General features: G+C 42.3%; 86 protein-coding genes, 1 tRNA gene and 1 pseudogene (1 of these 88 running past the window's edge). 32 read left to right on the top strand and 56 right to left on the bottom strand.

Translation table 11 applies throughout. From position 1 onward, the window contains the following. Positions 1-303: 303 nt before the first annotated feature. The 3 genes from ACFOHL_RS02185 to ACFOHL_RS02195 form a co-directional block, all read right to left on the bottom strand. Positions 304-780 (bottom strand): hypothetical protein, encoded by a 477-nt coding sequence (locus ACFOHL_RS02185; protein WP_376918564.1) that lies wholly within the window; start codon positions 778-780, stop codon positions 304-306. A 171-nt stretch (positions 781-951) separates the two neighbouring features. After that, on the bottom strand, positions 952-1,284 hold the full coding sequence (locus ACFOHL_RS02190) for an energy transducer TonB (protein WP_376918565.1): 333 nt from the start codon (positions 1,282-1,284) through the stop codon (positions 952-954). 589 nt (positions 1,285-1,873) lie between these two features. Next, a complete protein-coding gene (locus ACFOHL_RS02195) occupies positions 1,874-3,358 on the bottom strand; it encodes a helix-turn-helix transcriptional regulator (RefSeq protein ID WP_376918566.1) in 1,485 nt (494 codons plus the stop codon). A gap of 201 nt (positions 3,359-3,559) precedes the next feature. Here ACFOHL_RS02195 and ACFOHL_RS02200 point away from each other — a divergent pair, with 201 nt between their 5' ends. Then, a complete protein-coding gene (locus ACFOHL_RS02200) occupies positions 3,560-5,020 on the top strand; it encodes a sulfatase-like hydrolase/transferase (protein ID WP_376918567.1) in 1,461 nt (486 codons plus the stop codon). Between the two features lie 11 nt (positions 5,021-5,031). Then, positions 5,032-6,495: a sulfatase family protein gene (locus tag ACFOHL_RS02205; RefSeq protein ID WP_376918568.1), complete on the top strand. Its 1,464-nt coding sequence runs from the start codon at positions 5,032-5,034 to the stop codon at positions 6,493-6,495. Positions 6,496-6,532: 37 nt separating this feature from the next. On the opposite strand, the gene ACFOHL_RS02210 is transcribed toward ACFOHL_RS02205, so the two are convergent. The 5 genes from ACFOHL_RS02210 to pgm form a co-directional block, all read right to left on the bottom strand. Continuing rightward, positions 6,533-6,859: a heavy metal-binding domain-containing protein gene (locus tag ACFOHL_RS02210; protein ID WP_376918569.1), complete on the bottom strand. Its 327-nt coding sequence runs from the start codon at positions 6,857-6,859 to the stop codon at positions 6,533-6,535. 34 nt (positions 6,860-6,893) lie between these two features. After that, the gene (gene astE, locus ACFOHL_RS02215; protein ID WP_376918570.1) at positions 6,894-7,937 is read right to left on the bottom strand and encodes a succinylglutamate desuccinylase; all 1,044 of its coding nucleotides are present in this window, start codon (positions 7,935-7,937) and stop codon (positions 6,894-6,896) included. Between the two features lie 105 nt (positions 7,938-8,042). Further along, positions 8,043-9,362 carry a putative bifunctional diguanylate cyclase/phosphodiesterase gene (locus ACFOHL_RS02220; RefSeq protein WP_376918571.1) on the bottom strand — a complete coding sequence of 440 codons (1,320 nt, stop codon included), beginning with the start codon at positions 9,360-9,362 and terminating at the stop codon, positions 8,043-8,045. Between the two features lie 229 nt (positions 9,363-9,591). After that, positions 9,592-12,135: a glycogen/starch/alpha-glucan phosphorylase gene (locus ACFOHL_RS02225; protein WP_376918572.1), complete on the bottom strand. Its 2,544-nt coding sequence runs from the start codon at positions 12,133-12,135 to the stop codon at positions 9,592-9,594. 200 nt (positions 12,136-12,335) lie between these two features. Continuing rightward, entirely contained in the window at positions 12,336-13,976 is a 1,641-nt protein-coding gene (gene pgm, locus ACFOHL_RS02230) for a phosphoglucomutase (alpha-D-glucose-1,6-bisphosphate-dependent) (protein WP_376918573.1), read from the bottom strand. A gap of 328 nt (positions 13,977-14,304) precedes the next feature. Between pgm and ACFOHL_RS02235 the strand changes: the two genes are divergently transcribed. The 3 genes from ACFOHL_RS02235 to ACFOHL_RS02245 are packed head-to-tail and all read left to right on the top strand — an operon-like array spanning position 14,305 to position 18,223. Then, the gene (locus ACFOHL_RS02235; protein ID WP_376918574.1) at positions 14,305-15,213 is read left to right on the top strand and encodes an AAA family ATPase; all 909 of its coding nucleotides are present in this window, start codon (positions 14,305-14,307) and stop codon (positions 15,211-15,213) included. Then, positions 15,210-16,244, top strand: a complete 1,035-nt coding sequence (locus tag ACFOHL_RS02240) for a DUF58 domain-containing protein (protein ID WP_376918575.1) — start codon at positions 15,210-15,212, stop codon at positions 16,242-16,244. The genes ACFOHL_RS02235 and ACFOHL_RS02240 overlap by 4 nt, the downstream gene beginning before the upstream one ends. Then, the gene (locus tag ACFOHL_RS02245) at positions 16,241-18,223 is read left to right on the top strand and encodes a transglutaminase family protein (RefSeq protein ID WP_376918576.1); all 1,983 of its coding nucleotides are present in this window, start codon (positions 16,241-16,243) and stop codon (positions 18,221-18,223) included. Before ACFOHL_RS02240 ends, ACFOHL_RS02245 begins: the two co-directional genes overlap by 4 nt. A 74-nt stretch (positions 18,224-18,297) precedes the next feature. Here ACFOHL_RS02245 and fusA read toward each other — a convergent pair whose 3' ends face one another. From fusA to ACFOHL_RS02265, 4 genes are all read right to left on the bottom strand, one after another. Continuing rightward, positions 18,298-20,385: an elongation factor G gene (fusA, locus tag ACFOHL_RS02250; RefSeq protein WP_376918577.1), complete on the bottom strand. Its 2,088-nt coding sequence runs from the start codon at positions 20,383-20,385 to the stop codon at positions 18,298-18,300. A 271-nt stretch (positions 20,386-20,656) separates the two neighbouring features. Beyond that, positions 20,657-21,724 (bottom strand): 23S rRNA (cytidine(2498)-2'-O)-methyltransferase RlmM, encoded by a 1,068-nt coding sequence (gene rlmM / locus ACFOHL_RS02255; protein WP_376918578.1) that lies wholly within the window; start codon positions 21,722-21,724, stop codon positions 20,657-20,659. Then, a complete protein-coding gene (locus ACFOHL_RS02260) occupies positions 21,717-22,097 on the bottom strand; it encodes a DUF423 domain-containing protein (protein ID WP_376918579.1) in 381 nt (126 codons plus the stop codon). Before ACFOHL_RS02260 ends, rlmM begins: the two co-directional genes overlap by 8 nt. Continuing rightward, positions 22,094-22,987, bottom strand: a complete 894-nt coding sequence (locus ACFOHL_RS02265; protein ID WP_376918580.1) for a transcriptional regulator GcvA — start codon at positions 22,985-22,987, stop codon at positions 22,094-22,096. Before ACFOHL_RS02265 ends, ACFOHL_RS02260 begins: the two co-directional genes overlap by 4 nt. A 219-nt stretch (positions 22,988-23,206) precedes the next feature. Between ACFOHL_RS02265 and ACFOHL_RS02270 the strand changes: the two genes are divergently transcribed. Beyond that, positions 23,207-23,464, top strand: coding sequence for a hypothetical protein (locus ACFOHL_RS02270; RefSeq protein ID WP_376918581.1), 258 nt, complete (start codon positions 23,207-23,209; stop codon positions 23,462-23,464). Between the two features lie 106 nt (positions 23,465-23,570). On the opposite strand, the gene ydiJ is transcribed toward ACFOHL_RS02270, so the two are convergent. The 9 genes and pseudogenes from ydiJ to ACFOHL_RS02315 all read right to left on the bottom strand — a co-directional run bounded on the left by ydiJ (position 23,571) and on the right by ACFOHL_RS02315 (position 35,586). Further along, positions 23,571-26,585, bottom strand: a complete 3,015-nt coding sequence (gene ydiJ, locus ACFOHL_RS02275) for a D-2-hydroxyglutarate dehydrogenase YdiJ (protein WP_376918582.1) — start codon at positions 26,583-26,585, stop codon at positions 23,571-23,573. A gap of 289 nt (positions 26,586-26,874) precedes the next feature. Continuing rightward, the gene (gene rpsO / locus ACFOHL_RS02280) at positions 26,875-27,144 is read right to left on the bottom strand and encodes a 30S ribosomal protein S15 (protein WP_376918583.1); all 270 of its coding nucleotides are present in this window, start codon (positions 27,142-27,144) and stop codon (positions 26,875-26,877) included. A gap of 139 nt (positions 27,145-27,283) precedes the next feature. Then, positions 27,284-28,249: a tRNA pseudouridine(55) synthase TruB gene (truB, locus tag ACFOHL_RS02285; RefSeq protein ID WP_376918584.1), complete on the bottom strand. Its 966-nt coding sequence runs from the start codon at positions 28,247-28,249 to the stop codon at positions 27,284-27,286. 5 nt (positions 28,250-28,254) lie between these two features. Then, positions 28,255-28,635, bottom strand: a complete 381-nt coding sequence (gene rbfA / locus ACFOHL_RS02290; protein ID WP_376918585.1) for a 30S ribosome-binding factor RbfA — start codon at positions 28,633-28,635, stop codon at positions 28,255-28,257. A 119-nt stretch (positions 28,636-28,754) separates the two neighbouring features. Then, positions 28,755-31,364 (bottom strand): translation initiation factor IF-2, encoded by a 2,610-nt coding sequence (gene infB / locus ACFOHL_RS02295; protein ID WP_376918586.1) that lies wholly within the window; start codon positions 31,362-31,364, stop codon positions 28,755-28,757. Between the two features lie 22 nt (positions 31,365-31,386). After that, a complete protein-coding gene (gene nusA / locus ACFOHL_RS02300; protein WP_376918587.1) occupies positions 31,387-32,883 on the bottom strand; it encodes a transcription termination factor NusA in 1,497 nt (498 codons plus the stop codon). A gap of 36 nt (positions 32,884-32,919) precedes the next feature. Beyond that, a complete protein-coding gene (rimP, locus tag ACFOHL_RS02305; RefSeq protein ID WP_376918588.1) occupies positions 32,920-33,378 on the bottom strand; it encodes a ribosome maturation factor RimP in 459 nt (152 codons plus the stop codon). An 868-nt stretch (positions 33,379-34,246) separates the two neighbouring features. Continuing rightward, a pseudogene (locus ACFOHL_RS02310) lies at positions 34,247-34,489 on the bottom strand (transposase); the annotation flags it as partial. A gap of 152 nt (positions 34,490-34,641) precedes the next feature. After that, complete coding sequence (locus tag ACFOHL_RS02315; RefSeq protein WP_376918589.1) at positions 34,642-35,586, bottom strand: TolB family protein; 945 nt, start codon at positions 35,584-35,586, stop codon at positions 34,642-34,644. Between the two features lie 585 nt (positions 35,587-36,171). Here ACFOHL_RS02315 and ACFOHL_RS02320 point away from each other — a divergent pair. Then, positions 36,172-36,429: a hypothetical protein gene (locus ACFOHL_RS02320; protein WP_376918590.1), complete on the top strand. Its 258-nt coding sequence runs from the start codon at positions 36,172-36,174 to the stop codon at positions 36,427-36,429. Positions 36,430-36,716: 287 nt separating this feature from the next. Here ACFOHL_RS02320 and ACFOHL_RS02325 read toward each other — a convergent pair. Together ACFOHL_RS02325 and ACFOHL_RS02330 are read right to left on the bottom strand one after the other, a co-directional pair. Further along, positions 36,717-36,793: transfer RNA gene (locus ACFOHL_RS02325), tRNA-Met, on the bottom strand. Between the two features lie 165 nt (positions 36,794-36,958). Further along, positions 36,959-37,264, bottom strand: coding sequence for a 4a-hydroxytetrahydrobiopterin dehydratase (locus ACFOHL_RS02330; protein WP_376918591.1), 306 nt, complete (start codon positions 37,262-37,264; stop codon positions 36,959-36,961). Positions 37,265-37,667: 403 nt separating this feature from the next. Between ACFOHL_RS02330 and ACFOHL_RS02335 the strand changes: the two genes are divergently transcribed. The 4 genes from ACFOHL_RS02335 to hemN all read left to right on the top strand — a co-directional run bounded on the left by ACFOHL_RS02335 (position 37,668) and on the right by hemN (position 41,731). Next, the gene (locus ACFOHL_RS02335) at positions 37,668-38,573 is read left to right on the top strand and encodes a LysR family transcriptional regulator (protein ID WP_376918592.1); all 906 of its coding nucleotides are present in this window, start codon (positions 37,668-37,670) and stop codon (positions 38,571-38,573) included. Between the two features lie 253 nt (positions 38,574-38,826). After that, the gene (locus ACFOHL_RS02340) at positions 38,827-39,222 is read left to right on the top strand and encodes a DUF3718 domain-containing protein (RefSeq protein WP_376918593.1); all 396 of its coding nucleotides are present in this window, start codon (positions 38,827-38,829) and stop codon (positions 39,220-39,222) included. A 402-nt stretch (positions 39,223-39,624) separates the two neighbouring features. Then, positions 39,625-40,014: a DUF3718 domain-containing protein gene (locus ACFOHL_RS02345; protein WP_376918949.1), complete on the top strand. Its 390-nt coding sequence runs from the start codon at positions 39,625-39,627 to the stop codon at positions 40,012-40,014. Positions 40,015-40,276: 262 nt separating this feature from the next. Beyond that, positions 40,277-41,731, top strand: coding sequence for an oxygen-independent coproporphyrinogen III oxidase (gene hemN / locus ACFOHL_RS02350; protein ID WP_376918594.1), 1,455 nt, complete (start codon positions 40,277-40,279; stop codon positions 41,729-41,731). Positions 41,732-41,768: 37 nt separating this feature from the next. On the opposite strand, the gene ACFOHL_RS02355 is transcribed toward hemN, so the two are convergent. After that, positions 41,769-44,102 carry a zinc-dependent metalloprotease gene (locus ACFOHL_RS02355; protein WP_449188736.1) on the bottom strand — a complete coding sequence of 778 codons (2,334 nt, stop codon included), beginning with the start codon at positions 44,100-44,102 and terminating at the stop codon, positions 41,769-41,771. A gap of 291 nt (positions 44,103-44,393) precedes the next feature. On the opposite strand from ACFOHL_RS02355, the gene ACFOHL_RS02360 reads away from it, so the two are divergent. After that, positions 44,394-44,774, top strand: coding sequence for a hypothetical protein (locus tag ACFOHL_RS02360; RefSeq protein WP_376918596.1), 381 nt, complete (start codon positions 44,394-44,396; stop codon positions 44,772-44,774). Here the strand turns inward: ACFOHL_RS02360 and recD are convergent. Continuing rightward, entirely contained in the window at positions 44,754-46,880 is a 2,127-nt protein-coding gene (gene recD, locus ACFOHL_RS02365; RefSeq protein ID WP_376918597.1) for an exodeoxyribonuclease V subunit alpha, read from the bottom strand. The two genes, ACFOHL_RS02360 and recD, sit on opposite strands and share 21 nt — an antisense overlap. A gap of 25 nt (positions 46,881-46,905) precedes the next feature. Beyond that, complete coding sequence (locus ACFOHL_RS02370; RefSeq protein ID WP_376918598.1) at positions 46,906-48,141, bottom strand: cystathionine gamma-synthase family protein; 1,236 nt, start codon at positions 48,139-48,141, stop codon at positions 46,906-46,908. A 120-nt stretch (positions 48,142-48,261) separates the two neighbouring features. Here ACFOHL_RS02370 and ACFOHL_RS02375 point away from each other — a divergent pair, with 120 nt between their 5' ends. The 4 genes from ACFOHL_RS02375 to ACFOHL_RS02390 all read left to right on the top strand — a co-directional run bounded on the left by ACFOHL_RS02375 (position 48,262) and on the right by ACFOHL_RS02390 (position 53,299). Then, positions 48,262-49,026 carry an NRDE family protein gene (locus ACFOHL_RS02375; protein WP_376918599.1) on the top strand — a complete coding sequence of 255 codons (765 nt, stop codon included), beginning with the start codon at positions 48,262-48,264 and terminating at the stop codon, positions 49,024-49,026. Positions 49,027-49,166: 140 nt separating this feature from the next. Then, complete coding sequence (locus tag ACFOHL_RS02380) at positions 49,167-50,357, top strand: amino acid aminotransferase (RefSeq protein WP_376918600.1); 1,191 nt, start codon at positions 49,167-49,169, stop codon at positions 50,355-50,357. A gap of 204 nt (positions 50,358-50,561) precedes the next feature. After that, positions 50,562-52,259: a GNAT family N-acyltransferase gene (locus tag ACFOHL_RS02385; RefSeq protein WP_376918601.1), complete on the top strand. Its 1,698-nt coding sequence runs from the start codon at positions 50,562-50,564 to the stop codon at positions 52,257-52,259. Between the two features lie 95 nt (positions 52,260-52,354). Further along, the gene (locus ACFOHL_RS02390; RefSeq protein ID WP_376918602.1) at positions 52,355-53,299 is read left to right on the top strand and encodes a DMT family transporter; all 945 of its coding nucleotides are present in this window, start codon (positions 52,355-52,357) and stop codon (positions 53,297-53,299) included. Positions 53,300-53,332: 33 nt separating this feature from the next. Here ACFOHL_RS02390 and ACFOHL_RS02395 read toward each other — a convergent pair whose 3' ends face one another. Beyond that, a complete protein-coding gene (locus ACFOHL_RS02395; RefSeq protein ID WP_376918603.1) occupies positions 53,333-56,479 on the bottom strand; it encodes an efflux RND transporter permease subunit in 3,147 nt (1,048 codons plus the stop codon). Continuing rightward, a complete protein-coding gene (locus tag ACFOHL_RS02400; RefSeq protein WP_376918604.1) occupies positions 56,476-57,654 on the bottom strand; it encodes an efflux RND transporter periplasmic adaptor subunit in 1,179 nt (392 codons plus the stop codon). The genes ACFOHL_RS02395 and ACFOHL_RS02400 overlap by 4 nt, the downstream gene beginning before the upstream one ends. A gap of 146 nt (positions 57,655-57,800) precedes the next feature. On the opposite strand from ACFOHL_RS02400, the gene ACFOHL_RS02405 reads away from it, so the two are divergent. The 5 genes from ACFOHL_RS02405 to ACFOHL_RS02425 all read left to right on the top strand — a co-directional run bounded on the left by ACFOHL_RS02405 (position 57,801) and on the right by ACFOHL_RS02425 (position 64,906). Continuing rightward, complete coding sequence (locus ACFOHL_RS02405; RefSeq protein WP_376918605.1) at positions 57,801-58,613, top strand: alpha/beta fold hydrolase; 813 nt, start codon at positions 57,801-57,803, stop codon at positions 58,611-58,613. An 87-nt stretch (positions 58,614-58,700) separates the two neighbouring features. Continuing rightward, the gene (locus ACFOHL_RS02410) at positions 58,701-58,919 is read left to right on the top strand and encodes a DUF2788 domain-containing protein (RefSeq protein ID WP_376918606.1); all 219 of its coding nucleotides are present in this window, start codon (positions 58,701-58,703) and stop codon (positions 58,917-58,919) included. 23 nt (positions 58,920-58,942) lie between these two features. After that, positions 58,943-59,467 carry a flavodoxin FldA gene (fldA, locus tag ACFOHL_RS02415; RefSeq protein ID WP_376918607.1) on the top strand — a complete coding sequence of 175 codons (525 nt, stop codon included), beginning with the start codon at positions 58,943-58,945 and terminating at the stop codon, positions 59,465-59,467. A 200-nt stretch (positions 59,468-59,667) separates the two neighbouring features. After that, on the top strand, positions 59,668-60,720 hold the full coding sequence (locus ACFOHL_RS02420) for an HD domain-containing phosphohydrolase (protein WP_376918608.1): 1,053 nt from the start codon (positions 59,668-59,670) through the stop codon (positions 60,718-60,720). Position 60,721: 1 nt separating this feature from the next. Beyond that, positions 60,722-64,906 carry a transporter substrate-binding domain-containing protein gene (locus ACFOHL_RS02425; RefSeq protein ID WP_376918609.1) on the top strand — a complete coding sequence of 1,395 codons (4,185 nt, stop codon included), beginning with the start codon at positions 60,722-60,724 and terminating at the stop codon, positions 64,904-64,906. Positions 64,907-64,927: 21 nt separating this feature from the next. On the opposite strand, the gene ACFOHL_RS02430 is transcribed toward ACFOHL_RS02425, so the two are convergent. Then, positions 64,928-65,470, bottom strand: a complete 543-nt coding sequence (locus tag ACFOHL_RS02430; protein ID WP_376918950.1) for a hypothetical protein — start codon at positions 65,468-65,470, stop codon at positions 64,928-64,930. A gap of 99 nt (positions 65,471-65,569) precedes the next feature. Here ACFOHL_RS02430 and ACFOHL_RS02435 point away from each other — a divergent pair, with 99 nt between their 5' ends. After that, positions 65,570-66,061 (top strand): response regulator, encoded by a 492-nt coding sequence (locus ACFOHL_RS02435; RefSeq protein ID WP_376918610.1) that lies wholly within the window; start codon positions 65,570-65,572, stop codon positions 66,059-66,061. Here the strand turns inward: ACFOHL_RS02435 and ACFOHL_RS02440 are convergent. From ACFOHL_RS02440 to ACFOHL_RS02460, 5 genes are all read right to left on the bottom strand, one after another. Further along, on the bottom strand, positions 65,947-67,605 hold the full coding sequence (locus ACFOHL_RS02440) for a hybrid sensor histidine kinase/response regulator (RefSeq protein WP_376918611.1): 1,659 nt from the start codon (positions 67,603-67,605) through the stop codon (positions 65,947-65,949). The genes ACFOHL_RS02435 and ACFOHL_RS02440 overlap by 115 nt on opposite strands. A 131-nt stretch (positions 67,606-67,736) precedes the next feature. Then, positions 67,737-70,370, bottom strand: a complete 2,634-nt coding sequence (locus tag ACFOHL_RS02445; RefSeq protein ID WP_376918612.1) for a CRTAC1 family protein — start codon at positions 70,368-70,370, stop codon at positions 67,737-67,739. A gap of 108 nt (positions 70,371-70,478) precedes the next feature. Continuing rightward, complete coding sequence (locus ACFOHL_RS02450; RefSeq protein WP_376918613.1) at positions 70,479-70,850, bottom strand: hypothetical protein; 372 nt, start codon at positions 70,848-70,850, stop codon at positions 70,479-70,481. 55 nt (positions 70,851-70,905) lie between these two features. Beyond that, positions 70,906-71,355 carry a hypothetical protein gene (locus tag ACFOHL_RS02455; RefSeq protein WP_376918614.1) on the bottom strand — a complete coding sequence of 150 codons (450 nt, stop codon included), beginning with the start codon at positions 71,353-71,355 and terminating at the stop codon, positions 70,906-70,908. Between the two features lie 83 nt (positions 71,356-71,438). Then, positions 71,439-74,162 carry a glycoside hydrolase family 2 TIM barrel-domain containing protein gene (locus tag ACFOHL_RS02460; RefSeq protein ID WP_376918615.1) on the bottom strand — a complete coding sequence of 908 codons (2,724 nt, stop codon included), beginning with the start codon at positions 74,160-74,162 and terminating at the stop codon, positions 71,439-71,441. 573 nt (positions 74,163-74,735) lie between these two features. On the opposite strand from ACFOHL_RS02460, the gene ACFOHL_RS02465 reads away from it, so the two are divergent. Next, complete coding sequence (locus ACFOHL_RS02465; protein ID WP_376918616.1) at positions 74,736-74,939, top strand: hypothetical protein; 204 nt, start codon at positions 74,736-74,738, stop codon at positions 74,937-74,939. Positions 74,940-74,983: 44 nt separating this feature from the next. After that, on the top strand, positions 74,984-75,355 hold the full coding sequence (locus tag ACFOHL_RS02470) for a hypothetical protein (RefSeq protein WP_376918617.1): 372 nt from the start codon (positions 74,984-74,986) through the stop codon (positions 75,353-75,355). Positions 75,356-75,375: 20 nt separating this feature from the next. Here the strand turns inward: ACFOHL_RS02470 and ACFOHL_RS02475 are convergent, their stop codons facing one another. Further along, positions 75,376-75,735 (bottom strand): RidA family protein, encoded by a 360-nt coding sequence (locus tag ACFOHL_RS02475; protein WP_376918618.1) that lies wholly within the window; start codon positions 75,733-75,735, stop codon positions 75,376-75,378. A gap of 109 nt (positions 75,736-75,844) precedes the next feature. Between ACFOHL_RS02475 and ACFOHL_RS02480 the strand changes: the two genes are divergently transcribed. Further along, positions 75,845-76,258: an aldehyde-activating protein gene (locus ACFOHL_RS02480; RefSeq protein WP_376918619.1), complete on the top strand. Its 414-nt coding sequence runs from the start codon at positions 75,845-75,847 to the stop codon at positions 76,256-76,258. A gap of 78 nt (positions 76,259-76,336) precedes the next feature. Here the strand turns inward: ACFOHL_RS02480 and ACFOHL_RS02485 are convergent, their stop codons facing one another. The 5 genes from ACFOHL_RS02485 to ACFOHL_RS02505 form a co-directional block, all read right to left on the bottom strand. After that, complete coding sequence (locus ACFOHL_RS02485; RefSeq protein ID WP_376918620.1) at positions 76,337-80,677, bottom strand: LamG-like jellyroll fold domain-containing protein; 4,341 nt, start codon at positions 80,675-80,677, stop codon at positions 76,337-76,339. Between the two features lie 194 nt (positions 80,678-80,871). Beyond that, a complete protein-coding gene (locus ACFOHL_RS02490) occupies positions 80,872-81,519 on the bottom strand; it encodes a GntR family transcriptional regulator (protein WP_376918621.1) in 648 nt (215 codons plus the stop codon). An 8-nt stretch (positions 81,520-81,527) separates the two neighbouring features. Further along, on the bottom strand, positions 81,528-82,721 hold the full coding sequence (locus ACFOHL_RS02495; RefSeq protein ID WP_376918622.1) for a benzoate/H(+) symporter BenE family transporter: 1,194 nt from the start codon (positions 82,719-82,721) through the stop codon (positions 81,528-81,530). A 58-nt stretch (positions 82,722-82,779) separates the two neighbouring features. Next, positions 82,780-86,349, bottom strand: a complete 3,570-nt coding sequence (locus ACFOHL_RS02500) for an ABC transporter permease/M1 family aminopeptidase (RefSeq protein WP_376918623.1) — start codon at positions 86,347-86,349, stop codon at positions 82,780-82,782. A 1-nt stretch (position 86,350) separates the two neighbouring features. Continuing rightward, a complete protein-coding gene (locus ACFOHL_RS02505) occupies positions 86,351-87,271 on the bottom strand; it encodes an ABC transporter ATP-binding protein (protein WP_376918624.1) in 921 nt (306 codons plus the stop codon). 185 nt (positions 87,272-87,456) lie between these two features. Between ACFOHL_RS02505 and ACFOHL_RS02510 the strand changes: the two genes are divergently transcribed. After that, complete coding sequence (locus ACFOHL_RS02510) at positions 87,457-87,984, top strand: thioredoxin-like domain-containing protein (RefSeq protein ID WP_376918625.1); 528 nt, start codon at positions 87,457-87,459, stop codon at positions 87,982-87,984. A 70-nt stretch (positions 87,985-88,054) separates the two neighbouring features. After that, positions 88,055-88,642, top strand: a complete 588-nt coding sequence (locus ACFOHL_RS02515) for a paraquat-inducible protein A (protein ID WP_376918626.1) — start codon at positions 88,055-88,057, stop codon at positions 88,640-88,642. Between the two features lie 16 nt (positions 88,643-88,658). Here ACFOHL_RS02515 and ansA read toward each other — a convergent pair whose 3' ends face one another. The 10 genes from ansA to malQ form a co-directional block, all read right to left on the bottom strand. Beyond that, positions 88,659-89,627: an asparaginase gene (gene ansA, locus ACFOHL_RS02520; protein ID WP_376918951.1), complete on the bottom strand. Its 969-nt coding sequence runs from the start codon at positions 89,625-89,627 to the stop codon at positions 88,659-88,661. Between the two features lie 50 nt (positions 89,628-89,677). Then, positions 89,678-92,479: a DUF349 domain-containing protein gene (locus ACFOHL_RS02525; RefSeq protein ID WP_376918627.1), complete on the bottom strand. Its 2,802-nt coding sequence runs from the start codon at positions 92,477-92,479 to the stop codon at positions 89,678-89,680. Then, complete coding sequence (locus ACFOHL_RS02530) at positions 92,469-92,762, bottom strand: YeaC family protein (protein WP_376918628.1); 294 nt, start codon at positions 92,760-92,762, stop codon at positions 92,469-92,471. The genes ACFOHL_RS02525 and ACFOHL_RS02530 overlap by 11 nt, the downstream gene beginning before the upstream one ends. A gap of 9 nt (positions 92,763-92,771) precedes the next feature. Next, a complete protein-coding gene (locus ACFOHL_RS02535; protein ID WP_376918629.1) occupies positions 92,772-93,104 on the bottom strand; it encodes a hypothetical protein in 333 nt (110 codons plus the stop codon). 64 nt (positions 93,105-93,168) lie between these two features. After that, complete coding sequence (locus ACFOHL_RS02540) at positions 93,169-94,836, bottom strand: alanine/glycine:cation symporter family protein (RefSeq protein WP_376918630.1); 1,668 nt, start codon at positions 94,834-94,836, stop codon at positions 93,169-93,171. A gap of 124 nt (positions 94,837-94,960) precedes the next feature. Further along, positions 94,961-96,118 carry a M14 family metallopeptidase gene (locus tag ACFOHL_RS02545; RefSeq protein WP_376918631.1) on the bottom strand — a complete coding sequence of 386 codons (1,158 nt, stop codon included), beginning with the start codon at positions 96,116-96,118 and terminating at the stop codon, positions 94,961-94,963. 285 nt (positions 96,119-96,403) lie between these two features. Continuing rightward, the gene (msrB, locus tag ACFOHL_RS02550; protein ID WP_376918632.1) at positions 96,404-96,784 is read right to left on the bottom strand and encodes a peptide-methionine (R)-S-oxide reductase MsrB; all 381 of its coding nucleotides are present in this window, start codon (positions 96,782-96,784) and stop codon (positions 96,404-96,406) included. Between the two features lie 6 nt (positions 96,785-96,790). Next, positions 96,791-98,884: a glycogen debranching protein GlgX gene (glgX, locus tag ACFOHL_RS02555; RefSeq protein WP_376918633.1), complete on the bottom strand. Its 2,094-nt coding sequence runs from the start codon at positions 98,882-98,884 to the stop codon at positions 96,791-96,793. Between the two features lie 19 nt (positions 98,885-98,903). Then, positions 98,904-101,072, bottom strand: a complete 2,169-nt coding sequence (gene glgB, locus ACFOHL_RS02560) for a 1,4-alpha-glucan branching protein GlgB (protein ID WP_376918634.1) — start codon at positions 101,070-101,072, stop codon at positions 98,904-98,906. A gap of 11 nt (positions 101,073-101,083) precedes the next feature. Beyond that, positions 101,084-103,282, bottom strand: coding sequence for a 4-alpha-glucanotransferase (gene malQ, locus ACFOHL_RS02565; protein WP_376918952.1), 2,199 nt, complete (start codon positions 103,280-103,282; stop codon positions 101,084-101,086). Between the two features lie 520 nt (positions 103,283-103,802). Between malQ and gap the strand changes: the two genes are divergently transcribed. Beyond that, entirely contained in the window at positions 103,803-104,798 is a 996-nt protein-coding gene (gene gap / locus ACFOHL_RS02570; protein ID WP_376918635.1) for a type I glyceraldehyde-3-phosphate dehydrogenase, read from the top strand. A 73-nt stretch (positions 104,799-104,871) separates the two neighbouring features. Further along, the gene (locus ACFOHL_RS02575) at positions 104,872-105,777 is read left to right on the top strand and encodes a D-hexose-6-phosphate mutarotase (protein ID WP_376918636.1); all 906 of its coding nucleotides are present in this window, start codon (positions 104,872-104,874) and stop codon (positions 105,775-105,777) included. A gap of 37 nt (positions 105,778-105,814) precedes the next feature. Here ACFOHL_RS02575 and ACFOHL_RS02580 read toward each other — a convergent pair whose 3' ends face one another. The 5 genes from ACFOHL_RS02580 to zwf are packed head-to-tail and all read right to left on the bottom strand — an operon-like array spanning position 105,815 to position 111,437. Continuing rightward, on the bottom strand, positions 105,815-106,447 hold the full coding sequence (locus ACFOHL_RS02580) for a bifunctional 4-hydroxy-2-oxoglutarate aldolase/2-dehydro-3-deoxy-phosphogluconate aldolase (protein WP_376918637.1): 633 nt from the start codon (positions 106,445-106,447) through the stop codon (positions 105,815-105,817). Then, positions 106,440-107,417 carry a glucokinase gene (gene glk, locus ACFOHL_RS02585; protein WP_376918638.1) on the bottom strand — a complete coding sequence of 326 codons (978 nt, stop codon included), beginning with the start codon at positions 107,415-107,417 and terminating at the stop codon, positions 106,440-106,442. The genes ACFOHL_RS02580 and glk overlap by 8 nt, the downstream gene beginning before the upstream one ends. A gap of 12 nt (positions 107,418-107,429) precedes the next feature. After that, positions 107,430-109,247 (bottom strand): phosphogluconate dehydratase, encoded by a 1,818-nt coding sequence (gene edd, locus ACFOHL_RS02590; protein ID WP_376918639.1) that lies wholly within the window; start codon positions 109,245-109,247, stop codon positions 107,430-107,432. Position 109,248: 1 nt separating this feature from the next. Further along, positions 109,249-109,941, bottom strand: a complete 693-nt coding sequence (gene pgl / locus ACFOHL_RS02595) for a 6-phosphogluconolactonase (protein WP_376918640.1) — start codon at positions 109,939-109,941, stop codon at positions 109,249-109,251. After that, positions 109,941-111,437, bottom strand: coding sequence for a glucose-6-phosphate dehydrogenase (gene zwf, locus ACFOHL_RS02600; RefSeq protein ID WP_376918641.1), 1,497 nt, complete (start codon positions 111,435-111,437; stop codon positions 109,941-109,943). Before zwf ends, pgl begins: the two co-directional genes overlap by 1 nt. Positions 111,438-111,796: 359 nt before the next feature. On the opposite strand from zwf, the gene ACFOHL_RS02605 reads away from it, so the two are divergent. Both ACFOHL_RS02605 and pyk read left to right on the top strand, forming a co-directional pair. Then, positions 111,797-112,651: a MurR/RpiR family transcriptional regulator gene (locus tag ACFOHL_RS02605; RefSeq protein WP_376918642.1), complete on the top strand. Its 855-nt coding sequence runs from the start codon at positions 111,797-111,799 to the stop codon at positions 112,649-112,651. Between the two features lie 24 nt (positions 112,652-112,675). Further along, on the top strand, positions 112,676-114,112 hold the full coding sequence (pyk, locus tag ACFOHL_RS02610; protein ID WP_376918643.1) for a pyruvate kinase: 1,437 nt from the start codon (positions 112,676-112,678) through the stop codon (positions 114,110-114,112). A 171-nt stretch (positions 114,113-114,283) separates the two neighbouring features. On the opposite strand, the gene ACFOHL_RS02615 is transcribed toward pyk, so the two are convergent. After that, complete coding sequence (locus ACFOHL_RS02615; RefSeq protein ID WP_376918644.1) at positions 114,284-114,835, bottom strand: NAD(P)H nitroreductase; 552 nt, start codon at positions 114,833-114,835, stop codon at positions 114,284-114,286. A gap of 189 nt (positions 114,836-115,024) precedes the next feature. Here ACFOHL_RS02615 and sppA point away from each other — a divergent pair, with 189 nt between their 5' ends. After that, positions 115,025-115,343, top strand: the 5' end (the start) of a protein-coding gene (sppA, locus tag ACFOHL_RS02620; RefSeq protein ID WP_376918645.1) for a signal peptide peptidase SppA. 1,547 nt of this gene lie beyond the right edge of the window; the window shows 319 of its 1,866 coding nt (coding positions 1-319); the start codon lies at positions 115,025-115,027; its stop codon lies off the right edge, out of view.

The following is a 115,343-nucleotide window of genomic DNA, read 5'->3' on the forward strand; positions in this document are numbered from 1 at the left end:
GAATATGCTTACACCTTTACTGAGCCCGATACTAACTGGATAAAATAGCCACTTCGTTTTGAATAAGACAGATGAAGGTTAATCGATGAATGTCTAGTGACCCAGTTGTATCTATGGAAGGATTAAAACTGGCTGCGGCAATAGCTGCACAAGAGATCCTCTATATGTGTTTGACGTAAGCTATACGCTTAACATCGACCATGACAGACGAAGTAAACAGATCCGAAAAAGGTAGTAGATTGATCTTGAAAAAATGATCAAGGGATTAGTTTTATCTATTGACAGCCCCGAGGCTCATATGTGTTATACGCAAAATGACTCTAATACAACCTCTTTACAAGAGCTACCAACATACCTAGCGTTTTTAAGCTTGTCATCACCCCTATACCTTTTTAATTTGCAGGTTCGATCTACACGGACAATTACCACCTGATTATCTGAGTTGAAATAAGCACTAAAGTAAGAGTTGTGAATGTGGTCTTTAGGCTTAACTTTTAATTTACTGGCTTTTGACAGAGCAAGCATGATGGCTTTATGTATGGGCTTAGTTGATAAATTTTCACTGAGGGAAAATATCGCTAGTTCCTCTTCTGGAACCAAGTCAAATAATGGAAATCCGTTCTTAAATTCGCCTTCAATATTCTCCATCCTAACCGCTAGACGGCTATCATCATACTGCTTCAAATTAAGGTCTTTCACTGCTCGAACAGCATCACCAAATCGTAAAGGGAAAAAACGATTTTTCTTAGGCTTGGATTTTAAATCTTTATTAAAACTCACGATGCAAATTCCATCAGCGTATAACACTCGCCTATGCGGCGCACGATTTGTTGGGGAATTTGTTGTTGGGGAATTTGCAAAAATGTAGCGCAGCTAAATGCAAATTGCACAACAAATTGGGTGTCCGAAGTCGCGCCAGCGACTGCCATGAGGCGCTTGTTAGTTCCCATGCTATTCATATTTGAAGTCTAATTGAACGGTTTGGTTGGTTTGCCTAACAGGTGTACCATTTTGAATCTTAGGCCTATATTTCCATTGCAATAGGGAACAAATCGCCGCATCGTCGAATATGTTTGCATGAGAAGAATCTATAACTTCTATGTTATCAGTATTGCCTATTTCGGTGATATCGAAAGATAGCCGAACCCAGCCTTGAACACCATGACTCATAGCTCTGTCCATAAGGAGCGAGCAAGGAGAATCGGTGTGTTGTGAAGAGTTGCTTATCGAATTACAAGCAGCGACAAAAATAGCCACGATTAAAATTAAAAATTCCTTTCTCATAAACTTTCCTAGCGGGAACTAATAACCAAGATACGGGGCGAAATGCCGTTTAGGTATTTTGTCCCCGTCATCAGCTTGTTCTTGGGAGACAACCTCTTCTCTACTCATGTTTCTCCGATGCTCAGCTTATGCAGTGACGATCTTTGCATGTTACCTCGTCGCCCCACGGGCTTCTATCATAGTTTGATGCCTCACTTTTAGCGGCTGAGTTGTCCGACAGCAAAACGACTGTTTTTCTGCGTGCATCAAGATATTGTGACGACAATTCGAGAAAAATGTCAACACAGCCGCCTATTTTAGTGCGCATAACGACTAAAAAATAATTATACCTAAAAGCCATAGCGCGAATTCTCGGTTTCCACATACTCATAAAAATCAATTTGTTATCATGCAAATTGCAGATAATTAAATTACAAACCGAGAATCGAAGCTAATAACACTTCAGGGATGAGAGATATTGCAGTGTATTGAATCCGTAAGCTATGGATTCCGCGCATTGCGCTATAGCGATAACGCGAATTTAGCGAGCGGGTGCCAATATCACGTAAGCTTGCAGAATATGGTATGTGAAAGGCGCTGCCTTTCATTTTTACGTTTGTTTTTGTTCACTGCTGCGTGAGTCTTGTACCCTTATTTTTTGTTGATATTCGGTCGGTGACACACCGGTCTGCTTTTTAAATACCGTCGTAAAATATGAAGGATTGCTAAACCCGACGTCCAAGGCAGTTTCAGTTACACCATGATCTTTCAATAGTACTTTAGCTTTATCAATTCTGACTTTGGTGAGGTATTGATTGATCGTTAGCTGCGTGAGCTTTTTAAATACCTTTGTCGCTTTCGCCCTGCTCGCTCCCACCTCTTCCGCGATTTGGTCAAGGTTGATATTTTTATGGTAGTTAGACAATAGATATTGAATGATGTGATCAACCAGTAATTGATCAGGTGACTCTTTTGATTTTGCGGGTGAATTGTATGACAGATTGTTCGCACAGCTGAGTATAGTTTCATCTACTTGCTCTATTGATCCTAAGTTATTGATATCTGCACTCACTGAATTCAATAAACTAAGTAATTCGCTAGGTATTTTCCCTCGTTTAATTGCTTCTTCTACCATGAGATAAATGGTTTCTTTCATACACACTTTATATGCACTCAGCTCATGTTGTGTGAAAGTAGTCAATGCCTCACGATAAGCAGAAAAGCTATCAATCGTATCTTCTTCTTGACCCTCATAAACAGTATCGATAAATTGCTTCCGCAAACGAAAAGGAAATGATTGACTAAGTTGACCTTGGGGATAGCCTTCATAGTCATCCGCATTGTTCGAGCTAAAGTGTCGTTTAGCGAGTTCAATTTGGTGCATATGTCGCTGATTGAGCGCCAATTGTTGGTGGTAAACACCTTGATAAATTGCCCATGCCCATATTAAGGCAGAAATACTCGCACCACCGTAGTACATGCCCCATTGTTGCAGTAACAAGCCTAAACACATGCATAGGCTCAGCCATAACGTTCCCATACATATCCATCTTAAACGCCGTTTATGCGCTGGCTGATACACTTTGTGTTTAGAGTTAAATAAAACCACAAGGGTCGGCAAGGCTAAAGCAAAAACAATTATGAATGCTTGAGCCTGATATATATTTGACGGCGCTATATCAAGAAATGCCCAGCTAAACTGATCATTGACAATATATCGTAAAGGAGGTGACAAAATAAAATAGGCACTCCATACCCACCCCAACGCGAATACGAGCAGCTTGTACCGCCGCTTTATTTGCACTTCAGCAAACGTACCCAAACCTATAGTAAGTGCAGGAATACCAACAGAAAACAGTAACAAGTTGCGAAATATATCAAAGTAACGATGCGCACTTTCAAAAGGCAATAAGTTGATCACAGGACCAATTAAAAAAAATGAAAAGCTCAATATAAAAGTAAAAAAGTACGCGTATCCCTGCACCTTGTGTCTGACCAAAGTAAAATATACAAGTGTGAGTAAATAAATAACTGCTGCTATTAGAGGTAAAATTGCCCGAACAAATTCACTCCACGGTAAAGTTACGTCGCTCATAAATAACCTGTTTTGTTTCGAGCGCGTATGTTAACGAGTATTGATGATAAGCTCACCCTAAAATTGCCTAGTAAAAACAAATCATGTAAAAATAGCCGATTTTTATAAACTCACATCCTATTTTTTAAGTAGGTTTATAAAATATTCGGTAGTCTTGTAATTAATTTCGGCGGTATACCAAATTTGAAAAAAGAGGTAAGTTTGAACACAGAATTACTAAGGCAAGGTGTATTACTACGGCAGGGTGCAAAGCTAAGCTCAATGTTTTGCGCCATGACATTGATGTTGATGAGTATATTTTATACTCATGCGCAAGAAGAGAATAACCAGCCACAAAAACCGAACATCATTCTTATTCTCGCAGATGACGCTGGTTATCATGATTTTGGTTTTCAAGGCAGCAAAACGATGATTACACCTAATTTGGATGCACTAGCCAATGAAGGTATTGTCTTTTCGCAGGCTTATGTGACAGCAGCCGTATGCGGTCCATCAAGGGCGGGGATTTTAAGTGGGCAATATCAACAAAAATTTGGGTACGAAGAAAACAACGTGCCAGGCTATATGAGTCAGTCGGGTATTACTGGAGATGATATGGGTTTGCCGCTTGACGTGCCGATAATGCCGCAATTCTTAAAAGAAAAAGGCTATACCACCGCACTAATCGGTAAGTGGCACCAAGGCAATAAAGATGCCTTTCACCCATTAAAAAGAGGGTTCGACTACTTTTATGGGTTTAGAGGAGGAGCAAGAAGCTACTTCCCCTTCAACGAGCAAAACCCTAACCCCCGTCAAGAAGATTATTTAGAGGAGGGTTTCCGCCACTTTGCCGAGTCACCTGAATATCTTACTGATGCTTTGGTAAACAAAACCATCGAATTCATCGAAGAAAACCGAGCCGCGCCATTTTTTACCTTTTTATCACTCACTGCCGTGCATGCGCCAATGCAGGCAGAGCGACAAGATTTAGAGGCATTTCCAAATATCAATGGTACGCGCAAAACACTGGCTGCAATGACCTTATCTATGGACAGAGCAATAGGTCGTTTGAACGAACGTTTAGAAGCCTTAAATTTACGCGAAAACACGATTTTAGTATTTACCAATGACAATGGTGGGCCAAGTGATCAGAATGCGTCAAACAATGCACCGCTAAGTGGCACAAAAGCCAATCATTTAGAAGGGGGTATCCGCGTACCTTTTATTATGTCTTGGCCAGCCAAATTACCGCAAAAAATTAAATATGACTACCCAATTAGTACACTTGATTTACTTCCCACATTTTATGCTGCGGCAGGCGGTGCGCCCAAAGACCTAGCAGCGGCAGACGGAAAAAACTTGCTTCCCTATATATCGAAGAGAAACAGCCAACGACCTCACCAAACGCTATATTGGAAAAAGGAAAACCGAGGTGCTATCAGAGACGGTGATTGGAAAATGCTGCGTTTTCCGGACAGGCCTGCAGAACTGTACAATTTAGCCCTTGACCAAGCTGAGCAAAACAATTTGGCAAATAAACACCCCGAAAAACTGAAATCCTTGTATAAAAAATTATTTGCATGGGAACTAACACTTGAGCGTCCATTATGGCAGTTAAAACGGGAATACGAGGGGCAAGCGATGGAACGCATGGATAAATATAGAAATCACGTAAAAGATTAAGGTTTAGTAGTATGAAATATTGTTCGTCCAAAAAGCTAACAAATAGACTCATGTGGCTGTTCAGCTTGTTGTCTCTTTCAGTTGTCAATGTATATGCCGATGAAAGACCCAATATTATGGTCATTCTTGCCGATGATCTCGGATACCGAGATTTAGGTTACACCGGCGCTGAGGACATAAAAACGCCCAATATCGATGCCTTGGCGCATAACGGCGTAGTATTTAAAAATGGCTATGTCACCCACCCTTATTGTGGCCCATCCAGAGCCGGTTTATTAACTGGTCGCTATCAAGCAAGGTTTGGTATGGAAAACAATGTTTCTTACTCGCCTGACGACAAACATATGGGCTTACCATTGTCAGAAAAAACCTTTGCTAAACGTTTGCAAGAAGTTGGTTACAACACTGCCATTTTTGGTAAGTGGCACTTAGGGGGCGCACCACGTTTTCAACCGACTAAACGCGGCTTTGATTATTTCTATGGCTTTCTAGACGGTGGTCATAACTATATGCCTGGTGAGGTGCATGTCGGTGCGGGGGGGTATCTGCTTCCTATAATGAGAAATACGACAGTCGCCGAATTTGACGAATATCTGACCACAGCACTAAGTAAAGACGCAGTAAAATACATTCAAAAGCAAACTGACAAGCCGTTCATGATTTACATGTCATACAACGCCCCACATACACCTTTGCAAGCGCCGGCCGAAACAATTGAAAAATACAGCCATATTGAGGACATGGAGCGCAGAGTCTACGCCGCCATGATCGATGAAATGGATCAGGGTATCGGGCTTATCATTGATGCTTTAAAGCGGACAAAGAAACTAGATAATACGCTTATTTTTTTCCTGTCTGACAATGGCGGCGTTTATCCCGAAGAATGGCTGCCCACTCTAGATTGGTCGGACAATTCACCTTACAGAAGAGGAAAAGTAGCGCTTTTAGAAGGCGGAATTAAAGTCCCCTTCCTTGCACATTGGCCAAACAAAATTAAACAAGGCTTTGCTTTTGACGGATTGGTTTCGGCACTCGATATCGCTGCCACATCCGTCGCAATATCGGGCGCCAGTGACCCAGAAGGTTTGCTAGAGGGAGTCAATTTACTGCCGTACTTCACCAAAGAAAAAACAGATTCGCCCCACCCTGCTCTATTTTGGCGACTGGAAGAAGCCGATCACATTTATGCGGTAAGAACACCAGAAGCAAAATACATGCGCCAACCGCTCCCCAATGTTGGTCGCGCATTTTTTGATATGATCAACGACCCAAGTGAACAAAATAACATTGTTGACCAAATGCCACAAAAACAGGCCGAACTGGCCGAATTATGGAATACATGGAACAGTAAAAATATGAATAATATCTTGTACCAGTCTTGGGAATACAAAAAAGCGAAAGACGATTTTTATAATGGTTTGTTTGAAAAGAATAAACAAGAAGCCAAAGAGCGCGAACCCTATACGATAGAATAATTTAGATACTTCGACTTCTTTCTAAACTTATCTCTTTTTACACTGGTACCGTTTTAACGGCGGTACCACTAATACTCACCATTAGCATACTGCCATTTTGGCCTACCACTTCATAATCTAGGTCGACACCAACGATCGCATTGGCACCCAACATGTACGCTTCTCGTTCGATTTCCGCAAATGCTATTTTTCTCGCTTTTGTGAGTTCTTCTTCATAGGCACCTGAGCGTCCGCCAACTATGTCTCTAATTGATGCAAAAAGATCTTTAAAGACATTTGCCCCCATAATGGCTTCGCCAATAACTACGCCGTGGTACTGCTCGATTTTTTGTCTTTCAATTGCATTAGTGGTAGTAATTATCATCGTATTCTCCTACTTTAAATAATAATTTGCTTTCTTAAAGCTCGCACGGAATAACCGTTAACAGCGCACGTTGCCCGAGCGCAACCTGCGCATTTGGGAACACAATGGCTTCGCCATCATACTCAGCGCAGTATTCAGCACCTGATTCACTCGCCAACACCTCCCCTTTCTTGAAGGCAGTAAAATTTGCCGCATCGTCAGAAAAATGTAATGAAAAATCATCTTTCGTCTTATTGATGACTTGATTTACAGTAAAAATTTCCAAGGGGCAGTCTTCATATTTACTGATACGCACTGCTTCTTTCTTGATTAGCTGGGCTAGCATATGTGTCACAGCTGTAAACGATGCCATGTCATTTTCTCCGAAGGGTTTCACTTTACCCAACTCTACCGTGAAAGCATGTGCACCAAATTTACGCGACGAATAATAGCTAAATGTTGTCGCGGGTGTTTGAGATAGTAATATAGTATTCACACCGCAATCAGATAAAAATTGTAACTGTTCTTTGCAATAAGGCCTGCCATGCAAATACGGATACACCGCAAATTTTTCATTTTTAGAAGGGCGAATAGCCGTATGTAAATCGTAGTGTATGAGCTGTTGTTCAGAGCTTGCGTTCGAAAAAAAGTTATCGACGGCGTGCTTTAAAACTAACGCACGATGCTCTTCGAGATTCAGCATATCTTGATTGGCTTCTTCTTCGAGTAAACCAGATAAAGTTGACGCTTCTGGATCAAACAAACGATTGAGGTTTTCATCAACAAAGCGCTTGGCTATTTGCATAGCGGGTAAATTACCAAAAACAAACATTAGTTCGTGTTGGCAAGAAAGCTTTTCTTCATAAATGTCGCGTATTAAGGCATTGCAAATTTCGATAGGTGCTGTCTCGTTTCCATGAATACCGCAAGAGAGTATGATGCGCTTGCAAGGTGTTTGCTCAGCAATCGGTGTTATCAAAAGTACGCCAGGTACTTCACTTTTAAATGCTATGGCAGAGCCAATAGTGCCAGAAAACGCTTTCCATTGCGTATAGTGTTGTAGTGAGTACGAGAGATAGTCACTGAGTGGAGAATTCATATTAATGTGCTTACTAACTTAAATAGCAGAGCATGCTAGCACATAAATCAAAGATAGAGCACCGAGTTCGGTTTAATCGCTCCTCGAAAGTACAATTAACTCCCCTTACGCTACCCCAGAGGATGTATCGTCATACAAGACTTGAGAAAAGTCGCCTTTTTTAATTTGCTCTAGGAACTTTGCAATAGGAACGGCAGGAGAAAACAAAAAGCCTTGGCCCTTAGAAATTCCCATAGACTGCAAAATAGCCAACTGCTGTAAAGTCTCTATTCCTTCTGCGAACGTTTCACAACCTTTTGCATCACAAATCACTTTTGTCGCTTGAATAATAGCTGAATTTACGGGGGATTCTGATAATTCAAAAACAAAGGCTTTATCAATTTTGATGGCATCCAAATCAAGATCCCTGACAAAAGACAAGTTTGAATATCCTTTCCCAAAGTCGTCCATGGATAGGGCAATTCCCAACGATTTAATTTCGCTTAATTGTCGCTTAACTAGTAACGAGTTTGTAAGCATCACATCTTCAGTTAACTCAATCTCAATGAGGTTTGCTTCTATTTGATAGTCCCGAATAAATTTCCTCAATATTGGTAATAAGCGAGGATCGTACAACTGCGTTGGAGATAGATTAACTGAAATAGGTATTTCACAACCTTCCTGCCTTAACAAAGCCAAGCTTCTAAATGCATTTTCTAAAGTCCAATAGCCTAATTCATTCATCATATTGTAAGATTCGGCTGCTTGTAATAAAGTACCTGGGAAGACCACACCATCTAAGGGATGATTCCATCTTAGCAAGCACTCTCCGCCAATAATTTTATACGATTGCAAGTCAACTTTTGGTTGAAAGTACAATTCTAATTCGTCGTTATTTAGAGCGCGAGTAAGATCCGCTTTCAGTGCTAAACCTTTACCGTGATTTTCATTGGTCTCATCAGTTAACAGCGTAAAATTGACATGACGATTAGATTTAGATTTTCTGAGTGCACTTTCCGCGAGAGAAATAATGGTATTAACATCTGAGCCTTCCGTCTTTTTGATAGCCGCCCCCACATTAAAGTCAGCGATAAAAGCGGTATTATTGACGCTAAGTGGTGTTTTAAAATGAGAGATTAAGCGTGCGTGCTCATTTCTGATGTCTTTGTCTGTAACGGCATCATCAAACACCACGCCAAATATATCACCACTTAAGCGCCCTACCGCACAAGCATTGGTGAATATAGCGCAGATATGATTGACGATTTGCAGTAGAACTTCATCACCTGATTTATGGTCAAAGGCCGCTGACACATCTGAAAAACGCATGACATCCATAAACATAACGCTGAACCGACTTTTTTTTGCAGCGGTTTCTTCGATTAACTCGATGAAATGATATCGGTTGGGAATTTCATTTAAATGCTTATGTATGCTTCTAATCATAAAGTCCACTGTGTAACAAATTAGCGGGTTGCCTTTATCCAAAAAAACAAACGGACTCCCGCGTACTCATTTTGTTATCGTAAACCTGCGGATTTTCTTTATAAAAAAACCGGTTTAAAACCGGCTTTTTATTCTTTTGTCTAGAGGCTGTTGTTACTGGCTTACAATTTGTGCAAATCCAATTTATGTATTAGACCATCAGAAACTGCCTATTCCGGGCTGATTACCTTTATTTCACTTGGCAACTATCAAGCTTCCAAATGCGTTCTACATAATCTTTGATTGAACGATCAGAGGTAAACTTACCCATTTTAGCTGTATTTAAAATAGCCATTTTAGCCCACTTAGACTTATCTCTATAGGCTAAATCAAGTGCCAGATTCGCCTTACAATAATCCTCAAAATCAGCGAGAACTAAATACGGATCACCGCCTTCAAGCAAACTATGTTTAAGTGAAGATAGCGCATGAGGGTTACCTGGAGTGAAATAATCGCTATCTAACCAGTCTATGGTCGCCTTTAATTCTTCGTTGCTATAGTAATAATCATAGGGGTTGTAGCCCGCACTTAGCGTTTCGTTGACTTCATCAACAGTTAAGCCAAATATAAATATATTGTCTTCACCTACTTCTTCAGCGATTTCAATATTGGCGCCATCAAGTGTACCTATTGTAATGGCACCATTTAGAGCCAGTTTCATATTCCCTGTGCCTGATGCTTCTTTACCTGCAGTAGAAATTTGCTGTGACACGTCTGCAGCAGGGATCATTTTTTCCGCTAACGATACTCGGTAGTTTGGCAAAAACACTACTTTTAGCTTCTCATTGACACGACTATCATTATTGATCTTATCCGCTACCACATTGATGGCGTAAATAATGGTCTTCGCTAATGCATAACCTGGTGCGGCTTTTGCGCCAAAAATGAATACGCGAGGGTGCATATCATAATCGGGGTCTTGCAGTAGCCGGCGATACAGAGCCAGAATATGCAGTAAATTCAGATGCTGACGTTTGTATTCGTGCAAACGTTTGATTTGTATATCGAATATCGCTTTCGGATCAACAATAATACCTGTTAATTTCTTAATCTCTTCCGCAAGAGCTAGCTTATTTTGCTGTTTAACCTTCATGAATTGGTTTTGGAAGGTTTTGTTGCTGGCAAAAGCAGACAAATCATCCAGCTTATCAAGATTGAGTATCCAATCACCCCCAATCTTTTTAGTAATCAATGCAGATAAACTAGGATTACACGCCTTTAACCAACGTCTTGGCGTAATACCATTTGTCACATTGGTGAGCTTACCAGGATATAACTCGTTAAATTCGGGGAATAATTGACTTTTAACCAAAGCAGAGTGTATTTCGGCCACACCATTTACAGCAAACGAGCCAACAACAGACAAATTGCCCATTCGCACCATTTTTTCGTTGCTTTCTTCAATAATTGATAGTTTTGCTTTTATCTCATTGTTGCCTGGCCATTTTGCGTCGACTTCAGCCATAAAACGATGATTTATTTCGTAAATTATTTCTAAATGACGCGGTAGTATTTTTCCGATCATACGAACTGGCCATTTTTCCAACGCTTCCGGTAGTAAAGTATGATTAGTGTAAGCGAATGTTTGCGTACATATCTCCCACGCGACGTTCCAAGAGAGTTCGGCTCTATCCACAAGTATACGCATCAATTCGGGTATTGCGATTGCTGGGTGAGTGTCATTAAGTTGAATCACCACTTGCTCAGCAAAGCGGCTCCAATCATCCCCATGTACGCGCTTATAACGGCGAATGATGTCCTTAAGTGAGCATGCACTAAAAAAGTATTGCTGAATCAAGCGAAGCTCTTTTCCTGCTTCCGTTTCATCGTTCGGGTACAACACTTTAGAGATTGTCTCTGACTCTACATTCTCGCGTTGAGCGTCAACATAGCCGCCTGCATTAAACACATCCCAGTTAAAATATTCTGAAGATTGGCTTTGCCATAAGCGCAGCACATTTACGGTCTTTCCGCCATAGCCGACAATAGGAATATCCCAAGGCACGCCAGTCACAATTGAGCCCGGATGCCACTCTTTGTGAATCTTGCCGTCTTCGTCATATTTCGTTTCAACATAACCGTACAAACTAATTTGCTGTATAGATTCAGGACGACATATTTCCCAAGGGTTGCCGTAGTCTCGCCAGCTATCGGGTCTTTCAATTTGTGCACCGTTTCTGATTTCTTGACGAAACAGGCCGTGCTCGTAATGAATACCATAGCCAATTGCCGGAAATTCCATGGTTGCCAGAGAATCAATGAAGCATGCTGCAAGCCTCCCTAAACCACCATTACCCAATGCCATATCTGGCTCTTCTTCAAGCATATCGACAAGGTCAACGCCTAACTCTTTTAGAGCGCGTTTTGCCGTGTCAAAAAGCTCAAAATTGTGCATATTGTTTGATAGCAAGCGCCCCATTAAGAACTCGGCAGAAAAGTAGTGTACCGCACGCGTATCATTCAGATAATGCGTCTTTTGTGTCGTTCTCAAACGCTCAAATACCAACTCTTGCATTGCCGCACTCGTCGCCTTCCACCACGCATGCTTGTTGGCCTTGTTTTCATCCGTCCCCAAGGTACGGTGAAGATTTCTTATCACCGCTTGTTTGAAGTCGTCTTTGTCCAATTGAATAGAGACAGAAGTGGCAGCGCCCTGCCCCTTAGTTTTTGCTTTTGAAGTGTTGCTGGTAGTTTTTGCGGCAGTTTTTGTCGTTACTTTCTTTTGTGCAGGCATAAACACTTTTCCCGTGGAGTCGAATCAACGGGAAAAGTGTAGTACATGTTTTTTATCAAAACTACAGGAAATATGTGGGTTTTAGCGCTCATATGTTACCAAAACGTTAAAGATTTTTAAAAATTGACTTGCTTGCCTATTTTTTGCACTAATTGCAACATATTAATAACATTTACCCTGATACGTCACTTTCCTTTCTCTTACTTCAAGGTCTCCGATACGAGAGATTGGGCTTCATTTAAAAGCGTTTGTAAATGCGCTTCATCCCGAAAGCTTTCAGCATAAATTTTATACACATCTTCTGTGCCTGATGGGCGCGCTGCAAACCATCCATTTTCAGTGGATACTTTTAATCCGCCGATTTTTGCGTCGTTGCCAGGGGCTTTACTTTGAACATTTACAATTTCTTCTCCCGCAATTTCAGTTGCCGTTATTGCCGAACTATCGACAGAGGACAAGCGCTGCTTTTCCTCAAGGGAAGTAGCAACATCAATCCGCTGATAAACCGGCTCACCAAACGATTGGGTCAATTGCTTATAATGCTCTCCTGGGTCTTTGCTCGTCACAGCAGTAATCTCAGCGGCTAATAAACTTAAAATAAAACCGTCTTTATCTGTTGCCCATGTTTTACCATCACGCTGCAAGAAAATACCGCCAGCAGACTCCTCACCCGCAAAACCAATAGTTTGCTTTGACAAGCCTTCAACAAACCACTTAAAGCCCACGGGCATTTCGACTAAGTCACGACCCAGCTTATGCGCCACTCGGTCAATCATAGAGCTCGATACCAGCGTTTTACCGACAGATAATAAAGATGACCAATCGCTTCTGTGTTGATACAAGTAATTAATGGCCACTGAGAGATAGTGGTTAGGGTTCATTAAACCAGCAGAGGGGGTCACAATTCCGTGACGGTCGAAGTCAGGGTCATTACCAAAAGCAATGTCATAGTTGTCCTTCAATTTGATCAAGCCTGACATGGCAAAAGGAGAGCTGCAATCCATGCGAATTTTCCCATCATGGTCGCAAGGCATAAAAGCAAAACGTTGATCTAAACTAGGGTTAACCACATCAATACTTAAACCATAATGCTCAGCAATCTTGTCCCAATAGGCTAACCCCGAGCCACCCAATGGATCAGTGCCAAGTTTGATGCCAGCATTGGCAATAGCCTGCATATCAATGACCTTGGATAAGGATTCGATGTAATCGTCAGAAAAATCGATTTCTTTCACTAAGGCAGAACCAAAGCAACGCTTGATATCCATGCGTTTAACGGCTTTTGACTGACTAGATATTATTTCATTTGCACGCTGTTGAATTTCAGTCGTAGCTTGACTGTCGGCAGGCCCACCATGTAATTGATTGTACTTGAAACCACCATCAGTGGGAGGGTTGTGAGAAGGAGTAATCACAACGCCATCAGCAAAACCGCTTTTGCGCTCTCGGTTGTAACTGACAATGCGCTGTGAAATAACAGGCGTGGGTGTAAATCCATTGTCAAGCTGCACATAAACAGTGATGCCATTTGCGCATAATACTTCGATCGCGGTCACCATTGCGGGTTCCGAAAGTGCATGGGTATCCTTACCCACGAACATTGGACCAGTGATATCATGTTTTACGCGGTACTCCGCTAATGCTTGGCTGATAGCAGCAATATGCGTATCGTTAAAAGAACAATTGGAAGAGGTGCCTCGGTGCCCTGATGTACCAAAGCTCACAGCTTGTGTAGGCTCATTTGGATCGGGTACGAATCGATAGTAATCCGTGACCAATTTAGCGACGTTTATCAATTGTGCTTGTGCAGGTAGTTTTCCCGCCATAGAGTGTGGAGGCATAAAATAGTCTTTCCCAGAAAAGTGTAGCGCTTTTTGTCGCTTCGCTAATAGTGATGAATGAATGTAAGGGCTTCAAAGGAAAGGCATCGACAATCACAAAATGTATTTTTCATGGAAGAAAAATATAAGCGTACATGGATGTACTTGCAGCGTTTTTGTGATTGTCGATGCCTTTCCTTTGAAGCCCTTACATTCATGCAAACTGTCAATAGAGCATATCATCACACTAAAAACTCATACCTCGGTATTCAGAATGATAATTGCTTGTTAAATTTAATCCTCTAGTATTGTAAAGTTGATATTCGCTCAAAACAATAAGACTCTTACCATGCGCTCTGATATTCGCCAATGTATAGATAAAATAGGTAACATTGTACGAGGAAAACATACTCAAATTGAGTTAAGTTTGATCTGTATTTTAGCTAATGGCCACCTACTACTGGAAGACTTGCCAGGAATGGGGAAAACGACCCTGTCTCAAGCACTTGCTGCCACTCTCGGTTTAAATTACTCGCGTATTCAGTTCACCTCTGATTTATTGCCTGCGGATATGTTGGGCGTGAATATTTATGATCAGAAAAACAATGCCTTTAGTTTTCATCCTGGACCAATATTTCATCAACTGGTACTTGCCGACGAAATAAACCGTGCTAGCCCTAAAACCCAAAGTGCATTACTCGAAGCAATGGCTGAGCGTCAAGTGACCATTGATGGCGAAAGCTACAAACTGCCCGAACCATTTTTCGTCATTGCCTCGCAAAACCCCTTACACCAATCAGGTACTCACCCCTTACCAGAATCACAACTTGACCGTTTTCAAATGCAAATTTCCTTGGGCTATCCAGATTTTGAATCTGAAAAACACATGTTGCTAAATCAAGATTCACCGCTCATCCTCGATACTTTGTTACCTATTGAAACACTCAGTGTCATGCAACAAACCGTCACCAAAGTCGTTGTTAGTGATGCAGTACTCAATTATTTGTTAAAACTAGTGCGCCTAAGTAGAGAGAGCAGTGATTTCCCTAATGCTTTATCACCACGCGCCACAAAAGCGATTTTTCGATGCGCTCAAGCTTGTGCGTTTATTAACAGACGTGATTTTGTTACCCCTGAAGATATTCAATTTGTCTTTCCCTCCGTAACTGAACATCGTTTGCGCGGTCAGTTATATAGTCAAACTGGCTCAAGTTACAGCGAACATTTGTTACAGCAAGTCGACCCACTTGCGGCATGATTTTATCCTTAAAGAAGCGCTATTGGGCTTTACACTATGAATGGGTGGTAAAACGGGCAGATGCGCGTCAAGCAAAGGGCTTTGGCTTACACAACACCTTTATTTTACCCACTAGTTTTGGCTGGTCTACTATCGCAGTCGCGATATGCTTATTCGTTTTAGGCACCAATTACCAAAACAATATTGTACTGAGCCTCAGTTATTTTATTATTGCCTTAAATTTGTTGTCTTTGTTTCACAACTATTTCTTTTTTACTCAGTACAAAATCACAGTCTGTCCTCCTATACCTGATTATGCGAACAGAAAACCACACATAAGACTGCAAATTAGCTCCAGTGGGCAATACCTTGGTGGAGAACTCAATTTTATAATTGAAGGTAAGTCTTACCACTTCCCAAATGAAACATCGCATGACAACACAGAAGTAAGTTTTGATATTCGCTTGCCTAAGCAAAAAAGAGGCTTACATGATTTGGGTAAAGTTACTGTCAACGGTATATATGGTTTTGGTTTGTTCAAGTGCTGGAGTTATATAGTTCCCAAATGCCCATTAATTGTTTATCCGGCTGTCGAAAAAAGGGCTATCGTGTTGCATCACATGCATGACGAAAACTTAGTCGACAAAAGCTCAGACTCTCAACTGTCTATTTCTGACAACCTCCAAGGTATTCGGCAATATCAAAAAACCGACCCTCTGCACCATGTATCATGGAAGCACTTAGCTAAAGGACTAGGATTATTAAGCAAAGATTTTAACGAAAGTAAGGGTGTAAGTGGCTGGCTAAGACTTAAAGATCACGCTGATTTGCCGCTTGAACGAGCCTTAAGCGTATTGTGTTTTCAGGTACAAGAATTGAGTCGAGACAAAGTCAGTTTCGGTTTAGATCTTGGCGATCATAAAATACTCCCCAACCTCGGAGAAAAACATTTACAGGAATGTTTATTGAGTCTAGCGAAGTACCCGTCTAACGAAGGCCAGGCAGAAACGCGTGAAGCGTTTTCTCAAGTGGGGAACGCAGTTAACAAATGAGCCAGTATATCAACCCCTCTAAACTCCCTGCACTTATTTCGGTTATGTGCTTTTGCTATATAGTGATGCCACTGGCTTCGCCCATTATGGTATGGGTTTGGGTATTGTTCATCTGTGCCGTCAGTATTGCCGGTGCCCGTGCTTTTTATTTTATTCCCGCGTTAAAAAACAAAACCTTAAATATTTTTGCCATTTTTTGCCTAGCACTTTTGGTCTTGTTTTCTGACGACTATGGACTGCTCTCAACAATGGTTAATTTGCTGGTTGTGGCCTGCTGTCTAAAGTTTATGATGCTGCATAAAAAATCTGATTTACATACCATTTTAGTTGTCCAGCTGTTTCTGATTGCATGCGGTTTTATCTATCACCAAGGTGTGGGTTTTGCTATTTACTACGCTATAGCTATCGTGAATTTAATGTATGTGGCATTTTTACTCAATGCCGGTAAATTAATTACGCGGCACAGTTTTCTACAAACCAATAAACTGCTATTGCAAACCCTGCCTATTGCGCTCGCTTTGTTTTTAATCGTGCCTCGCCTTCCCCCTTTTTGGCAGACACCGACCGAACGCACAACGCAAACAGGTTTGAGCGAAAGTGTCACACCTGGCGATATTGCAAATTTAGCGCAATCTGCAAACTTAGTATTTAGAGCTGAATTTAGCGATGCCATTCCCGCCCCCTCAGAGCGTTATTGGCGCTCAATTGTGCTTGACTATTTTGACGGCGCAACATGGTCAATTGCGGCGGAGTCAGTGGGCAATCAAATGTCGAGCAACTTACCTTATCAAGGAGAAAGCTTTCTATACTTGATTATGGCCGAACCCACTCATACAAAATGGCTGTTTTCGCTCGACGTACCACAGGTTATCAATGTGATGAGTGCACAAGATATATATGTGAATCAAAATTATCAACTGCATACACAGCAAGCGTCGGTGCAACCTAGCCTTTATATATTGGCAGCGTATCCATCGATGAAACTCAATCATTTTAAAAATACGCTTAACTTTGAAAAATATTTGCAGACGCCCTCAGAGACAAACCCAAGAACAATAGAATGGGTAAATACTCTCAATTTATCCAACAAAAATACTCTGGAGATCATTCAAGCGCTCAACGCTAAATTTACCGAGGAGGCGTTTTCATACACCCTCAAACCACCGCTAATGCAACAAGCGTCTGTTGATCAGTTTCTCTTTGACTATCAACGCGGCTTTTGTTCACATTATGCGTCTGCACTTACCTTTATGTTGCGTGTTGCGGGTGTTCCGGCAAGAATTGTAACTGGATATCAAGGTGGTCAATTGCAGGGCGAGAACATTATCACAGTGAGGCAGTATGATGCTCATGCTTGGGTTGAAGCGTGGGATGATAACGCTGGCTGGATCAGAATCGATCCTACCGCTTTAGTTGCCCCCAACCGTTTGTTATCAGGTTTGTTGTCTTCTCTTGAAGAGGATGAAAGCGAGCTTGTTGAAGGTAGTGACTTGTTTAGAAATATGGCAAGTCTATGGGGGTTTAAACAGCTCAACGACCTCCTTACCGTTGCAAACCACAATTGGTCGCAGTTTGTGCTCGACTTTGATCAGGACAGTCAGCGCAATATACTCGAATGGTTATTCGGAAAAGCAAGCGCTAAAAACCTCATTACCTTTCTTATTGCTAGTTTTGCAGCGATAGCGATATTTATTTGCATATTATTTGTGCCATGGAAGCGATGGCTACGCGCCAGTCACATTTCACCCGACTTAGTGCTCGTCGAAGCCCTAGAGAACAAAGGCCATAAAAAAGAAATTCACGAAACACTAAAGCAATTTACACAACGCATATCACCGTCTTTTGACAAAGCGCAGCGTGATGCTTTGCATAACTTTGTAGAACACTTCTATGATTACCAATACTCTGATGACAAAGGCAATAACAAGCAAATAGAACAATCGTTGATGACATGTTTAAATAACCTAAAATCGAAATAAGCAAACAACTAAAGCAAAAGAACAAAAAAAACCCCAACACATTGTCGGGGTTTGTTTATTTGCTAAGAAGTGATTTATTTGGCTTCTTTTCTTGCTTTTGTCTCTTCAATGACTTTTTCAGCTACATTTTGTGGACAAGGGTTGTAGTGAGAAAATTCCATAGAGAACTGACCACGACCAGAGGTCATCGTACGTAAGTGACCGATATAACCAAACATTTCAGACAGCGGCACATCAGCTTTAATACGTACGCCTGTTACACCAGCTTCTTGGTCTTTGATCATACCACGGCGACGGTTAAGGTCACCGATGACATCACCTACGTGATCTTCAGGCGTGAACACGTCAACCTTCATGATTGGCTCAATTAACTGAGGACCGGCTTTTGGCATAGACTGACGGAATGCACCTTTAGCTGCAATCTCGAACGCTACTGCCGATGAGTCAACTGCGTGGAAACCACCGTCAAACAGCTCGACTTCAACATCAAGTACTGGGAAGCCCGCAAGTACACCTTCGTTCATCATACCCTTAAAGCCCTTCTCAATCGCTGGGAAGAATTCCTTAGGTACATTACCACCTACAACTGTTGAGGTGAAAACGAATCCGCTATTTGGCTCACCTGGGCGGATCTTATAGTCGATCTTACCAAACTGACCAGAACCACCAGACTGCTTCTTGTGTGTGTAAGAATCTTCAACAGGCATAGTGATTGTCTCACGGTAAGCAACCTGAGGCTGACCTACTTCTAACTCAACACCATAAGTACGCTTTAAGATATCAACTTTGATATCTAAGTGAAGCTCACCCATTCCTTTAAGTATGGTTTCACCAGAGTCTTCGTCTGTTTCAACTTGGAAAGAAGGATCTTCTGCAACCATTTTACCAATTGCGATACCCATTTTCTCAGTAGAACCTTTGTCTTTTGGCGCAACTGCAATAGAAATTACCGGCTCAGGGAAAATCATAGGCTCAAGCGTACAAGGGTTCTTTTGATCACACAGTGTATGACCCGTTTGTACATTTTTCATACCTACGATAGCAATGATGTCACCTGCTTGGGCAGAATTGAGTTCCGTACGGTCATTCGCGTGCATTTCTACCATTCGGCCGATACGCTCAGTTTTACCTGTCGCTGAGTTAAGAATGGTATCACCTTTGTTCAACACACCTGAGTAGATACGGACAAAGGTCAATGCGCCAAAGCGATCATCCATAATTTTGAACGCTAGCGCACGGAAAGGCTCATCAACAGAAACAGTTGCCACTTCACCTGTAGGCTCACCGGTTTCTTCATCAGTCAATGGCTGAGGATCAACTTCAGTTGGGCTAGGTAAGTAATCAACAACAGCATCAAGTACGTTCTGAACACCTTTGTTTTTAAAAGCTGAACCACAGTAAGTGGGGAAGAAATCTAGTTTACGCGTACCTTCGCGAATGCAGCGTTTGATGTCTGCGATAGAAGGTTCTTCCCCATCCATGTAAGCCATCATTAGGTCATCGTCCTGTTCAACAGCCGTCTCTATCAACTGTTCGTGGTACTCATTGACTTTGTCTACCATATCCGCAGGAACATCTTGGACTTCGTAGTTTTCAGGAAGACCACTGTCGTCCCAAACGTATGCTTTTTTCTCAAGAACATCTACGATGCCAACAAAATCGTCTTCGATACCGATAGGCAAAGCCATAACAAGTGGGTTAGCACCTAATACATCTTTAACTTGCTTAACAACGCGGTAGAAGTCTGCACCCATGCGGTCAAGTTTATTTACAAAGATAATACGCGCAACTTCTGATTCGTTAGCATAACGCCAGTTAGTTTCGGATTGTGGCTCAACACCACCAGACCCACAGAATACACCTACACCACCATCAAGGACTTTAAGCGAACGATATACTTCAACAGTAAAATCAACGTGTCCAGGGGTATCGATGATATTCATACGATGGTCTTTCCAGAAACATGTCGTTGCAGCAGACTGGATTGTAATTCCACGCTCTGCTTCTTGCTCCATGAAGTCAGTAGTTGATTCACCGTCATGTACCTCACCAGTTTTATGAATTTTACCGGTAAGTTTAAGAATACGTTCTGTAGTGGTAGTTTTACCCGCGTCTACGTGGGCAAAGATACCAATATTTCGATAATGCGATAGGTCTGCCATAGTTCCACTTATATAATTGGTTCGAAAAAATTTGCTGGCGGATTATATAGATTATTGGACTATATTTACACCCTTTTTCGCGAATAATTATGGCGAGAAACATTTGAACTCATTTAAAGAATAAAATACCTGTGTGCAAAGGCTATTTTTTGATCCGCGACGCTCTCCTTCAGTAGAAAGCGGGATAAGGCATAGAGGTTCAACTTTGTTTGCCGCAAAATCGCTGCGAGTATATCCATATACGCTTTGATTTTTTATGCAGCCTTTTAAGTTAAACGTCAAAAAGTGAGCTGTTCTTAATAACACTCACCGTTACCTCGTCTCTATTGTGGTAAAGATGCTTTGCTTGGATTTGCATCGCCGACAAACCACCCAGTTCCTCAGCAATCTGTTTCAACAATACATCAACAGTCTGAAAACGCTTTTTCATCGGAAGTTTCAGATTAAAAATAGCGGCACTGGCCCAATTATTTTTTAACCAATTGACCATCAACGATGCGACCTTGTCAGGTTTTTCTATCATGTCACACACCAACCAATCAACGTGGCCGTCAAGCGGCTGATACACAAAACCGTCTACAGCAAAGTGTTTAACCATGCCAGTTTTCATTAATGAATCAGCAATAGCACCATTGTCAATAGCTTCAACTTTCACTCCTCTTTTGACAAGCTGATACGTCCACCCTCCTGGACAAGCACCAAGATCGACGGCGGTCATCCCTTTTTTGAAAAGTAGTGATTGTTGTGCAGGGGTATAAAAAAACGTAATGGCCTCTTCCAATTTTAAGGTCGATCGAGATGGGGCATCTTGTGGGAATTTTAGTCGCCGTATGCCTAAGTATTCATCAGAACGATCATTTGCCTTTGATACTGCCACAATACACGCATCACTGCTTTCAAAAAAAAGATGTAGTCTGGGTTTATTGTTATTTTGTTTAGCCGTAAGGAAGACATTTTTACGTAGCGCTGCGCGCAGAGGAACAGTAAACTTTTTACAAAATTTGGCGATGGTTCGGCCTGATTCAGTATCGGCATATTCGAGCATGACATCGCCAAATAGCATGCTATTTTGATTACCTAATACATCAATGAGTTTGGTAATGCGATCCAGCGTGTCATCAAACGCAACATTGGCTACTATCTCTAGTTTTTGACGTGCAAAGATCAAGTCGCTCAAACGGGGAAAGCCACTATCAGATTGCACTGTGTAGTGCAGGTATCCACTATTTTTAACTAGCTTTGCGTAACCATAGCCATGCAATAACGCTAGCTTACTATCAATTTCCGAAGCTAGATCAGATTCGTACCCTGCCCGACAATAGAGTAAATACTTAGACATGGGTATTCGCCTTTAGCACCGAAAAAATTAATGAAACCCATGCCAGTATCAATAGCATGCCACCAATGGGCGTGATATAGGCAAACCACCTTAACTCGGTAATTGCAAGCAAATATAAGCTGCCGCTAAACAACACAATGCCTGCTGTGAAGCAGGCTTGCGTCATATAAAGTCTAATGTTTAGCTGCTTACTCACCAACGAAACCAAAATGATGGCGAGAGCATGATACATCTGATAGCGCGCACCGGTATCGATGATGTTAAGCGCGTAGTCAGACAATGTAGCTTTTAATGCATGTGCGGCAAAGGCGCCCATCACAACGCTAGTCAATGCAAGCAAAGCGCCTACACAAATCCAAGTTTTAACGTTCAAGCCCCCTCTCCCACCAAGCTAAGCATCCAATCACTGAATATCCTAATTTTGCTTTTATCAGCGTGTTCTTCTCTACAAACCACATAATAACTGAGTTTACTCTCAATTTTTTCTTCAAACGGACAAACCAAACGACCACTATCAATATCTGGTTTTGCCAACACGGTATCCGATAATGCCACGCCTTGCCCAATGGACGCCGCCTGCAAAACCAGCATAGTATGACTAAAAATAGGTCCTTGGTTGACATTTACGCCGCGCACGTCAAACGCTTTTAGCCAGTTTTTCCATGCACTTCTGGTGTTGTCGTGCAGCAAGACATGGTGTTTTAAGTCATCGAGTGTTGATAAGGGTTTGCCCGACTGCAATAAAAAAAATGGCGAACACATTGGTGTGAGATATTCGGTAAGCAGCTTAGTGGCATGTAAGCCAGGCCAAGTTCCCTTACCGTGATAAACAGCCACATCTACCGAATCATCGAGAAAGCCATCATCGAGATCGACAGCCTTTATACGTACATCAATTTCAGGGTGTTGGGATGAAAACTCGTGGATCTTAGGCACCAACCATTGACTGGCAAAGCTAGGAGGTGTAGCCACGGTAATCGCACCTTTTGCGCCCATTGCCAACAATCGCTCTGTTGCGTCTTGGATTTGAATAAAGATATCTCTTAAATCATGAAAATAAGCCTGCCCTTCTTCGGTTAATAGGAGTGCGCGGTTTTTTCGGTGAAAAAGCTTAGTTGATAAATGACTTTCTAGCGATTTAATTTGATGGCTCACCGCCGCCTGAGTCACAAATAATTCGTCAGCAGCTTTGGTAAAACTGAGTTGCCTTGCAGCGGACTCAAATGCTTTAAGTGCATTGAGAGGGGGAAGTCGTTTGGACATATTTAATCGCAATCATACATAAACCGAAACATACATTAATTTTTCTAATCCGAAAAATCAAATTTTATCGTTTAAGAATTTTTCATTTTAGCCGTAATATCCACTCGAAAATAAAATTATTTCTTTATTTATCATAATGTTAAGTATTTTTTAAATTTGTTAAATATAATAACATTAAAAATAACTGTTAATCCATAAATTAATAAAAGGATATAAATCATGAAAAATATTTCAGTCTTATTGTTAGCTGCGGCTCTCTTTGGCACTAATGCACAAGCAGAAATCAAGTCTAACATCGACAAAGACTTGCTAACGGTGAAAATCAAAAATGAAATTCAACAAGAGTTGGAAAATATTCAAAGCGTAGAATTAAACCAATCAGAAAAGAGCTTCAGTGTAAAACTGGTAAAAACTAAGAAAAGTAAATTAAACACAGCATCACGCGTTCGTACCACTGCAAACGCAGAAGATGAGTAGTGAGCTTTCGGTAAGCGCCCAGTTAAACAAATTGCCGTGTATTCTATATACACACTCGCCATCTGCCAGCGCTTACCGAATAACATATCAGCAACAATTATTTGTACTAATCAGTAGACAAATCAGCCAATACTTCTATCGGATGTTTAGGCCTAAAGCCTTCAAGCCTTTTCACCTGACTTCTACATGAATATCCAGTCACCAGCACCTGTGTTTTTGCGACCTGCGCCAATTGCTGTTGCCAACTTAAATTGTATATTTTCTTAGAATTATCTAGGTGCTCGCTCTCGTGGCCATAAGTACCTGCCATGCCGCAACAACCTACTGATACGCTCTCTAGACTCAGTCCACTAGCTGCGAATATCTTAGCCCACTGTTCTTCACTTTTTGGCAAGGCTGTTTTTTCAGTGCAATGCGCTAAAAGCTTATAACAAACATCACTCTTGAGGCTCAATGAAAACGATTGTTTAGAGAGGTATTCAGTTAGCGTATGGACGGTAAAGCTAATCCTACTTTTATCAAGTATCTTAGTATATTCATCACGATAGCAAAGTACTAATGAGGTATCTACGCCAAGCATAGGAATATTCAAGCGAGCGACTGTATTTAAGAAATCGCTGGTCAATGTTGCTGTTTTTTCAAACGCATGCAGAAAGCCTTTGACATGCTGAGGTTTGCCATTGGGTGAAAAAGGCAGTAGTACAGGATGCTTTCCGATGGCTTGCAAAAACTTAATAGACTTTTCCACCAATTCAGCATCATAAAAACTCGTGAATGGATCTTGGACGATCAGCACATAATCACGCTTTTGTTCGTCAGACAATTGCTCTAATGCAAGATAACTGTAATCACAATTCAGTGATTTTATGCGTTTATGTATAGAAGGTGATGACACCAAGGGGGCATCTACGTAGCCTATCCAGCGATCCAAAACCCATTTTGTAGGCTTAGCAGACAGGAAAAAGTTAAAAAAAGCAGGGGCTTTGGCCATGACTGGCGCAAGTCGTTCAACGTTTGCGACAAAAAAGTCCTTAATCGGTCGTTTGTACTTTGCATAATAAATCGCTAAAAACTTAGCTCTAAAATCTGGCACATCGACATTAATAGGACATTGATTAGAACACGATTTACACGCTAAGCAGCCGTTCATAGCATCAAATACTTCATGAGAAAAGTCATCATCTTTTCGTGCTTTGCCAAACAAACTGGGCTTAAAGGATTTGAAGTGCAAGTCACCCGTTTTAAACCCTGCTCTCTGCAGTTGAAACAGCCACTCCCTTATCAGGCCAGCGCGCCCTTTTGGACTGTGCCGTCGATCACTGGTAACTTTGCTCGATGGGCACATAGGCGAACTAGTATCATAGTTAAAACACAAACCATTGCCGTTGCAGCTCATCGCTGAACTAAATGTCTCTTTAAAAGCAATCGGGATTTCGCGATCAAAACTCGCACGTTTAGGATCTGTCACTTTAACAAGCTCAGCATCAGAGCCATACGGTGTGCAGATTTTACCTGGATTCATTTGATTTAAAGGGTCAAACGCCGCTTTTATTTTACATATCTCGTCGTACAAACTTTTCCCAAAAAAGGCAGGCGCATATTCGCTGCGGTAACCCTTACCGTGTTCGCCCCACATCAAACCACCATATTTTGCAACTAATTCTACTACCTGATCCGATATAGTTTTTAGCAATTTTTCTTGCTCGGGATCACTCAAATCTAACGCAGGTCTGACGTGCAAAACCCCCGCGTCTACATGACCAAACATACCGTATTGCAATCCATGTTCGTCGAGCAGCGCTCTAAATTCCATAATGAAATCGGCTAAGTTTTCGGGTGGAACGGCGGTGTCTTCGGCAAAAGCTAGAGGTTTTTTATTCCCTTTGGTTTTACCCAATAGACCCACTGCTTTCTTACGCATTGCATATATCTTTTTGATTTCAGCTTTGTCGTAGGTAACTTGATAGCCAATAACACCGGTTTCTTGGCTCGCTATCTCTTGGTCTAATCGCTCTGATAGTGCGGCTATTTTTGCCGTGATTTCAACTTCATTTTCACTGTTGTATTCCACCATATTTAAACCGTCCATGGTTTTATCGGGCACGTTTTGAATCAAATCTGATACGCTGTGCCAGATAATGTCAGAACGAGCCAAATTCAATACTTTACTGTCAACAGTCTCGACAGATGTCGCGTTAGCCGCAATCATAGACGGCGCGTGTCGTAAAGCAGATTCAAAATTGTCGTATTTAACGTTAACTAAAGCCGTATGCTTAGGAATAGGGGTAATATTTAACTTGGCTTCTGCAATAAAGCCTAAGGATCCCTCTGCTCCAGCAACTAAGCGCCCTAAATCAATGGTTTGAGACTTGTCATCGTAAGCATGTTCTAAGTCGTAGCCGGTCAAAAATCGATTCAAGCGTGGAAATTTTTCAATAATGGCCTGACGCTTGTCCACACAGCTAGCTAATACCTGTTTGTATATTTTACCGCTTACCGAATTTTCTTTCGCATTTTTCTGCGCGTGCGCAACAGGTAGTGGTTCTGTTCGAACTACCTCGCCGCCAGCCAATACCACCGTAACCGACAACAAATGATCACTTGTTTTTCCGTATACAAGTGAACCCTGGCCTGAGGCATCTGTGCTGATCATGCCACCCACTGTCGCACGATTACTTGTAGATAAGTCTGGCGAAAAGAAAAAACCATAAGGACGCAAAAAATCATTCAGCGCATCCTTCACCACACCTGATTGTACTCTTACCCAACGCTCTTCTGTATTGATCTCTAAGATTTGTTTCATGTGTCGAGAGGTATCCACTACGATACCTGGGGTAAGTGATTGCCCGTTGGTTCCTGTACCACCACCGCGCGCACTAAAGCTTATTTCTGGCTTATTTGCCGCAAGAGATGCGATTATAGTGAGATCGTCTAGTCGTTTGGGGTGTAAAACTGCTTGTGGTATCTTTTGATATATCGAATTGTCCGTTGCCACAGCCATGCGACTGGCATAACTAATTTCGATGTCGCCAGAGTACTGACTTTTAGCCAATGAGTCTAAGTACAACTTAACATCTTGGGAAACCGTATTTTCAGGTGATAATTTAGGTAAAACAGTCAACGAACACTCCGATACTAATAACTCAGATTGGTTAATGCCTTAAAATATTTCAGCCACGCAATGGTCTTAATTTATTGATTAACATGCAAGTAAATATACAGTGGTTTTTGTTATAAGGTGTAAAGTTTGTAATTTTTCGAAATATTTAGCATTGGCTTAAATGAAGGGGTAGCTTTAAATCCAATGCTTACTTGTGTGTAAGCATAGATAAACAAAAAAATGCGGATTCGCTGATAAACAGGCATAAAAAAAGCGCTCTTTGAGCGCTTTTGGACAAGATATATGTAGCTTATCGACGTAAGCCTAAGCGTTTAATCAGATCTTGATAACGAGTAAGATCTTTGCGCTTTAAATAGTCTAGCATTTTACGACGCTGAGATACCATTCTCAATAGACCACGACGTGAATGGTGATCTTTTTTGTGAGCCTTGAAGTGCCCTTGAAGCTTGTTAATGTTAGTAGTTAACAAAGCAACTTGTACTTCAGGTGAACCAGTATCGCCTTCACCGCGACCGTATTCAGCAACAATTGTTGCTGTTTCTTGTGTACTTAGTGACATATTTTTCTCCAATAGAGTAAATGAAAAATGACCCGATCACTAATTCAGTGTCATTCGAAGAGCGCGTAGTATAGCGATCATTTCCAAAACTTCAAGGCTTAGCAAAGAATTAAGCGACTTTTGTTAAAACTGAAGGGAATTATACTACTAGTCGCTTAGGTTGCAGAATATCAGAGCCGACAACCGTCGCGATGCCAAGGAATGAGCGTGTCTGTCTGTCATTCGCTTGAGCACATTCTGAACTTCTATAAACTCGCACACTATCGCCGCTCGTTAATGTCCTGCTCATTGTGGCTATGTTCAGCGCCATACCATGTTGAAACTTCTTAACTTGTTCGTCGTTTAACTCAATTTCCGCCAAACTTTGTACCTGTATATCCATGGGCAACAACTGCTCGTCAAGCCAACTAAACTCTTCTTCATTACAGCCGTTTTGTAGGGCTAACTCTCTCAAACTTTCCGTAGTTTGCATTGGCAGACCAACAAAGCTAGCAATACTCGTACGCCGCAGTACTTTGACATGTGCACCGCATGACAGTACTTGCCCTAAATCGTCGACGATAGTCCTAATATACGTACCTTTAGAGCAGTGCACTTGCAAACTTAGCTCATCGCCCTCAAGTGCTAAAATTTCTATATTGTAAACATTTATAGTGCGAGTGGGACGAGGCACCTCTATGCCGCTGCGCGCATAGTAATATAAGGGCTTACCTTGGTACTTTAGTGCAGAATAGATAGAAGGGGTTTGCTGTATCTCACCGCGAAATTGTTCCAATGCCTCTTCGATTTGTTCAAGACTGACATTAACAGAATTGCGCTCGATAATTTCTCCATCAGCATCAGAGGTATCCGTTCTTTCCCCCAGTTTTGCCACAACTTCATAAGTTTTATCAGCATCAAGTAAATATTGAGAAAACTTAGTTGCCTCCCCCAAACATACGGGTAACATGCCGGTTGCTAAGGGATCTAATGCACCAGTATGACCCGCTTTCTGAGCTTTATATAAACGCTTTACTTGTTGAACAATATGATTCGATGATTCGCCTTGATGCTTATCGATCAGTATCACCCCGTTAACAGGGCGTCCCTTACGTCTTCGAGCCATAACTACTAATTATCTTTCTTCTGTTCGTCACTTCTGATTACTTGATCAACTAATGAGCTAATCCTCACCCCTTCTGTGATCGAGGTATCTCTAACAAAATGTATAGATGGCGTGTTACGCATCCTGACTCGCTTGGACAATAACCCTCGCATAAAGCTTGCGCCTTCTTTCAATGCTTTCAAATCCACTTTATTCTTATCTTCATCATCGGAATAAAATGTCACATATACTTTTGCATGTCCGAGATCTTTTGAAACCTCCACATCAGATACCGTGATCAAGCCCAGATCAGGAACTCGATGCTTAAACTCTTGCTGTAAAATGCTGGCGATTTCTTTGTGTATTTGTTGGCCTACACGATCAGTTCTAGAAAACTCTCTTGCCATCGACCTTCCCATTCATATAAAAATTGAGGTAGCTGTTGGCCTTTATACCAAGTAACTACTTGCGCTTTGGACAAAAATGGAGGCATTACGCCTCCATTTTTTATTCGACCATAGCGCGATTATATCTCGCGTTGTACTTCTACAATTTCAAAGACTTCGATTTGATCGCCGACTTTAACATCATTGTAATTTTTAACGCCGATACCACATTCGATGCCCTTTTTCACTTCTTGAACATCATCTTTAAAGCGTCTAAGTGACTCGAGCTCACCTTCGTAAATCACAACGTTATCACGGAGTACGCGAATTGGATTGTTACGCTTAATGATACCCTCGGTTACCATCGATCCTGCAATAGCACCAATTTTCGGTGACTTAAAGACATCGCGTACTTCAGCTAGTCCGATGATTTCCTGCTTAAACTCTGGTGCTAGCATACCGCTCATGGCTTGCTTAACCTCGTCTATCAGCTCATAGATGATGCTGTAGTAACGCAGGTCAATTTCTTCTGCTTCGACCATACGACGAGCAGTCGCATCGGCACGAACATTAAAGCCCACAATAATGGCGCTAGAGGCGGCAGCAAGAGAGGCATCGGTTTCTGTAATACCGCCTACGCCACTACCCACAATGTTTACTTTCACTTCATCTGTAGAAAGCTTAATTAAACTGTCCGCAATGGCCTCAATTGAACCTTGAACGTCAGCTTTAAGCACTATGTTAAGCTCACTTACGTCACCGCTTTCCATATTGGCAAACATATTCTCAAGCTTAGCTTTTTGCTGCTTCGCTAACTTAAGTTCGCGTTGTTTAGTGTGACGCTTAGACGCGACTTCTTTTGCCTTGCGCTCATCTTTAACGACTAATGCATCTTCACCGGCAATTGGCACACCTGACAGCCCCAATATTTCTACTGGTGTAGATGGGCCAGCGGCCTTAACATTTGCGCCATTTTCATCACGCATCGCGCGCACACGGCCATACTCTTCGCCACACAATAATATGTCGCCAGGTTTGAGTTTACCTTCTTGCACTAGAATAGAAGCAACTGGACCACGCCCTTTATCTAAGCGAGACTCAATCACAATACCTTTCGCTGGACCATCGTCTACAGCGGTGAGTTCAAGAACTTCAGCATGCAGCGATATCGCTTCTAATAATTCGTCAACGCCTTGACCCGTCTTCGCTGAAAGATTAATAAACTGATGCTCTCCACCCCACTCTTCTGGGATAACCTCAAGCTGAGATAATTCCGTTTTAACTCGTTCTGGATCGGCCGCTTCCTTATCAATTTTGTTGACTGCAACAATAAGTGGCACATCGGCAGCTTTTGCGTGCTGAATGGCCTCTTTAGTTTGTGGCATCACACCGTCATCAGCGGCAACAACAATAATAACAATATCCGTTGCCGTTGCACCACGCGCCCGCATTGCAGTAAACGCGGCGTGTCCTGGTGTATCAAGAAAAGCAATGCGACCATTGTCTGTTTCTACGCTGTAAGCACCAATGTGTTGCGTAATACCGCCAGCTTCACCCGCAGCAACTTTTGTGCTGCGAATGTAATCGAGCAATGAGGTTTTTCCGTGGTCAACATGCCCCATGATCGTCACTACTGGCGCTCGTGTTACAGCATCACCGTTAGCTACATTTGCAATCAACTCTTCTTCAAGGGCATTTTCATTGACAATCTCGTACTTATGCCCCATTTCTTCAATCACAAGTACGGCCGTTTCTTGATCCAACACTTGATTAATTGTTGCCATCTCACCCATTTTCATCATAGTTTTGATGACTTCGGTGCCTTTTACAGACATACGGCTTGCCAATTCACCTACAGCAATCGTTTCGCCAAGTTTAACGACTTTTTCGACAGGTGCGACAGGCTTATTAAATCCTTGTTTCAAATGCTCACCCGCATTTTTCTTGGACTTCTTGCGACGTCTGCTACCGCGTTCAACTTGCATGTCTTCTTCGTCTTCCGCTTCTTGCGCATAGCGATTCGAATGCAAGTGCACTTCTTTCGCTTCTTCGCGCTTACGACGTTCCTCTTCTTCTTTCCAACGACGTTCGTTTTCTTGAGCAAGTTTACGTGCTTCATCCGCCGCTTTTTTGGCTTCTTCTTCTAGCTTGCGTTGTGCCTCTTCTTCCTGCTGCTTTTTAATTCTTTCGGCTTCAGCTCTGGCTTCTTCTTGCTCTTTGCGCTCTTCATCCGACATTTTAGGTTCAGACTTGCGGCGCTCCTCGGCTTCTTTCTTCGCTTTTTCAGCTTCAGCCTTACGTTCAGCTTCTTTCGCTTTGCGTGCTTCATCAGCAATACGCGCTTTTTCTTCCGCCGCTTTTTTAGCTTCTTCAGCTGCTTTTTGCTCTGCTAAACGCTGCGCCTTCGCCTCTTCTTCTTTGCGTTTTGCCTCTTCTTCTGCCAAACGCTGTTCTTCAATTTCACTGCGCTTCACATATGTCCGCTTCTTGCGAACTTCGACTTTTACCGAACGCGCCTTACCTTGACTGATAGTGCTAGTTGTTTTGCGCTGAAGCGTCATTTTCTTAGGCGGCTGCGCGCCGGCACCACCGTGTTGCTTACTCAAAAAATCTAGTAGTTTCTGTTTTTCTATTTCCGAAACAGGATCCCCAGACTTTTTATCTATTCCACAATCTTTAAATTGCTTGACTAGCTTGTCAACGGAAGTGCCAATATCGGTGGCAAGTTTTTCTATGGATACTTCTGACATATTAATGTTGTCTCCCCTTGACTTATGCGTCTTCGTTAAACCAAACAAGATTACGCGCCGCCATAATTAGGGCACCGGCTTGTTCTTCGCTTAACTCTTCTATATCACTTATTTCATCGGTACCTTGTTCAGCTAAAGCTTCAAGGTTTGTAATGCCTCGGCTGGCTAAGACATAGGCGAGATGTCGACTCATCCCATCCAAATCTAATAGTTCCTGCTCTGGCTCAGCATCTTCTAGGGACTCTTCGGTCGCCAATGCCTGTGTTGTCAACGCTGCTTTAGCGCGTGAGCGCAATTCTTCGACCATCTCTTCATCGAGACCGTCAATATCAAGTAACTCGGCAACGGGTACATAGGCAATTTCTTCTAGCGAAGTAAAACCTTCATCTACTAGTACAGATGCGAAATCTTCATCAATGTCTAAATTTTCGGTGAACAAGCTGAGTACCTGCTCATTTTCCGCTTGGTGTTTTGCATTCATGTCTTCTACTGTCATGACATTCAACTCCCAACCGGTTAGCTGGCTAGCTAGGCGAACATTTTGTCCACTTCGACCAATCGCTTGTGCTAAATTGTCGCTTTCTACGGCTACATCCATGGACTCGGCATCTTCATCAACAATGATAGACGCAACCTCAGCCGGCGCCATTGCATTTATGACGTATTGTGCAGGGTTTTCGTCCCAGAGCACAATATCTACCCGCTCACCACCAAGCTCGGTTGATACGGCTTGTACACGTGAACCACGCATACCAACACAAGCACCTACAGGATCCAAGCGTTTGTCATTAGTTTTAACAGCAATTTTTGCTCGTGCACCAGGATCGCGCGCCGCTGATTTAATTTCTAAGGTTTCTTCTGCAATTTCTGGTACTTCTAGTCTAAATAACTCAACTAGCATGTCTGGGTGAGTACGGCTAATGAATAGCTGTGCACCTCTAGCTTCTGGTCGAATAACGTAAAGCAAACCTCTCACTCTATCACCAGGGCGGAACGTTTCTCTCGGTAGCATGTCATCACGATAAATCACACCTTCCGCGTTATTTCCTAAGTCAATGATGACGTTATCGCGGTTAACTTTTTTAACCGTACCCGTAACCAATTCACCCACATTGTCTTCGTACTCAGCAATCATTTGAGCACGTTCTGCTTCGCGCACTTTTTGCACAATGACTTGTTTTGCAGTTTGTGTAGTAATCCGGTCAAACTTGATTGATTCGATTTGTTCCTCAACGTAATCACCGAGCTGAATATCAGGCTCGTCAATTTGGGCAGCCGAGAGTGTAATTTCGGCGAAAGGATTTTCTTGAGGCTGATCGTCTTCTATAACTAACCAACGTCTAAACGTGTCAAAATCACCTGTCTCGCGGTCGATAGAGATTCGCACTTCTATCGCACCTTCGTTTTTCTTTTTAGTCGCACTGGCTAAGGCAAACTCTAGTGCTTCAAAAATCTTTTCGCGTGGTACTTGCTTTTCATTTGAAACAGCTTCTGCTACCAGTAAAATTTCTTTGTTCATCGTATCCTCATACCTTTATAGGCAAGTATTCGTTTGCTATGTCAAGTCAGCAACCAAATTCGCTTTATTAATATTGTTGTATGCTAAGGTAAAAGTTTGTTTATCTACCTCTACCTCAATGTCAATTTCTGTCGCGTTTACTAATTTTCCTTTAAAATTACGTCGCCCTTGTTGCGGCATGTTAGTCTTGATAGACACTATCTCTCCGACAATATTTTTATAGTGGCTCGGCTTGAACAAGGGGCGATCCATACCGGGTGACGACACTTCCAAATTGTATTCTGTCGATATTGGATCTTCGACATCCAACACTGCACTGACTTGATGACTCACCTCTGCACAATCATCGACATCAATGCCATTCTCATGGTCGATATACAATCGCAAAGTACTGTGCTTTCCAGCCCTTACAAATTCGCAACCTAGCAATTCAAAGCCCAAGGCTTCAACCGCGGGGGCCAACATGTCAGTCAATCGTTTTTCCAATTGAGACAATATACTTTCTCCAAATCTCACATATAAAAAAAGGGCTGAAAGCCCAATTTAATAACCTTTAATGACGTAAAAATAAATCAAAGGAAATAAAAAAGCCCCGAACCAAGCGGAGCCTTTCTTAGAAATCTTATCACCAATACTTGGTGGACATTAGCCATCATACAACAGAAAATGCCGCTGGTTTTCACTACTGTGCAGTCAGGGAGTAATGAAATCAATAAAGTAAGTATACTCCTTAGCTCTTATAAGCGCAAACGTATTTACTGTTTAATTTTTAAGGGCTTTATTTAGAGTATAAGACAAATTAACACAGTACACTACCCATGCGTACAGGGGTCTTTGGGGATAGGTTTGAGGTTTTAGAGCGGAAGATTAAGTGTTTTTTTGGAGAAAGTCAGCCAGTAGTGCTTTGCATTGCCCGTCCCTTGGTATTGTCAGTATCAACTCCACGCACATTTAGCCCTACCCTGCATAAGTGAGCATAAATGACAATGCGGGTATCTCGTATCCTGTTGAGAGAGACAATAGCTCGCCAACAATCACGCGCCAAAATCAAAATCGCGCTGGACGGTTAGCTTACAGCTAACGTCATTCTTGTGCTCTCCTTTAAGTTGCGCTCTTAGCGGAGGCAATGGGCTGGTTTGCTCTAATACAGGATTGGTTTTGTCCAAGTGCGCCAGTACTTTTTAGATCACAATCGTGTCTGTGATGCAGACTATGATTGTCACTTTAGGTTTTTGGCAACGCTCGCTCTCGCTTATATCAATGTTAAACACGCGCTTGAGACGCTGAGCCCACGACATCGCCTTCGCATGATAAGATTTATCTGACGAGATAATGTCTTTGTCAGTCAATTAAGGACGGTTTTTCCACGCTGTGATGCAGTGACCTGCGCTCTTAAGTGACTGTTGGGAACAAAGACACCAAAAAAACGAGTAAGGTGGAATCTGGGCGACGGGACAAGTGCCGCTAATTTACCGATAAAGTCAGGGGAGTCGAAAAACACATGCGTGGTACCATCGCGATAGAGGGTTTTCAATTCGTAGCCGACTTTTTCATGTCGCGTCATACTCAAGCGCTGCTCGCTGATAGCCGGTCGACTGATGACTTTCTGACTAATCCGGATGACAATCACCAAGGTTCAGCTTTTGACAAAAGTAGCAGCGGCAACACCGACAGGTTTATTCACCTTTACGTGAAGTCATAAGCAACGTAGTACTAGTGTCACTCCCACGACAGTGGGAGCCACGAAAGCGGAGAAGACTATTTACTCTTATCAATTAGCCGTTGCAAATATTCATTATCTACGTGATACACAGTCGCACCCTGAGAAGCATTGCTCAAGATATTTTCAGCAGATGTACCATCCTTGTTTACCCGAAAGATATCGTAAAATCCAAGCACGTTCTGCGATGAAAAATAGACTTTTGAACCATCTGGCGACCATGCTGGATCCCATTCCTGTATATCATTTTTAGTCAGTCGCATTTGATTAGAGCCGTCGAGATCCATCACATATACTTCCTGATTGCCGTCGCGGTTAGACAGGTATGCGATTTGTTTACCATCAGGAGAAATTTTAGGAGACATGTTGTTTGTCTCATCATCGGTAAGCTGGATCACATTGCTGCCATCGATATTGGCAATACTGATTTGGCTCGGGCTGGCTTTTGATTGAAACAACAAACGTCCGTCTTGCATAAACTCAGGAGAACGCCCTTGAAGAGCTTTTATCTGTCGCTTGTTATTCCCATCTGGATCCATCAGCCAGATTTCTTCATGCCAATTACCGTCGGAGTCTTTGTATTCTCTGGCAAACGCGATACTGCGTCCGTCAGGAGACCAGACAGGCGCACTGTCCCATACGTGTTTTACATGGGTTAAGCGCTTTACATTTTTGCCGTCTATATCTACCGTATGAATTGACCAAGTGCGGTAGTCATCGTATTTGCCGTAAAAAGCGATGCGTTCTCCCGAGGGAGACATGGCAGGATATCCGTCACTGAGGGTTGCTCCTACCACTTTGTAGCGTTTTTTTCCTTGCGCATCGGAGAGGTAAATAGCCTTGTTCTTTCCCTTTTCTTTATAACCATAAAGAATAGAAGGCTTCAGATCGTTACTATCTGCAGCAAGGCTCGAATTAGAGAGGCTCAGAGAAGTAAACAACAGCAATAATATCTCGACGCCCATACATCTTTTAACGTTCATTAGGTTAGTCCTGTTAACAGCTGGAGTTTGAGACTAATTTAGACGACCAGCCCCCAAAAGCATGAAATAAGACTGATTTTTTGCTGATTCTGATTCGTTCAGAGTGGTTCAACTGAAAATTCAATCAACTTAACTCAATATCATTGTGAAATTCCTTGAAAGCTCGCCTACCGGCGGTCAATCACTCCCCAATCGAAATCATAAAAAAGTCACGACCAAGTCAGTAGTTTTGCGCTGCCTTTACATAGCCTACCCCTTGTTCGTTTTGAGTATAAGACAAATTAACACTATACACTACCCATGTGTACAGGGGTTTCTAGTGATAGGTTTGAATTTTTAGAGAGGAAGATTAAGTGTTATTTTGAGGTAAAGCAGCCAGTAGTGCTTTGCATTGCCCGTCCCTTGGTATTGTTAATGTCTACACCACATACAATTAGCCTGATTTGCGATAAGTTTGCTAGTAGTGAATCGACAGGCGCTTTCCGGTGAAATAGCCAAATTTTGTGAGCTCTTGATCAGCGCAGTACAAAGTGTGCCACCGCTTTATTTAAAGCCTCCACTTGCCGGTATATTTTATTCATTGCCATGTTAGATTGCTTGAATTGCCGCTTGCTGCCGCCTTCACTCCTTAAAAAAATATTGAAACTGCTGCTTGCTCACACTTGTACGAAGATGGCCTTTGTTGAAAAAGATTTACTTGTTTCTCGGGAGACAGCAAGCAGATATTTAGATGCTTTGAATGAGAGTAAGATTTTGAGTAAGCATAAACTCGGACGAGAAAGTTACTATGTGGACGACGCATTGGTAAATTTACTTATTAATTTACCGTCAATTGGTAAATAACCTGAACTCGGGATAAGCAACTCCGTCCAGCAGCGCCCTAAATCCCGATCTCTGCATTACTCAAGCTTGAAATAACTCGTTATTCCTTCACTTGAGCACCTTGATATCGAGCTTTAGGTCACTACTGGATAGTGGATTAAACGAAAGAACAATAAATTCAAGAGTTTACAGAATTGATTATCCCGAGTTCAGGTTAACTAGCCTTTCTTCGTCCCAGATTCAACAAGGGATTGTCTATCCAAAAAAATAGGCGCTATTGTAAGCGCCTATTTTTATTACCAATAATTTGGTTGCGGGAGCAGGATTTGAACCTACGACCTTCGGGTTATGAGCCCGACGAGCTACCAGACTGCTCCATCCCGCGTCTGAACTTGTAATTTTCTGCGTGTCCGTTGAAAGTGATGCGTATTATACATATCGACTTTACTCACGCAAGTTAAAAAACAACAAAAATTACTAAATTCGCACTGTTCGAGCATTTATCATACAAAGCGTTTTAATTTTAGCCAAAAATCGTCAATCACATGGCTTATTGACGGTTATACAACTCCATTTTTGCCGCCAATTGAAAATCAAGCATACTTATTCCGCCCACATCGTGAGTAATGAGATCAACAGTGACTTTATTATAAACGTTAAACCACTCGGGGTGATGCTTAAGCTTTTCTGACCAAATAGCCGCTTGACTCATCCAGCCAAAAGCCCAAACAAAGCTTTTAAACTTAAATGTTTTGTGCACTTTACCATCTTTTATGACCCAAGGATTTCCATGTGCATTTTCATTTAATTTATGCAATTGCTCTTCAATTTCGTGTTGTGCCAGTTTTTCAACCATTCTATTCCCTCGCAACTAACTTTGAATAACAAACCCTCACAAACCATTTTAAAAAGGATTTATTATTATGACCTGAAAAACAGTCAAAATATTTTATTGTTTTACCCATCAGGGCATTTACAGTGCGGATTGATATTGTGTTGAATAGGGGCGACTAAAATCAAAAACGCAGCAAGTATTTCCATATACGCTTTAGTTTCTCATCCGTGAGAAACAAATTTTAATTTCAGTCACGTCTATTCAACACAAGAGCATCCCGCCCTATGAGTATTTAACCTCAACGCAAGAGATTAATGAGCATGTTTTTATGGATTTTGATTCTATCTATTAACTGCTAAACTCTATTTACATTAATGTTATGTACAACAACTCATAATATAGCCGTTACGACAGATCATACGAGATGAATTTACACAGGATTGACCTTAATTTATTTGCAGTTTTTGACGCCATTTACACAGCAGGGAGCTTAACAAAGGCGGCAGATGTACTTTGCATTACCCAACCTGCAGTCAGTAACTCTTTGGCTCGCTTGCGGGAGATGTTAAACGATCCCTTATTTGTCCGAACGGGGCACTCTATGACCCCTACTCCTGTCGCACAGAATATTATTGGCCCTGCGCGTGAAGCACTTACGCTATTGAGGACAAGCGTTCAGCAAAGTCATGTATTTGATGCGGCCAACTCTTCAAAGTCATTCAATTTTGCCAGTCGAGACTTGCTCGAAGTCAGTATCATGCCTCGTTTAATCGCAAAACTTCAAACTATTGCGCCTAATGTATCTGTGACTAATTTTGAAGTTAGTCGGCATGAAGTTGTATCTGCACTGGCTAGTGGCAGTTTAGACTTTTTTGTTGATGCTTCTACATTTTCAGACCCTCATTTGAACAAGCAAAAAATAGCCTCCGATCGCTTTGTCGTGGTGTCTCGTAAAAATCACCCTGCCTTGCAAGACGGTATGAATATGGAGACCTTTTTGTCACTGGGGCACGTGAACGTCGCGCATCGAAAATCTGGTACAGGCCCGATAGACTTTGAATTAGATAAACTAGGAGAAAAACGGAGAGTCGTGATGCGTGGTCAACATTTTTTGACCGTACCAAGTACGTTGGTTAAGACTGATTTAATTGCATGCATTCCTTTTCATTTAGCCAAACATTACGATCTGGCCATGTATGAGTTACCGATAAATATCCCGATTGTCGATTATTGCTTATATTGGCATGTAAGTGCTGATCTGGATGCGGCACACCAGTGGATGCGCGAACAAATTATTGAAGTAGCGAAAATATATAACCCAAGTGAGTAGCTCTTATATGGGAGTTCTACGCGCCGCTAATACACCTAACGACCTTTTCGTTTAGAGTATAAGGCTCTACAAAGCCACCAAAGCTTAAATTTTTTAACTTTTCCCCAAAAAATACGAACAGAATGCAGGTAAAACTTTAGGTATTTTTTATTATACGAAATTATCTCTACCAGCATTGTAAAAAAAGCGGCACTCATTACACTGTCTCCTTGGCAATATCACATTGCCAAATACTACATTTAAGGAGTTTATTATGAAGGGAAAAACACTCACCCTAGCCAGTATCTTTTGCATTACCACTTCTTTTAGTTTTTCTGCTAGCGCAAGCATCGAAGATGCCCTCGCTAACATTTGTACCATTGTAAAAACAGACGATAAGTCTGAGCTTCGCAAAAAAATGAAGAACGTTAGAAACAGTTTTGCTTTGAAACTCGGCGACTATTACGACGGCATTAGTTGCAACGGCAATAGCTTGATCCGCACGGCTATGCTCAACGAAGCCCTACAAACAGGCACTTTACTTGTCAAGAAAATGCCGAAGTCACAATTAAACAAGCCAGAGAACGATGGCGTTAAGCTGAGTGACTGGATCGCTCAAAATGGCTTAAGTGATAATCCTATCGCTCAAGTAGTTAACGAGCGGTTGTAGACAAGTTTTGATTGCACACATACTCACGCTACTTTCAAACATTTGGCACTAAGAACTCACTTAACAGTAACAATATACATGTAAAGTTGTTTTTAGTGCTTTCTTTTCAAAAATTGTGAAATTTGCACCTCAAATTAGAGGTCTAAACAACAAAGCACATCGAAAAATAAATATCATGTTTTGTAATAAAAAATTGATAAAAAGAACAACACTGAAAACTATAAACATTTGTATTTACTAGTTATTTATCCATTTTTATATTAGGCATTGTTCGCAAAAAATGCTGACATTAATTTGGTATATAATACAATACCCTAGTATCAACATGCTATCTGTGAAAGTTTTTGCACGCCTTTACACTTGTCCTAGTTGAAATTGAACACGTATGAGGTATGTATCATGTTGAGAAAAGTACTAGCACCTTCGATTATCACATTGGCTATAAGTTTTTCTGGAAGTGCAAATGCAGAGCTAGCAAGTGCCCTAGCAAACATTTGTGAAATTGTTAAGACAGATGACAAAGGCGAATTGCGCAAAAAGATGAAAAATATTAGAGGCTCTTTTAACTTGCAGTTGAAAGATTATTACAGCGGTGTGACTTGCGGTGGAAAATCACTCATTAAACTCGCGATTGAAAGCAACGCGACCGAAGCCGGCACACTTTTGGTGAAAAAAATGCCAAAAAAGCTTTTAGCGCAACCGGAACATGATGGCGAAGTTTTGCTTACGTGGATAACCGCACAAGGCTTAGCCGACAATCCAGTATCTGTAGCGTTACAAGAACGTCTATAGCCTGAATTGTATTGAAAGAAAACGAATATCACTAGTTGAAAAACAGTTCAACATGGTAGGCAAAGGCATCTTTGCCATTTTGTGGCCCCTCCCCGGGGTCACTTTTTTATGTGCTTTACCCCTTGTTTTAACTCTCAGGGTCTGTTGAGCTTTGGTGTACAGACCCTAGACAACAAATGCCCAAGAGTTTATTCAAGATCAAATAAATGTAAATGATTCTGCTTCATACTTAGGCCTTTCTCCATCAAGAGCTAAAGGTACAATGAGGAAAAATATAAACCCAAACCCATATCATTGTTTATCCAAAGTCGACGATAACATCGATCGTCAAACCAGCATTGAAGATTATTTTGACAAAGCGGTATTGACTAAATACAACGTTGCAGGGCCTCGCTATACATCCTATCCTACCGCTGTATCGTTTCATCCGAATATACGAGATGAAGATATTGATAGTGCTATTTCTAACTTGGCTCACTCAAGCTCAGTAAACAAAAATCTAGCTATCTACGTTCATATACCCTTTTGTCACGAGCTTTGCTACTACTGTGGTTGCAACAAAATTGTCACCCGTCACCAAGAAAAAGCGGAGCTGTACCTTCAATACTTAAAAAAAGAAATGCACTTGGTTGCGCATAAATACAAAGCGCTAACAATATCAGAGCTGCATTTGGGGGGAGGCACACCCAACTTTTTAACCATAGCTCAACTAACAACACTGGTAGATAGCTTAAAAACCGCATTTAACTTCAGGCACGATGCTCAACTCAGCATTGAAATAGACCCGCGTACCGTCGACAAAACGTACATTATTCAAGCCTCAAACATTGGATTTAATCGCCTGAGTATAGGTGTACAAGACACAGATAAGCGGGTACAAAAACAAATTAACCGTGTACAAAGCACCATTCATATCGCCGATCTTATTGACTGCGCGCGGCAAAATAAGTTTAGGTCTATCAACCTTGATCTTATCTATGGTTTACCCATGCAAACAAGGGAGACGTTTTTTAATACCTTAGAGGCCGCGAAAACGATGGATCCCGACCGTATTTCATTGTTTTCCTATGCCCATCTTCCCAATATATTTGCGGCTCAAAGAAAAATAAAAGAGGAGTACTTACCATCAAGTACAGAGAAATTTGCTCTTTTTCGCCAAGCCATAGATGTTCTCACAAAAGCGGGCTACGACTTCATCGGCATGGATCATTTCGCAAAGAAAAGCGATGAACTCAGCCTTGCCAGTAAAAACAAAGTATTAGGGCGAAATTTTCAGGGCTATACAAGCTCATCAAATACGGCTTGTTTAGGGCTGGGAGTGTCTTCTATCAGTAATATCGACAATGTGTACACACAAAACGAAAAGAAGCTATCTGACTATTACAAACGCCTTGATTTAAAGCAGTCACCCGTTATAAAAGGCTTGGTACTTGCCCAAGATGATGAAATTAGGCGAGATCTCATTCACCAACTCATGTGTAACTTTGAGATAAACAAAACTGATTTTTCTCAAAAACATCAAATCAATTTTGACGTCTACTTTGCCCACAGCCGAAATAAGCTGACGGAGTTTATAGAAGATGGACTCCTAAGTGACACAAAAGAGTACTTAACAATACATCCAAGAGGAAGATTAATTGTGCGAAATATATGCATGAGTTTCGACGAATATCTGTCTCAACCCATGCATCAAATGCGTTACAGCCGTGTAATTTAAGTAATAAGTTAAACGACAATCTAGCAGTTAGCAGTGCTTAAATTGGCGATCCCGGTGGCATTGGTTTTACACTGACTTCCATTGGGAACTGCCCCGTCTCCCAAAAGGTATCGAGATGCCTCAATAGTACTTTGGCTTTTGCATTCTTTCGTTGTTTCTTCAGGTTGTCACCATATGCAAGTAACTCTGCCTTGATAAGCAAGGCAAGCTCAGGAGCGAGCTCTTTTTGCTCAAGCAAATCAAATGTTGCGCGCAATCCTATTAAGCCCACCCGAGCTTCTAAACCAGAGGATGTTGCCTTTGAAACTAGCTCAGTAAACACGCTTTGTATCAGAAACTCAACTGATGGAACACTATCATCGAGCTTACTTTGGTAGTCTAAACGATTCACGCGTTCAGCGGTGAGTAACTTATAAATTGTCGAGGCCGCTGCAGACTCTGCTAAAGCAATCGGATCAAAATTACGCCCCATACGTGATGCGCTGCTCTCTCTGGTGCGCTCGGTGCCATATGTTTTTGGTGGAATTAAGGCCACGATATTTTCAGGTAAACGCAAAAACTCTGCACTGGCGCTCTTTAGCGCTAATGACAGGGCTTGCTTTTGAGTTTCTCCCGCCACAAAACGTACTTGAGGATTGTTGCCATGACGCTCTTTTAAAGCATATTGATAATTTATCCCCCCCACTTGCTTTATTAACGCGTCCAACTGATAGCGATGCGAATAATAAATGGGCACTAAGCGTTCTTCCAAATCAGACCAAGCATGACCAAAAGGCAAGCTTTGTGACCCAAAATTGTCTAGAGCGAAGTCTCTAACGGCTAGCACTCGCTCAAACTCCTTTACTGGGTCAGCACCGTTGTCCCAAAGGTGACCATCTGCAGAGGGACGGTTTGACGAACGCGCATCAGGGTCAGATTTATATTTAAATGTCTGCTGTGCCTCACTCACTAAGGCCGCTAGCGCTTGTGACTCACTTGTTTCATCAAGATAGGTGCTGTAACCATACTTCACAACATATTTGTCCCAATCACCGATCTTGTCGTCATATGCTTGAGATAAGTCGATCCCGCCCTTTTTCAAAGTGATGTACGGATGAGGATAATCCATTACAGACGCGCGATTGTTTTCACTTGCGGCAAAGTTATGCGCGATGCCCAGAGTATGTCCGACTTCATGCGCCGACAATTGCTTGATTCGATTCAGTGCCATTTGCAGCTGCTCTTCTGTACTCGCATTTTTGTCGGCAAATGGGCTGGTCATACCCAAGGCAATCAAAAAGTCCTGTCTAACACGCAGAGAGCCTAAGGTGACATGCCCTTTCAAGATTTCCCCAGTTCTGGGATCAACCACCGAAAAGCCATACGACCAGCCGCGAGTAGCACGGTGAACCCATTGAATAATGTTGTACCTCACATCCATAGGATCAGCGCCATCAGGTAAACGTTTAACCTGAAATGCATTTTTAAATCCAGCGGCTTCAAATGCCTGATTCCACCATAGCGCTCCATCTCTAAGCGCACTGTAAACCGGCTCTGGAATACCTGGATCCAAGTAATATACGATAGGCTCTACGGCCTCGCTCATACTGGCATTCACTTGCTTTTTCTCTAAACGATGACGGCGAATGTATTTTTGCTCCATTTCGGCATCAATCGGTACAGAGTAGTCAAAAAAGCTGTGTTTTGAGTAACCAGAATACGGATGAAACGCACGCGGTGTAAATTTGTCATCGGGTAATTGAATAAACGAGTGATGCATATGAACAGTAACGCTTTGCGGATCAGGCGTCACATCCTTTATAAATTGTCCTTTAGCCTGCCCAGCGAAGGTCACGACAGCCTCTAACTCGGTATTTAGTGGAAAAGCTTTTGTACGGGGCAAATATACCCCGCTTCTCTTCGCATCAGGTTTGAAAGTCCCCTGATTCCGCGCTTTTAGGCGATCCGCCATATTGTGAATATCACTGAACAAGAACTGAGTATAGTCAAACTCAAGGTATGTATCCGTTTCTTCACTAATGATAAAGCCAGCTAGAATCGAATCTGCAAATGCCTCATCGATACTCTCATTTTCGGCCAGATTAACTGAAGATGAACGATATTTTGTGTTCAGTTGATTTAGCATTACCTTGTTGCCAAAACGCACAAACTCAGCAAGGCGCGTGCGCCCTAGTTGGCCGCGATCGAGACCTATATCATTTGATCCCACCCCGTGAGGTAAGCTACTTTGAAAGATAAAATCTTGGTCGAGCATCGATTTTTTTACACGTAAAAAAACCTTATCCTTTGACTCATCATAGCGAATGTCAACAAAACCAGTCTGTACATCAGCATTTGCTGAAAAAGCCAGTCCCAAATAAGCACTCAACACTAAGCCGACAATAAACTTAAAGGAGATGCCTTGCTTTTTCAGTATTTGATTATTATTTACACCTAAATAACGGCGATTCACATAGTGAGTTATTCTACTTAAAGCCTTCAACAACCTTCTCCTTGCACAAGGGTTTGCGGATCAACCTTATAATCGATTGATCCATGTCAGTATTATTAATAGAGATAAGCGTATATTGATTAGCACGCAGCTCACTGGAATGTGTGCTGACGTAAATCAGAATTAATTGTGTTTCCGAACATGCCCCCACAAACGCTGAGGTGAATAACCATGCAGGAGTTAAAAATATACGATAATGTTATCGCTTATTCCAGCAAATTTGACACTGTCATCACCTTACTTGTAGACGAACATACCAACGTTGCGGTCGCTGACAGGCCTATATTTGGCTGTAAAGTAACGATTGATGATAAGCTCTATGAGCATGTGGGCGGTATGCTTGCTGCTGGCTATGTTCTGGGCTGGGTGGACTATATATCTGTCAACAAATTTGCGTGCTTGACCGAGCAAAACCACTACTTAGAAGCAGGTCAGTTTTTTTTAATTGAAGGCAATGCACTCAAGTTAGCTCATCCATCAATGCTGATTAATATATACTCAGATATGACAACAGACAAAAAAATACTAAAATTACGTGTGCACCTGCCCTAGCTTGCTCGCCAACATTCGGGCTATACCACTAGAACGATTAATCTTATTCAGTAAGGCCTGTTTCAACACTTCGTCTTGACTAAATAGTCTTAATCTAGATTTTGCTCTTGTCACTGCCGTATATATCAGTTGTCGTGAAACTAAATTTTCTACCTTATCAGCAAGCAATACATCCACGGCTTCATATTCTGAGCCTTGAGTCTTGTGAATTGTCATCGCGTAGGCATCAGTATGTTGGGGTAAGGTGTAAAGCGAATATTGTCGGAACGCCGTTTGCTTATTCATTTGATCAAACACCGGAAACCAAGCCCATAACTGAAGGCTATCATCTGGCCACACAATCCCAATATCGCCATTAAATAATTGTAAACCATAGTCATTTTTTACAATCATAATAGCTTGACCTTGTAAAAATTTATGCTGTTTTGGCACAACTCGACTCAGCGCAGTTGCGGTTAAAAAATTAATGTTTTCAGTGCCACATACACCTACTCTTTTTGCAGTCAAACAGGCAAAACGGCGTAGCAAGTCCCATGCGTCTTCAATATTTTCCTGTTGCGAGATAGCAGTAAAATGAGGAACTAAGGTATTTGTCACATACTGCAGGATAAACTTTTCATAAAGTTTATAGTCCGGCTTTTCGCTATTATTACCTTGTAGTGATTGGTGGGGTGATGGATAAAGGTATTGATGTACGTTTATATATTGCCACGCGGGTGCAGCTTGCATTTGTTGTTTTTTGGCCTGCTCTCGCAGAGTTTTATAATCGCCACCCAATATCCATTCAGCAAGCTCTGTAATGTCTTTATCACTACGTTTGCTATGACGTAAGCTAACACACATTGACGCACTCTCAAGATCCGCATTATTAAACCTTGTGTTGTCACAACCCTCTATCACTTGATCCGCTTGCATATCTACCAAGTTTGCCAGCGTTTTCGTTTTGGCCGGCGCTAAAGAACTGCCTGCAAACTCAACGAGGTCAAATAAAATACTCCCTGCTTCAACCGAAGGCAGTTGATTGGGATCGCCTATAAGTACAATTTTGCATTGTTTGGGGAGCGCTGAAAACAGCTTATACAGAATAGCCACGTCTAACATCGAGGCCTCGTCAATGATCACAAAACTGGCTCGCAAAGGGTTGTCTTGAGAAAACTTGGTTTGACCATCCATTGGGTTAATCTTCAGTAATCTGTGTAAGGTTTGGGCTTGGATAGTATTCAAATGCTGATAAAACAATGGAGCTTGCGCAATCGCTTGAATACTTTGTAGCTCCGTCTGTATAGATTCTTGTAAACGATTTGCCGCTTTCCCCGTCGGTGCCAAAAGCAAGATTTCATCACTGGGGATCGACAAACAAGACGAAGCCAAAAACAGCAATCGCGCTACGGAATAGGTTTTTCCTGTGCCAGCTGCGCCGGTGATAATTGCAAAATTATGACTAAGAGCATTCAATACGGCCAAAGCTTGGAAACTCAGTTGACTGTCTCGTTCGCCAAAACATAAAGGCCAAAGCGTTTTGAGTTGCTTGATGCTCTGTTTATTTACTGCATTTTGCTCATCTTTGAGTCTACTACTAATACTTTCACTTAGTACACGTTCATAATGAAAGAATCGCTGCGTATATAAAAGCGGCCATTCAAAATGCAGTGCTTCGATACGTGTCAATGCTGGTGTTAGAACTTTGAAAATGCGGAATAACTCAGGCGTGGTTGCAAAATGATAGCCATTCCCCTCTGCTGGGGACGATGAATTTATCCAAAGGGTTGTGTCGGCAAGTGCGTCTATATATAAACAACTATCCCCCATGCGTTGTCGATAGAGCAAGGCCAACAACACATGAAACACTTCACACCACAGCGCTAACGCCTTGTCGTCAGTTTGACTAGATGCAAATTCAGACTCACTTGTTAAATCATCGTTTTCGCACTCATGCTCGCTTTGTGCATCATTGGCATACTGTTTAAGCTTATTGACAAGCAAATTCGCAGTATACACGTCACTGTATTCGATGCCATGTAGTCTATCTAAGCAAACTTGAGTGCTAGCATATGGATTTCCGAATGCACAAAACAGGCTATTTATCGAATAATTGACTGGGTCCACTTAGTTTCCGAATTGTCGCTAACCGTTATCTAAAACCAGAGGCAAAGTCATTCAATAAATCTTGCGTGTCTTCAATGCCGACAGATAGACGTATCAAATTTTCTGATATTCCCATCGCTTTCCGTTGTTCTGCACCGTTCTCATAAAAAATTGTGCTTGAAACTGGCAGAGCCAAGGTGCGAGTATCTCCAAGGTGAGTCGCATTAATCACCAATGCTAGCTTGTTCAAGTACTCTCGAAAATCAATGCCATCCGCCAATTCGAAACTTAAAATCGCGCCATAACCTCCATCAAATAATTGGCTTGCTCTTTGATGGTGCGGATGTGTGTCTAAGCCGGGGTAATGTACCGTTTTAAACTTATCTGAGGCATGCATGTATCTGGCAATTGCCAATGCGTTCTCACAAGATCTTTGCATTCTAAGCTTTAGTGTTTCTAAACCCACCGAAATAGGGTGAGCAGAGCTTGGTGCAAGCGTGGCGCCAATGTCTCTTAAGCCTCGTTTGCGAATTTGCGTCATTCCCCACAAATTTGCGTCAGCACCTTTGTATTTTTCCAAAATATTGGGGTATTTACGCCAGTCAAATAGACCCGTATCCACAACAACACCACCCAATACGCTGCCGTGTCCAGCAATATATTTGGTCAGCGAAGTGATAACCAAGCTAGATTTCACCGCTTTAGAATCGAACATAACAAAGGGTGTCATTGTGTTATCAACTACTAAAATAATATTTTCTTGGGCACAAATTTCACCAATTTCTTGCAAGGCGGCTACTTGTGTTACAGGGTTGGCGATAGTTTCGCAAAACACCATTTTAGTGTTATCCGTTATGGACTGACTCACTTGCTCGCTGTCGCTAATGTCTACAAAACTGATTTGCACACCAAAGTCTTCCAGTGCTTGCATAAAACTACGAGTGTTACCAAATAAAAACTGACTAACCACAATATGATCACCTGTGCGCAATAAACTAAAAAGTGTTGCACTAATCGCGGCCATACCGGTAGAAAAAACAGTCGCTGCAACTCCTCCCTCAAGGTCGTTGAGCAAATTTTGTAAGGCAACAGCGGAGCCAGAAGATGAACGAGAATACACATGCCCTGTTTTTTTACCTTGAAATACCGCTTCTAAATCACTTACATCCTCAAACTCGAATAGCACAGAATTAGACGTGGGAGTATGCACAGCGCCGTCTTCGGGAGAATTGAGTAATCTGTCTGTGTGAACAAGATGCGTATCTAGAGCGTAGGGCTTCACTTAAAAAATCCTGTGGTGATAAAATTGTGATAAAAATTTGATTTGATGTTAGCCGAACTAATCCTTATTGTATACCCAGCCAAAAGACATATCTTATTGTAAATAACCAACGTAAATCTAATGTGTATATTGTTTATAGCCGTACAACAACACCCTGACTATCCCCTAATTATTGCAGCAAACCGCGACGAATTTCATCAACGACCGACTTTGAAATCATCGTTTTGGGAACCCGAAGCACAACTTCTTGCTGGTAAAGATGTAACGGCTAATGGCAGTTGGATGGGAATTACTCGGTCGGGAAAGCTCGCGGCTCTAACAAATATTCGCGCACCTGGTAGAGACAGAGCAGACGCAACCACTCGGGGCGAGCTCGTTATTGACTATCTGCAACAAGACTATTCTAGTGACAGCTATTTGCAAAAAATTGCGAGTAACAAAGACAATTACAACGGCTTTAATTTGTTGTACGGCGAGTTAGACAACCTACATGTTTACAACAACTATGAAGATCACCATGAGACCCTCAAAAAAGGTGTCTACGGTCTATCAAATGCTATGCTCAATACACCTTGGCCAAAAATCGATAAGGGAAGGCAAGCCCTCGCGGATTATTGTTCTGCCCCCAGCCACCTAAACATCGAACACCTGTTTGAACTGCTAAAAAATGACAGCCCAGCAGATGACAGCATTTTGCCCAAAACTGGGGTACCGATTGAACGCGAGCGTTTGCTTTCTTCCATATTTATTAAATCTCCAGACTATGGCACTCGGTCAAGTACAGTATTGTTAATTGACAATACTCATTCTGTATACTGGGAAGAACGGTCTTTTGATCCCGACGGCAATGAAACTCAACGATGTGATTTCAAGTTTACGATATAAATAAACAGCGGCTTTATGTCCGCAATATGTTGATAAACAGCCTCTAAAATGACGGACAATAAAAACCCTCGAATTATTTTGCTATTCAGGCATAATATGCGACGCTTTTTATTAACCTCATTTAGGAAGGACAGACAACAGTGTTCGAGACATTATCTCCTCTAGCTCCAGACCCAATACTTGGATTATCAGCGGCTTTTAAGCAAGACAGTAATCCACATAAAATCGACTTAGGCGTGGGTGTCTACAAGGATGAAAATGGCAATACACCTATTTTAGAGTCTGTCAAAGCCGCACAAGCAGTACTGCAAGAGAAAGAAAACTCAAAAGTGTACATTACACCTCAAGGTCATCAAGGGTTTATCGATGGCATGCTCACATTACTTTTGGGTACATCAAGTGCAATCATCAATGATCAAAGAGTAGCCGCGGTGCAAGCACCAGGTGGTTGCGGAGCACTGCGTATTCTCGCTGAGCTATTTATGCGTTGCAACAAAGACACGGTTGTATGGGTGAGTGATCCAACATGGGCAAATCATATCCCCCTTCTAGGCAACGCAGGCTTAAGCTTAAAAACCTATCCATACTTTGATAAAAGTACTGCCAGCATTAAATTTGACGAAATGATGGATTGTCTATCAGAAGTTAAAGCTGGAGATGTGGTCTTACTTCACGGTTGCTGCCACAACCCAACTGGCGCGGATCTCACAAAAGCACAATGGCAAAGTGTGGCGGAGTTAGCGCAAAAAACCGGCTTTATCCCTTTTGTTGATATTGCCTATCAAGGTTTTGGTGAGGGTATTGAAGAAGACGCTTTTGGTTTGCGTTTACTCGCTGAATCCGTCGAAGAAATGGTTATTGCGGCATCATGCAGCAAAAACTTTGGTTTGTATCGCGAGCGCGTCGGTCTAGCTGCGATCATCACCAAAGATGCAACAACAAAAGCCATTGCTCAATCGCAAATACAGTCTGTTGCCCGTGGTATCTATTCTATGCCCCCTTCATATGGTGGCGCATTAGTCGATATTATTTTAAATACACCAACGCTTTATTCGCAATGGAACGCAGAAGTGACTGAAATGCGCGAACGCATGATAACGCTGCGAGAACTACTGGTATCCAATCTATCCGCTCAAGGTGTGCAGCGTGACTTCGGCTTTATTAACCAACAAAAAGGGATGTTCTCTTTCTTGTGTATTGCGCCTGAACAAGTTCAAGCATTGCGCAATGACAAGAGTGTTTACTTTGTTGACTCTAGCCGTATCAATATCGCGGGAATTAACAAACAAAATGTCGAAGCACTCGCACAAGCGATAGCCAGCGTTTTGTAAGCCTAAATCAGCGCCCTTTTAGGGCGTGATGGTGCTTTACTCAGTTAAACGTAGCATTACGCCCTGCACTTTTCTCTTTGAAATAGCCCTTCCCCACTCTCGTCTGTAGTCCATTGTCATATTAGCTTCACTAATTGATCAACAATCTGTCACTTTATTCTTCTACGATTTGCGCACAATTGGCGCAAGTTCGAGGTGAATAAAATGCTAAACACTCAACAGGTCATCCAGCAACACTTTCCTAAAGTCGCACAAAACAAGCTATTGAGTAAGCCAACAGCGGCTGTACTGAAGCGTTTATTGTGCGAAAAAGAAATCAATGAATTCACCGAGCAATATCCACACTTTGTCGGTTTTGATTTTGTAGAGCAAGTGCTCGAATATTTTAGTTTTGCCTATTCTGTTTCTGACAATCATCGAGAACGCATCCCGCAAACCGGAAGATTGGTGATCATCGCCAATCACCCTATTGGCTCGTTGGATGGGCTTGCACTTATCAAGCTTATCCGCGAAATTCGCGACGATATTAAAGTGATAGCCAACGAAATGCTCATGGCTATCGAGCCGCTTCACAGTATATTGTTGCCGGTGAACAACATGTCAGGCGGTACAAAAAAAGAAAATCTCCACAATATTGACCTACATCTTCAAAATGAAGGGGTAGTCATAATATTTCCCGCAGGAGAAGTGTCGAGATTGCGTCCACAAGGTATTCGCGACACAAAATGGCACTCTGGCTTTTTACGCATTGCCAAAGCGAATCAAAGCCCAATATTGCCCATATTTATCGACGCCAAGAACTCTGCCTTGTTTTATGGCGTGTCTATGCTTTTTAAACCGGCGGCGACAGCTTTACTTGTTAAACAAATGTGGCACCAGAAGGAAAAAAACATCCCGATGAAAATTGGTGAAGTGATCCCTCATGAGGCCTATTCTGGCCTGAAAATTAGTTTAAAAGAACAAGTTAAACTATTTAAGCGTCACTTATACCGAATAGCAAAAAACAAAACACCACTTATGGCAACACAAGCTGCTATCGCTCTTCCCGAAGATAGGCGATTGTTGGTCAAGGCACTAGAACACGAAGCCGAAATGTTGGGGAAAACAGGTGATGGCAAATCTATCTACCTTTTCACTTACAAGCAAGGCTCCGTCATTATGCGCGAGCTAGGTCGACTGCGAGAAATCACCTTTCGAGAAGTGGGGGAAGGTACGAATAAAAGACGTGATATCGACAAGTATGACAAGGACTATTATCACTTAGTATTGTGGGATGAAAAGGATTTAGAAATTGCTGGTGCCTATCGTTTTGGGCATGTCGAAAGTATCACAGAAGTCGACAAATTGTATTCGTCTACTTTATTCGACTACACAGAAAATATGGATAAATACCTATCACAGGGTCTAGAGCTAGGCCGCAGTTTTGTGCAAAAGAAATACTGGGGCAAACGCAGCTTAGACTATTTATGGCAGGGTTTAGGGGCGTTTGTGCGCAGACATCCCGAGTACCGTTATTTGTTTGGTCCAGTTTCTATTAGTAATCGCTACCCTAACGCCGCTATCGAATTGATTGTAGCCTTCTATTTTCACTTTTTTCCTGCCAATACGCTCTTAGCAAAGGCTAAAATCCAATATTCAGTTTCTCAAGAGGTAATGCAGCGTTTTCAAGATATGAGTTACAAAGAAGGGTTTTCTCTGCTAAAAAACGCATTGAGTGAAATGGGCGTGACCGTACCAACCCTGTATAAACAATATGCAGAAACCTACAAACCCGGTGGTGTGAGCTTTTGTGCTTTTAACGTTGATCCAAATTTTGAGTATTGTGTCGACGGCCTTATTGTTGCCGATTTAACGCAACTCACTGACAAAAAACGCAAACGATATTTAGATCCGCAGGATTGAGCTTGTGGCCTAATCCAATTACACTCTAATTCAACAATAACGAAGGCGCACAAGTTTTTCTGCCAAGTTTGCAGTTAAGTGCGGTCTTCTAGAGTGTGGAGTACCCGCCCATTTTTTCAAAAACACGCCTGTCATCGCTTAATACAAATGCACTCTTGTTCAGCATTTGCGTGTTGGTATGGGGCTCGACTTGGATTGCTATCAATTTTCAAATAAAAGAGGCAGCGCTGATGGTGTCCGTCGGTGTTCGCTTTGCGATTGCAGCAGCCATTATTGGCGTGTGGTGTATAGTAAAAAAACGATCATTTCACCTCAGCCTTGAGCAACACAAACTTGTCGCAATGGCAGGCGCTTTCTTATACGCCTTGGATTATTCTTTCTTGTACGCTGCGCAACAGCATATTGTTAGTGCACTGCTGGCAGTCTTAAGTAGTTCTGTTATTTATTTTAATGTCATCTTACGCAGGATAGTATTGAAAAAGCCGGTACGCTCAGAAGTGGTACTTGGCGCTAGTATCGGTTTGCTTGGGATTTTTTTAATTTTTGCCCCCGAATTACAAGTTATGTCAACATCTCAAGGGCTGGCGGCTGGATTAATACTCGCTTTTGGTTCATTCTTATCCGCCGGTATCGGTAACGTTATTTCTGAAAAAGTGCTCGACAAGCACATATCAGTGCTACAAATGAATTTTTGGGCTATGCTTTATGGTGTGTGTTTGACCTTTGTCATTGTATTCGTAACCGACACGCCTCTTACCCTACCGAGTACTAGCAGTTACTACTATGCGCTCTTATATCTAGCCGTGTTTGGTTCAGTAATTGCGTTTGGCGCCTATATGCAATTGGTCAAACAAATGGGCTCCGACAAAGCGGCCTATGTGGTGTTGGTATACCCCATCGTAGCCTTGGCGATATCGACAGTGTTTGAAAACTACGTTTGGACAATATCATCAATGCTCGGCGTGATTGCCGTACTTATCGGCAACGCGATTGCAATGGGTAAGTTAACACTACCCACAACAAAAGCAAATTCAGCATAAGCCAAAAAATTAAACGCAGAAAGGCCTTCCCTGCTATGCAGCAGAGTTTTGTCGTTCACTCTCCAAGCGTCTCTTGCCTTTAAACAGGCGTTTGAAGTCATCGAGAATAAGGTAAAGTGAAGGAACAAGCACTAAAGTAATCACGGTAGCAAACAAAATACCAAAGGCCAATGAAATTGCCATTGGAATAACAATTTGAGCTTGCAAGCTCCGCTCTAGTACAATAGGGACTAAGCCAAAAAATGTAGTTAACGAAGTCAAGACAATTGCCCTAAAACGCTGAGTGCCCGCACTCGTAACAGCATCGAGTAAGGCTTTACCTTCTGCCCTCGCGCGATTAACAAAGTCAACCATGATCAAAGAATCATTCACAACCACGCCCGATAGCGCAATGATCCCCATCAAGGAGAGTACACTCACGTCTTTACCAAAAATGAGATGACCAATGATGGCACCCACCACGCCAAAAGGGATGACAGACATAATAATAATAGGCTGACTATATGATTTTAAGGGAATCGCCATTAAGGCATAGATTGCCAGCATCGCAAAGATAAATCCCTGAAGAAGCGAAACCAAGCCATCTTGTTGTTCTCTCGACGCACCTTGCAGTTTAAAGGTGACTTGGGGGTATTTAGCCAATATCTCTGGGGCAACTTTAGTCATTACCTCTCTTATGATTTCACCAGGCTCCACGATATCGGTATTGAGTTTAGCGGTAACGGATATCGCACGCTCGCCGTCTACCCGTTCTATCGTAGAGTAGCCTTTGGCCAGCGTTACATCGGCCACTTGGCTAAAAGGAATATCGTCACCATTCGGCGCCCTGACTCGCATATTCTCGAGATGCCCAACAGAATTTCGCTCCTCCTTTGGATAGCGGATCATCACTTTGACTTCCTCATCATCGCGCTGTATGCGTTGTGCCTCAGCCCCAAAAAATCCAAATCGAACTTGTTGCGCTAATTGAGATAAAGAAATGCCTAGCGCTTCGGCTTGAGGTTTAAGCGCGAGTTGAATTTCGTCGCTGCCACCACTAAAGCTATCGTTAACTTCAGACACACCGTCGTAAGTTTCTAAATAACGCTTTAATTCTTTACTCACTGCCCTTAAGGCATCCACATCCTTTGAACTGAATTCGAGAGATAAATCATTTCCACCGGGTCCGCCACCCGCCGCTCCAATTGTGAGCGTTCTGACGCCGGCCATTTCTGGCACGTACTTTCGCCATACTTCTTGGATATCGACATCCGTAATATCACGTGTTTCACCTTTGGTAAGCTCAATTAAAATTTGCCCACCCAGCGCGCCTTCATCAAAAGCCAAAACATGTTTGATAACACCACTACCGGTATTTTCCGCCATCTCATCATTCATCTGATCAGCAGCAGCCAATATTGCATGCAAAACCTTATCTCGCTGCGCTAGAGAACTGCCCGCTTCCATCTCTACTCTCGCCGTCATAAAGTCACTGGGTATAGTAGGGAAAAATACAAATCTCACAATTCCCCCGCTAAACAAACCAACTGTGAGAATGATCATGGCGATAAAAGCAGCTAGTGTAGTGTATCGGTTGACAAGCGCGGTCGTTAAAAAAGGCTTGTATTTATTGTGAATAAAGGACTGCAACTTATCGTTAAATCTGATCCGCAATAATTGCAGTTTCGTTTTCTTCTTGTCCTTAGGGGGCATTTTCATATGCGCCAGATGCGCGGGTAATATTAACTTTGATTCAATCAAAGAAAAAATCAAACAAAACACCACAACAATCGCAATCGTTTTCCATATAATGCCAAATGTGCCCGAAACCATTAGCATAGGAGAAAATGCTGCAATGGTAGTAAGTACACCAAATGTTGCTGGCATCGCTACGCGTTTTACCCCGCGCACCACATTATCAGTACTGTGTCCGTGGGCGTTGATTTCAGAATAAGCCGACTCCCCCATTATAATGGCGTCGTCAACGACTATCCCCAATACTAGAATAAAACCAAATAAACTGAGTAAATTAATGGATACATTTATTCCGTCGAGTGGCATTAACATCAATGTGCCTAAAAAGCATACCGGCAATCCAACCATTACCCAAAACGCCAGTTTTAGATTCAAGAAAATAGTTAAAATTATAAACACCAGCAGGGCACCCAAAACCATATTGGACAACATCATATTGAGTCTATCAGCTAGATAAAATGACGAATCTCCCCACGAATCGGCTTGAATATTGGGAGGCAAACTATTTTTTTTGTCATCAAGGTATTGATTCACAGATTTGGATATTTCGAGGGCATTTTGGTCACCCACGGCTTGTACTTCTATCGTTACCGCTGTTTTTCCATTGAAAGACGTAAATTGATCTTGCTCGACAAAACCATCATAGATTTTAGCAATATCACCAATCAACAACCGCGTACCGTCGCTTCGATTGATTAAGGATATTTTCGCAAAGTCGTAAGCGGTGTACGCTTGTCCTTTTGCACGCAGCAAAATATCACCGTTTTCAGATTTGATTGAGCCACCGGGAATATCCACCGAGCTTTGTCTAACGGCGTTCACTACATCGCTAAAAGTAAGATCATAGGCTTGAAGCTCTTGTTCAGCAATTTCAATAGATACTTCGTAATCCCTTGTTCCGTATACATTGACAGTAGAAATGCCAGGAAGATTGGCTATGTCATCACGCAGTTCATTCGCCACTTCCTTGAGCTCTCTTTCGCTAACGTTGCCATAAACAGATAACCAAATGACACTTTGCGGTGCTTTGGCCCTGTATACAACGGGTTTCTCAGTATTTTCGGGGAACGAAGGAATAGCATCCACCTGAACCTTGACTTCATCTAAGAGCGTCTGCACGTCATAATCATCTTCAACTTCTATTGATACAGTACCTAAACCCTCACGCGCACGGGATGTGTACTTTTTGATCCCTTCTAGATCTTTTATGGCTTCTTCAATTTTTAGAATAACGCCTTCTTCGACTTCTTGCGGCGCAGCACCCAAATAAGGCACTTGGATTGAAATTACATTCAAAATAAACTGTGGAAATACCTTTTTTTGTACTTGTAGTATTCCAAATAATCCACCAATGATAATGATGATCATCAACAAATTGGCGGCAACGCTATTTCGGGCAAACCAAGCAATGATGCCTGATTGAGTATCAATGGTAGATGTACTCATAACTCACCTTCATCTATATTTTCATGACCTGGGGACAGTACTTTTGGTGGCGCAACCTTTCTCACCGGCATACCATCGTAAGCCGAGGACACCGCACTTAAGACAATTTCATGCGAGGTATCCAGACCTTTACTAATGTAAACGTTTGTTTCGTCGGTTCGCGTGACTTCCACATCGTTAATACGTAACTTGTTATCTTGGTCAACACTCAACACCGTGCCATCAAGCCGGAGTACGTGGCGAGGCAGTTTAATCACATTTTCCGCGTCTACCCCCGAAATAACAGCACTGACAAATCGCCCAAATCGCAAAGGAGAAGGATGGACATTGCCTTTTAAATTATACGGATCTTGAATTTCTACGACCCCATAACTGACGCGGCGATTTTCATCTAACACCGCTTCATCTCTCACTAATCGCCCTTGCCAAAACACTTGTTTACCGGCTACGCTGGCTTGCATGCTCACATTAGGCTGTTGTTGCTTAATGTTGCCGACAAAAGCGACATCATCATCTGTCAGGGGTAAGCGAACCTCTGCTACTTCTGTCGAGTAAAGTTCGCCGACTTGCCCGCCTAAAGGTAAAAATTGCCCTAAATCAATACTTCGAGATTTTACTAAACCATCGTAAGGCGCCCTTATTTTTGTTCTTTCGAGATTGCGTTTAGCACGTTGTAAATTAGCTTTTGCGGCTTTTAAATTCGCCTCTTCGCGAGCCAATTGCGGTTTGCGTAAACCCAAGGCCGGCGGCGTACCTGAATTGACAGACTGCCATTCTTGTTTAGCAACATTTGCTCTGGCTATTTCCTCATCGAGTGCCGCTTGTGCTCTCGCAAGCTCGGCTTCTTGTAAACGCAAGTCTGTTTCGTAGTCATCACTTTCAAGTGTGACTAGTACATCACCCTTATTGAAAAATCCGCCTTCAACAAAATTGTCAGAGAGTGACACCACCCTACCACTGACCTGCGCGCTCAGCATCGTGCGATGCTTAGGTTGTACTGAGCCTTGTGCGTATACTAAAAACTCTACGTTTTCTAATTCAATTGCTTGAGATTCAACCAAAAATTCGGGAGGCTTGACTTCTTTTTTTTCAGGCTCTGGCTTTGTAGCAATCAAAACGACAGTCACAACCACAGCTACTACTAGGATCAATATTGGAATGCCTACTTTTCTCATTTGAATCTCTTATTGTTATGTTGGCTATATGCCTGTTAAGGGTCTGTCGAGTAAAAAATTATACGTTGATTCTAGCTAGAAAAACTATCAAGCTACGTCAATTGATGGTAATTAATCCTGCATAAATTGTGTCTAAATGTTGCAAAATGAAAACAGATAACAGCTTCAACCCAATCATACTCAACAGTGTCCTACATGGACAAAGTGCTTCTACTAATAAACCAGTGATTGTTCTGATCCATGGCTTGTTTGGTAGCATGGACAATTTGTCCGCATTACGGCGTCATTTTGAACAAGACTATCAAGTAATCAGTGTCGATTTACCCGACCACGGTCAATCCCCTCACCTCTCACAATTTTCTTTTGAAATATATGCAGATGCCGTTATTCATACTGTGCAGGAGCGCACGCAAAACAAAATAATACTAATCGGTCACTCACTTGGTGGAAAGGTAGCGATGCGTATCGCACAAAAAATGTCATCTCAAGTAAAAGCACTGATTGTCTTGGACATCGCCCCCGTCAAATACGCATCACGCCACCAACAAGTTTTTTCAGCCTTGAACAATGTAGAGCTTACGTCTATCACCTCACGAAAAGATGCCCAACAGGCTTTAGCACAGTATCTCGACGAACCCGCCACGCAATCGTTCCTATTGAAAGGCTTATATCAACAAAGCGATAGCAGTTGGGCGTGGCGATATAACGTGACAGGTTTGCACAGAGATTATGCCTTACTGAGTGACTGGCCATACGAAGATGCAAGCTATTCAGGCGCGACACTTTTTGTGAAAGGAACAGAGTCGGATTACATTACCAAAGCTCACCAGTCCACTATTCAGTCTTTGTTTCCCCGCGCCACAGCAAAACTTGTACAAGCAGGCCATTGGCTACATGCAGAAAAACCACAAGTAGTTAACGCGGTAATTACAAACTTTTTACGTGTCAACATAAATTGATCTGTATCACTTTGAAAACATCATGATCGCTTAAAGTTCATCATTGTTTTGTGCTAGTATGCGCCCAGTAATTTTTGAGGTAGTAATATGTCGCCGGAGAAATATCAACAAATCGAATCCATTGCACTCAACTTTGGTTTAGTGGGTTTATTCGCTTTAATGTTTTTCGCCGTGCACGATATTATGAAGAAAAATGATGTACCCATGCTTGGGCGTTGTGTGGCTTATGGCGTATTGGGTCTTGGCGCACTCGGATTTGTTGCTAAGGGCATTATTCAAATATTTTGGATGTCCAGTGGCGTTTAAGAGTTAAAGTTGGAGTAAGTTAAATGGCAAGTGTTGGATTATTTTTTGGCAGTGATACGGGTAATACTGAGCACGTCGCTAAAATGATTCAGAAAGAATTAGGTAAGCAACTCATCGACGTGCACGACATTGCAAAGAGCACCAAAGAACAAATCGCTGAGTTTGATTTATTGATATTTGGTATCCCGACCTGGTACTACGGCGAAGCGCAGTGCGACTGGGATGACTTTTTCCCTGATCTGGAAGAAATCGACTTTGAAGATAAACTCGTGGCTATTTTTGGTTGTGGCGACCAAGAAGACTACGCAGAATACTTCTTAGATGCGATGGGTATGATCCGTGATATCGTTGAGCCAAAAGGGGCAATACTCATTGGTCAATGGCCGACTGAAGGTTATGATTTTGAGGCCTCTAAAGGCTTAGCAGATGACGACCATTTTGTAGGTTTGGGCATTGATGAAGACAGGCAGCCAGAACTTACCGATGATCGTGTAAAAGCTTGGTGTGCACAAATTAAAGAAGAAATGTGTTTAGATCAACTTGGGTAGTAAGCAATTTACTGCCCCACTCCCCTAATATTCGCACACATACTACTTCACTCACGTCCCCTCTCTGCCTAATAAAAAATTCAATTTCCTTCAAAAATTACCAATAAATTCATAGGGTTTAAACCGTTCTTCTTGCTACTTGATAGAAGAAAAAACGTGTGCTTTAATTATCACCACATTGATGCCAGAAGGTTTTTGATTTGAAAAGTGGCAAGGATATTAGAATATTAATCGTTGATGACGTATCTGAAAACATCCAGGTTGCCATGAATATTTTAAAGGAAGAAAGCTATTCATTCTCCTTTGCAACCAATGGTGAAGAAGCAATTGCCTTAGTTACTAAGAACAGCTTCGACCTTATTTTACTCGATATCATGATGCCGAAGATTAGTGGCTTTGATGTATGTAATGCCATCAAAAAAATGGATCACGCTAAAGATATCCCCATTGTATTTTTAACAGCCAAATCGGATGCTGACTCGATATCAAAAGGATTTTCCCTTGGTGGTGTCGACTATATAGTCAAACCCTTTCATGCCGACGAGCTTATCGCCAGAGTCAAAACGCATGTCGAACTTTCTTTAAGCAGACAAGCCATTCAAAAGCGAGCCGACGAATTTGAAAACAAGGCGCACTATCAAGCGATACGGCTAGCTGAGGAAATCGAAAGCAGTCAAGTCGAGCTCATTTTTATCCTGATGGAAATAATGGAATCGACGTCAGACGAAACGGGAAAACACATCAAACGCGTCGCCGAAATGTGTCAACTCATGGCAAGCTATGTACCCTTCTTAAATGAAGAAGACATGAAAACGCTGTTTTTGGCGTCTCCTATGCACGATATAGGTAAGATTGCCATTCCTAAAGAAATTCTTCACAAGCCCGGTAAACTTAGCCCAGAAGAAATGACAATTATGAGAACTCATGCACAAAAGGGGTATGACTTACTCAAAAAATCAAAACGTCGCCTATCGACTGCAGCAGCAATTATTGCTAGAGAGCATCACGAAAAATGGGACGGTACAGGATATCCGCGAGGCCTAAAAGGGGAAGAAATTCATATTTACGGCAGAATAGTCGGCTTGGTAGACGTATTTGATGCCTTAACGCATAAACGACAATACAAAGATGCGTGGCCGATTGACGATGCAATAACGTACATTACCGAACACAGCGGCTCTCATTTTGATCCGAGTTTAGTAGCAATACTCACCGATCATTTAGCCGAGTTTGTCGCGATAATTCATCAGTAATATGCGAATTGTATGCTTGGCCTTAACCCTTTTGTGTTCCATGTGGGTATGGGCGCAAGCGACAAACAATTCAGAATTACTCACGCCGGAAGAACAAAAGTGGTTGAACAACAACCCAAAAATTAGAGTTGGCGCAAGTCTAGACTGGACGCCGTTTAACTTTGTAAATGAAAAAGGGCAATATCAAGGTATTGCCAGAGACTACCTGGATTTAGTCGCAAAATACACGGGGATACAGTACGAATTTGTCGCTGATACTTGGCAAAACAACCTCGCTAGGATCCAAAACAACGAAATTGATCTTTTACCCGCTGTTTATAGAACAAGGGAAAGAGAAGCTTACCTGAATTTTTCTCGCCCCTATTTCGAAGCTCTGGATTACTTCTTTGCCCATCAAGATCTACAACTCAACACATTTGAAGATTTAAATTACAAAAAACTGGCCGTCCCAAAAGCGTATGCACACCGTGAAATCATTAATCAACACTTCCCGAAGATTGAAATTATTGATGCGGAAAGCTTTGGTGATGCCATCGATTTAGTCTTAGAAAGAAAAGCTGACCTGCTTTTTGATACCTATGGTGCCTTAGTGTACACCCTTGAAAAAGAGGGGATCAGTACAATTAAGCCATTCAAATCCACCCGCCACTTGGGAAAAAACCCGATACATGTAGCGACAAACAAGCATAAGCCCATACTCGCGCAAATCATTCAAAAAGGCTTAAATGCAATTAGCGACAACGAGCAAAGGGCTATCCATAACAAATGGTTCAAAACAAAGGCACAGAATAATGAGTATTCGCCCAACTTTGCCGTATCACAAAATTTACTCAAATTAAGCCCCCAAGAATTAGAATGGATTGACGAGCATCCTGTCATAAATGTTGCAGGCGATTATTCTTGGGCACCCTTCGAGTTTAGAAACGATCAAGGCTTACACGATGGACTGGGACAGGATTTACTCACGAATATATCCGATTTAACAGGGTTACAGTTTCATGTGACCACCGACGTTTGGGAAAAATCCTTGCAGCTAGTAAAAGACAAGGAGCGAGACTTACTGGTTGCCGCCTTTAAAACAGAAGAAAGAAAAGACTACTTACTGTTTTCCAATCCCTACGTCAGCGTACTGAATTATTTCTTTATCCGAGACACACTAAGCATTCAAGCGCTAAGTGACCTAAGAGGAAAGCGACTCGCGATTATCAAAGATAGTGCTAGGGAAAAGGAAATTCATCAGCTCATCCCTGATCTAGAAACCGTATATGTCGAATCCCCCGATCAAGCCATTGCTTATCTTGTTGAAATTAAAGCGGATGTTTTGTACGACCCTTACGCAGTCATCAATTACATTTTGCAAAAACAAAACATCTCTGGAATAAAGCCTTTCCAGAGCATCCCTAACTCGCCGGTGAACAATTTACATATCGCCGTGCGAGATGACTTTCACTTGCTAGTGAGCATATTAAATAAAGCACTTGTCTATATCGAAAATAACAACATGCAAGCGCTAACCAACAAGTGGCTGGGTACTGATCAACAATACAGCCCCAGAGCAATGGTATCTATCAGTGAAGAAGAACAAGCTTGGTTAAACGAAAATAACGTATTTACGATCGTGGGTGATCCCGACTGGATGCCTTTTGAAGGCAAAAACGCAAATAATCAACACCAAGGTATTGTCAAAGATTATTTAGATATCTTTACTCATGTACTCGGAGTCGAATTCAATTATTTACCCACGGACAGTTGGCAAGCTAGCAAAGAGTTAGTTTTTGCCGGAAAAGTAAACATGGTATCAGCATTTCCTGACTATCAACCTTTTCAAAATTTGGCCTTTACAGATAGTTACATCAATACCCCTATAGTGTTTGTCACGCAAAACGAAAACAAATACATTGAGGATATATCTCAAGTATTGCACAAACGCATTACGCTCCTAAAAGACTACCCCAGTACAAAAGACTTGATAAACAAGTATCCGAGTATCTCGTTTAGTTTGGTGACAAGCCCTGAACAAGGGCTTGACGATTTGTCTTCAGGCAAGACGGATGTATTTATAGGTTCACTCGCACAAGTCAACTATCAAATTGCTGAAAAAGGCTATGCAGGCCTGCGGGTAGTAGGGAAAACACAATACAATCTTGCTATTAGCTTTGCTATTGACCAAGAGCATGCGCCACTCATTCCCATATTAAACAGAGTGTTAACAAACATAAGCCCTGCTGAAAAACAAAGCATTTTAGACAAATGGGGTAACCGCGATTTAGTGGTGAAAACAGACTATACCTTGGTCTTCGGCATTGTCTTGGTCGCCAGTTTTATCATTGCATTTATCTTTATATGGAACCGGCGACTTCAACAAGAAATTACGCTTAGAACGCAAACTGAACTATCCCTAAAGCAAGTCGAAAAAAACTTGAGGATGGTGATAGAAAACATCCCCATTATTATTTACGTTGCGGAGTACGAAACGAATAAATTATTAATGGCCAATCCCTATGCGACGGACGCACTCAGCATCAAAGACAAAGACGTTAGCACTTTGTCATCAACGCGATTTTACGATAAAAAACTGGGTAATGTGTCTGAAAAACAAGTAGAAATTACTGACTACAATGGCAATAAAATTGATGGCTTACTCTCTATTATTCCCATACGCTTTCAAGGTAAAAAAGCACTGTTGCATATTGTCGTGAACTTGAGTGAGCGCGTGGCTATGGAACGTGCACTAGAAGAAGCCAAAAATAACGCAATCAGTGCCAATAATGCTAAGTCAGAGTTTTTGGCAAACATGAGTCATGAAATTCGCACGCCAATGAATGCGATAATTGGCTTTACCGAATTGCTTCATGAGCAAGTGCAAGATAACAAACTAAAGTCTTTCGTCAAAACGATTAAATCAGCGGGCAACGCCCTACTCCTTTTAATAAACGATATTCTCGACCTGTCTAAAATAGAAGCAGGCAAACTTACCCTATCAAAAGAAGTCTGCAACCCACACAGTATATTTGAAGAAGTAAGCAACATTTTCACGATGAACGTCAGAAGCAAAGGCTTAGACTTTATGCTGGAAGTAGACGAAAAGATACCCAAGGCTCTACTGCTAGACGCAACACGTATTCGGCAAATTTTATTTAATCTTGTTGGCAATGCCGTAAAATTTACCGACAAAGGTATGATTACACTGCGAGCCACAGCGCTTAACGAAGACGACATTCACAGTAAGATTGATTTGCGTATAGACGTAGAAGATACCGGCATTGGTATTCCTGAAGACAAACTCAAGCAGATTTTTGAGAGCTTTCAACAACAAGAAGGTCAAAGTGTCAGAAAGTACGGCGGTACTGGGTTGGGCTTGAGTATCAGTAAACGCCTAACAGAGCTGATGGACGGCACTATATCGGTAAACAGCAAACCGGATCTCGGCTCTTGTTTCTCAGTTTATTTGAACGCTGTGGATATTGCTTCTATTGAACAAACCCGCGTTGATGCTTCTCCCCATGCCCAGCCAGATAAAATAGTGGCATTTAATTGCGGGAAAGTGCTTATCGTTGATGACGTTGCCGACAATCGACGTTTACTAGTTGAAATATTCAAAACGCTTGGAATTGAATATGAAGAAGCAAGCAACGGCAAAGAAGCTGTGCAATTAGCAGATATGAATCACTACGATGCCATTATTATGGATATAAGAATGCCGGAAATGGATGGTTATCAAGCGGCTGAACTAATCAAAACGAGTACACCAAACACGCCAGTTATCGCGCTCACTGCATCAGTGATGCGAGACGACTATGAGCGCAAACGCCGAGAAAACTTCTCAGGTTATTTGAGAAAACCGGTTCTCAAAAAAGAGTTAATTGAAGAGCTAAAAAAATATTTACACCATTCTGAAAATACCCTTACCGAGGCAAACTCCGTTGCCGCTTCGGATATTCCAGACGTGCTCAGAGACATGCTTACAAGCACCTATGCATCTGAATGTGAAGCATTAAAACTAGACAACGATTTAGACCGCATAGCAAATTTTGCTCAGCGCTTGTTAGTCCTGAGTAAACAATACGAGTCTAATACGCTAGAAAACTATGCCAATAGCCTCATAGAGGCAACTGACATATTTGATATTCTTGCAATTAAAGCCACCCTTAGCGAATTTGATACACTTTTGGATAAAGCTTGTTGAGGTATTTTGCGTAACACTCAATTAAGCTAGCTTCCTCAAATGTGATACGCCCCAGAAGTTATTGCTCTTTTCCATAAGTGTCCAGCCCCTTTTTCGCAGTATTCCCCGAACATGCAGATTCATGTATCCATGCCCAAATTGCACGACTGCGCCCTTTGTTTGGGCAAGATTTTCCAAGTTGTTAGAGACCAACAGTGCTCTTTGTTTTGCGTCATCGTATGATTCAAAATTTCCCTTTAACCCCAATATCCATAAGGCACGACAAAGATACACCCATGTCATGGGTTTAAGCTTAAATGGTAGCCTGTAATAAGGGATATCCATTTCGCGATACACGATATCCACTTCATTGGGTAATGTCCCCGTATAGATTTCGGCTGAATGTACGGCGCGGGTAAAATCACTGGAGACAGAGTAATAGCGCTTAAACTCTTCCTCTATGTTTTTAGGTCGGCTATGTATCATCACATCCGATTTATTGTAGCGTCTAAGCCATTTTAGGTAGCCACTTGCACAAAGAGAAGGGCTATCCGCCGAACTTGGTTTTCCGTGCCTGATTAACACTATTTCCAATACTGCATTCCTTAGAGTTGGTTGAGCTTTACTCAGAATGCCTTATTATACAAAAAGTAGCTGCCAAGCCGAGAGAGTATACAATTCAAAATGAAGATAATAATCTTGGACGACCATGCCCTATTTAGGGAAGGTCTACAGTATATTCTTCAAGCCATTGATAGAAATATCGAGGTCTTGCAAGCACCCAGCTTAAAAGACGCGCAATATTTGTTATCGTCACACGCTGAAATAGAGCTTTTGCTCATTGATTTAGATATGCCGGTCAATGACGGCTTTGAAGCATTGGATTTGTTTACAACACTTTATCCAACATTGCCTTGTGTGATCCTGTCAGCATCAACAAAACGAACAGACGTAGAAAAAGCCTTAGAACATGGTGCATTGGGTTATATTTCTAAAGCCTCCAAGGGCGAAATATTGCGCAATGCTTTAAAACTCATTTTGTCGGGCGAAATTTACATTCCCTACGACATTATGCTGAGCGAACGCAGACAAGATAAAAACCTGCGCGTCAAATTAACTGAACGGCAACTAGAAGTCATGGCACTCAGGCCATTTCGTTCATTTTTGAGCCGATAATCTGCAATAATGCAATCAGGGCATATATTTTCATCCTCTATTTTTCGCAGCGCTTCAGCCTGTTCGCGGGCTAAAAGTGTTTGATAGCCCCAACCTTGCAATAAGGCTTGCATACCCTCTAATATGCTTTGTTCGTCATCAATAATTAAGACTGTCCCAAGCCTATGCTCATTGGTATGCGTATTATACGAATCAGATAGAGCATGCGTTGCGGTTTGTGCCTTTGTAACTCTGAGAGAAAACGTACTGCCAATGTTTTCTTTCGATTCTACGCGTATTTCACTGCCAATTAGTTTTGCTACCCGAATTACAATCGACAAACCCAAGCCCAACCCTTTGTTTCTGTCTCTCTCGGGGTTGTGCAACTGGATAAACTCGTTAAAAATACGAGATTGATCTGCTAAGGGTATGCCGATACCCGTATCCTTAACAGCTATCCAGTAAGCATCTTGCTCTTGAACCAAGCTGATGGCAATTTCTCCCTCTTTGGTATACCGAATCGCATTTGATAATAAGTTTCTCAATATCAACGCTAAGAGCGTTGGATCAGTGTAAAAATTTGCACTGACGGTTTCCCAACGCATCGATAGTTTTTTCTCTCTCGCCAATGGCATAAACTCGTTTCGTAACTTATCAAACAGTTCTTGCGCGCTAAAATTCATTTTTTGCGGTGTCAAACTCCCTGCGTCTAGGCGAGAAATATCCAACAATGCATCCAACAACTCCTGCAAGGCCATGACCGACTGGTTAATTTGCTTAGTTAACTTTTTCGCTTTTTCTTTATCGTCGAGGGCATCGTCTAAAGCTGCACTGAATAAACTCAAGGCATGAAGTGGTTGACGCAAATCATGTGAAGCCGCAGCTAAAAACTTAGATTTTGATAAATCCGCCTGCTCCGCTGCTTCTTTTTGTATTTTGAGTTGTTCAATCAACGCTAGGTTTTGATACCGCAAACGGAGTGACTTTAAAATGACTTGATTGCCCTTTTTTGCCGCGCCCACTTGCGTAATCATTACGAGACAAACAGCAAGTGCATTGATGTGAAAATCACTTGGGTAAGCCTCTGCAACCACCCACACTACACATACAAAGTAAGGCAATGAAAACGCGTAAAACACTTTCAAATATACGGCATGAGAGCTAGCAGACGCCGACACCATTACCATAAACATGGCAAACCAAGCCGCTTGTTTAGGGACACTCAAATCTGGAAAAAACAGGAGTGTGGCAATGCCCCAGCCCGCTCCCCAAACAATCATAATTAGAGAGAAAGCGCGAATGTGAATAAGTGCGATATCTGTTTCTGGTATACGATTAAACCAGCTAATAAAAAGATAGCGCAGGCCTAAGATTGAAAATGCCACACCCGCCCATGTAAACACTAGGATCTTATTGCTGGTGTCGAAGCAGATAAACACTGTAAAAGCGATAGTGAGTGCGGCTGCAACAAAAATTTCGATATGCGGTCGACAACACTCTTTGATCTGTGCTTTGACGATCTTGTCATTTAAGGGAGCTGTCTGCATCGCTGTCGAAACGTCCATTTTTTAAATCCGATTATCCACGATAGCCACGCCCGAGTCTGGTTCACCTAGACTAGGTCGACGCGGCGTTTGCTATGCATTCAGCGAGCGCCGAGTCGCCCTATCCTTCTTACGTATATTAAGCTCTCATGTTACTCCACTAGTTGTAAAGGGTAGATACTGTCATTGTAGGTATTTCCGTCACTAGCGGTAAACGATACGGACAACATATAAAAATGACCAGGAGGCAGATCTTTTGTAGCTAACATACCTTCAGTAGAAAACGTCATTTGGCTTTTACCTAGTTCGGTATACAAGGGTTTTTCATCCAATAGAACTACATCTTTAACTGGGAACCATTTGCTTCGAAAATGCCGTAGCCAGAACCTTACACCCCCTTCGTCTGCCCAAATGACCTTTTGACCACTACCCGCATGGTAATCAACCAGAACTTGAAACTCGTCACCGACTTTTAGTTTGCCGCTTTCAAGCTCTGTTTTGTTAGTTATTTTAATAAACGGCGACTGAGCCAGCTGCACAGTGTCGGGATCAAAATCTTGTTGACGTCCTTCGGTTACAGGCTGTGTAGCGATAAGCTGATTCACATCTAGGTCTTGATAGCTCTGGCTTTCGCCATTTCTCCATTTAACCTCGACTGACTCAATTTTTTCACTTTCGCCCAGACCAAAATGTACAATGTTTAACAAACTCTGCGAAAAGACTTCTCCCGCTGATCCCACTCGTTTACTGAGTGACTTGCCCTTTGTTTTTAGAGTAACCACTGCTCCGTAGGGATCAATACCTGCTTCGGGTGAATTGCCCACACGAATTTTAAAATAGTGCCCATTCGACTCAAGACTATTGCTGTATAAATACCATTCACCACGTTCAGCACTATTGAGCAAATCAACTTTTCCATCTAAGTCAAAATCAAATGCCTGCCCCATGTCACCATTGCCAGGTCCGCCGACATCATTTGCGCCATGCATAGTCATCGTTTCAAACTGCCCTTTACCGTTATTTAGGAGCATGTAGTCAGAAATCCGATGCGTAATGTCTCCCCATCGATAAACAAACACATCTTGAAAGCTATCGTTGTTGAAATCGCCAACTGTGACACCTAAAGAATTACTTCCGGAAGGCAATCCCCATTCATCAGTGACATCGACAAACTGTCCATTGTCATTGCGTAAGAGTACGTCCCTATTAAAACGATTTTCTGGAATAAAGTCTGTGTGTGCAGCCTTAACACCAGACAAGCTGAATTGAAAACTCCAAAAAATATTGTCCTTACGCACTAACTCTGCACGCCATTTTCCGTTTCCAAGGTAACCAAAATATACGCCGTTTTCGTCCCTTTTGTCCGGCCACCCTTCGGCTTGTTCAGCAATGAGCGTGCTCTCTTCACCTGTTTTTAAGACAAAAGCATGCTTATCTTTACCCAAAAAAATTGGATAGTCTTTGCCACGAAATACGCCCTGACTCACATAGTTGTAATTAAAGAACCTAATATTTCCTTCAGCTTCAAACTCAAAACGATCAACACCTTTGAAACCTCTGGGTTTGATAGCCAATAGTTTATTGAATGGGTCAAAATCGAAAGAAGGACTTTCACCTTTGCCGCCTTCAAAAGGCTTGCCGGTTGCCAGATACAAGTCTAGATCACCATCGTTATCAATATCTATGTCTGCCATTGCATTGACCGCAGTGATACCAGACACCGCACTCGGAAATTGCTCTGTGATATCAGTAAACGTAAAATCCCCGTTGCCTTGCCAAACGGAAAGCGGCCCGTATAAAACAATATCTGCAATTTGATCTTGATTCAGATCGGTAATAAGCACACGTGAAGGGTGAACGTCTTGAATGCCGTCAACATCCGTTAGGGTAAGCTTGCCCTGACCGTCATTTTCATAAAAGAAATGTTGCGGTTTTTCCCTCGCAAGGCCAGTTTCATTAAACAACAATAAGTCGAGATCCCCATCCATATCCATGTCGAGCCACCTAGCGCCTCGTCCTCTACCACCTTTATGGATACCAACATCACCGGTGTAACGAATGAAGTTACTGTTGTCATTTTTATAAAAATTTGCTGTGGAAGGAAACTTGCCATTGCCCCCGCCTTGCGTTAACACTAAGTCGAGATCACCGTCCTTGTCATAATCCGCTAAAGCCGTTCCGTGCAAATCATGCATAAACCAACGAGCTAAGTTTTTGTAGTGCTTTTTGACCGTTCCATCGCCATTGTTCCAATAAATTTTGCTGCTCTCAGCGTTGTGATTATTCACAATAAAGTCATAGTCGCCATCGTTGTCAATATCCGCAATACTTGGTCCGCCGTACTTAATAGAACTAACTTTATCTAGACCGGCTTGCTCAGAGATGTCTTTGAAATAAGGAATAGACACTGTGTCTGCATCGACCAATTCGAGGCTGTCTATTACAAGGTCAGCGTTATGCGACCGCAGTTCAAGTGTATATTCGCCTAAATCACTGAACCTTAGCAAGACACTAGTAGAAAACTCGCCAGTCGATGCTATCCCTAGCTTATCAACAAGCAATTGACCATTGTTATACACACTGATTGCAGCATAGTTTTGAGGATTATTGCCTTTGATAATCAGTTTTTTATTTACACTACCTGTAACTTTGGCTTGATAGCTAGTCTCTTTGCCTTGTGTTAACACAAAACTGGGAGGCGACGAGGGTTGGCATGCCGTGCAAAGCAACAACACTGAAAACATACAAAGTGATTTATAAAAATACGAACACGAAAAATGAGCCATGAAACACAACTACTTCAATTAACCATTAATTGACGTTAACGTATCGCTTAACTTGTGTAAATATAAAGTTGGCATTTCATATAAAAACAAAGTTATAACCACTCTTGCTCATTTAGAGTTAAGCTTATCAACCCACTCCGCTTCCCATTTTTGCACTTGATGCTTGATCAATGCTTCGTTTTCGTTGAGTGCAAGATAATGACGCTTCGCTTCTTGTTTGCCTTGGAATTGAGACTTTATAACACGCAGCGCATTGTGCATTTTTAATTCACTGAGTGTAGTCGCTAAGTCTTCTTTTGATTGGGTGAGTACCGTCGGCGAAGTTGGAATGTGTGCAGAAAGAGGCAGTGTATTCTGGTTAGCCAAAGGGCTTGAAGATCTGGGCGGCTGTGTTGCAAAAAGCATAAGTGCCAAGGCGAGTGCAGTAACAAGCGTAAGCACTATTGCCTGCAATGTAAGATTGGAAAACAGCATTTTCATAAACAACAACTCATTATGCTTTGTTAAATTCTAGACTAACTTGAAGTCGGGATAACTATATTTCCCGCGTTAAAAACGTGTACCACTCCTGCGACATAGTGGTTAGCTTTACGGGTAGACCATCAAACTCAGCCTGCACATCAAGTGCATCTTGCAAAGCCAAGCTTCCTTTGACAGCAATAACAATGTCGGTATTTTTTGCAATTTCTGCGAGTCTATCTTGAAGTACCGCCTCGCCTTTATCATCAAACACTTTACCATCTACATAGAAGTAAAGTTGTTGCTTGTGAGCTCCCATGTTTTGAGCTGCTTCAGACGATTTCGCTGGCGATGGGTCAAGTGCATGTAAACTCAGGTGCTTAAATGCTTTCGCATTTTCTGAATTTTCTGATACTGCACTCGAATGCGCGCCCATAGACATGAGCGCCAAAATCAAAATAGAGAAAAACGCCATAGACAAACCCAAGGCCACTTCTGTCATCGCATTTGTGCCACTGTCGTGCATGTTTTAATCCCAATGAATCTTTACTCATCTTATGAAACATTTAGGCGAATATTTGGTTTTAGGGGACACGGTATTTTTTTGCGCTAATGAACTGGCGCCTTCACTTCCACATGCAAACTGCTCGATTGTAAACCCTTCCCACTCGCCGTAAGTGTCAGCGTACCCGCCGTGTCTCCCGCCTCTATTACGGCAAGCAGTCTACCCTCAAATGTATATTGTTTTGACTTATCGGTAGGCGGGATACGTTGTTCTAGCTGTTCCGAACGCACGTCACCGTTGCTAAAACCAAGTAGTTTAGCCGAATCATCAAGCGCAGAGCCAGACAACGAAAAGTGCAATACTGTCTCTGCTTCTGGTATCGGCACGCCTCTGCTGTCGACAATATATGCCTCAACCTGAATCACCGCCTTGCTGTTTGCCAATACACTTGTTTTGTCGGCCACCAACTGAATTGCCGCGGGTTTACCAGCGGTGCGCAGGACTTTTTCAGCAACCACCTTTCCATTGTTTTTTGCAACAGCTTTTAGTACGCCTGATTGCCACTTAATGTCTTGCCAATTGATAATTTTGTTGCTGTGATCAGACAAACGTTTTTCACCCAACAACTTGTCGTTTAAGTACAATTCGACCTTTTCTGCATTGGTATAGGTCACAATATCAACGGTCTCACTTTTAGCTTGGTTCCAGGTTTGCAGCATATCAGGCCATCCCCAGTGACTGCGCCTTTTACTCTCGTCAACACGCTGGTACACAGCAATATCGACCATCGGTTTATCGACCCACATACTCTCATACAAATACGCGGCCGGACGCTTAAATCCGGCCATGTCAAATAGGCCGCTGTTTGAGCCAATCCCGCCTTCACCCATATAACTAATACCAACCCAAATAAAGGATCCCAAGGCATAGGGACGATTTTCATAGTAGAGCCACTGATTTTCTTCTTTGAAAGCCTTTCTAAAGCTAGGCTCGCTCATATAGTAGCGATAGCTTTCGGTCCCAATAATTAACAAGTCTTCTTTGGCTGCTTTCAAAGCATCATACCATTGTTCTGCGTAATTCATGCCGAGGACATCTTGGTGCGCGGCAGAAGACAGAATTCGCTGTACTTTTTCATCTAGGTTGTTGTTGTCGATACCTCGTTCTTGACCGGATGTCACGATACGCGTGGGATCCAATTGTTTTACAAACGGAATACGTTCTGCCAAACCGTGATTGATGTAATCACTGCCAGGCGGATCCATGCCTCGGATCCCTGGAGTGTTCTCGTTGCCAACACTCCAAAATATTACTGAAGGGTGGTTTCTGTCACGCTCAACAGCTAGAGTAAAATCTTTCTGCCAGTCTTGATGATGAAAAGGATTAAAGGGTGCCATCCACTTATCTGTAAATTCATTCATCACTAGAAATCCCATTCTATCAAGCATGTCCATTAATTCGGGGGACGTTGGATTATGAGCCGTTCTGATGGCGTTAACGCCTATATCTTTTAACTTTCGCAAGCGTCTTTCCCATATTTCATCGGGCACCGCCGCACCCACAGCAAAACCGCCATCGTGATGAATACACACGCCCTTAAATTTTGTCGCTTTACCATTGAGAAAAAATCCTTGCTGAGGATCCAGCGAAAAACTTCTTACACCAAAGGCGCTGATGTAGTCATCAACCAAAACACCATCAACAAACACGCGACTCTCTGCATAATACATAGCCGGATGTTCCGGTGACCATAAGTTTGGCCTATCCATCAAAAAACGCTGTTTAACAGCAGTCAATTGAGTATTAAGCGCAGAAACCTTATGTCGTTTCGAATAAAGATTTGTGCCTTCAGGGCTTACAATTGTGGTTTCTAAAGTGATGTTGCTAGCATCAACAGGGATGTTTACAAGTTCAGTCTCTACCACTATCTGTGCTTGTTCTTCAGTCGCAACGGGCGTAGTGATGAACGTGCCCCAGGTTTTTACATGGGTTTGTGCTTTCACCGTTAACCAAGCATGCCGATAGATACCAGAGCCAGAGTACCAGCGTGTATTTGCCCGATTGTGATTGTCGTTGTTTACACGCACTGCGATAACGTTGTTTTTGTCTAAATAGACAAAAGGGGTAAGATCAAAATATTTGCTAGTATAGCCCTCTCGCTGTTTTCCCACCGAGTGCCCATTGACCCAGATTTCAGCGTCAAAGTAAATTCCATCAAACTGCAACTCTACACGTTTGCGTTTATCCTCTTCTGACAAGGTAAAGGTTTTGCGATACCAAGCCGTACCACCCGCCAGAAAAGCATGGCGTTTTTGGTGATCACGACTAAATTCACTTTCAATACTATAGTCATGCGGCAAGTCAAGTTGCCGCCACTCACTATCATCTAGTTCAGGTAAATGAAAACGTCCGTCTTGTTTTAGGAATCGCCAGTTCTGGTCAAAATTTATTCTTTTACGCACATGCGTTTTTTTATCTCTGGGATGGTGAAGCCGAATCTTTAAGGGATCAAATACATCGCTCACCTGCACTTTTTTGAGGTCGTAGCCATTGCCAAATAAAATCAGTTCATGGACTTGATTAGCATCAACACCTTCGAAAGAAAAACGCCCATTTAAATCTGACACCAACACTTGCTCGGTCGATACCAATTTAACGTAAGTATGTGGTATTGGAATATTGTTGTAATCAACGATGACACCCGACAATGACGTGTGTTCCGCTGAGTTATGCCTAGAATCGTTCACATAACAAGCACTGAGTTGAGTGAGTAAAAACAGCACGAAAAACCGAACAAAAGCGATTGTCAGCAACGAGCGTGTTAGCATATATTGTCTCCCGAATACTTAGTCCATGGAGACTCTACGACAACTCGTGATGACACCCAATATGATTACGAATAATCATAATTGCCTTGTAAAGATGTGTTATGAATTGAGCACTCAGGGAGCGACTTTGTAACAGCGAGACATGAAACTACAATTAAGCTGATAGAAGCCTCCTTCCCTCAATAAAAACAATTACCTCCATCTCAGATAAGAAATCAAATACTCGCGCCAAGAGTTTGGATTTTAGGAAGAATTCTTAAGTAATGTAACATCTTCAATCGATTACTAGTGAAATTCTCGTAAAACTTCTCTGTAAGTTTGGCAATAAACTGTACTACTGCCTAGGTCAAAACCAAACATCGACGTTATAAAATGCAAAAGTCTTCAGAAACTGCCAAGTTGTTGTCGTTGATAAAGTTCAGGATTAGTAATTTGTAACGAATTGAATTTGTTGTATCTTTATTCAATGCAGTATTAATGATAATTGCTCTAGAATGACATTAATCTCTTCTACTGGGGCTGAAGACTTAAGTTCAATTTAATTATAAATACAGGAATACAAGGAGTATAAAATTGTATTATTTAAACAAAAACGAAGCTAAAGAAGTTAATGGTGGCAATCCACTAGCCATCGGCATAGGGATTGGTATCGGTGCCAACTATGCGTATGACTCTCTTGGTGGAAAAGAAGGCATAGACAATGCTATTGGCGCTATTGGTGACTTTTTCTACGAAGCGTTAACTGAAGATCCAGTGTTTGGCCGCTTTTTTGACTAACTTTTTATTTGGAAGGCTCCAAACTGGAGCCTTATAGTGAGAGAATGATAAGGTATCTAGTTGCGATAACGCTAGTATTTTCAGCTGTTTACTTAGACGGTATGATCGATAGTGTTAGATCACTCGGCATCACGAATTTTATAGTTGATGGAGCGCCCAATCTAATTGCGTCGGTGCTAATTCCTTTGGCATACATCGTAGCAAATAGAGCGAGCATTAAAAGCTTAGCCATGGCATTGTATTTATCTCTTTCAGTCAGTTTTTACGAGCTTATTCAAATATATAGTGATGTTGGTGTATTTGATTATGCAGATATTGTCATGTCCCTAACTGGCACTCTATTGATTTTCATTTTTCGTCAATACTGGTTTACTCGTAAACAAAAAAGCAAAGACAAAAAAAAAGAAATTTCTTGAAACTAGATCTTTGACAAATTTTACGAGCATTTCTGCGCTGCAATTACTGAAATTTCAACCAATAGTTCGGGGCGCGCCATCGAAGCTTGAACACATGCTCTAGCGGGCGCATGACCTTCTGGTACCCACGCATCCCACACAGCATTCATTGCAGCAAAGTCTTTCATATCTTTGATGTAAATTGTGGCGGACAATATGTGTTTTTTGTCACTATTCGCTTCAGCAAGTAGTGTCTCTACTTTGTCGAGCATCGTTTGTGTTTGTTCCGTAATATCTTTTGTTGCATCAGCCGCAACTTGCCCACACAAATAAACCGTTCCTTGATGAATAACAATGCGGCTCATACGCTGCTTGGTTTCTTTTCGTTGTATTAGAGACATATATGTACTTCCAGAATATTTTGCGGCGGATGATAACAGTATTGATGCTGTTTTTCTTGTATATGGACTTGTAAAATGAAATTTCAGCGACCACCCTGAGGGCAATCCAATGAAATACATTACATCGTGTTCATGTGGAACGATAGATGTTTGTTTAATTTTGCCAAAAGCTATAGAACTCTACCGTCCTAGACAATGCGATTGCGACTTTTGCAATGCCTACAATTTACGATACTTGTCGGATGTTGACGGCATCTTATGGTTTTCTCCGATAGAAAAACTCCGGATAATCAAGCAAGGCTCTGAACAAGCTAGATTTTGGCAATGCCTATATTGTGAACAAGTGATTGCAGTCACCAATGAGTATGACGGTGAAGTACGCGGAGCGGTGTCAAGCGCATTATTTGAGGAATACTGTGTATTGAGAGAAAACGATATCATAAGTCCAAAGACTTTATCTGCATCTGAAAAAAGCAAGCGTTGGACACAGATTTGGTGCAAAGTTGAACACTCTGCCGTTTGATGTAAATGAAATAGCCTTATGCACAAAACAAACGCGGCGCTGGATAAGCACCGCACATTTATGAGACCTTATTGAGGACTAAGCACCTCGCTTTTCCCTAGCGAGTAATTCAACGCCCATGCCATAAGTAACGACGGCTTTAACTACTTGAATACCCCCTACTGTTGCCGACCCTACGCCACTTGAATCTAGCCTCAATAAGCCTAAGAAATTGGGTACGATACCAATGATTTCTTTTGCCGCTAATACACCTGGCTTTTTGCGCTTAGGGATCTGTGCGATATAAATACTTGTGAGTATCAAGTCTATTCCCGACAATACCGCTTGAAGTCCTTTAGTCGCCACATTCCCCCTATTCAAACGCTGCATCGGGAAACTACTTCCGCCACCTGTGCCGCCTTTGGGTATTGGGAGTTGTTCTGCCAAGCGATCAAGACCCGCAGTGTTTACACGGCTTGGAATTTTCGATTTGGTCGAGGTTCCAATGACTAAGAAAACGGTGTCAAAAGCCAACATCACCGTTCTAAAACTCCACATCACGCGCTGCCAATACGCTTCTGGGTGTTGTGATTTACTCACTTTGTGCTTATGTAGCGCATAAGGTGAGCCCCCGGGATGATCAGTCGATGCGGGGAAGCTAGCCAACCACGTCATCCAATCAAGACCGACAGTGAATATCTCAAGCACAAAGGTGCCATTTCTCCCTTGCGCGTCTGATGGCTCTGGCACAGCATCCATTGCGGCTTTAAACAAAGTACTAAAAAACTCAGTATGCAAGGCCATCGCGCCATAACTTTGTAAGAGCGCCTGTTTTTCATCAAGTGTATCTTTTGTCTCCTCAGGCACTACCACCGCTCGTTGTTGAACAGCAGCGCTATCTGCAACGCTAAATTCAATGCTCTCACCTACGCTAGCCAATACGCGAGTATTTGTACTTGCCGTAAGTTCACTCACTTCAATGGTTTTACTCAAGTTTGGTTCTGCAACATTTTTAAATGGACGTTCACCAAATAATAATTTAGAAACCACTGTCGTTGGAATAGCCACTAGGATTGTCAGTAAGTTCATTACTGAAAGCTTACCCGCGCCGATTAACTCGAATAAGGCAGACACAAAGGGAATTTTAATCTCTGTGTTTAAGCTTACCTTAATCAACTCGATAGCTGCCACAACCGCGTCCAAAATAGCTAATACTAGGTCTTCAGTAATGTCTAGGGCTTGCACTGTGATTTCTTTTAGTAAGTTCAACAATGTCGCCAATACGAGTTCAGGTTTCGTTGGGTTTTTAATAAAGGTAGTTAAGGTATCAACCAAACCGTCGGTAACGGTGACCGTTGCCAATGTGATGAGCTTCTTAAGCGCATTGGTCAGATGATTAACTGCACCGCCACTTTCCTTATTGTCCCCAGTAATACTTTCCATCGGATTTTTTCCAGCACCGACACTGCCGAATACTTTGTTTAAAAACCATTCTGCCGCCTCAGGCAACGAAGATTCATCACTACTGACGTCTGACGGGTTAACACCCAATGACTTAATCATTGAGTCAATACTGCTAGTCACAGTGTCTTGAACATCATCGATTAAATTAGACAATGGCGCTTTGGCGGACTCGACCAAACCAGCAGCAGAGTCGAAGGCATCGTTAATACTGTTTCTGATATAACGCTGAGTCTTAAGTATGTCATCCCAATCAAACAAAAAGCGCAGAAATTCTATAAATTGCTTTATTGACTTCACTACTTTTTCGACCACAGCTTCGACAAACTCGGCAACGACCTCAATCGTATCGAGGACAAAATTAACTACCTGCCCTGCCACTTCTACCACGGCGTTGAATACATTTTTAACTACGCCTAAAGTCACTTTAGTGGCTTTCTTAATAGCGTCGCGAATGCCACCAAAAAACCGCCTACCGATACGTAAACTTGCAGTGAAGGGAACTGGAATTGCTTTAGTAGGTGCTGTAAATTGTTGAGAAACCGACGATTGGATAGATGGCGTTTGAGTTTGCGTGCTCTGGGCATACAAGGCTTCAAAATCGGCCTGTTCGACACTTTCTTCCCAAATAGCATCTTGTTTTTTAACAACTGCACTGCGTTTTGCGGTTCCAGCAACAATGCTTACTGTTTCTGTATTTGGCGCAAAATTCAATGACCAAGGTGCTTGGTCGACCGTCTCTTCCAATTTGACAGCATTTGTCGCCACTGCGCGCGTAATTGCCTGTACTTGTCGAATTTTTTGAGAGGGTTTTGTACTTGCACTGACAGCTTTTCCTTTGGCAGCACTGCTGTTACTTGTAGCTTTGATGGGCTTTTCGGTTTCCTTACTGTCTGCGGGTTTCACTGAACTGATTACCCGTTTAATCGTATTTTGCACGCTAGCGACGTCTGCACGCGAATGCTTTTCTTGATCAACAATAGCATTTCCTTTTGCATCTTTTCCATCGAAAATGGCATTGGCCTCAAGGTTCGCAATTTGCTTATGCAACTCATCTGATGGTGAAATCAGAATACGCTCATTCTCATCCATGTCCTTTGTTCTAAACTTTAATATAGGTGTGTTAATGCCATCCGCTTCAGACGTGATCATAATTTTCTGAAGGGCATTAGGCTTGAGCGTTACCGTGCGCAATTCGTCAATTTCGTAGGTCTTATCTTCTACCTCTATCTTGGTTAAGTCAGTAGCTGAGACCTCTACTTCAGAAACCTCTGGCGCAAGTGTTAGTGTTGTGCGATAGGCTGAAAACTCTTCTAGTTTCCCTTTAACCATGCGGTAATCTTGGCTAAGCTTACTCGTGATTGAACTGAAGGCTTCTGAGGCAGATACCTTAGTAAAAATCTTCAAGGATGATACTTTGTCGTTGCCTAGTTGGCTGTCTCGCATGTCTGGTACATTGCGTACAATGTCTTCAATTTGGGTTTCGCGTTTTCTCTTATCTACTGCTTGCTTGTCATTAGCAAACAATGTCACGCCTGTATTAGGCCCTAAACGGATCGATGACGTTACATTGTCTAATCCGATAAAGTCTCGAAGCGATTTGAAATCCCCGGTAATATCGTCGCCATTGTCTGACAACACCCAAACTCTGCCGTAATAAGCGACATGCTCATATAATGCAACTTCTCCTGATGCCAGCTCACCAACCTCACTTTCGTGAGCAGCAAACTTAGCCACGCGGCTGAAAATAGCGCGCTTGCTTTCATCTGCCGTCCAAGTGAACTGACCTTTCGCATTTTGAGCAATCCACATCGCTTGGCGCTTATGCATTATCGAAAATTCGCCATCACCGTCTTCAGTATCATCAACAATCATTGGACTGTATTCCTGACGTATTTTGAGTAACGAACTCTCAGGCTCAACATTAGACAACAACTGAAGTTGTCCATTGTTCTGATTAAAGTTGAAATCAAATAATGCACGCGAACTAACTGTTGGCGTAAGCAATAGTCGCCCTTTGTTCCATTGTAAATAACCACCTTGCGGCGCGCGAATAATCCAACTACCGCGAAAGGGTTCGTTAGCAGAAGACCAAACGTGTATGGAACGCGGAAATCCAGTTAGGCGCGTAGAACGAGTATCAGGTAAACCGGCAAACAATTTTTGATTAGTGCCTGCATAGCTCGGACGATCATACAAAGTTGCACCGGTGTTTGGTCCTACACGCAATTGTTTAAAATTGGAGGAAAACAAACTAACATTGTGATGATTTTTATCAAATATCCGTCTTGCGCCGTCTTGTGCCACCAATTCAACTTGCCCAGGCTGAAGCAGGCGATTTGGCTGCGGAGCCAGCGTCTCAATTTCACTTGCCGTGAGCGCTTGATGATAAACGCGTAAGTCTTCGTAACGTGCTTTTGCCGTATGGCGTTTAGAATGTCCTAACTTAACATCAACTTTCCCGAGGATATTGGCTACATCACCTGATTTCGCTTTACCACGCGCGACCTCTACCCCGTTGTGATAGATAAAAAGTTGCTCGCCCTTTCTGACAATCGCAATGTGGCACCATGTTTTTGCTGACAAGACTTTCCCCGATTTAGCGACTGCGTAATTTTTACCTTTCGAATCCTGATCGACTTCAAAGGTCAATATACGGCCTTGTTCTTGCCTTAACGAAAACCAATTACCGTGGCCACCCACATTCCGATTTCCGATAATATCGAGGTCTTTTTGCTTATGTGTATCCAGTACAAGAAAACCAAAGGCAATGGTAAAATCGCCTTTGCCGAATTTTCCGAGTGGCTTTCCAAGGTTAATGCTTGCACCTTTGCCTTTTAGCAAAACCGCATCACCTGTCGGACCACACTCGTTGAATGCTGTATCGTGAAATTTGCCGACAATGCCGCCAACGCTATCTTTCGTTGTCGCACCCTTGCCTTCTGAAAATGTCCAATGATGTGTTGCTTGAATAGTCATAATTTGAATCCTTATAAATTGATTAACTAGCACTCAAAATGCACAGCGCTTTCGACAAGCAATACGTCATCAAATTTTTGGAAGTTGCAGGGGTAGGTAATATTTTCGGGAAATTACAATTTTTTAATCTTTGCAACTTTTTGAAGCTGCTGGATATGAGTGAGGCACGGTGGGGCTATACTTGGCAGTTACTCTCACTCTTGTCGAAGCACACGCAAGTATTCCGTAATGATTTTCCCAGCTGCGCTAATATGTGTACTTAACACGCGTTGTGCTTCTGAGGTATTGCCGTGCTCTATGGCTTTTAGCAATGAATAGTGTTCGTCTTGACTAGTTTGCTTATAATCAAGATTTTTGGTGTGGAAACCAATATATCGCCCACACTGCTCATGTAATGCAGCCACAGCCTTAAATAGCGTTGGACGCTCTGCCGTTTGGTATAAACAAGCATGAAAACGCCAATTTAACGCTCCGTGTTCATCAATACTCAACGAATTTGCAGAATCAATTTTTCTGAGAATATCTTCGGCTTGACCAATGGTTTGCTTAGAAATCAACTTGACCACATACGGAATAAGCATAGGCTCAAGCCGCATCCGCATTCTATATAAATCTTCTGCTTCTTTATCACAGAAAGCAGGTACCATAACGCCTCGTTTTCCGCTCGTTGCAAGCCAACCTTCGTTTTTTAAGCGTGTTAGCACGTCGCGAATAGGGCTTCGACTAATTTGATAGCGGTGCGATAATTCTTCCTGTTTGAGTGTGCACCCAACAGGTAGTTTATTATCTCTGATATCTGCTTTCATTTTCTTGTAGAGATATTCACTTTGCTGTTTGTTCATTTATGTACTTAGGATCGCTTAAGCCGTGTAAATAGTTTATGACTGACGACGACAGTCATACCCAAAACCAAGCCCCAAAATGCAGAGCTTATTTCCCAAAAAGATACGCCTGAAGCACACACAAGAAAAGTAAGGATTGCAGCGTCCTGATGTTGTTTTATTTCTGTCGCCATCTTTAAACTGTTGCCAATTACGCCTATTAAGGCTAGACCAGCTAAGGCAAGCACTAATTCTTCGGGAAAAGCGACAAATATTCCAACTACCGCACTAGCAAACACCCCTGTTAACAGATTAAAAATACCCGCTGATACACCGGCGATATAACGTTGTTCTATGTTTTCATGTGCTTCCTCACTGGTACAAATCGCCGCAGTAATCGCCGCAAGATTAAATGTGAATCCACCGAACGGTGACAAAAGCAAGGTACTTATCCCGGTAACTGATATAACTGGGGATATATTTTGAGCGCTATAACCGCTGGCTTTTAACACAGCCACACCAGGCAAATTTTGCGAACTCATGGTGACTAAAAATAAGGGAATGCCGAGACCAATGAGTAAACTCAATGAAAATTCTGGTATGACAAATACTGGTTTTGAAAAAGTAATGGAGACTGAGCTCAATTCCAGTTGACCAGTCATCAGCACCATGACAATAGCGACAAACAAAACAAAAGCAATCGCCAAACGAGGAACAAACATTCGTGCAACGATATAAGTTAATAACATCACCCCGACCAATAAGACTTCACTCCGCAAAGCCGTGAACAAGTGGATGCCAAAATTGAGTAATATGCCGGCAAGCATTGCAGAAGCAATTGGACTGGGAATAGCTTTGCTCAACCGAGAAAACAATCCACTCACCCCGGTTAATAAAATCATTAGGCCGACAAATAAAAAAACGCCAACGGCCTGCGCCATCGTCAATTCAATACTAGTAGCGGCAATTAACGCTGCGCCCGGAGTTGACCATGCAATAATTAAGGGGCGCTTATACCATAGTGACAAGCCCATCGAACTCAAGCCCATTCCTATACCCAGAGCCCAAACCCAAGACTCAAGCATAGCTTGATCAGCACCCGCCGTTTTGGCAGCTTGAAATACAATAGCAATGGCACTTGCAAAACCGACAAGTACAGCAACAAAACCTGCGACAAGAGCAGAAAATGAAAAATCGTTTTTTAACTGAGAGAGCAACAGCATTAAAATGTATACAATTTAATTTTTGTATACATTTTATATCAGGGAAATCTCTTGAATACTAGAGGCTGTTTTCAGTTTTAAACACATTGTCGCGACTTTCCCTGTCTATAAATCGAATAAAAGGATCGACAGCCACATATACGGGTTGTTTATCAAGTTCAAACGTAATGATGTTAGATCCTTCGTTTAATCGATGCTTTTTTCTGTAGAGTACTGTCTGATTGCCCGCAAAATCGTCTGGATCACTATCAAAAACCAAAATATCAACAAAGTCGTCAAAGGCCTGTGATTGCTCATCACCGTTTCCAGATACGATAAGCTGTTTGGCATCAATGCTCATATTTACCCGATAGCGATTGTCTTTTATCTTTGAGGCGCTGGCATCGGAAATACTGATATCGTACAAGGTAATTTGCTTAAACTGTTGGTCGATAAAATCGTGGTGTAAAAAGGCGGCGTGCGCTTTAATTTCTTGCAGCAAATCCAGTGTTGTTGGGTACACCGAATCTGCGCACTTAAAACGTTCAAGCAAATTAAATAAGGCACGGTTCAAACTATCAATGCCAATTCGATCCGCGATGGCAGTAAACACAATAGCGCCTTTTTTGTAGTGAATATAATCTTGATTTTCTACACGCAAAAGTGGCATTTCTTCAATGCTTTCGCGTGTTCTACCACGAAGGTATTCGTCTAACTCATAGCGCAAAAACTCACGTATTTTGGTTTCACCATAGTTTTTTTGCATCACTAACAACGCCGCATATTGCGCGAGAGATTCCGTTAACACAGGGCCTCCCTGCACATTTGCGGGTACCATTTGATGTCCAAACCATTGATGCGCCACTTCATGCGCGGTGACATAGTAAACTGGATCGATGACATTCTTATCCCTTAAATCTGAAATAAAACCGACCGTTTCAGAATACGGCACGGTATTAGCAAAGCTCTGAGCAAAATTCCTATAGCCAGGAAACTCTATAATACGTAGCTGCGAATGTTGATATGGGCCAAATGCTTCAGTATACAAATCGATGGCGTCTTTCACCGCTTTGATCATGGTATCTATATTCCACGCGTGATCACGGTGGTAATAAACAGATATTTCAATGCCTTGATGTATTGTAGACTTGACCTCCACGTCTGCAGAGCTAATACTGAAAAATGGGATCATTGGCTTATCCATCTCATAGACAAAGTGGTTTCGACCGTTCTCTACCCAATAGTCTTTTAGTTTGCCAGGTGCGATGGCTATTTGCTCTTCACTAGTGGACAACCGTGCTCTGAACTTAATACGACCAGTATGCGCGCCAAAAAATGACTCACTATATCGCTCACTGTTTTCTAGCCTATGCGCCCTCTTAGGGGGAGCTAACCCTCGCTTTCTTCGCTCGTGTTTGTCCTGCAGGTACAGCGCTTTATTCACACCAAAGACAGGCAATAGTTGCATGTTATTAATAAACGTGCCGTTTTTCACCAAACTCACATCTTCGTCCCTGTCTTTGAACCCAAAGTGTTGCCGTACCAAAGAAACCGAACCTTTCACGCTCTCGCCTGGCTGCAAAGCCTCGGAGAATGCAAACCAAGCGGTATTTAAGTCATCGTCATCAAGCTCTATATTTACGCCGTCAAAATCAAACTGAATGTCATATGAATGCAAGGGTAAGTTTATTAAAAATCGTTCAATCGCATGTTCAGTCTTATTTTGGATTTCAATCTCAGCCATTACTTCCATTTTTCGCATTTTTGGAAAAATCGCCGCATTTACGTCAATAGCAGTGACGGTAGGTAAATCGGCATCTTCAAAAGCTTGGTATTTTTTTTCGTATTTTGCTTGACGATCAAAAAGCTCAGTGCGTGTTTCAAACTTATTGATGACCCGCGTGTTGTAATGGATCACCGTAGCACAACCGACAAAGACAATAGATGCAACGACTATCATGAAACGTCCATTGCCATCTAGTCGATAGTTCAATAGCTGTAAACGATGGGCAAGTTTGCTTTCGCTCCCCCTCTTCCACAATGCATGGCTAAACACTGCGAGAATTAACGATAAGGCTCCCCAATAAAGCATGTAATAATGCTGAGATAACATCGCCCAACCATATGTATTCATGTCTGAATAGGTCAAAGTTGGAGCCAAGGAAAAATTGAACATATTGTGTTCAATACCTATCTGACTAAAAGTAAAAGAAAGTAGCATATATGCTACGAAGATAAGCATGCCAACGTATTTGTTTGGACTGAGTACTTGAATAAAAAACGACAACACACACAAGTACACTAAAGGCAGGCCATAAAAGTAAAACAAACTGATGAAATACTGCGCTAATTCAAGTGCAAAATACCCATTCGCAAACTGATAAAGCGCGGCACTGACAATACCAATCATGAGCACGCACAGAATTACCAGTGAGACTGCAATAAGTTTCGACAACCAAAATATGCTATTTTTGACGGGCATAGAATCGACTATTTCGCCCATATTTACACTGTGATCGCGCCACACAGCCTCAGCGGTATAAAAGGTGAGGATTATCATTAAAATCAAACCAAATGCGTTTTGGATAATACTGATCATAATATGTGTAACAGGCCAGCTTTCAGCACCATAAAAAGTCGCCGGCCCTAAAAACTGACTAAATAAACTGATAAAACAAAATATCATTAGCAATATAAACGAAGGAGATAAAAAGATTTGTCTAGTTTCTAACTCGACTCGAGTAAACAATTGCAACACATCTGCGCCTCTCGTATATTTTGCATTAACCACAAACGCGTCCAAGACTTTGGGCACAAGGGTCTTCTCACTCGTCACCTTAGTCTGTTTTTCTTTGAGTCGCATTGGCTGGTTTATTCTTGAAAAACCCAACAATATCGAAATGGAAATGGCTAGCCATATAAATCGGTTCACAAAGATTTCAGAGTGCCAGCCTAGCATCTGTGTGTTGCGCTCTGAGGGCGTCCAATAGCGTGTCAAATCAAAATGCGTACGCACACCAAAAGGGTCAGAGACAGCTAGTAAATATCGCTCATCAGGGGCATCTAAAAGAACGTCGATACTGATGTACACGATAAACATCAAGAGTGCACTCAAATACACTGCCATAATGTTTCGAAATTGTATCGCTGCAGCATAAAATATTGCTGAAAGCACAAACATCGTAGTAACAGAAAACGCAGCAAAGGGCTGAATAAAGTACATCAAGTTAAAGGCTCCCATACGCTCTTGGTCAATCCAAGGCATAAGACTGCCAATTACTAAGCCGAGAGGAACCATAGAAAAGACGGTCAGCACCACTAAATAACTACCAAAAAACCGACCGAGTTGGTAAGAAAGAGATGGAATCGGTTTGCAGTACAAAATTTCATCCATGTTGGCACTTTGATCTCGCAAAGCCGTATTACCAACAAAATTTACCACCAAAAACATGCCAAAAATGGCAAATATCAACATACTCTGGGCAATTGCAAAGGGGCTATTAAAGTTTACGTTAGTGTTTGTCCCGAGTTGAACCCCTTCGACACTCATACTCAAAAAAGGCAATAAAAAAAACAGCAAACTTGTCACAATAAAAGAGGGTTGTTTAAGATAAAAACGCCACTCGAATATCAGCATTTTTGCAAACATACTACTTACCTGTACCTTCAACTTGCGATGTTTTTGGATAAGCGCTTTTCCGGATATTTCTCTGATTTTTTAGGGTATTGAAATAAACATCTTCTAGCGACGCAGGGGCGATATCAAAGCCTTCTGGAGGTGTGTCAGACACTACATGAATAACCGTACGGCCAGCGAACAAACGAGTAGAAATAACCGTAAAGTCTTTTTCAAACTCTTCGAGTTCGTGCCTCGATATAGTTTTTCGCCATATTTTTCCATGCAATGCTGCGGTTAGCTCTAAGGGATTGCCTTGCAATAAAATCTTGCCATCTCCCAGCACGGCCATGTCTGAGCATAGTTCAGATACATCCTCCACAATATGGGTAGACAGAATGATGACTTTGTTTGTCCCTAAACTAACAAGAAGATTGTGAAATCGGTGTCGTTCTTCTGGGTCAAGTCCTGCGGTAGGCTCGTCGACGATCAGTAAATCAGGATCACCTAAGAGAGCTTGGGCGATACCAAAGCGTTGCCTCATTCCTCCAGAAAACCCGCTTACTGCTTTGCGTCGATGCTCAAATAAATTAGTGTGGGCAAGTAAACCATCAACGGCGTCTTTTCTTTCGCCTTTGTTTTTTATGCCCTTCAATATTGCTAAGTGATCCAACAAGTCTTGTGCACTAACGCGCGGGTACACGCCAAAATCTTGAGGCAAATACCCTAGACGCCGCCTCAAGTTATCCGGCTGTTGCACAACATCGATACCGTCAAAGTTGATCGTACCTTGATCGGGAGTCTGCAAAGTGGCAATGGTGCGCATCAGCGATGACTTTCCTGCGCCATTTGGGCCTAAAAGACCAAATAAGCCTTTAGAGATATTTAGATCAACATTCTTTAAAGCTTGGACACCATTGTCATAGGTTTTCGATATGTTGCTTATACTCAGCATCTATTACTCCAAATGCTACAGAGGGGATAACGAGCGTAACTTTAACGTTAACAATCAATTGCTTCATGGCAAAGTAGAATAACAAAATATGTGAATGAGTTTTGTTACCAAATGTGTAAAATCTGAATCTATTCTCAGTCTTGAACGGTCTAATAAAAATAAGCCAATCGTCAGGGTGTAAAAAGTTGGAAGCAATAAATAAAGATAAAAAGAAATGGCCGCGATGGGCACAATGGCTGAGAGACATTGTTTTGTTTGTCATTATTATCAGTGCAATAACAGCGTGGCAGTCAAGGCACATGCTCGATGATGACGGCAGTGTAAAGCTTGAAAACAAACTACTTCCTAGCATTGAGGGCGAATTCACTCCCTTGCTTGCTGATGACAAACCCACTCTCATCTACTTTTTTGCGCCTTGGTGTAAAATTTGTTCGCTCAGTATTGGTAATTTAGCCTACCTCGATACTAACAAAGTCAATGTCGTAGCCGTGGCACTTGATTACAACACAAACGCAGAGGTTCAAGCCTTTGTTGACGAACATGAAGTCACAAGCACAGTCATGCTTGGTAACAATATATTGAAAAATGAATTTCAAATACAAGGCTATCCTAGTTATTATCTTGTTGATAAAAATCAGCAAGTTGTCAGTCGAGCTTTTGGTTACTCTACCGCAGTTGGCCTAAAACTTAGGGAAACCTTTGGCGCTCTCTAATGTTTAAAGCAGCTATTTAAACCAGAGTAGTTACCGCGACTGGCTACCCAACAATAAAGGGTTAGTTATTTTGAACAAAAAGCATTTAGGTTTTGCCATCAATCTTGTCGCGATCGCCGTTTTCATACCGGGTATCTTTTTGTCTATGTTCTCTTTGAACATGGAGATGGGGGTCAACCTCTCAGGTACATCTCTATCTTCGGAGTTAGTATCCAAAGATTTATCTATTATTGGCACGGTAAAAGAGCTTTGGCAACAAGAGCGCTGGCTTGTCGCTTTTTTGATATTTGCATTTTCGGTCTTAGTGCCCATCATTAAAACCAGTTTGGTAAGCTTTGTATATTTTTGTAAAAATCAACAGTTAGCCAAAAGCACAATTAAATTCGTGGCGACTATAGGCAAGTGGTCAATGGCAGATGTATTCGTTGTTGCTGTATTTTTAGCCGTCCTATCTACTAATCATGCTGACACTGCCGAACAACACCAAATCAGTTTTTTTGGTATGAAAATGGCTTTTGAGTTAAGCACCCAAACCTTATCAAATGTTGGGGAAGGTTTTTATTATTTCGTCGCTTATTGTTTGCTATCTCTGATTGGGACGCACTTTGTGTTTGCGGGGGTAAATGGCGTTATTCGAGAACAAATCACTGCGGAATAGGCTCCATTCAACACGCTTAAATACTTAGTTCCCCACGCAGATTACAAGACATTAATTCAGTACGCTGCGCGTACGATAACTCTGGTTTACTTAAGACATAGTGCAGTTTTGCTAATGCTGCTTCTGGGGTGATATCTCTGCCCGAAATCACGCCAGTTTCTTGCAAAGAAACGCCGTTTGCGTACCCAGACATATCAACAGAACCACGGATACACTGGGTGCAATTTACGACGATGATTTCACGCTCGACCGCTTTTTTTAGGGTATTTAATAGGCTTGCCTGCTGAGGCGCATTACCCACCCCATAAGTCATCAAAATAACCGCTTTGACTGGCTGTTGAATCACATTTTCAAGTATTTTGTGACTAAACCCCGGATAAAGGCTAACTAAACCAACAGCTTGACTGCGTATAACGGCAACACTTAACTCAAGCTTAGCCTCTTCAAATTTATTTAATGGGTAGTCTGTTTCAATGTGAATGCCAGCGTTTAGTAGAGGTTTTGCGTTAGGAGAATCAAATGCGTCAAAACCATCTGCATCGACCTTTCTACTGCGATTTCCCCTAAACAACTTGTTGTTAAAAAACAAGGTCACTTCAGGAATGGGGTAGTTGGCAGCGATATAAAGTGAATTGAGTAAATTGGCTTGACCGTCACTTCTTAGTTGCGCCAAGGGGATTTGAGAGCCAGTGACAATAACAGGCTTTCGTAAGTTTTCTAGCATAAACGACAGCGCAGAGGCGGTATAGGCCATTGTGTCGGTGCCGTGCAAAATGATAAAACCGTCATACATCTGATAGTTTTCTTGTATATCCGATGCAATGCGCTGCCAATCATCCGGCACCATATCACTGGAATCGAGAAGTGGTGAATACTCATGAAGCGTAAATTTTGGCATTTCTGGGCGATGAAACTCGGGGAGTTTTGCCAGTGTTTCGGTCAAATAAGCTGAGGCGGGCACGAAGCCCTTTCCTGAGGGGCGCATACCGATCGTGCCTCCGGTATATGCGATATAAATACGCTTCTTTGATTCACTCACAGCAAACTAAGGTTACGCAACAAAATAGGTTTGTACTGTTCCAATAACGCTGTATCTTGGTCTTGCAAAGGGCCAAAGCTAATCCAAGATAACCACGCATCTTTTGGCTCTAGCCCCTGTTGACCTTCGAGCTTCGCAGCCATTACTTTTAGCTGTAAACTCTTATCTACTTCGATTTCATCCGGCAATAACAACAGCATAGTATAAAAAACATGCTCACGTGATAGGCCTTCGTAGAAATCGTGCTTAAGATACTTTCCTTCTATCGCATTGCGTACCTTGCTCGGCAATGGCGCAATCGATGTAATGTCTTCTTCACTTTTCCATGCTTTCAAAAACGCCAAAATTTGAGTAAAAGTACCTTGCGCGTTCGCACTATTTAAATAAGTAATTCTGTTTTCAAGCTCACTTATGGTGTCAGATTTTTTTTCTGAAAACTGCTTAAACAAGCCTCGTTTGAGCAGTTTATTATCTACATACATGCCAGATATTGTCGCCTTGTATTCATTCAATTGCGAAACGGAGTCTTCCTCCTCAATATGTTGACGCAAGGCTTCAATATTACTCAGGTGTTCTTTAAATTCTCGCTCGGCTTGTTGACTCAGCTTGTCTTTTTCTTCTGTCAACTGTCCAAAAATACTGTCATTGGCTTGCCTGAATGACTGCCACAATACACTGTCGTGTTGTTTTCCAGCAAAACCAATATGCTTCCATCGCTGTTGTAAATCTTTTGCTTTGTTCGCAGCGTCATGCAAATCTTCAACACCAGACAATTCCTTCGCTGTATCCACGAGCTTTTGCTTGGCCTGTCGATTTTCCTCGTAAAATGTATCCAATTTACCGTAAAGCGGCGCACTCAGTGCTTTAAAAGATTTACCCAATGCGACTCTATCTGCTTGATTGAGCGCTTTAATTTTATGAAACTGATTAGCCAAAGCTGGTAAAGCCTTCGCGAGAATGTGGATGTCTTGTTCCGTATGCAAGCTTTCTATTTCGGCTAGGATAGCCTTTGCTTTATTGGCGTTTTCTAATCTTTCCGCTTCCAAGGCTGCATAGTATTCGCGACATGGGGCAAAGGCAATTTCCAGTTTTTCATCAAACTGAGTATTTAGTGCGTCGTCTTCTGTGTTGTTCAGACGACCTAAGCTATTCCAATCCGCCCTTAACTGCTTAATTTTATTCGCACGAGCTGCAGGCTCTAGTGCTTTGTCGGAAATCAAGGACTCAACTTCCGCTAACAATTCCGGTTTTTTCGGCGCAGCAACATAAGACTGCCAATCTTTGAACTCATTGATTTGTGCAGCGACATCGGCATACTTGTTTTGTAAACTACGGCCAGCTTGAGGAATAGATTGAAATAAAGAATCTGCGTACGCAAATGTAGAAATCGCTGCTTTTAACTTACCCTCTTTGATCAATGCTTGGACAACATTTAATTTACTAAAGCAGCGTTTCAACAACTTGCTATTTTGTTCTTTCTTTTCATCAAAATGCGCCTTGATATTCTGCTTTACTCTGCGCCATTCGCCCTGCAACTCGCTTGACATCTTACTGGCATTTTTGAAGTAACTCTTAGCTCGCTCAAATTCTTCGCTAATTGCTTCATCAGACAAGTTGCCTTGCGTAAATTCATCCCACGCTTGTTTTATGACTTCTAGCTTTATTTTTAGCGCGTGATTTTGTTTAACTGCTTCACTTAAACCCGCTAGCTTTCCATTATATTCTTCTATTCGCTCTGCAAGCACTTTCAAGCATTGCCTATGGGCAGGTGTAGAATTTTCACTAATACGCACCGACAAACGCTCATGCGTGTTATTGGCATCAGCTAAAGAATGGGAAAGCAAGTCAGATTGAATGTTAACGTCGTTTTCCGAATCTGCATTCAGTAAGAAGTCAACTTGGGTGGCGATGTCTTCTATTTGTTGTTTTAATTCAGACAAAAGCTCGGTATTTTCTTTCAGTACTAGCTGTTGTTCAAATTCAGGCTTTAACGCAACTAAATGTTTATCGATCTTTTCCTTTAGTGATAAAAACTTTTCCGCAATCTCAGCACTTTGGCGCTCACTAAGATATTCAAATTGCGACTTTAAGCCGTTAAACTCCTCAACGAGTTTACGCTTTTTTTCTTCAACATAGGGATAATCCCTACTTTCAATGAGTGCAAGTAGTTGAGAATTGATTAAAGTTGTGCCTTGTATGAGCGCTTGCGGAATTTGCGAACGCCTCTCAATTTCTAGTAATTTTGCATCAACAATATCTACGACTGTTTGCGCATTGGCATTTTTGCGTAGACGCTTAAGTTCTTTTTCATCCTCAAATCGCTCAACTATCAACAGTTGTTGCGCTTCACTAGCTGATTCGCGATAAAAACGTTGTATTTCATGCTTACTCGCAAATTTAAACAAGGTCTCTAAGTACAACGATGAATTTGAAGCAAGCCGCTTGCTGTCTCCCAACATGCGTTTTATTATCTCTGGATGGCGTGCTTGGGCGACAAAATCTTCAAACAAACTATCAGAGACATAAGCTTGATCTTCCAGCATACGTGTTGCAACGACTTTAGCCTTGCTGACTAGTACATCGTTGCCCTTAGACTCGTAGGTTTTTAGCCACATCGTAAACTGGTCAAGTTTTTCAAGCGCAGCCAGTTTGACACTTAAGTCTTCGTCATTAAACGCTAACTCATGTAACCATTGCTTGTTGGTTTCGTTGACTTCGACGACTTGCGCTACGGCTTCTTTGCGCTTTTCTGGTGATTTATGCTTATAGTTGGGAAGGAATAACTGCTTAAATATCATCTTTGCTAAACTTTGCTATTGGCGTTTGCTTAGTCGCCTGTTGTCTTAATTCTTGTTTGAGTTGCTGACGAGACTTTTCAACTATCTCACCGTCTCGCCCTACTGTCATGTGTTCGTCAGAATGTGCCACTTTGGCCTGATATAACATCACCGCTTGCATGGCATTTTCTTTTTGCTCTTCACTTAAAGTATCGCCGTTTAGCCATTTCCCAGTCTCAACAGCTTGTCTGAGATTTGCGTAAATTTCAGGCGTCATGGCGGCAACAATTTCATCTAATTTCATATCACAGCCCTACTTTCGTTTAGCGATCGCGATTCTTGCGCGATTGACGCCATACCAGATAAAACCCAATGTCGCAACGGCGACCGAACCATTGAACATCATCACACCCGTTTCGTTATTTTCAAAGTTTCCAAGAAAAACAAAGTACGCGCCAACTAAGAACAGCACAATCGCCATCATTGACTGGTTTTGCAACTTTTGCAGCTTTTTATATTTTTCAAAATTTGCTTTACGTTGAATGTCCTCAGGACTCGCATCACCAAAATTTAATTTACAGTGCTGGCACTGCTTAGCTTTATCTGAAATAGGCTTGCCACATGAAGGGCAGCTGGTTATTGCCATTATTACTCCAATCCGAGCCTGTTGAACCAAGCAAATAAAGCCTAGTTCAACCGCCTCTGTATACTTAGGATGATTTATTTATTCGTTGCCAGTATTCGTTCACAGTTTCTTTCATTTCTCTGTGCAAGAGCATTATCCCAAATAAGTTGGGTAAGGTCATCAATACAATTGCTACCGCTGATAAAGCCCACACCAATGTAGTATCAGACACTGCAGCCCAATAGAAGCCAGCCACATATATCACTCGATACGGCATCACGGACTTTGGCCCCAACAAGTATGTCATCGCGCGATCACCATAGTAAGACCAAGCGATAGCGGTAGAAAAGGCAAAAAGTAATAAACCGATTGATACAATGTATTGGCCGTAATCACCAAAATATCCTTTATTGAATGCAATGGCCGTTAAAGGCGCAGAGTGCACCAATGACTCCCCTTGTACGACAATATTGTCACGCCGAATATCACCATTTACAATATTAAGCGTACCTGTAAACAAATCATCAGTTGAACCTGCGTAATAGCGCACATTTTCAGCCAAAGACCGCGCATTAATTAGCGTGAAACCATCACTCACAGCAGTACCATTTACGACGGTAATTTCACCGGAAAAGGTTTCAACCTCGCTGCCATCAATTTCATTTAAATACTTAAACAAATTTTGTTTGTCTTCTAGGTTTTCTTCCGAATATTGCCCTTTTACGAACAACATGTCAGAACGGTCAAAAATATTCTCGTGTTTTTGCTGCCAAACCCCAGACGAGAGAATCACCAAACCGGTGATCGTACAGATAATGATCGTATCGATAAAAGGTTCGAGAATAGACACCATCCCTTCAGAGACCGGTTCTTTAGTTTTTGCAGCTGCGTGCGCAATAGGTGCAGAACCTTGCCCCGCTTCATTTGAAAACAGGCCTCTATTCACACCACGGTTGAACGCATAAGCAAACGTTGCCCCGAGGAAACCACCTACCGCTGCAGAACCCGTAAATGCTTCACTAATGACAGCCCAGAACGAGGGGCCAATGTTTTCTACGTTGGCAAAGATAACCGCAAATGCACCTAGCAAATATACTACAGCCATGAACGGTACTATTTTAGAGGTAACGGCGGCAATGCGTCTTATCCCACCTAAAATAACTAAACCTAACAGTACAGCTAACACTCCGCCCACTATATGCGGCGAAAAGCCAAACGTTGCTTCAATGCTGGTGGCGATACCATTGCTCTGAGGTAAATTCCCGGTACCGAAAGAAGAAATGACGGTTGCAATAGCAAAAATAACTGCCAACCATTTCATGTTAAGGCGCTTATCCATATAGTACATAGGGCCACCTGCCATGGTGCCATCTTCAGTCTTATCCCTATACTTGTGCGAGAGAGTGACTTCTACAAATTTAGTAGTCATACCGAAAAACGCGGTAGCCCACATCCAAAATAAGGCGGCTGGACCGCCCAAAAATATCGCCAGCGCTACCCCTGAAATGTTTCCGGTGCCGACCGTGCCAGATAAAGCGGTGGCAAGTGCTTGAAAGTGCGTTGTATCACCAGGGTCATCGGATTTATCATATTTTCCCGTCACCACCCTCCAAGCATGTTTAAAATAGCGAATTTGGGGGAATTTTAAATAAATAGTAAAAAATATCCCAACGCCGAGTAGCACGTAAGGAAACCAAGGCGCACTGCCTAAGTATCCGTCAAGCGTATTAAAAAAATCGAGTAATGCATCCACAGCAAGTTTCCTTATCGTTAAGCTTATTTTTATTGTACTTGCGTTCTCGTCTCAAAATGAGAACTAGGAGAACACAGTCTTTATTATTTATGTTGTCGTGCTAGTCGCAAACTACCAGTTGCGTTTATCTGAGATAGTCAGTGACCGCTCGAATAGCAACCAACAAATCCTCTCCTAACTGCATACTCCGCGCCGGAGACCACCCGTAACTTGGATCGGGTAATTCTATGTTGTCTTTAAATGGCATTTCGAGTGTGTAGGCCAAGCAATCGAATTTTTCACCTACCGCATTGCAGGCCAATGTCATATTAGCCTGACTTGGTGCATCTTTAGGGTAGCCAAATACATCTTGAAACTCAGGCGTTGTGGCACTTAGCGCACATTTGAACCTTTCTTCCAACTTGGCTATTCGTTCAGAATAACTAGGGTTGCCTTCTGTCCCCGCGACAAAATTGTAGGGCAAAGCCTCATCCCCATGAATGTCTAAAAACAAATCAACGCCAACGTCCGTCATCTTACTCAAGGTATAAAACACTTCAGGACTATTCTTTACACATGGCGCAGCCCATTCCCGATTCAGGTTTCGCCCCAGCGCGTTAGTGCGCAAATGACCTCTTACACTTCCGTCTGGATTCATATTGGGGACAATGTAAAACACATTTTTTTCAAGCAATTTTCTGGCTACACCATCATCTTCATCCAGTAGCCGGTTTAACAAGCCTTCGACAAGCCATTCAGCCATGGTTTCGCCTGGATGTTGACGCGCCGTTATCCAAATTTTGTTTTTCTTTTGGGTGGGTTCATCAGCGTTAAGCGGTGTCTCATTCTCATCCCCAACGACTAATAAGTTGAGTTCACGTCCATCCACACTTAATCCCAAGAATTCATGCCGACACTCAAAAGCAGTCTGCGCAGCAGCAATAAGGTTTTGATGACGCTCGTAGCTGTAAGGGGCAAAGTAAGCAAAATACACAGCATCGTACTCGGGAGTGAAGCATATTTGAAGTGTGTCACCATCAAAATCTGTATCCACTCTAAACCACTCTTCTCGGTCATAAGAAGCAACCGCCTGGTAGTTTTCCCAACCGTCTGGATATGCAGATTTTGCTAGGTCGCATATTTGAACATTGTGTTCAACAAAGGGGGTACTATGGAGCTTAAAATGGAACCATTGATAAAAATCAGAATGCGCGTCTTTGTTTATGGATAAGCGAATATTTTTTGGATCGTCTGCAGAAATAACATGTATATTTCCGCTATCAAATTGGCTATTTATTATCATTATTATTGCTTGGCCGGTCTTTTATACTATCCATATTAACAGACATCACCTGATGCTCAAATATTTAATCGCAGTGCCTCTACTTGAGCAAATAAAAAGACCTCAGCAAGCATATCGTGTATTTGGTAGTGTCACAGCCGCAGAATAAAAATATATTTTTCATGGATGAAAAGTTTAAGCGCACAAGGATGTGCCCGCAGCGATTTTTATTCTGCGGCTGTGACACTACCAGATACACGATATGCATATTGGGCTATGTAATTCCGATATTATATTTTTTACTGACTACACGCCTTGCTTTTTAAACGACAACGATACGGAATTGACACAATAGCGCTTGCCAGTAGGCAGAGGGCCATCGTCGAATACATGCCCTAAATGTGCATCACAGTGTTTACACAGGATTTCAATTCTCGTCATACCTAAACTGTTGTCTGGCGCATAAACGACGTTTTGGTTTTCACTTTGCTGATAAAAAGACGGCCAGCCGCAGCCCGAGTCAAATTTGGCATCAGATTTAAACAACACAGCGTCACAGCATTTGCAATGATAGTCACCTGTATCTTTTAATGCTAAATACTCACCTGTGTAGGGTCGCTCTGTCCCTTTTAATCGCGTGACCCGATATTCCTCTGCACTTAACTTATCTTTGTATATGTCCGTCATGTTTTTTTACTCTTTTAGAAACAATCGAAAACTCCTTGCAGGCATCGTAAACAAAGGCAATACCTTAGTCTTACTGCAGGCCTCAGGTGTCTCATCACTTGTGTTTAGCATACAACGCCAGTGTTTTGCCTGTAATGCACGCTCTTTTGTCGTTGTTTCTGCCAATATGGGAAGGTGAAAGTCTTTTTCTTCGTCTGCGCTGTTGTAGCAAAACACCCACTCTTGATTATTCAACGCGGGCGTGCTCACAATATGCAAAGCAAAACAGTGATGCTCGTGGTTGACCCAATCAATGTCTGTTTTATGGCTGCCATCCGCTCGATACCAATCAGCCAAGGCAATATTGACATTGTTGTCATACATGTCATCTGAAAAACTCATGCATTGAAGCAATGCGTACTGTTTTTTCAAACGAATAACATATTGGCAGTAAAGTAAGAATTCCTTTTGCTGTGTAGACAAATTCCAATGTAAGTAGTTGATTTCATTGTCTTGACAATACGCATTATTGTTGCCATTTTGCGTTTTGCTCAGTTCATCCCCCGCAAGAATGTGGGGGGTACCTTGACTTAAGATTAAGGTAGCAAACAAATTGCGTTTTTGTTGAAATCTGACCTTATTGATTTCTTCTTTGTTTGTGTGCCCTTCTACTCCGTAGTTTGCAGACAGGTTGTGATTGTGACCGTCTCGATTCGATTCTAAATTTGCTTCGTTGTGTTTTTCTGCATAGCTGACTAAGTCATGTAAAGTAAAGCCGTCGTGATAGGTAATGTTGTTTACACTTGCATGCATCGGCCGCTTAGTCTTAGTAAACACATCCCTTGAACCCATTAAGCGCGTGGCAAAATCCCCCTTAGTGCCTTTGTCGCCTCGCCAAAACGCACGTACAGTGTCTCTAAATTTATCGTTAACCTCCAACCAATGGGCAGGAAAATGACCCAGTTGATACCCGCCTGGACCAATATCCCAAGGCTCAGCAAGCATAACAGCGGTTTTTAAAACAGGATCTTGTTTGATGATTTTGAAAAAACTTGCGTTTTTACGAAACTCAAAAGTTTGGCGCCCTAATGTTGCAGCCAAGTCAAACCTAAACCCGTCTACCCCCATATGCGTCACCCAGTAGCGCATTGCATCGAGGATTAAATTGAGCATGTAGGCATCGGATACCTTGACGGTGTTCCCGCAGCCCGAGTAATTTGTATAACTCACTCCATCAGATTCATCATGCTGTTCAAGTAGGTAAGCGTGCCTGTTACACAAACCTTTAAAGCTAATAATAGTACCAGGGTCTCCTGCCTCTGCCGTATGATTGAATACGACATCGAGCAACACCTCAAAGCCTTCTGACTTCAACACCTTAATCATTTCACGGCATTCTGTATACGCGTTTTTGCTCGCATACCTCGGTTCAGGGCAAAAAAAGTTGATTGGATTGTAGCCCCAGTAATTAGTTAAGCCTTTGCCACTTAAAAAAGGTTCTGGCATAAATGCCATGAGAGGTAAAAACTGAATGGTGGTGATACCTAGGGACTTTAAATGACTGATAATTGCCGGATGACATGCCCCTAAATATGTACCTTTAATGTCTTCAGGCACATCTGGATGCAATGTACTCAAACCTTTGATATGAGCCTCATAAATAATACGTTGCTGTGACCCATAGGGTCTGCTCTTTTGCTCCTGATTATGACTATTAGGCGTGAACGAAGAAGCCGTATCCTCTCCAGTAATCACGCATTTAGGGATCATTTTTTCACTGTTGCCTTTATACAAGGCCGCGTCCCATTGCAATTCGCGGCTGAGCTGTTTTGCATATGGATCGATCAATAATTTATCTATCGAATTCCCAACCAAATTACTGCGGCTTTTTGGCTCTACGCGATAAGCATAATAATCGCCTACTTTTGCGCCTTTTACATATCCAAACCAAGTAGACTGAATCCGTTCTTTCAATTCAATTCTGAGGATTTCTTCTTCATCACGGTCAAAAAAACATAAAAACACCGCTGCAGCGTCAGGGCAATATAATGAAAAATTGCATCCATTTTCAAATACTGTCACGCCGTGCGGCTGCATTTGCCCTTTTTCCAAAATAAACATGTATTTTAATCTCGCTTTTTTAATGCTGTTTTAGCGCAAACATAATCGTCGCGAGAGGCGGAATATTGGTTTCGAACGAATAACCTAGTCCTTGCCACGCCTCGCTGTTTGTCTCGACGACGGTATTTATTGGATAATCACTACCGCCATAGCAGGCTTTGTCAGTGTTTATAATTAGTTCATAGTTACCACTGATTGGGGCACCTATTTTAAATCCTTCATGTGGAACAGGTGTGAAGTTACACACAACGATCACAGGTTGAGTGCGAGACTTATCAAAGCGCGCAAAAATGAGTACTGACTGCTCATGATTGTGCAAATCCAACCACGTGAAGCCCTCTGGTTCATGGTCACACTCATACAAGGCAGGATAGTATTGATAGGCACCATTTAAGTGTTTATACAGATCTTGCACGCCTTTGTGCGAAGCGCGGCTCAACAAAGACCAATCTACTTGCGCGTCATGATTCCACTCTTGCCACTGCGCAATTTCACTCCCCATAAATTGAAGCTTTTTACCTGGGTGAGCAAACATGAAACCGAAGTAAGCGCGCAAATTCGCAAATTTTTGCCAATCATCACCAGGCATTTTTTGTAACATGCTGCCTTTACCGTGCACGACTTCATCATGCGATATTGGCAAAACAAAATTTTCATCGTAGGCGTAAACCATGCTAAATGTTAAGTCACTGTGATGATAACGCCGGTATGCGGGATCTTTTGCAATGTATGTTAGCGTATCGTGCATCCATCCCATGTTCCATTTAAAACCAAAGCCCAAACCACCGTGAGACACTGGCTGAGACACGCCAGCAAAAGAAGTCGACTCTTCTGCAATCGTGACGGCATTCGGATACTTTGCATATACTTCACTATTCATCCACTGCAATAAACTTATCGCTTCATAGTTGTGATTACCGCCATCAACATTCGGCACCCATTCGCCGTCCTTTCGCGAATAATCCAAATACAACATGGAAGCCACCGCGTCTACCCGAATCCCATCTACATGAAACTTATCAAACCAATACAAAGCATTAGCAACGAGAAATTGGCGTACCGTATCTTTACCAAAGTCATAAATACACGAGTTCCAGTCTGGGTGCCATCCACGACGTGGATCTTCGTATTCATATACAAAGCTGCCATCAAAGCGCGCCAAGCCATGCCCATCGGCTGGAAAGTGCGCGGGTACCCAATCGATAATCACAGAGATATTCGACTGGTGACATTTGTCGACAAAATACTTGAATCCATCAGGACCACCAAAGCGACTTGTAGGTGCAAACAGTCCAACGGGTTGATACCCCCACGAACCATCAAACGGATATTCGCTGACAGGCATAACTTCGATGTGCGTAAAGCCCATATCAACAACATAGGCGACTAAGTCGTCTGCCATCTCTCTATAACTGAAGTATTTGCGCTCTGGCTGTTCAGGCCGACGCCATGATCCAAGCTGAACCTCGTAGATGCTCATCGGCGAACGATAGTGGTCCACTGCTTTCCGCTTTTGCCATTTTTCGTCATTCCACTGATATTGCTCGTGGTCGTAAACGACCGAACAATGAGACGGAAACTGATGATGATGAAAACCCAGCGGATCGGATTTGTCGGGCAAGGTATTCCCACTCGCATCCCGAATGGCAAATTTATACTCAGCACCGACTTCAACATTGGGTACAAACAATACCCAATACCCTAATTCGGTTTTCTGCATCGGGTGTAAATATTTTTGCCAATGATTAAAACTGCCAAACACTGAAACCGAAGAGGCGTTCGGAGCAAAAACTGAAAACCGCACGCCCACGGTTCCCTCATTAGTTGTACTTATCTGTGCACCGGCCTGTTTGTATAGATTTTCGGGGGCATGATCAATGTAATGAACTGCATGGAAGGCCTCGTCTCTATACTGGTAAGGATCAATATATTCAAACGTACCGCCGGCGTGTTCAGCTTTTACCACGTATGGAAACAAAAATTTTTCGCGTTGACACCTACCCACATACAAACCATCTTGGATATGTTCGGCATCCGCAATAAGTTGTCCATCTGGACCTAAAATTTTTACCTTTTCAGCGCTTGGAACAAATGCTCTGATAATGATTTCGTCTTCATCCTCATGGTGACCTAAAAATGAGAATGGATAAGTACATCTACCTTCACGTAATTGTTGTTCCAACAGCATATTTTCTCCACTTACGGCTGGCTAGCTCCTACACGACCTTGAGTAATAGAAGCCGCCAAAGTTTGAATATCATTGCGCGTAAAAATGTCCTCTAAATCATGACTCAATTTACGCTTCCAATTTGGATATTCTTTAAAAGTACCGGGTATATTAACTGGCTTTTCCATTTCAAGCCAATCTTCAAGTTGCAAACTCAGTAGCGTGCTTGAACCTTTTGCCATGTGCACTTGCATCCCATGGTTTAGCGCTGTACTCATGCCAACGTAATTGACATCTCGACTAATAGTGTCAGGGATCGACTGATGACCATGTAAACTATCCAGTATGCGTTGTTTACTTGCATGCCTATCAGCGTATAGCGCATTTAGTACAGCCTCATCAGGGTATACACCCAACTCTTTGCCCAATACTAAATCATCACAGTGCCAAAATCCGCTAAGTGTGGGCATATCATGCGTGGTCAACGTAGACATAGACTGCACAGGATAATGGGCGGGTGAATAAAACCCGCCATCTTCCGCTTGTTCGAAAAAGAAAACGCGGTATGAATAGATGCCATTTTCCTGCAATTTAGTTCGAATTGAATCGGGCACTGTTCCCAAATCTTCGCCAATCACGATACTTTTGTTTCGTTGACTCTCCAGTGCTAAAACGGCAAGCAAATCGTCAATCGGATAGTTTACATACGCCCCATCAGTTGCATCATCATCCTTGTGCACCCACCACAAACGCAGTAGCGCCATGACATGATCAATACGCAAAGCGCCCGAAGCGTGCATGTTTGACTCAAACAAATCGATGATAGGCTGATATGCCTGCTGGTACAAGGCATCAGGCTCCATGGGCGGTAATCCCCATTTTTGTCCTAATGGCCCTAATACGTCTGGCGGCGCACCCACACTCACATTTGTACAATAAAGCGACTGGTTACCCCAAATTTCTGCACTGCCATCACCCACTCCTACCGCTAAATCTCGATATAAACCAATTTTCATCCCTGCGCTTTTGGCAGCCTTGCTTGCTGCATCAAATTGCAAGGTTGCCTGCCATTGCAAGAATTTGTGAAAATCGACATCATATGCGTGTTTTTTCGCAAAACGTTTCACAGCGGGCAAATGCGCTTCTTGATATGCAGGTGGAAACACTTGCCACCCCCAATACGGCTTTTCTTCCTCTTTAAATTTTAATTGCAGCGCTTCAAATACAGCAAGCGTATGTAAGCTGTCTCCGCCCTTTTCAACAAACTGGTCAAATTGCCGTTTTTGTTTACTGTTTTTATTTAAATAGTGTGAACAATAATGCGCATAGAGCACGGCTAATACGCCTAATTTCTGTTCCGCAACACCTTCATAATCGACAAACTCGGTTTCCCGAAGTTCATGTAATTTAGAATATGTGTCGTTTTCTTTTAAGTAGTCTTGAACAACAGAGCTGGAAAAACCTGCTATTGATTCAATATCAATATATAAAAAATTAATCCACCGTCGCGAACTAGGGCCATAAGGGCTGCATGCGTCCGGAGAGGCAGGAAATAAGGCGTGTATCGGATTTAAGCCAATGAAGTCTGCTCCCAGTTTAGCTGCGTTCTCAACCAGATAACACAAATCGGAAAAATCACCGATACCCCAGTTGCGTTTACTTTTCAAACAATAAAGTTGTACACTTAAGCCCCAATATTTTTTCCCATTTGCTAAATCACGTGGAATGTAGCAAGCATCAGGGGCGAAAATAAGGCAGCTGCTGGCTATGTTTTTACGCGCCTTACGAAGACTTATTTGATGGTATCCAATAGCTAGAGGAGCGTCGATCGTAAGCATATATTGGTGATACTCGATACCATCAATTTCTTGCGCAGCCACAAGTTTGCAGTCAGCCGGCACGAATTTAATCTTTTGCGTGTCACCTTTTTCTAAGTTTATCACCAAGGTATGCACTTCACCTGCATCTTGGATAGACACCCTAACAGCAAGTTCAACAATTTGTGATTTGCGAAACACATACACAGGATTCAGTGCAGTTAACCACTCACAAATAGCTTCATTACTGAGTTGTTCGTTTAAGCGACTTTCATCACTTAGGTCGTAACCCATGGCATTCAGTAGCTTGATTTGATTGTCATGGGCAATTGTTGCTGGCCTTCCCCAAGCATCAATATAGTCTGAATCAATGCCTTTTATTTTCACGAGTTCTTCAATTAAGTGTTTTGACACCGCCTCGCCTGATGGGTTTTCTTTATCGAAAATTTGCGTCATGTAGTGTGCTCCTGAAAGTGCAGCCGCATTGCGATGAGGGTTTAATTTGGATATTTTTCAATATAACGTAAACAAGTCAATAGACCCTAAACATTATTAGGGTCTTTTGACCTTCGGTGTGCAATTTTTCAGCGGTTTGTGCTTCATTTATACAATGTAGAGCGACTGTCGTGTAGTTGTTCTACATCAAGGAGCGATAAAGCAATAGAAGTGAAGCACAAGCCCTGCCCAGAAGGGTTCAATTATAGTCTATCTGCTATTTGTTGCAGCCTTTTGACTTAAGCCATTAGGCCTGCAAGTCTGCGCCGCGATCAGATAAACTATAATTGAACAAAACTTGTACACCAAAGGTCAACAGACCCTAATGCTACCAATTATGTAATTTAACAACACTAAATGATGTTTTCTTTGCAATTTGTGATAAATTTTTGCATAATTTTTGTAATTTAATTACACGCACAACGCAAGTGAGGAATAAATGGCAATTAACGTGGGAATTAACGGATTCGGGCGCATTGGGCGCTTTGTTTTACGTGCAGCAGCAGGACGTTCGGACATAAATGTTGTTGCAATAAATGATTTGTTAGACGTTGATTACATCGCCTACATGTTAAAATACGATTCTACTCACGGCATATTTGATAGCACCGTTGAAGTAGTAGATGGGAACTTAGTTGTTAATGGCGAAACTGTGCGCGTAACCAGTGAACGCAACCCTGCTGATCTAGCTTGGGGCGATGCTGCTGTAGACGTGGTTGTTGAATCAACAGGTTTATTCTTAACAGAAGAAACGGCACAAAAACACATTGAAGCAGGCGCGAAAAAAGTGGTCATGTCTGCGCCATCAAAAGACCATACACCGATGTTCGTAATGGGTGTAAACCACGAGAGTTATGCTGGCGAAACCATCGTTTCTAATGCTTCATGTACGACAAACTGTTTAGCACCCTTAGCAAAAGTACTGCATGACACTTATGGTATTGTAGACGGTTTGATGACAACCGTGCACGCTACAACCGCCACGCAAAAAACAGTCGATGGTCCATCAGTTAAAGATTGGCGCGGTGGACGCGGTGCTATGCAAAATATCATTCCATCCTCAACTGGTGCTGCTAAAGCAGTTGGCAAAGTTATTCCTTCACTTCAAGGTAAGCTAACTGGGATGGCGTTCCGAGTCCCTACTGCTGACGTATCTGTGGTTGACTTAACCGTTAATCTTGAAAAGCCAGCTAGCTACGAAGAAATATGCGCAACCATTAAAGCCGCATCTGAAAATGAATTAGCTGGAATATTAGGTTACACAGAAGATGCAGTAGTATCGCAAGACTTTATCGGTGATACGCGTTCCTCTATTTTCGACGCAGAAGCCGGTATTGCTCTGACAGACAACTTTGTTAAAGTAGTCTCATGGTATGACAACGAAATCGGTTATTCCAACCGTGTATTAGATTTGGTTGCTCACATAAGCAAGTAATGTAGAGCAGGACAGAATTTAAGGTTAAAAAGCGGCTTTTGCCGCTTTTTTCGTATTAAAGAGATACAAGCAAATGAATATAGACAACATTAGTAGCGCTAGCTTAATAGAATTTAAAGGGACACCTTGCCTACAAATCGAGAATCAAACGGCAAGTGCTTTAATCTCACTTTTTGGTGGTCACCTAATTAGCTATGTCCCCAAAAATGTTAATGCAGAGCTCATTTGGCTGAGTGATAAGGCTATTTTCAATCAAGAAAAAGCCTTGCGAGGGGGGACACCAATATGTTGGCCTTGGTTTGCTGACTTAGGCAAAGGTGAAAACTTGCCTGCTCACGGATTTGTCCGTACTCAGATGTGGCAAATAAGCGATATTTCTGAGTCTGCCGATGCAAACAACATTCAATCCACTACAGTAGAATTAACGCCGAATACACTTGGTTTATTTAACGTTCCTCAATCCCTGTCATTAAAACTCAGTATTACTATTGCTAAACAATGCGAATTGTCCTTAGAAACAACAAACAATAGCGACGAGGATGTCGAAATAACGCAGGCACTGCACACTTACTTTAAAGTCAGTGATATCAGCCAAACGTCGATTGCAGGTATTACTACTGACTACTACGACAAAGTCACCAACACGCACAACAACAAACTGTCTTTGCCCTATCATATTGAGGGAGAAACCGATCGCATTCATCCGCGTGAAGCTTCGACAAACGAACAAATTATTACGCTAAGTGGAATAGACGGGTTTAAAATTGATATTGCTCAGTCAGGCCATGACAGTGTGATCGTATGGAACCCTGGCGCAGAAAAAAGTACAACTATGGCTGACATGGAAGACTTGGGCTATCAAACCATGCTATGTATTGAAGCGGGTAACACGCAATCGACGACAATAGCCCCCAAAACAAGCTTTACACTTAAGCAGAGGTTTAGTGCTAAGAAAGAATACAATTACGGCGATCTTTAATCGCCGTAATTCAAAAAGGGATTAGCTAACTAGCGAATTATATAGAAACGGCTTCTTTAGCTAACTTAGTAATGACATCCCATTGTTTGTTTTCAATCGCGTCATTAGGTGCAAGCCATGAACCACCGCAGCATTTTACGTTGCTCAAGGCCAAATAGTCTTTGTAATTGCTAGGGCTAATACCGCCAGTTGGACAAAAAACAGTATTAGGGAAAGGTCCACCGATTGATTTAAGTGCTTTTACCCCGCCAGCTGCTTCCGCAGGGAAAAACTTAAGATGATCATATCCTGCATCATTTGCACGCATCAAATCAGAAATATTTGATACGCCTGGGATCAAAGGAATACTGCCTGCTTTACCTGCTGCAAGTAAATCTGCGGTAAGGCCTGGGCTAATAGCAAATTTGGCACCCGCATCGGTGACAGCTTTAAGTTGATCGCGGTTAGTCACTGTACCCGCTCCAATATAGGCTTCGGGCAATTCTTTTGCGATAAGCGAAATGATGTCCATTGCCGCCTTTGTGCGCAGTGTGACTTCAAGCACATTCACACCACCTTTCATCAGGCTTTCTGCAATCGGCAAGGCATCTTCTACTTTATCAATCACCAATACTGGGACCACAGGGCCTTGACTAAAAATTTCTGCTGAACTGTGCTTCCAGTTATCCATTGTCTACTCTTCTCTCTAAATGTTGTTGTAAATACGCTAATGTACCTAACAAGCCATGGTCAGGTTCATTAATTAAAAATGTGGGTATCGGCTTCACATAGTTTGCAAAATTGCCTTTGCTTTCAAATGCTTTTCTGAAGTCGCTTTGCAAAAAAAACTCTGTAATTTTCGAGGTTATGCCACCACCGATGTACACACCACCAGTAGTGCAAAGGTTTAAGGCCATATTTCCCGCAAAACTCCCCATTGCACGACAATAAAACATCACAGCTTGATAAGCCGTATCATCATTCCTTGCAACGCCAACTTGCGTGACTTGATGCGGTTCAGTGTACAGGGATTTTGTTCCTTGCTGCTCAGACAAGGCTGAATAAATATTAACAATGCCTCGTCCAGACAACACGTCTTCTGCTGATGCACGCCCATACTTATTCTGTAAATAGCGCCACACAATCACACCTTGCTCATCTATTGGTGCAAAATCAACGTGACCACCCTCGCCATCAAGTGTTTTCCAGCCTGTAGACGTCCAAGTAATATGTTCGACACCTAAACCAGTACCAGGTCCAAAAACACCAATATTACCTTTTTCAACCGGCTCACCACCACCCACTTTTATTAATTGCTGCTCTGATAAATGGGGGAGTGAAAAAGCAATGGCGGTGTAATCATTAATAACAAATAGCTTTTTAAGCCGTAGCTCTTTTTGCAAGGTTGATTTTGAAAATGACCAACTGTGGTTGGTCATTGTCACAATATCTTTATCGACAGGACATGCAATGGCAATGCAACCGGCATAAAAATACTCAATACCCACTTCACGTTGAAAGTGCTTAATCGCATCATCTATACTATGAAAATCAGCACAAAGGTATTTCTCAATTCTAACAATCTGCTTATTTTCAACGACTGCTAAGCGTATGTTGGTTCCGCCTACATCCGCAATAAACTGTAAATCACCGCTTTGCATCGCAATGAACCTCTACTGCCCAACAAACAAAGAGCAGGCTCCTTGTTCGGCACCCGTAAGTGTTGAACGCATACCGGCAAACAACTCTCGTCCCATGCCTTCGTGGCTAGAGGACAAATCGACTGTGGCTGCTTGCCTTGCCGCGAGCTCTTGCTCACTTACATGTAAAGTGATGCTGTTGGTGGCTGTATCAATCTCAATCATGTCACCATTTTGCACTTTAGCGATTAACCCACCTTTATAGGCTTCTGGAGTTAGATGAATCGCCGCAGGTACTTTACCCGATGCGCCCGACATACGACCATCCGTCACTAAGGCAACTTTATAGCCCTTGTCTTGAAGTACACCCAGTGGAGGAGTTAGTCGATGTAATTCGGGCATTCCAATCGCTGCTGGACCTTGGAATCGAACCACCACCACACAATCTTTATTTAAGGCGCCGGACTGAAACGCTTCATCTAGCGCATACTGGTCATCAAATACAACTGCTGGCGCTTTAATATGACACTCGGGTTCACGCAATGCTGAGGTTTTAATAACAGAACGCCCCAAATTACCTTTTAACACTGATAAACCGCCATCTGGTTTAAACGGCGTGTCAACAGAAGCTAACACTTCAGTATCAAAAGAAGTTTGAGGTCCCTCTTCCCAGACCAACTCGCCATCTTTCAACTTTGGCTCTTTTGTATACTGTTCTAGGCCATCACCACAGATCGTTTTAACATCGTTGTGCAGCAAGCCCGCATCTAACAACTGTTTGAACAACAATGACATACCGCCAGCTGCTGTGAAATGATTAATATCCGCTGACCCATTTGGATAAATTCTTGTCAACAAAGGTGTTGCACTGGAAATATCAGAAAAATCATCCCAATTTACAATTAAGCCTGCTGCTCTTGCGACAGCAACCAAATGCATGGTGTGGTTTGTAGAGCCACCGGTTGCGAGCAAGGCAACAATACCGTTGACCATTGCCTTTGCATCAACAATGTGTCCAATTGGTGTGTAGTTATCGCCCAAGTCGGTTAAACGAGTGACTTGCCTAGCTGCCGCTCTTGTTAGCTCATCTCGTAAAGGGGTGCCTGGATTGACAAATGATGAGCCTGGAAGGTGTAAGCCCATGACTTCTACCACTAACTGGTTACTGTTTGCTGTACCATAAAAAGTACAGGTGCCTGCAGAGTGGTAAGATTGTGATTCCGCTTCTAGTAAGGCATCTCGCCCTACTTTGCCTTCAGCAAATTGCTGTCTAACTCGTGCTTTTTCTTTGTTGGGTAACCCAGAAGGCATCGGGCCTGCAGGGACAAACACCGTTGGTAAGTGACCAAAGCTCAACCCACCAAGTAAAAGACCAGGTACAATCTTGTCGCAAATGCCCAGCATCAGCGCGCCATCAAACATATTGTGGCTCAAGCCAACCGCTGCCCCCATTGCGATATTGTCGCGGCTCATTAAAGACAGCTCCATACCCGCATTGCCTTGGGTCACACCATCACACATGGCGGGGACACCGCCAGCAAACTGGGCAACACTACCTACACTTGAAATAGCGTCTTTTAATATCTGTGGGTAAGTCTCGTATGGTTGATGCGCACTAAGCATATCATTGTAAGAGGAGACGATAGCAATGTTTGACTTAATCATGCTACGCAAATCCGCTTTATCTTCCTTACCACAAGCGGCAAAACCATGAGCTAAATTACCACATGACAGAGCGCCACGATGTGGTCCTTCTCTTCTGGCTTTTTCAATTTTTGCTAAATAGGCAGCGCGAGTATCTTTACTACGCTCAATAATACGTTCTGTTACTTCTTGGATAATAGAATTCATTTTAAGGTGCCCACATTAATTGTAGTTCAGCATTGTCTGCTACCGCTTTTATCGGCCTTTCTAGCGCGGTGTGCTGTTGCAATGATTCATCTAAAACAGCTTTTTTGTCATCGCTAGTAATATGCAAGTAGATGTTTGTCGCACTCGCGATACTTGCCAATGTTAATGACATACGTTGATGAGGCGCGGTAGTAGGTTGCGTGGCAATAACGGACGATTCATTGTCTAATCGAAGCCCCTCTGCCAATTCGCTACTGCAAGGGAACAAAGACGCAGTATGACCGTCGCCGCCCATGCCTAAAATGACGACATCTATTGGTAAACGAACTTTAACCTTTTCATCGATATCTTTAACTGCCGCCTCGGCCGTCGCGGCATCTGTTTTGATAGATAGATACTGGGCTTTTGCCGCTTGATTTTGCAGTAAGTTTTGCTTAACCAAGGTTTGATTGCTTGCATCGTTGTCATCGCTGACCCAGCGCTCATCAACTAGTAAAACCGTGACTTTTTCCCAATCTATATCAGCTCTGTTCGACAATAGCTGAAACAAGGGCTTTGGCGTAGAACCTCCACTCACTGCTAAACTGGCCTCACCTTTTTGTGAAATGGCTGTGTTTAGGTTATCTGCTATTTTATTGGCAAAGCTTTCGTTTAGGGCTTCTCTGTTCGCGAACACGTTCTCGATTAAGGCCATTATTTTTTCTTCCTGCTTAACTTACTCTCGTACCAAGATCTGTCATGTCTTGCCAGCAAACCGATGGAAGACACGGGCCCCCATGTGCCCGCTTGATAAGGTTCAGGACCTTCAGAACAAGTTTTCCAAGCTTCGAGAATAGAGTCCACATATTTCCAAGCATGCTCTACTTCATCTCTACGCACAAACAGAGCTTGATTACCGAGCATCACTTCTAAGAGTAACTTCTCGTAAGCGTCAGCAATACGCAAATCAGCAAACTCTTCAGAAAAACTTAAATCTAGTTGCGACTTTTGTAAGCTCATGCTGCCTGAACTTGTGAGGCCAGGCACTTTGTTCATGACGGTAATTTGTACACCTTCATCCGGTTGTAATCGGATCACGACTTTATTTGGCGGTAAAGATGTAAAACTATCACCAAATAAGTTATGCGGTTGACGCTTAAAATAAATGACAACTTCACTGACCTTATTTGGTAAACGTTTACCTGTGCGCAAATAGAAAGGCACGCCTGCCCAACGCCAATTGTCAATTTCGGCTTTTATCGCAACAAAGGTTTCAGTTTTACTTTTTTGATTAGCATCTGGCTCTTCCAAATACCCCGGTACTTCTTTTCCAGCAACAAAGCCACCGGTATACTGACCACGAACGGTATTTTCATTAATATTTGATGCGTTGATTGGGCGCAGCGCCTTTAAGACTTTAACTTTTTCGTCTCGGATATTGCTTGCCGCTAGTGTAGAAGGAGGCTCCATCGCCACTAAAGACAATATTTGCAATAAGTGATTTTGAACCATATCCCGCATCTGTCCAGCGTCGTCAAAGTATCCCCAACGCCCCTCTATACCGACAGATTCAGCCACCGTAATTTGGACATGATCGATACAGTTGTGATCCCAGTTTGTTGCAAATATCGAGTTAGCAAACCTCAAGGCAATCAGGTTTAAAACAGTTTCCTTACCCAAATAGTGGTCAATGCGATAGATTTGACGCTCTTCAAAGAACTCAGCGACCTGATCATTAATAACGCGAGATGACTCAAGATCGTGACCAATTGGCTTTTCCAACACGACCCGGACACTGTCATCAATTAATTCAGCAGCGTTCATGCCACGGCAGATATCACCGAATATCGAAGGCGGCGTAGCAAAATAACAAACCATCACACGCTCAGGGTCTACATGCTCAGACAACTTGCCATAGTCGTCGTGGCTACGCATATCAACCTGTGCATAATCCAATCTTGCCTCAAACTTTGCCCACGTGTCTTCACAAATTGCTTCACCGGCAAACTTTAGAAAGTTTTCTTTTACTAAAGCTGCATATGATTCAGGTGTATGCTCTTGACGTGCAACGCCGATAACTTTGGTGCCATCATGAAGTAAACCGGCTTTTTCGAGTTGATATAAAGAAGGAAGGAGCTTGCGTCTTGCTAGGTCACCGTTGGTACCGAACAAAACAAAATCAATAGGTTCGTAATTGGTATCAGACGACATGTGCTGTGCCTCTTAATAAAGATTTTTGGTCTGCGTTGTTTGCGCGCTAGTAAACTATAAATGTAGTAAAATTACAAATATTTCGTTACTTATGAATAACAATTAAGCACATTAAGCGACAGAAAAATCGATTAAATTGCTAGTGAAAACTATTCGTTAAAGTCGCTAAACATTTGATTTATGGTTATTTAGAAATGTCCACGGTATACCAATACACGCTGTAACATCACTTATGAAAATTACTTTCAGTCTTGAAATATTTTTGTTAAAAAGTTACAACTTGTGTCATACTAACGCTGTATAGCGACAATATTGTTACAAATCGATCAAAATAACAACCGACTTGCAGTGTTTGATACATGAATATACTTGAAAAAATTTCTCTTGACATGGAAGAGTTCAGCAAATCTGAGAAAAAGGTCGCTGAAGTTATTTTAGCCAACCCACAAGCCGCTATTCATTCAAGTATTGCCGCGCTCGCCAAAACATCAAATGTAAGTGAACCTACTGTCAATCGATTTTGTCGGCGCCTTGACACAAAAGGCTACCCAGATTTCAAGTTACACTTAGCTCAAAGCCTTGCAAACGGCACTCCTTATGTCAATCGACATGTTGATGAGTTTGATAGCCCGTCTGAGTACACAAACAAAATTTTCGAATCGACCATGGCAGCGCTCGAAGTAGCAAGGCAATCCGTGGACATCGCCATGGTAAACAGAGTAGTTGATTTGCTTACCCAGGCAAAAAAGATTTCATTTTTTGGCTTGGGCGCGTCGGCGTCTGTTTGTGACGACGCCGTTAATAAATTTTTCCGTTTTAATGTGCCGGTCATCCATTTTGACGATATACTTATGCAACGCATGAGTTGTATGAATTGTGCCGAGGGTGACGTCGTCATTTTTATTTCACATACGGGACGAACAAAAAGCTTGGTTGATGTCGCTAATATTGCAAGAGAAAATGACGCAACCGTAGTAGGTATTACATCGGAGGGTACGCCTTTGTCAAAAGCCTGTAACTATGTGCTGTCATTATCTGTACCGGAAGATACAGATTTATACATGCCAATGGCGTCGCGTATTGCTCAACTCACCTTAATTGATGTGTTGGCAACCGGCTTTACGCTTCGCAGAGGCAATAAATTCAGAGAAAACCTTAAACGTGTGAAAGACACCTTAAGGGGATCTCGTTATAACAGACAAGAAAACACTTAACAAACCACAACATCGAGACATAATATGACCCGTCGCACTAAAATACTTGCCACTCTTGGCCCTGCAACTGATACCAGTGAAATGATCGAAGCTATCATTGCTGCCGGTGCCAATGTTGTACGTATGAACTTTTCTCATGGACAACCAGAAGATCATATTGAGCGCGCCAAACGCGTGCGTGCAGCCGCAAAAAAACTGAATAAATATGTCGGCATACTAGGTGATTTACAGGGTCCAAAAATTCGCGTTTCACGATTTAAAAACGGCGCCATTCAGTTGGCAGTTGGTCAAAACTTTGTTCTCGACGCCGAATTAGGTAAAGAGGACGGCGACGACAATGCCGTCGGTATCGATTACAAAGCACTTCCTGACGACGTAAAAAGTGGTGATATTCTTTTATTGGATGATGGTCGCATTCAGTTACGCGTACTTTACGTAGAAGGACGTAAAGTGTTCACAGAAGTCACCGTGGGTGGAAAGTTAAGCAATAATAAAGGTATTAACCGTCAAGGTGGCGGCTTATCCGCAGAAGCCTTGACCGAAAAAGATAAGCAAGACATTCATACAGCCGCGGCAATGGGCGTGGATTACTTAGCTGTGTCTTTCCCACGTTCAGGTGCTGACTTAGACTATGCACGTGAGTTAGCTGTTGCAGCAGGTTGTAACGCTAAGATTTGTGCAAAAGTAGAAAGAGCAGAAACTGTTGCCAGTGACGAAGCTATTGACGATATCATCCGTGCCTCTGATGCTGTAATGGTCGCACGGGGTGACTTGGGTGTTGAAATAGGTGATGCAGAGCTAGTCGGTGTACAGAAAAAATTGATCAAACGTTCTCGCCAATTGAATCGTGTAGTCATCACTGCTACCCAAATGATGGAATCGATGATAGAAAGCCCAATGCCAACACGCGCAGAAGTAATGGACGTTGCAAATGCTGTGCTGGACGGAACTGATGCCGTTATGCTCTCTGCAGAAACAGCCGCGGGTTCATTCCCTGTAGAAACGGTGCAAGCGATGGCGCGCGTGTGTGAAGGTGCAGAAAGTCATCCAAGCGTTAAAATTAGCAAGCATCGCGTAGATGGCGAGTTTTCAGATGTCAGTGAGACAGTTGCGATGTCGGCCGTTTACGCTGCTAATCACCTTAACGGGGTAAAAGCCATTGTTGGTCTGACAGAAAGCGGGAACACGCCAAAACTCATGTCACGGATCACTACCTCCCTACCGATATTTGCCCTATCCCGTCATGAGGATACACTCAACTTAATGGCCTTATATCGGGGTGTTAAACCTATGTATTTCGACTCTACAACTTGCCCTCCTGGCGGTGTAACTAAAGAGGTTATGCTTAAACTAAAAGAATCAGGTGCACTAAAAGAGGGCGAAAAATTCATCCTCACCTATGGTGATACGATGGAACAAGTTGGGGCAACCAATGTATTTAAGGTAGTGGCAGTTTCTTAACACGACTACCTCAAAGCATCGCTCAGTTTTAAACAGCTAAGGGCTAAGCTTGATATAAACCAGCTTAGCCTTTTGTTTAAGTACCGAGTGTCTAGGGTCTGTTGACCTTTGGTGTACAGACCTTAGTTATCCCTTAACCCAAGTCATTCAAATCGTAGCCAACAAGCCCATTCAATCCCAGTATTGTACAAATCCATTTTGAGATTTAGCGGGTTTCTGCATTGTTTTCAGGCAGGACGTGCCAAGATATAAAAAGCCCATGATTTCATCCTGCTCAGCGCAGTCGAAGGCGTTTTTAACGTATTGGTCTTGTGCGTACTTGCCTGTGCGCCAAATTCCTTGAAAACCTTGCGCAACAGCAGCCATTTGCATAGCACTAAGTGCGCAAGCAGCAGAAGCTATTTGCTCTACTCGAGGCACGCCATCACAGGCCTTGTATTCACAGATCCCTACAATGACCATTGGCGCCCTAAGTGGCAACTGCGGCGCACGCGTGATAACTTTTTCATCTTCATTGTTTAGCTTAGCTGCTTGTTCAAAAATTTGGCCTAACTTGATCAGTCCTTGTCCCTGACAAACGACAAAACGCCATGGCGACAAGCATTTATGATCAGGGGCACGTAATCCGGCCTGAATGATATTATTCAAAGCATCACCGCTGGGTGCAGGTGCTTCTAAACGTGGTTGAGAGCTTCTAGTAAGGAGTAAATCAATGGCTAGCATAGTAATCCGAAAATCTGTTTGTTTTTTTATTTAAAACACATAGCAGCTTGTACTTCAGATATGCATTGCTAAGTGAATTTGGTAGTTTGCCATTCTACATGAAAAAGACACATTAATTTACAAATTGCAGATGTTGTTTAAAAGCAGACTTGAGTAAACTACGAATAAGAAAAACTAAAGGTAGTTTAAATGGCTGAAAAAACCGGTATAACCAAATCGATTTTCCTTGGAATATGGAATGTTCTTAATTTTAGTCGCAGGCTCTTACTCAACATTATTTTTTTCGCCATCATAATTGGTGTCATCATTGCCATCAGTTCTGGCGGTGACGATCAATTAGTGGTTGAGAAAAAAAGTGCGCTAGTACTAGATCTGAAGGGTAATCTTGTTATTGAAAAAACCTATGTCGATCCGACAGAAGCGTTTATACAAGAAGCCACTGGTCAAGAACCTGAAAACCCAGAAATTTTGGTACGCGAACTTGTAAAAGTTATTAACAATGCGAAAG

The sequence above is a fragment of the Agaribacter flavus genome, assembly GCF_042646125.1.
Lineage (GTDB): Bacteria > Pseudomonadota > Gammaproteobacteria > Enterobacterales > Alteromonadaceae > Glaciecola > Glaciecola flavus.

Excerpts from the sequence above, each read along its gene's own strand:
- ACFOHL_RS02190 (WP_376918565.1), bottom strand. The coding sequence starts at position 1,284 with ATGAGAAAGGAATTTTTAATTTTAATCGTGGCTATTTTTGTCGCTGCT.
- ACFOHL_RS02195 (WP_376918566.1), bottom strand. The coding sequence starts at position 3,358 with ATGAGCGACGTAACTTTACCGTGGAGTGAATTTGTTCGGGCAATTTTA.
- ACFOHL_RS02205 (WP_376918568.1), top strand. The coding sequence starts at position 5,032 with ATGAAATATTGTTCGTCCAAAAAGCTAACAAATAGACTCATGTGGCTG.
- ACFOHL_RS02210 (WP_376918569.1), bottom strand. The coding sequence starts at position 6,859 with ATGATAATTACTACCACTAATGCAATTGAAAGACAAAAAATCGAGCAG.
- astE (WP_376918570.1), bottom strand. The coding sequence starts at position 7,937 with ATGAATTCTCCACTCAGTGACTATCTCTCGTACTCACTACAACACTAT.
- ACFOHL_RS02220 (WP_376918571.1), bottom strand. The coding sequence starts at position 9,362 with ATGATTAGAAGCATACATAAGCATTTAAATGAAATTCCCAACCGATAT.
- ACFOHL_RS02225 (WP_376918572.1), bottom strand. The coding sequence starts at position 12,135 with ATGCCTGCACAAAAGAAAGTAACGACAAAAACTGCCGCAAAAACTACC.
- pgm (WP_376918573.1), bottom strand. The coding sequence starts at position 13,976 with ATGCCTCCACACTCTATGGCGGGAAAACTACCTGCACAAGCACAATTG.
- ACFOHL_RS02235 (WP_376918574.1), top strand. The coding sequence starts at position 14,305 with ATGCGCTCTGATATTCGCCAATGTATAGATAAAATAGGTAACATTGTA.
- ACFOHL_RS02240 (WP_376918575.1), top strand. The coding sequence starts at position 15,210 with ATGATTTTATCCTTAAAGAAGCGCTATTGGGCTTTACACTATGAATGG.
- ACFOHL_RS02245 (WP_376918576.1), top strand. The coding sequence starts at position 16,241 with ATGAGCCAGTATATCAACCCCTCTAAACTCCCTGCACTTATTTCGGTT.
- fusA (WP_376918577.1), bottom strand. The coding sequence starts at position 20,385 with ATGGCAGACCTATCGCATTATCGAAATATTGGTATCTTTGCCCACGTA.
- rlmM (WP_376918578.1), bottom strand. The coding sequence starts at position 21,724 with ATGTCTAAGTATTTACTCTATTGTCGGGCAGGGTACGAATCTGATCTA.
- ACFOHL_RS02265 (WP_376918580.1), bottom strand. The coding sequence starts at position 22,987 with ATGTCCAAACGACTTCCCCCTCTCAATGCACTTAAAGCATTTGAGTCC.
- ACFOHL_RS02270 (WP_376918581.1), top strand. The coding sequence starts at position 23,207 with ATGAAAAATATTTCAGTCTTATTGTTAGCTGCGGCTCTCTTTGGCACT.
- rpsO (WP_376918583.1), bottom strand. The coding sequence starts at position 27,144 with ATGTCACTAAGTACACAAGAAACAGCAACAATTGTTGCTGAATACGGT.
- truB (WP_376918584.1), bottom strand. The coding sequence starts at position 28,249 with ATGGCTCGAAGACGTAAGGGACGCCCTGTTAACGGGGTGATACTGATC.
- rbfA (WP_376918585.1), bottom strand. The coding sequence starts at position 28,635 with ATGGCAAGAGAGTTTTCTAGAACTGATCGTGTAGGCCAACAAATACAC.
- infB (WP_376918586.1), bottom strand. The coding sequence starts at position 31,364 with ATGTCAGAAGTATCCATAGAAAAACTTGCCACCGATATTGGCACTTCC.
- nusA (WP_376918587.1), bottom strand. The coding sequence starts at position 32,883 with ATGAACAAAGAAATTTTACTGGTAGCAGAAGCTGTTTCAAATGAAAAG.
- ACFOHL_RS02315 (WP_376918589.1), bottom strand. The coding sequence starts at position 35,586 with ATGAACGTTAAAAGATGTATGGGCGTCGAGATATTATTGCTGTTGTTT.
- ACFOHL_RS02320 (WP_376918590.1), top strand. The coding sequence starts at position 36,172 with ATGTTAGATTGCTTGAATTGCCGCTTGCTGCCGCCTTCACTCCTTAAA.
- ACFOHL_RS02330 (WP_376918591.1), bottom strand. The coding sequence starts at position 37,264 with ATGGTTGAAAAACTGGCACAACACGAAATTGAAGAGCAATTGCATAAA.
- ACFOHL_RS02335 (WP_376918592.1), top strand. The coding sequence starts at position 37,668 with ATGAATTTACACAGGATTGACCTTAATTTATTTGCAGTTTTTGACGCC.
- ACFOHL_RS02340 (WP_376918593.1), top strand. The coding sequence starts at position 38,827 with ATGAAGGGAAAAACACTCACCCTAGCCAGTATCTTTTGCATTACCACT.
- hemN (WP_376918594.1), top strand. The coding sequence starts at position 40,277 with ATGAGGAAAAATATAAACCCAAACCCATATCATTGTTTATCCAAAGTC.
- ACFOHL_RS02360 (WP_376918596.1), top strand. The coding sequence starts at position 44,394 with ATGCAGGAGTTAAAAATATACGATAATGTTATCGCTTATTCCAGCAAA.
- ACFOHL_RS02375 (WP_376918599.1), top strand. The coding sequence starts at position 48,262 with ATGTGTATATTGTTTATAGCCGTACAACAACACCCTGACTATCCCCTA.
- ACFOHL_RS02385 (WP_376918601.1), top strand. The coding sequence starts at position 50,562 with ATGCTAAACACTCAACAGGTCATCCAGCAACACTTTCCTAAAGTCGCA.
- ACFOHL_RS02395 (WP_376918603.1), bottom strand. The coding sequence starts at position 56,479 with ATGAGTACATCTACCATTGATACTCAATCAGGCATCATTGCTTGGTTT.
- ACFOHL_RS02400 (WP_376918604.1), bottom strand. The coding sequence starts at position 57,654 with ATGAGAAAAGTAGGCATTCCAATATTGATCCTAGTAGTAGCTGTGGTT.
- ACFOHL_RS02405 (WP_376918605.1), top strand. The coding sequence starts at position 57,801 with ATGAAAACAGATAACAGCTTCAACCCAATCATACTCAACAGTGTCCTA.
- ACFOHL_RS02410 (WP_376918606.1), top strand. The coding sequence starts at position 58,701 with ATGTCGCCGGAGAAATATCAACAAATCGAATCCATTGCACTCAACTTT.
- fldA (WP_376918607.1), top strand. The coding sequence starts at position 58,943 with ATGGCAAGTGTTGGATTATTTTTTGGCAGTGATACGGGTAATACTGAG.
- ACFOHL_RS02425 (WP_376918609.1), top strand. The coding sequence starts at position 60,722 with ATGCGAATTGTATGCTTGGCCTTAACCCTTTTGTGTTCCATGTGGGTA.
- ACFOHL_RS02435 (WP_376918610.1), top strand. The coding sequence starts at position 65,570 with ATGAAGATAATAATCTTGGACGACCATGCCCTATTTAGGGAAGGTCTA.
- ACFOHL_RS02440 (WP_376918611.1), bottom strand. The coding sequence starts at position 67,605 with ATGGACGTTTCGACAGCGATGCAGACAGCTCCCTTAAATGACAAGATC.
- ACFOHL_RS02445 (WP_376918612.1), bottom strand. The coding sequence starts at position 70,370 with ATGGCTCATTTTTCGTGTTCGTATTTTTATAAATCACTTTGTATGTTT.
- ACFOHL_RS02450 (WP_376918613.1), bottom strand. The coding sequence starts at position 70,850 with ATGAAAATGCTGTTTTCCAATCTTACATTGCAGGCAATAGTGCTTACG.
- ACFOHL_RS02455 (WP_376918614.1), bottom strand. The coding sequence starts at position 71,355 with ATGCACGACAGTGGCACAAATGCGATGACAGAAGTGGCCTTGGGTTTG.
- ACFOHL_RS02460 (WP_376918615.1), bottom strand. The coding sequence starts at position 74,162 with ATGCTAACACGCTCGTTGCTGACAATCGCTTTTGTTCGGTTTTTCGTG.
- ACFOHL_RS02470 (WP_376918617.1), top strand. The coding sequence starts at position 74,984 with ATGATAAGGTATCTAGTTGCGATAACGCTAGTATTTTCAGCTGTTTAC.
- ACFOHL_RS02475 (WP_376918618.1), bottom strand. The coding sequence starts at position 75,735 with ATGTCTCTAATACAACGAAAAGAAACCAAGCAGCGTATGAGCCGCATT.
- ACFOHL_RS02480 (WP_376918619.1), top strand. The coding sequence starts at position 75,845 with ATGAAATACATTACATCGTGTTCATGTGGAACGATAGATGTTTGTTTA.
- ACFOHL_RS02485 (WP_376918620.1), bottom strand. The coding sequence starts at position 80,677 with ATGACTATTCAAGCAACACATCATTGGACATTTTCAGAAGGCAAGGGT.
- ACFOHL_RS02490 (WP_376918621.1), bottom strand. The coding sequence starts at position 81,519 with ATGAACAAACAGCAAAGTGAATATCTCTACAAGAAAATGAAAGCAGAT.
- ACFOHL_RS02495 (WP_376918622.1), bottom strand. The coding sequence starts at position 82,721 with ATGCTGTTGCTCTCTCAGTTAAAAAACGATTTTTCATTTTCTGCTCTT.
- ACFOHL_RS02500 (WP_376918623.1), bottom strand. The coding sequence starts at position 86,349 with ATGTTTGCAAAAATGCTGATATTCGAGTGGCGTTTTTATCTTAAACAA.
- ACFOHL_RS02505 (WP_376918624.1), bottom strand. The coding sequence starts at position 87,271 with ATGCTGAGTATAAGCAACATATCGAAAACCTATGACAATGGTGTCCAA.
- ansA (WP_376918951.1), bottom strand. The coding sequence starts at position 89,627 with ATGCGCCCCTCAGGAAAGGGCTTCGTGCCCGCCTCAGCTTATTTGACC.
- ACFOHL_RS02525 (WP_376918627.1), bottom strand. The coding sequence starts at position 92,479 with ATGATATTTAAGCAGTTATTCCTTCCCAACTATAAGCATAAATCACCA.
- ACFOHL_RS02530 (WP_376918628.1), bottom strand. The coding sequence starts at position 92,762 with ATGAAATTAGATGAAATTGTTGCCGCCATGACGCCTGAAATTTACGCA.
- ACFOHL_RS02535 (WP_376918629.1), bottom strand. The coding sequence starts at position 93,104 with ATGGCAATAACCAGCTGCCCTTCATGTGGCAAGCCTATTTCAGATAAA.
- ACFOHL_RS02545 (WP_376918631.1), bottom strand. The coding sequence starts at position 96,118 with ATGATAATAAATAGCCAATTTGATAGCGGAAATATACATGTTATTTCT.
- msrB (WP_376918632.1), bottom strand. The coding sequence starts at position 96,784 with ATGACGGACATATACAAAGATAAGTTAAGTGCAGAGGAATATCGGGTC.
- glgX (WP_376918633.1), bottom strand. The coding sequence starts at position 98,884 with ATGTTTATTTTGGAAAAAGGGCAAATGCAGCCGCACGGCGTGACAGTA.
- glgB (WP_376918634.1), bottom strand. The coding sequence starts at position 101,072 with ATGCTGTTGGAACAACAATTACGTGAAGGTAGATGTACTTATCCATTC.
- gap (WP_376918635.1), top strand. The coding sequence starts at position 103,803 with ATGGCAATTAACGTGGGAATTAACGGATTCGGGCGCATTGGGCGCTTT.
- ACFOHL_RS02575 (WP_376918636.1), top strand. The coding sequence starts at position 104,872 with ATGAATATAGACAACATTAGTAGCGCTAGCTTAATAGAATTTAAAGGG.
- ACFOHL_RS02580 (WP_376918637.1), bottom strand. The coding sequence starts at position 106,447 with ATGGATAACTGGAAGCACAGTTCAGCAGAAATTTTTAGTCAAGGCCCT.
- glk (WP_376918638.1), bottom strand. The coding sequence starts at position 107,417 with ATGCAAAGCGGTGATTTACAGTTTATTGCGGATGTAGGCGGAACCAAC.
- edd (WP_376918639.1), bottom strand. The coding sequence starts at position 109,247 with ATGAATTCTATTATCCAAGAAGTAACAGAACGTATTATTGAGCGTAGT.
- pgl (WP_376918640.1), bottom strand. The coding sequence starts at position 109,941 with ATGGCCTTAATCGAGAACGTGTTCGCGAACAGAGAAGCCCTAAACGAA.
- zwf (WP_376918641.1), bottom strand. The coding sequence starts at position 111,437 with ATGTCGTCTGATACCAATTACGAACCTATTGATTTTGTTTTGTTCGGT.
- ACFOHL_RS02605 (WP_376918642.1), top strand. The coding sequence starts at position 111,797 with ATGAATATACTTGAAAAAATTTCTCTTGACATGGAAGAGTTCAGCAAA.
- pyk (WP_376918643.1), top strand. The coding sequence starts at position 112,676 with ATGACCCGTCGCACTAAAATACTTGCCACTCTTGGCCCTGCAACTGAT.
- ACFOHL_RS02615 (WP_376918644.1), bottom strand. The coding sequence starts at position 114,835 with ATGCTAGCCATTGATTTACTCCTTACTAGAAGCTCTCAACCACGTTTA.